The 115343-nt window shown below is 35.6% G+C and carries 82 protein-coding genes (1 of these 82 running past the window's edge); 46 read left to right on the forward strand and 36 right to left on the reverse strand.

The window, feature by feature from the left end:
* Positions 1-532 precede the first annotated feature (532 nt).
* From A3EM_RS0100010 to A3EM_RS0100035, 4 genes are all read left to right on the forward strand, one after another.
* A complete protein-coding gene (locus tag A3EM_RS0100010) occupies positions 533-3220 on the forward strand; it encodes a fibronectin type III domain-containing protein (RefSeq protein ID WP_157637681.1) in 2688 nt (895 codons plus the stop codon).
* A gap of 174 nt (positions 3221-3394) precedes the next feature.
* Positions 3395-4816: a sulfatase family protein gene (locus A3EM_RS0100015; protein ID WP_020526097.1), complete on the forward strand. Its 1422-nt coding sequence runs from the start codon at positions 3395-3397 to the stop codon at positions 4814-4816.
* A 406-nt stretch (positions 4817-5222) separates the two neighbouring features.
* Entirely contained in the window at positions 5223-5459 is a 237-nt protein-coding gene (locus A3EM_RS0100025; RefSeq protein WP_020526099.1) for a hypothetical protein, read from the forward strand.
* Positions 5460-5699: 240 nt separating this feature from the next.
* Positions 5700-8093 carry an ABC transporter permease gene (locus A3EM_RS0100035; RefSeq protein ID WP_020526101.1) on the forward strand — a complete coding sequence of 798 codons (2394 nt, stop codon included), beginning with the start codon at positions 5700-5702 and terminating at the stop codon, positions 8091-8093.
* Between the two features lie 58 nt (positions 8094-8151).
* Here A3EM_RS0100035 and A3EM_RS0100040 read toward each other — a convergent pair whose 3' ends face one another.
* From A3EM_RS0100040 to A3EM_RS0100050, 3 genes are all read right to left on the reverse strand, one after another.
* Positions 8152-8880, reverse strand: coding sequence for a LytR/AlgR family response regulator transcription factor (locus A3EM_RS0100040; protein WP_026210003.1), 729 nt, complete (start codon positions 8878-8880; stop codon positions 8152-8154).
* 137 nt (positions 8881-9017) lie between these two features.
* The gene (locus A3EM_RS0100045; RefSeq protein ID WP_020526103.1) at positions 9018-10085 is read right to left on the reverse strand and encodes an extracellular solute-binding protein; all 1068 of its coding nucleotides are present in this window, start codon (positions 10083-10085) and stop codon (positions 9018-9020) included.
* 57 nt (positions 10086-10142) lie between these two features.
* A complete protein-coding gene (locus A3EM_RS0100050; protein ID WP_020526104.1) occupies positions 10143-11570 on the reverse strand; it encodes a CCA tRNA nucleotidyltransferase in 1428 nt (475 codons plus the stop codon).
* A gap of 311 nt (positions 11571-11881) precedes the next feature.
* Between A3EM_RS0100050 and A3EM_RS0100055 the strand changes: the two genes are divergently transcribed.
* The 4 genes from A3EM_RS0100055 to A3EM_RS0100070 all read left to right on the forward strand — a co-directional run bounded on the left by A3EM_RS0100055 (position 11882) and on the right by A3EM_RS0100070 (position 16231).
* Positions 11882-12859, forward strand: coding sequence for a polyprenyl synthetase family protein (locus A3EM_RS0100055; RefSeq protein WP_020526105.1), 978 nt, complete (start codon positions 11882-11884; stop codon positions 12857-12859).
* A 207-nt stretch (positions 12860-13066) separates the two neighbouring features.
* Positions 13067-13849: a hypothetical protein gene (locus A3EM_RS0100060; protein ID WP_157637682.1), complete on the forward strand. Its 783-nt coding sequence runs from the start codon at positions 13067-13069 to the stop codon at positions 13847-13849.
* Between the two features lie 198 nt (positions 13850-14047).
* Positions 14048-15328, forward strand: a complete 1281-nt coding sequence (locus tag A3EM_RS0100065) for a DUF4861 domain-containing protein (RefSeq protein WP_020526107.1) — start codon at positions 14048-14050, stop codon at positions 15326-15328.
* A 120-nt stretch (positions 15329-15448) separates the two neighbouring features.
* A complete protein-coding gene (locus A3EM_RS0100070; protein WP_020526108.1) occupies positions 15449-16231 on the forward strand; it encodes a UbiA prenyltransferase family protein in 783 nt (260 codons plus the stop codon).
* A 54-nt stretch (positions 16232-16285) separates the two neighbouring features.
* Here the strand turns inward: A3EM_RS0100070 and A3EM_RS0100075 are convergent, their stop codons facing one another.
* The 3 genes from A3EM_RS0100075 to A3EM_RS0100085 all read right to left on the reverse strand — a co-directional run bounded on the left by A3EM_RS0100075 (position 16286) and on the right by A3EM_RS0100085 (position 19141).
* Positions 16286-17203, reverse strand: a complete 918-nt coding sequence (locus A3EM_RS0100075) for a universal stress protein (RefSeq protein WP_020526109.1) — start codon at positions 17201-17203, stop codon at positions 16286-16288.
* A 146-nt stretch (positions 17204-17349) separates the two neighbouring features.
* Positions 17350-18252: an AraC family transcriptional regulator gene (locus A3EM_RS0100080; RefSeq protein WP_020526110.1), complete on the reverse strand. Its 903-nt coding sequence runs from the start codon at positions 18250-18252 to the stop codon at positions 17350-17352.
* A 16-nt stretch (positions 18253-18268) separates the two neighbouring features.
* The gene (locus tag A3EM_RS0100085) at positions 18269-19141 is read right to left on the reverse strand and encodes an SUMF1/EgtB/PvdO family nonheme iron enzyme (protein WP_020526111.1); all 873 of its coding nucleotides are present in this window, start codon (positions 19139-19141) and stop codon (positions 18269-18271) included.
* 510 nt (positions 19142-19651) lie between these two features.
* Between A3EM_RS0100085 and A3EM_RS0100090 the strand changes: the two genes are divergently transcribed.
* A complete protein-coding gene (locus A3EM_RS0100090) occupies positions 19652-20119 on the forward strand; it encodes a GNAT family N-acetyltransferase (protein ID WP_020526112.1) in 468 nt (155 codons plus the stop codon).
* A gap of 197 nt (positions 20120-20316) precedes the next feature.
* Positions 20317-22470 carry a putative porin gene (locus A3EM_RS0100095; protein WP_020526113.1) on the forward strand — a complete coding sequence of 718 codons (2154 nt, stop codon included), beginning with the start codon at positions 20317-20319 and terminating at the stop codon, positions 22468-22470.
* A gap of 10 nt (positions 22471-22480) precedes the next feature.
* Here A3EM_RS0100095 and A3EM_RS0100100 read toward each other — a convergent pair whose 3' ends face one another.
* Complete coding sequence (locus A3EM_RS0100100; protein WP_020526114.1) at positions 22481-23992, reverse strand: ligand-binding sensor domain-containing protein; 1512 nt, start codon at positions 23990-23992, stop codon at positions 22481-22483.
* Between the two features lie 596 nt (positions 23993-24588).
* Here A3EM_RS0100100 and A3EM_RS0100110 point away from each other — a divergent pair.
* Positions 24589-26712: an elongation factor G gene (locus A3EM_RS0100110; RefSeq protein WP_020526116.1), complete on the forward strand. Its 2124-nt coding sequence runs from the start codon at positions 24589-24591 to the stop codon at positions 26710-26712.
* 167 nt (positions 26713-26879) lie between these two features.
* Here A3EM_RS0100110 and A3EM_RS0100115 read toward each other — a convergent pair whose 3' ends face one another.
* On the reverse strand, positions 26880-27242 hold the full coding sequence (locus A3EM_RS0100115; protein ID WP_157637683.1) for a hypothetical protein: 363 nt from the start codon (positions 27240-27242) through the stop codon (positions 26880-26882).
* Between the two features lie 306 nt (positions 27243-27548).
* Positions 27549-28814 (reverse strand): hypothetical protein, encoded by a 1266-nt coding sequence (locus A3EM_RS0100120; RefSeq protein WP_020526118.1) that lies wholly within the window; start codon positions 28812-28814, stop codon positions 27549-27551.
* Positions 28815-28975: 161 nt separating this feature from the next.
* On the opposite strand from A3EM_RS0100120, the gene A3EM_RS41060 reads away from it, so the two are divergent.
* The 12 genes from A3EM_RS41060 (at position 28976) to A3EM_RS0100180 (ending at position 45504) form a co-directional block, all read left to right on the forward strand.
* Complete coding sequence (locus A3EM_RS41060; RefSeq protein WP_063745001.1) at positions 28976-30085, forward strand: hypothetical protein; 1110 nt, start codon at positions 28976-28978, stop codon at positions 30083-30085.
* 93 nt (positions 30086-30178) lie between these two features.
* Positions 30179-31984 (forward strand): FAD-dependent oxidoreductase, encoded by a 1806-nt coding sequence (locus A3EM_RS0100130; protein WP_020526120.1) that lies wholly within the window; start codon positions 30179-30181, stop codon positions 31982-31984.
* 142 nt (positions 31985-32126) lie between these two features.
* Positions 32127-32828, forward strand: a complete 702-nt coding sequence (locus A3EM_RS41065) for an RNA polymerase sigma factor (protein ID WP_020526121.1) — start codon at positions 32127-32129, stop codon at positions 32826-32828.
* Between the two features lie 135 nt (positions 32829-32963).
* Positions 32964-34004, forward strand: a complete 1041-nt coding sequence (locus A3EM_RS0100140; RefSeq protein WP_020526122.1) for a FecR family protein — start codon at positions 32964-32966, stop codon at positions 34002-34004.
* A 191-nt stretch (positions 34005-34195) separates the two neighbouring features.
* Positions 34196-37540: a TonB-dependent receptor gene (locus tag A3EM_RS41070; protein ID WP_083925144.1), complete on the forward strand. Its 3345-nt coding sequence runs from the start codon at positions 34196-34198 to the stop codon at positions 37538-37540.
* Between the two features lie 90 nt (positions 37541-37630).
* Entirely contained in the window at positions 37631-39100 is a 1470-nt protein-coding gene (locus A3EM_RS0100150; protein WP_020526124.1) for a RagB/SusD family nutrient uptake outer membrane protein, read from the forward strand.
* A 256-nt stretch (positions 39101-39356) separates the two neighbouring features.
* Positions 39357-40109 (forward strand): GIN domain-containing protein, encoded by a 753-nt coding sequence (locus A3EM_RS0100155; protein WP_157637684.1) that lies wholly within the window; start codon positions 39357-39359, stop codon positions 40107-40109.
* Between the two features lie 212 nt (positions 40110-40321).
* Positions 40322-41113, forward strand: coding sequence for a hypothetical protein (locus tag A3EM_RS47385; protein WP_026210006.1), 792 nt, complete (start codon positions 40322-40324; stop codon positions 41111-41113).
* A 132-nt stretch (positions 41114-41245) separates the two neighbouring features.
* Positions 41246-42616 carry an MATE family efflux transporter gene (locus A3EM_RS0100165; RefSeq protein WP_020526127.1) on the forward strand — a complete coding sequence of 457 codons (1371 nt, stop codon included), beginning with the start codon at positions 41246-41248 and terminating at the stop codon, positions 42614-42616.
* A gap of 35 nt (positions 42617-42651) precedes the next feature.
* Positions 42652-43641, forward strand: a complete 990-nt coding sequence (locus A3EM_RS0100170; RefSeq protein WP_020526128.1) for a Gfo/Idh/MocA family protein — start codon at positions 42652-42654, stop codon at positions 43639-43641.
* A gap of 60 nt (positions 43642-43701) precedes the next feature.
* Complete coding sequence (locus A3EM_RS41075; RefSeq protein ID WP_157637685.1) at positions 43702-44379, forward strand: tRNA1(Val) (adenine(37)-N6)-methyltransferase; 678 nt, start codon at positions 43702-43704, stop codon at positions 44377-44379.
* 168 nt (positions 44380-44547) lie between these two features.
* Positions 44548-45504, forward strand: a complete 957-nt coding sequence (locus tag A3EM_RS0100180; protein ID WP_020526130.1) for an L-threonylcarbamoyladenylate synthase — start codon at positions 44548-44550, stop codon at positions 45502-45504.
* Between the two features lie 69 nt (positions 45505-45573).
* On the opposite strand, the gene porN is transcribed toward A3EM_RS0100180, so the two are convergent.
* The 9 genes from porN to A3EM_RS0100230 form a co-directional block, all read right to left on the reverse strand.
* A complete protein-coding gene (gene porN, locus A3EM_RS41080) occupies positions 45574-46464 on the reverse strand; it encodes a type IX secretion system ring subunit PorN/GldN (RefSeq protein WP_020526131.1) in 891 nt (296 codons plus the stop codon).
* Positions 46465-46474: 10 nt separating this feature from the next.
* Positions 46475-48076: a type IX secretion system motor protein PorM/GldM gene (gene porM, locus A3EM_RS0100190; protein ID WP_020526132.1), complete on the reverse strand. Its 1602-nt coding sequence runs from the start codon at positions 48074-48076 to the stop codon at positions 46475-46477.
* Positions 48077-48113: 37 nt separating this feature from the next.
* Positions 48114-48926: a type IX secretion system motor protein PorL/GldL gene (porL, locus tag A3EM_RS0100195; protein ID WP_020526133.1), complete on the reverse strand. Its 813-nt coding sequence runs from the start codon at positions 48924-48926 to the stop codon at positions 48114-48116.
* A gap of 63 nt (positions 48927-48989) precedes the next feature.
* On the reverse strand, positions 48990-50027 hold the full coding sequence (gene porK / locus A3EM_RS0100200) for a T9SS ring complex lipoprotein PorK/GldK (RefSeq protein WP_026210007.1): 1038 nt from the start codon (positions 50025-50027) through the stop codon (positions 48990-48992).
* A 149-nt stretch (positions 50028-50176) separates the two neighbouring features.
* The gene (locus tag A3EM_RS0100205; RefSeq protein ID WP_020526135.1) at positions 50177-51133 is read right to left on the reverse strand and encodes a PorP/SprF family type IX secretion system membrane protein; all 957 of its coding nucleotides are present in this window, start codon (positions 51131-51133) and stop codon (positions 50177-50179) included.
* 166 nt (positions 51134-51299) lie between these two features.
* Complete coding sequence (locus A3EM_RS0100210; RefSeq protein WP_020526136.1) at positions 51300-52091, reverse strand: uroporphyrinogen-III synthase; 792 nt, start codon at positions 52089-52091, stop codon at positions 51300-51302.
* A 30-nt stretch (positions 52092-52121) separates the two neighbouring features.
* Positions 52122-53294, reverse strand: coding sequence for a DUF4271 domain-containing protein (locus tag A3EM_RS0100215; protein WP_020526137.1), 1173 nt, complete (start codon positions 53292-53294; stop codon positions 52122-52124).
* Positions 53295-53493: 199 nt separating this feature from the next.
* Positions 53494-55230, reverse strand: a complete 1737-nt coding sequence (locus tag A3EM_RS0100225; protein WP_157637686.1) for a BamA/TamA family outer membrane protein — start codon at positions 55228-55230, stop codon at positions 53494-53496.
* 137 nt (positions 55231-55367) lie between these two features.
* A complete protein-coding gene (locus A3EM_RS0100230) occupies positions 55368-56564 on the reverse strand; it encodes an acetate/propionate family kinase (RefSeq protein ID WP_020526140.1) in 1197 nt (398 codons plus the stop codon).
* 318 nt (positions 56565-56882) lie between these two features.
* Between A3EM_RS0100230 and A3EM_RS0100245 the strand changes: the two genes are divergently transcribed.
* Complete coding sequence (locus A3EM_RS0100245; protein ID WP_020526142.1) at positions 56883-58115, forward strand: M16 family metallopeptidase; 1233 nt, start codon at positions 56883-56885, stop codon at positions 58113-58115.
* Positions 58116-58268: 153 nt separating this feature from the next.
* Here A3EM_RS0100245 and meaB read toward each other — a convergent pair whose 3' ends face one another.
* On the reverse strand, positions 58269-59255 hold the full coding sequence (meaB, locus tag A3EM_RS0100250) for a methylmalonyl Co-A mutase-associated GTPase MeaB (RefSeq protein ID WP_020526143.1): 987 nt from the start codon (positions 59253-59255) through the stop codon (positions 58269-58271).
* A gap of 270 nt (positions 59256-59525) precedes the next feature.
* Here meaB and A3EM_RS0100260 point away from each other — a divergent pair, with 270 nt between their 5' ends.
* Both A3EM_RS0100260 and A3EM_RS0100265 read left to right on the forward strand, forming a co-directional pair.
* Positions 59526-60770, forward strand: coding sequence for a CHASE2 domain-containing protein (locus tag A3EM_RS0100260; protein ID WP_020526145.1), 1245 nt, complete (start codon positions 59526-59528; stop codon positions 60768-60770).
* A 1-nt stretch (position 60771) separates the two neighbouring features.
* Positions 60772-61743 carry a hypothetical protein gene (locus A3EM_RS0100265; protein ID WP_020526146.1) on the forward strand — a complete coding sequence of 324 codons (972 nt, stop codon included), beginning with the start codon at positions 60772-60774 and terminating at the stop codon, positions 61741-61743.
* 56 nt (positions 61744-61799) lie between these two features.
* Here the strand turns inward: A3EM_RS0100265 and A3EM_RS0100270 are convergent, their stop codons facing one another.
* The 7 genes from A3EM_RS0100270 to A3EM_RS0100300 all read right to left on the reverse strand — a co-directional run bounded on the left by A3EM_RS0100270 (position 61800) and on the right by A3EM_RS0100300 (position 71743).
* A complete protein-coding gene (locus tag A3EM_RS0100270) occupies positions 61800-62303 on the reverse strand; it encodes a TVP38/TMEM64 family protein (RefSeq protein ID WP_157637688.1) in 504 nt (167 codons plus the stop codon).
* A gap of 233 nt (positions 62304-62536) precedes the next feature.
* A complete protein-coding gene (gene rimM / locus A3EM_RS0100275) occupies positions 62537-63064 on the reverse strand; it encodes a ribosome maturation factor RimM (protein WP_020526148.1) in 528 nt (175 codons plus the stop codon).
* Positions 63065-63113: 49 nt separating this feature from the next.
* Positions 63114-65741 (reverse strand): heme lyase CcmF/NrfE family subunit, encoded by a 2628-nt coding sequence (locus A3EM_RS0100280; RefSeq protein WP_044237113.1) that lies wholly within the window; start codon positions 65739-65741, stop codon positions 63114-63116.
* A gap of 228 nt (positions 65742-65969) precedes the next feature.
* Complete coding sequence (locus A3EM_RS0100285; protein WP_020526150.1) at positions 65970-66746, reverse strand: LytR/AlgR family response regulator transcription factor; 777 nt, start codon at positions 66744-66746, stop codon at positions 65970-65972.
* A 158-nt stretch (positions 66747-66904) separates the two neighbouring features.
* Positions 66905-67723 carry a mechanosensitive ion channel family protein gene (locus tag A3EM_RS0100290; RefSeq protein ID WP_020526151.1) on the reverse strand — a complete coding sequence of 273 codons (819 nt, stop codon included), beginning with the start codon at positions 67721-67723 and terminating at the stop codon, positions 66905-66907.
* A 221-nt stretch (positions 67724-67944) separates the two neighbouring features.
* The gene (locus tag A3EM_RS0100295) at positions 67945-68400 is read right to left on the reverse strand and encodes a hypothetical protein (RefSeq protein WP_020526152.1); all 456 of its coding nucleotides are present in this window, start codon (positions 68398-68400) and stop codon (positions 67945-67947) included.
* A 361-nt stretch (positions 68401-68761) separates the two neighbouring features.
* Positions 68762-71743 (reverse strand): DNA polymerase III subunit alpha, encoded by a 2982-nt coding sequence (locus A3EM_RS0100300; protein WP_245576476.1) that lies wholly within the window; start codon positions 71741-71743, stop codon positions 68762-68764.
* Positions 71744-72183: 440 nt separating this feature from the next.
* Between A3EM_RS0100300 and A3EM_RS0100310 the strand changes: the two genes are divergently transcribed.
* The 3 genes from A3EM_RS0100310 (at position 72184) to A3EM_RS0100320 (ending at position 75498) form a co-directional block, all read left to right on the forward strand.
* Positions 72184-72366 (forward strand): DUF1737 domain-containing protein, encoded by a 183-nt coding sequence (locus A3EM_RS0100310; RefSeq protein WP_020526155.1) that lies wholly within the window; start codon positions 72184-72186, stop codon positions 72364-72366.
* Positions 72366-73073 (forward strand): class I SAM-dependent methyltransferase, encoded by a 708-nt coding sequence (locus A3EM_RS0100315; protein WP_020526156.1) that lies wholly within the window; start codon positions 72366-72368, stop codon positions 73071-73073. The genes A3EM_RS0100310 and A3EM_RS0100315 overlap by 1 nt, the downstream gene beginning before the upstream one ends.
* Positions 73074-73230: 157 nt before the next feature.
* Complete coding sequence (locus A3EM_RS0100320; protein WP_083925146.1) at positions 73231-75498, forward strand: sensor histidine kinase; 2268 nt, start codon at positions 73231-73233, stop codon at positions 75496-75498.
* Positions 75499-75579: 81 nt separating this feature from the next.
* Here A3EM_RS0100320 and A3EM_RS0100325 read toward each other — a convergent pair whose 3' ends face one another.
* From A3EM_RS0100325 to A3EM_RS0100340, 4 genes are all read right to left on the reverse strand, one after another.
* Positions 75580-75819, reverse strand: a complete 240-nt coding sequence (locus tag A3EM_RS0100325; RefSeq protein ID WP_020526158.1) for a hypothetical protein — start codon at positions 75817-75819, stop codon at positions 75580-75582.
* A 233-nt stretch (positions 75820-76052) separates the two neighbouring features.
* Positions 76053-77435 (reverse strand): M20/M25/M40 family metallo-hydrolase, encoded by a 1383-nt coding sequence (locus tag A3EM_RS0100330; RefSeq protein ID WP_044237116.1) that lies wholly within the window; start codon positions 77433-77435, stop codon positions 76053-76055.
* Positions 77436-77629: 194 nt separating this feature from the next.
* Positions 77630-78064, reverse strand: coding sequence for a hypothetical protein (locus tag A3EM_RS0100335; protein ID WP_020526160.1), 435 nt, complete (start codon positions 78062-78064; stop codon positions 77630-77632).
* The gene (locus tag A3EM_RS0100340; RefSeq protein WP_020526161.1) at positions 78061-78879 is read right to left on the reverse strand and encodes an RDD family protein; all 819 of its coding nucleotides are present in this window, start codon (positions 78877-78879) and stop codon (positions 78061-78063) included. The genes A3EM_RS0100335 and A3EM_RS0100340 overlap by 4 nt, the downstream gene beginning before the upstream one ends.
* Positions 78880-79090: 211 nt before the next feature.
* Between A3EM_RS0100340 and A3EM_RS0100345 the strand changes: the two genes are divergently transcribed.
* Both A3EM_RS0100345 and A3EM_RS0100350 read left to right on the forward strand, forming a co-directional pair.
* A complete protein-coding gene (locus tag A3EM_RS0100345) occupies positions 79091-79414 on the forward strand; it encodes a hypothetical protein (RefSeq protein WP_157637689.1) in 324 nt (107 codons plus the stop codon).
* A 139-nt stretch (positions 79415-79553) separates the two neighbouring features.
* Positions 79554-80630: a porin gene (locus A3EM_RS0100350; protein WP_026210009.1), complete on the forward strand. Its 1077-nt coding sequence runs from the start codon at positions 79554-79556 to the stop codon at positions 80628-80630.
* A gap of 15 nt (positions 80631-80645) precedes the next feature.
* On the opposite strand, the gene A3EM_RS45330 is transcribed toward A3EM_RS0100350, so the two are convergent.
* Positions 80646-83825 (reverse strand): WD40 domain-containing protein, encoded by a 3180-nt coding sequence (locus tag A3EM_RS45330; RefSeq protein ID WP_020526164.1) that lies wholly within the window; start codon positions 83823-83825, stop codon positions 80646-80648.
* Positions 83826-84424: 599 nt separating this feature from the next.
* Between A3EM_RS45330 and A3EM_RS0100360 the strand changes: the two genes are divergently transcribed.
* A complete protein-coding gene (locus tag A3EM_RS0100360) occupies positions 84425-84772 on the forward strand; it encodes a DUF3592 domain-containing protein (RefSeq protein WP_020526165.1) in 348 nt (115 codons plus the stop codon).
* A gap of 13 nt (positions 84773-84785) precedes the next feature.
* Here the strand turns inward: A3EM_RS0100360 and A3EM_RS46990 are convergent, their stop codons facing one another.
* Both A3EM_RS46990 and A3EM_RS0100370 read right to left on the reverse strand, forming a co-directional pair.
* The gene (locus A3EM_RS46990; RefSeq protein WP_020526166.1) at positions 84786-87653 is read right to left on the reverse strand and encodes a PAS domain S-box protein; all 2868 of its coding nucleotides are present in this window, start codon (positions 87651-87653) and stop codon (positions 84786-84788) included.
* Positions 87654-88251: 598 nt separating this feature from the next.
* On the reverse strand, positions 88252-89211 hold the full coding sequence (locus A3EM_RS0100370) for a sterol desaturase family protein (RefSeq protein WP_020526168.1): 960 nt from the start codon (positions 89209-89211) through the stop codon (positions 88252-88254).
* Positions 89212-89733: 522 nt separating this feature from the next.
* Between A3EM_RS0100370 and A3EM_RS45340 the strand changes: the two genes are divergently transcribed.
* The 12 genes from A3EM_RS45340 (at position 89734) to A3EM_RS45350 (ending at position 110461) form a co-directional block, all read left to right on the forward strand.
* Complete coding sequence (locus tag A3EM_RS45340) at positions 89734-93174, forward strand: TIR domain-containing protein (protein ID WP_020526170.1); 3441 nt, start codon at positions 89734-89736, stop codon at positions 93172-93174.
* Between the two features lie 314 nt (positions 93175-93488).
* Positions 93489-95147, forward strand: coding sequence for a T9SS type A sorting domain-containing protein (locus tag A3EM_RS0100385; RefSeq protein WP_020526171.1), 1659 nt, complete (start codon positions 93489-93491; stop codon positions 95145-95147).
* A gap of 563 nt (positions 95148-95710) precedes the next feature.
* Positions 95711-100846, forward strand: coding sequence for a PQQ-dependent sugar dehydrogenase (locus tag A3EM_RS0100390; RefSeq protein ID WP_026210011.1), 5136 nt, complete (start codon positions 95711-95713; stop codon positions 100844-100846).
* A gap of 171 nt (positions 100847-101017) precedes the next feature.
* On the forward strand, positions 101018-102142 hold the full coding sequence (locus tag A3EM_RS0100405) for a hypothetical protein (protein WP_020526173.1): 1125 nt from the start codon (positions 101018-101020) through the stop codon (positions 102140-102142).
* Between the two features lie 55 nt (positions 102143-102197).
* Positions 102198-102815 (forward strand): bifunctional nicotinamidase/pyrazinamidase, encoded by a 618-nt coding sequence (gene pncA / locus A3EM_RS0100410; RefSeq protein ID WP_020526174.1) that lies wholly within the window; start codon positions 102198-102200, stop codon positions 102813-102815.
* Positions 102816-102871: 56 nt separating this feature from the next.
* Entirely contained in the window at positions 102872-103441 is a 570-nt protein-coding gene (locus tag A3EM_RS41095) for an RNA polymerase sigma-70 factor (RefSeq protein ID WP_020526175.1), read from the forward strand.
* A 51-nt stretch (positions 103442-103492) separates the two neighbouring features.
* Positions 103493-104482 (forward strand): FecR family protein, encoded by a 990-nt coding sequence (locus tag A3EM_RS0100420; RefSeq protein ID WP_026210012.1) that lies wholly within the window; start codon positions 103493-103495, stop codon positions 104480-104482.
* A 21-nt stretch (positions 104483-104503) separates the two neighbouring features.
* Positions 104504-107155, forward strand: a complete 2652-nt coding sequence (locus A3EM_RS41100) for a TonB-dependent receptor (RefSeq protein WP_020526177.1) — start codon at positions 104504-104506, stop codon at positions 107153-107155.
* An 11-nt stretch (positions 107156-107166) separates the two neighbouring features.
* Positions 107167-108024, forward strand: coding sequence for a DUF4249 family protein (locus tag A3EM_RS0100430; RefSeq protein WP_020526178.1), 858 nt, complete (start codon positions 107167-107169; stop codon positions 108022-108024).
* A gap of 47 nt (positions 108025-108071) precedes the next feature.
* On the forward strand, positions 108072-108812 hold the full coding sequence (locus A3EM_RS0100435; protein WP_020526179.1) for a Cif family virulence factor: 741 nt from the start codon (positions 108072-108074) through the stop codon (positions 108810-108812).
* A gap of 20 nt (positions 108813-108832) precedes the next feature.
* On the forward strand, positions 108833-109633 hold the full coding sequence (locus tag A3EM_RS45345) for a GNAT family N-acetyltransferase (RefSeq protein WP_020526180.1): 801 nt from the start codon (positions 108833-108835) through the stop codon (positions 109631-109633).
* Between the two features lie 231 nt (positions 109634-109864).
* Positions 109865-110461 (forward strand): hypothetical protein, encoded by a 597-nt coding sequence (locus A3EM_RS45350; RefSeq protein ID WP_020526181.1) that lies wholly within the window; start codon positions 109865-109867, stop codon positions 110459-110461.
* Positions 110462-110520: 59 nt separating this feature from the next.
* On the opposite strand, the gene A3EM_RS0100450 is transcribed toward A3EM_RS45350, so the two are convergent.
* Entirely contained in the window at positions 110521-111150 is a 630-nt protein-coding gene (locus A3EM_RS0100450) for a hypothetical protein (RefSeq protein ID WP_020526182.1), read from the reverse strand.
* Between the two features lie 178 nt (positions 111151-111328).
* Here A3EM_RS0100450 and A3EM_RS0100460 point away from each other — a divergent pair, with 178 nt between their 5' ends.
* Positions 111329-112501 (forward strand): hypothetical protein, encoded by a 1173-nt coding sequence (locus tag A3EM_RS0100460; protein ID WP_020526184.1) that lies wholly within the window; start codon positions 111329-111331, stop codon positions 112499-112501.
* 62 nt (positions 112502-112563) lie between these two features.
* The gene (locus A3EM_RS0100465; RefSeq protein WP_020526185.1) at positions 112564-113472 is read left to right on the forward strand and encodes a sugar phosphate isomerase/epimerase family protein; all 909 of its coding nucleotides are present in this window, start codon (positions 112564-112566) and stop codon (positions 113470-113472) included.
* A gap of 132 nt (positions 113473-113604) precedes the next feature.
* On the opposite strand, the gene A3EM_RS0100470 is transcribed toward A3EM_RS0100465, so the two are convergent.
* Together A3EM_RS0100470 and A3EM_RS0100475 are read right to left on the reverse strand one after the other, a co-directional pair.
* The gene (locus A3EM_RS0100470) at positions 113605-114030 is read right to left on the reverse strand and encodes a hypothetical protein (protein WP_211211932.1); all 426 of its coding nucleotides are present in this window, start codon (positions 114028-114030) and stop codon (positions 113605-113607) included.
* 238 nt (positions 114031-114268) lie between these two features.
* Positions 114269-115343, reverse strand: partial view of an enolase C-terminal domain-like protein gene (locus A3EM_RS0100475; RefSeq protein ID WP_020526187.1) — the 3' portion only. Its footprint extends 203 nt past the window's final position; 1075 of the gene's 1278 nt are visible here — the last part of the coding sequence; the start codon falls outside the window, past its right edge; it ends in the stop codon at positions 114269-114271.

Genomic DNA, 115343 nt, shown 5'->3' on the forward strand with positions numbered 1-115343 from the left:
TTTTTTTTTCAATTGAAACAAAGGAATTTTTTTTATCAATTGAAGAAAAAAAGTCCTAGTTTTAAAGCAGGAAAAGTTCTTTGAAAGCACTCAAATGGAGGGCAAAATCAGGGTGAAAGTAGCTTGATGACTATTCTCCCTTAGGTATGGAGCTTCATCTTCCCCAAGTGATGAGATAGGTGGAACTACTAAAAATATACCCGATGATTATAATGATATCAATCATGTAGCCACAATTGGTGATGATCTTGCATTAGGATTTACCTCAGAAGCTTCAAATAGATTAACCCTTCACAAGAATTATGAATTTGATAATGGTATTGCGGCAGAAAATGGTACTGCATTTTCTCCATTACCAATAGGTGGAGATGGAGGTATTTCAGCCACTGCCGCTCACTTTTGGAAGACTATTTTACACTCCAACACTACTTCAGCTAATGAATATGAAGGATATGAGATTTTTGTGTCACTAAGCGGTGATTCAGGTAAGAAGCTTTCAGAAATATCAAAAGGCAATGCTGCATATACAAAAATGTTAAACCAATTTAGTAATGCTGAAACTTTAGCTGGTACTGAAACAATGAGTTATGCAAAAAGGGCTGTTTACTTACTCCAAGGAAGCGCTGATGCTGCCACAGATACTGTAACTTATAAAACTTCCCTTTTAGATTTCAGAAATGATTTAGATACAGACCTAGGTGCTGATATCCCTCTTGTAATAGCTCAAGTAAATGAAGGAACCGTTGGTATAGCCCAATACAATACAGCGAAAAATAATGATAATATTTTTATGGCTTCGCCTACTTATTTTGTTCCAGATTCTGAGGATGGCAGGCAATGGTTAGGACAATATTTTTCCAAGGTTTATCAAGGAATAGTATTTGCTGATACTTTAGGGTGGACAGGTTTAACCCCAAAAAATATATCAAGAACTGAGAATACTGTGACTATTGAATTTAATGTGCCAACAGCACCTTTGGTTTTTGATACTGATATTGTAGCAGAACAAACAGCAAAAGGATTTGAATTAAGGGATTTGAATGGCATAGTAGGAATTAAATCTGTTGAAATTATTGATAATGTAAAAGTTTTAATCACAACCAATGATGGAGAGATATTAGGATCAGATGCCAGAGTAAGTTATGCATTAGCTTCGGGAAAAGGGAACTTGAAGGATAGTGAAACAAAATATAATACTTCTTCTTTCAAAAATGGTAGTGGAGAATTTTATGAACTTAATAATTGGGCGTTTGCCTTTGATGAGGACATTCCAAATGGAACTCCTGAAGCCCCAACCAGCTTAATCGCAACTGCTGTTTCTGATATACAAATTGATTTAACATGGGATGATATGGGTGCTTTTGCAAGTGAATATGTGATAGAGGCTTCAATTTCAGATTCTCCCTTTGACTTTTCTGTAATTGGAACATCAACAACAAATTCGTATTCTGATACTCTTCTTTCTGCAGATACCCAATACTACTACAGAGTAAAGGCCCAAAATTCTTCTGAAGAATCTTCCTACAGTGATACCGTTTCGGCTACCACTTTACCTCCAACCCCGGCAATTCCAACAGGGTTAAATGCCTCTGCACTTTCGAATAATGAAGTAGAGATTAAATGGTCGAAATTGACTAATAATGTTACTGGCTATACTTTAGAGTATTCTGAAGGTGATGACCAAAATTTCCAAATTGTTACAGATACTCTTGGGGCAAATACAGAGACATATATTCAATCCGATTTAACTGGGGGTGTTACTTATTACTACAGGTTATTTGCCAAAAATGGGGAGAGTATTTCTGACTATAGTGATACTGTAAATACAGTGACTGATGTACCTGATGGACCTTCAGGGCTAACTGTAGCTGCAAACTCAACTTCTGAACTAGCTATTTCCTGGGAAGCAATGACTGGAAATGTAGATAATTATTTCCTTGAAAGCTCTATGAGTAAGACAGGACCATTTTCAGCCTTAGCAACCCTTGAAGCCTCTGACACTTCATTCCTTCACATTAATCTAAGTACTGATACTACTGTTTATTATAGAGTGAAAGCGGAAATTGATGCTGCTCCTACAGGATATAGTTCTGCAGTTGGAGGAACGACTTTAGCAAATGCTCCTACCAGCCTTATGGCCTCTGGTATTTCTAGTACTGAGATTGAAATTAGCTGGGTATCACCCGGAGGTACTGTATCTTCATTCGTTTTAGAAAGTGCTGAAAGTGAAGATGGAACTTATACTGAACTCGCCACTATTGATACTGCAAACACCAGTTTTATTCATGATGGCCTATTGGCCAATACTACTGTGTGGTATCAAATTAAGGCAATTAATGCAGGAGGTCCATCTGAATATAGTGTTAAAGATTCTGCCACCACACTTGGTCCAGATCTTGTTCCACCAACAGGCTTAGAAGCCACTCCTATTTCAGAATCACAAATTGATATTAAATGGAATAGTGTAGATGGAGCTACTAGTTACATTTTACAGGTTTCTGATACAGATGTAGATGCCAACTATGTGAATCTTGAAACTATTGATGCTCCCGATACCACTTATTCTCATACAGGACTTGATCCGGAAACTACCCAATTTTACAGGGTAAAAGCTGCAAACGCCACAGGTCAGTCGGATTTTAGTGCCAGTGTTAGCGCTACAACTTCTGCTGATCTTCCTGACGTACCTGGCAATTTTACAGCCAACGCTATTTCAGACTCTGACATCAAGTTAACCTGGGATAAATTAACAGAAAATGTGGATGGATATATCATTGAATCAGCAGACACTGAGGCTGGACCATTTAGCCAATTAATTGCTTTATCTGATACTGCATCTACTTATACACATTCGGGGCTAGCAGCAAATACACAAAAGTTTTATAGAATTAAGGCTACAAATGGTGATGCTACCTCCGATTATAGTGCTGTAGTAAATGCTACAACTACGATTACTGGAATCGATGAAGACCTTCATTTTGAAGTATTCAGGGTATTCCCGAATCCTTCGAAAGGAGCATTCCAGATTGAATTAAACAGCTCTAAATTCGAAAGTGGTAAAATGACTGTTTTCAACGCCATTGGTAAAGTGGTATTTGAAAAACAAATAAATAGCCAATCTTCAGAAAATATAGACCTATCAAATCTGAAGAAAGGTCTTTACATCATTAATGTGAAAACATTGTCTAATCATCAGATGAAAAAAATTATTCTGGAGTAAATCCTGAATTTTTTATCAAAGCTGATGTTCTAAAAACCGGAAATTTTCATTTCCGGTTTTTTTATTCCTCAATGCAAACGCAACTGAAAAATCTTTTCAATCACCATTTTCAGCTTCAATGGTTATGGTTATATTTAAATTTTAAATTAAACTATCATCAACTTTAAACTGAAAATGAAAAATTTGATTTTTTACTTCACAATAAGTCTGTGTTTTATTTTTAATTCCTGCCAGGAAAAAGTAAATGAAACCAATCCACCTGAGACCACAACAACCAGATCTGGTCCTCCGAATATTGTGGTAATTTTTTGCGATGACCTTGGATATGGAGATTTAGGGACATATGGACATCCCAGTATTGTAACTCCTAATCTTGACAAAATGGCCTCAGAAGGTCAAAAATGGACTAACTTTTATGTTGGTGCTTCGGTATGTACCCCAAGCAGAGCTGCTTTGCTTACCGGAAGATATCCCATTCGAAGTGGGATGTGCAGTGACAAATCCAGAGTACTTTTCCCCAATTCAATCAATGGATTACCTGAAAGTGAAATTACGCTGGCTGAGGCATTAAAAGAAAAAGGATACAAAACCACTTGTATTGGAAAATGGCATTTAGGCCACAAAAAACAGTTTTTACCAACCAACAACGGGTTTGATTCTTATTTTGGCATCCCATACAGTAATGACATGGATAGAAAAGGTAAATTTGAATATTGGGATGAAGCCGATAATATTCCCATCGCACATTATAATGTACCTTTACTCCAGGATACCCGGGAAATTGAAAGGCCAGCTGAGCAACATACCATTACCAAAAGATACACAGAGAAGGCGGTTGAATATATTAAGGAAAATAAGGAAGAGCCTTTTTTTATTTACCTTGCCCACAACCTGCCTCATATTCCACTCTTTACCTCACCAGAGTTTAAAGGAAGCAGCTTAAGAGGTTTATATGGTGATGTCATTCAGGAAATAGATAATGGAGTAGGAAAAATTTTAAGTACATTAAAAGAAGAAGGATTAGCTGAAAATACCCTTGTGGTATTCACCTCTGACAATGGCCCATGGAGATCATTTAAAGATCATGGAGGATCATCTGGTTTGTTAAGAGCAGGAAAGGGTACCACCTGGGAAGGAGGAATGAGAGTACCCGGGATATTTTGGTGGCCTGGAAAAATTAACCCAGGAGTACAAACAGGCATGGGATCTACCATGGATATTTATACCACTGCTATAAAGCTTGCCGGAGGGGAAGTTCCTTCCGATAGAATCGTAGATGGCCTGGACTTGAGTGAAACACTTTTTTCAAATGCAACAAGCCCCAGAGATCATCTGATCTATTATAGAGGTCAAAGCATTTTTGCTGCCCGATTAGGAAACTTTAAAGCTCATTATATTACACAGGGAGCTTATGGTATGTTTGGGAAAAAAGAAGTTCACAATACTCCATTACTGTATAATCTTTCTGTTGATCCTTCTGAAGAATATGAAATTTCTGAGGCACATCAAGAAGAAATAACCAAAATAAATACATTAATTGCAAACCATAAAAAAGATCTGGTGGTGGGTAAAGACATGTTGGCGGATAGAGAATAAAATCACCAAACTGCAAGGAAAGGACTTAATCCATTTATCTCCGGCTTAGGCCCTTTTTGCTTTTTCAGGACAAAAAACACCTTTTTCAGAATTCTTTTCCCCTTATCTAGTATCAAATACTTACTTTTGGCACAGTTTAAAAATAATTTTTCATCAACATTTGTATATTCCAAAAAACCAGTCTAATATTGAATAATAATTCGAGAAAAAATATACTTTCCGTTTATACTTAACCTAAAGTAAGCTCAACAATAAAAAGTATAAGAGCTTCAAGTTCTGTTTATACCTACCTTATTTTCAATACAAAAGCCATAAAAGGTCAAAATTAAAAATCACCTTTTTAAGCCTTATTACAAGCTTTCTATTAACATTTTATTTAGGGATTTTTAATTAATTATTTTCAATTATGACTAGGTATTTTAAAAATGTAATGGTAATCGCTGCCGGATTATTGGTATTCTCTTGCAGCAATGTGAAAAAAGATGGTGAATTATCTTCAGCTGATTCAGTGCAAACCGAAGAAATTACGGATAGTGTTGAAACAATGGTAGATGCAGATTCAATTGCCCTAACTGATTCTATGGCTATGGCTTCAGATTCAATAGTGGTGGCAGAAGAAGACTCTACAACATTAGAGGAATAATAAATAAAATAATATATACCCCTGCTTAAAAAGCGGAGTCTTGAGCGGATAGCATAGGTTATCCGCTTTTTTATTCCCCAAAAACCCTCCGAATAAAGTAGTTTCAAGATTTTCTTTCAGGAAACCATCCAAAAATCCCCGTTCAACCAACTTTTATTCAACTAATGGAAAACTTGAATCCATTTTTCAGAATAATGGTTAGATTTAATTTCTCTCATTCATCTTAAACTATCTCAAAAAATGCTACGAAACTACTTGAAAGTAACATTCAGAAATCTTTTAAAACACAGGGTTTACTCATTCATCAACATTTTTGGATTAGCCATCGGAATTTCTGCCTGTCTGCTAATTTTTTTATTCATTTCCCATGAATTAAGCTTTGATAAATTCCACTCAAAAAGTAAAGCTATTTACAGGTTGGATGAAGTTCAGTCTTTTAATGGAATGGCACCCCAGAATGTGGCACTCTCTATGTCACCAATGGGTCCGAACCTTGCTGCAGATTATCCTGAAATTTTAAACTTTACAAGATTTGCCGGTGGGAGGAAATGGTTATGTCAGGTTGATGAAAAGGAAATGTTTATAGAAGACATCGCAATTGTAGATTCAACATTTTTTAAGATTTTTGATTTTGAGCTACTTCACGGTGATCCGGAAACATCATTGGATGAGCCGAATAGCATTTTACTTACAGAAACTACCGCCAAACGCTTCTTTAATAAATCAAATTTGGAGGAGATAATCGGGCAACAAATAAAAAGAGACCAGGAGCATGTTTTTAAGGTTACCGGAATTTTAAAAGATGTACCAAAGAATTCTCACCTGCAATTTAACAGTCTTGTTTCTTTTAGTACAATAGCTAAAGAAGAATGGGTGAGCCGTTGGGGAAGCAATTGGCTTGTCACTTATTTAGTACTTGAGGATGGGGTAAATATCGCGGCATTAGAAGAAAAATTCCCTGGTTTTCTCTCAAAGTATATCGAATGGGAAGAAGTAAATGATGCTTACAAGCTGTATTTGCAAGAATTTGAGGATGTTCATTTGGGCTCAATGGATATAACCCACGACTATCAAAACTTCCGAAAATTTAATGGAGATTATATTTATATTTTTTCTATCCTAGCAATATTTGTTCTTGTAATTGCCAGCATAAATTTTATGAACCTTTCTACTGCAAGATCGGTAAGCAGATCGAGCGAAGTGGGAGTAAGAAAGTCAATTGGAGCGACCAAAGGACAACTCGTTTTTCAGTTTTTAGGTGAATCTGTGATAATGGTTTTCCTTGCTTTTATTTTGGCAATTAGTGTAGCCTCTTTAGTACTTCCATCTATTAATGAAATTACTCAAAGGGAATTATCTTTAAATTACCTGGTAGCTAATCCTTTTGTAAGCCTTGTAATTTTATTAGTTGTTTTATTTACTGGAATTCTTTCCGGAGCTTACCCCGCATTATTTATATCTTCTTTTCAGCCTGCCACAGTTTTAAAAGGAAAAATCAGCGGGATAGGAAAAAAATCATTTTTAAGAAACACACTTGTGGTCATTCAATTTACCATAGCCATAGGAATGATTGTAGGGACTATCCTAGCCTTGCAACAACTTGATTTTATGAGAAACAGAAATATTGGTTTAAATAAAAGCCAAGTCGTTTTGATTCCACTAAATGAAACTGCAAATAAGAAATATAAAACGCTTAAAGGAGAAATCATTAAAACCGCTCATATTTTAAATGCTACTGCTTCAGGGCAACGGCTGGGAAATAATATACATCAAAGCGGAGTGAAATTTAAAGGTGACTCCATAAGAGATTTGGCAATTTCCACCCTCAATGTGGATTATAATTTTCTTTCTTTTTATGAAATTGAACTGGAAGAAGGGCGAGAATTCAAAGAAGAAATAACCACAGACTTAAAAAGTGCCTATGTGATAAATGAAAGCCTTGCCGCTGAATTGGCTGAACCCGATCTGGTTGGGAAAAATATAGGATATTCCTGGGAGGATACTCTAGGAAGTATTATTGGCGTGGCTAAAGATTTTAATTACAATTCTTTGCATCATGAAATAGTTCCTCTTGCAATGAGTGTGCAAGACTGGGGCTTTGATGAAATGTCTGTAAAAGTAGATGAGGCTAATTCCCAAGCTGCTATACAGGACTTGGAAAAAATTTGTAAAGAGATGGTACCAGACAGGCCATTTGAATATTCCTTTCTTGACGAACACTTTGAGAATCTTTATCAAACAGACCAACAAGTGTCAAAAGTAATTTCCATAATCGCAGGCCTCGCCATATTAATTGCCTGTTTAGGCCTTTTTGGATTGGCCTCCATTTCTACCGAACAAAGGACTAAAGAAATCGGTATCAGAAAAGTTATGGGAGCTTCTATTTTTCAATTGATAATGGTTTTATCCAAAAGCTTTGCTATTCTAGTAATTATCGCCTTTTTTATTGCAGCACCAATCACTTATTACCTTATGGAAAACTGGTTGCAGGATTTTGCTTATAGAATTAATATTAACTTATTGATATTCCTTTTGGCTGGATTTCTTGCATTTTTAATTGCCATGGTAACGGTAAGCTACAGAGCAATTCAGGCATCAATTATCAATCCGGTTGATTCATTAAGATATGAATAAACACAAATGCTTATAAAAAAGAAAGCTCAATTTTAATTTAATCGAGCTTTCTTTTTTACTACAAACTAAGCTTTTCCTTAAACTTAGCCGCCTGCCTTCTGGAAATTTCAATTTTTTGACCTCCCTTCAGGCTCACCATCAATCCTCCGTTAAACCAGGGTTCAATTTTCTCAATCCATTGGAGATTGATAATAAATTTCCGACTGGCCCTGAAAAACACTTTATCATCAAGCCTTTCATCAAGTGCATTTAAGGATCTATGGATTAATGGCCGGAAATTGTCAAAATAAACTTTCACATAATTTCCATCCGACTCAAACAACCTGATATCCGTAAGCTTTACAAACCAACATTTCTCCCCATCTTTCACAAATACCTGATCATCACCCGAAAGCTTCTCACTAACTTTTTCCTGTTCTTCCTTCTTTTCCTTTACTTCTGTAAATTCCCTTACTTTTTGCAAAGCATCTGCAAGTCTTTTCGGATCAATGGGTTTCAGCAGGTAATCAAAAGCATTAATTTCGAACGCCTTCAAGGCATATTCGTCATAGGCTGTAGTAAAAATTACTTTTGGGACACTAGGCAACATTTCCAGTAAATCAAATCCTGTTTTTTCAGGCATCTGAATATCAAGAAATAAAATGTCAGGTTTTTGATCCTGTATTTTTTCCAAAGCTTCATCTGCATTGCCAGCTTCATCTATTATCTCCACATCATCGAATTTTTCCAATAAAGACCTTAACTCCCTTCTGGCTAGCCTCTCATCATCCACTAGTATGGCTTTCATCATAATTTGAGTAATTTTATTTTATGAGTTTAGCTGTTGAAAATTTTTTAAAAATAAATTGGGCTTCAACAACAGTTTTTTGTTTGTAGAAAATTCTCTTTAAAAATTACAATTCTTTCTGCATAAAACAAAAAGACTTAATGATCCCATTCTGCTTCATCAAAAATCTTCCTGGTTTCACCTAGTTTACTTTCCACCTCATTCAAATTAACCAGGTTTTCTTTAAAATCTGAAAACTGAAAATCTTCACTCTCATTTAAGGCCGATGAAAGAGGAAAGCAATAAAGCTGGCGGGCAAATTTCAGGTTATTTTCCGGCTCCACCAAAAAGTTTAAAAAAGCGGCTGCTGCATCAGGATTATCACTAAATTTGATTACGCCACCTCCAATTACATTCATCAGGGCCCCTGCCTTTTCCTGATCTGGAAGCACAAAGCCTATTTTCTCTGCCACGGAATTGTCAAAACTTTTTATAGGGTCTACCCTACTTTCCAATTCATTGGAATTGACAATAGCCACATCTCCTTTCCCCGCCAGAATATCATTGATCAGGTCACCATCATTCCCAAAAGATTTCTTTGCCTTATTTTTATTTATATTTTCAACCCAGCTTTGCGTATTGTCAATTCCTGAAACCAAACTAAGTTCACTCAGGAAAACCTGATTGGAAATATTCACAGAAGGTTTCGTAAGAATTTTCCCATTCCATTGTGGCTCTGCCAAACTTTCATATGAATAGAGGATTTGAGGGTCAACTCTCTCATTCGAAAAGGCTATTCCATAAGCAAATTTGCACAAACCAAACCAATAATTTTCCTTATCTCTAAGCTCCTGAGGAATTGCATCTGTTAAATCTGAATTTTCAATTTTTTGAAAAAGGCCTTTAGATTCCGCCCTAAACAAACGGCCTACATCCGGAACAATTAATAAATCTGCAGGAGTCCCCTCTTCTTCAATAGCAAGCCGCTGAATAATCTGATCCGAACCTGCAGTTTTTATAGAAACAAGAATACCACTTTCTTTAGTGAATTCGTCAATCAGGGCTTTCTCAATTTCGAACCCCTTGTATGCGTAAACTATAATTTCCCCTTTCTTCTGAGTGCCCCCCTCCACAATTTCTTCCCGCTTTTTTTTAAATGTAAAATCACAGGCAGAAAATAAAAAAAACACAAACAAAACTAATACCTGAACAATTCTTTTCTTCATAAAAAAATTACCCCCGTTTTAAATTAAGGTATTGAATGAAATGAATTTATTGAAAAACTAATTAGAGTTACTCCCTCCAGAAAGGCCATGTTTTTCTCCTATTTCCAGTAGAAATTCATATGCTTCTTCTTTTTCATTTTTTATTTTACCTTCAAGAATACTCTCCCGAATTTCGGTTTTAATTTCCCCAACCAATTTGGAAGGCTTTAGACCAAACGTTTCCATAATAATCTCTCCGGTAATTACAGGCTGAAAATTTCTTATTTTATCCCTTTCTTCAACTTCCATCACTTTTTTCTCCAGCTTATTAAAGTTACTCAAAAACTTTTTAACCTTTACCTGGTTTTTGGAAGTAATGTCTGCCCGACAAAGTTTCATTAAATCCTCTAAATCATCTCCGGCCTCATAAATCAATCTTCTTATAGCAGAATCCGAAATAGAATCTTTCACCAAGGCAATTGGCCTCAAATGTAGCCTCACCAGTTTCTCCACATATTTCATCCGGTCATCCAAAGGCATTTTGAGTTTTTTAAAGATGGGTTTTACCATTCGTGCCCCCATATCTTCATGCCCGTGAAATGTCCAACCTGATTTTTTATGAAACCGCTTTGTCCTAGGTTTGGCAATATCATGTAATATGGCTGCCCATCTCAAATACAAATCATCGGTAGTTTCCGAAATATTATCCAGCACCTGCAGTGTATGAAAAAAATTGTCTTTATGGGACAAACCATCCCTCTTCTCCACTCCCTTCAACTCTAAAAACTCCGGGAAAATTAATTGTAATAAGCCACAATGGAAAAGTAACAAAAAACCAAAAGAGGGTTTCTCTGCAAGAATAATTTTATTCAGCTCCACAATTATTCTTTCCATTGAAACAATCTTGATTCTTTCAGCACAATCCTGAATGGCCATAAAAGAATCATGTTCAATGTCAAATTTTAATTGAGTGGCAAACCTGATGGCACGCATCATTCTCAATGGATCATCAGAATAGGTTACCTTTGGGTCAAGGGGAGTTTTGATCAGCTTTTCCTTAATGTGCTTTAGCCCTCCGAAAGGATCAATTAGATTTCCATAATCACCTTTATCCAGGCTAATTCCCATGGCATTAATGGTAAAATCTCTCCTGTTTTGATCATCTTCAAGCGTACCATCTTCCACAATTGGTTTTCTGGATCCACGGTCATAAGACTCTTTTCTGGCCCCCACAAATTCCACCTCAACCTCACCCGATTTGAGCATGGCCGTCCCAAAGTTTTTGAAAACCGTGACTTTCGAGGCTTTTCCGAGTTTTTCCGCTACAAGTTTAGCTAAAGCAATTCCACTACCTACACAAACAATATCAATGTCTTTGGATGGTCTTTTTAAAATTAAATCCCTTACGTAACCCCCTATCACATAGGCAGGAAATCCTAATTCCTTTGCACTTTCACTTATTACCTTGAAAACCGAAACCTTTTCTAATTGCTCCTTAAAATTCATCCTACTCATTTGAAATAAAATACCAGGAGATATAAATTGACTTCCAGCCACTTCTATAGAGCTTGTAATCAATCTGATATATCCTCAAAAGCTTTCACTTAAAAAGACTTTTCAGGATATAATAAAATCTCCGGCTCCAAAATTATAAAGAAATTATATGGAATTGGGTAAAGGTTCAAGACAATTCTTAATGAAAGTTAACAGGTGGATCTTATTTAAATGTAAACAAAATTTAATTTTCTAAATTTGAGTAGTGATTTTATATGTACTTTTGGTGCTTGATTTTTTGACAACCTTTTACTTTTTATTACATGTCATTTGATGTAACTCAGGTACAAAAACTAATAAATCATGAATTAACTCAACTAGAGTTAAGCAACCAACCACCGGAACTTTACGAACCAATTAGGTACATGTTTACAATAGGGGGGAAAAGAATGCGCCCTATATTGACATTGCTTGGATGTTATCTGTTTTCTGAAGATTATAAGACTGCGTTGGATCCTGCACTTGCTGTAGAGGTTTTCCATAATTTTACTTTACTACATGACGATATCATGGACGATGCCCCTCTCAGGAGAGGTAAGCCCACGGTTTATAGCAAATGGAATAGCAATATTGCCATCTTGTCGGGAGATGTAATGTTTGTAAAAGCTTACGATCTTCTGATCAGGATGAAAGCTGAACTGGCTTACAAAGTTATTCCGCTATTTAATCAATGTGCCAAAGAGGTATGCGAAGGCCAACAGTTTGACATGAACTTCGAGAATATTGATCACATTTCAATTGAGGAATATATCAATATGATCAGATTAAAAACTGCAGTGCTGCTTGGTCTGAGCCTAAAAATTGGGGCATTAACTGGCGGAGCAAAAGATGATGAAGCCAATTTACTAAATGATTTTGGGGTAAATATTGGTATTGGATTTCAATTGAAAGATGATTTGCTTGATGTATTTGGAGATAAAGAGAAGTTTGGTAAAAAAGTAGGTGGAGATATCATTGCCAATAAAAAAACCTTTCTTTTGATTACAGCTTTAGAAAAAAGTAAAGGGAAGGATTTGGAAAAGCTCCAATCATGGATAACGAAAAAAGATTTTGATCCGGGAAAAAAGGTTGAGGAAATAACAAATATTTACAATAAATATCACATCAAAGAGGACACTGAAAAAGCCATTAATGAATATTTTGGTAAGGCTTTTGACTCTTTGGAAAATCTAAAAATTAAGCCTGAAAAGAAGCAATATCTTATCAGTTTTACCAGGAACTTAATTGATAGAGAACAATAACTTTTTACTGAGCCTTATTTTTTTTAAATTGAGGGCAGATTCGGAGAGCAAAAATCGGGTTAGTAAAAATATTCTCTTTTGAGTGAGTCCGGCATTTTTTACCAGATTGGCAATAAAAAGGCGAATAATTTTTAAACCCAGGGTCTGATCTTTAAGTAAGACACTGCATTAAACCTGATATCTAATAATTTTTAAAGTTCATTTTTTATGATGCAAAACTTTACCTCTTTTCCGATTAAACTTTTCACCTCAATTATCTTACTTTCGTGCATAGGATGTGGTCCCAGTGCCAATGAAAAGAAATTAAAAGATCAGGTTGAAACACTTGAATCCAAACTATCGGATTCGCAGGAATTTTCTGCAGTTTTGGTTTCCAAGCTCGATAAGGTAGATGTTTTAATCGATTCCATCAGGAAATCTGAAGAAATTATCGCTTTTAACCTGGAAAAAGGAACAACCTACGAAGATCATATTGACAGGTTAAGAGGTCTTACTGCATTTGTAGAATATTCAAGGCAAAAAATAATTAAGGCTGAAAATGATTTATTGGCTTCCAGTACTGAAAATCAGGCCCTTTTAACTTTAATCAGGAAACTCAAAAAAGAGCTAAATGAGAAAGATGAAATCATCAGCAGACTGACAGAGCAAGTGGCTAAATATAAGGCTGAAAATGAAGACCTTATCAAATTAGTTGATTTTCAGAAAAGAGAAATTATTGACATGGAGCAGGAAATTAAAATGAAAATTTCCGCGCTTACCAAAGCCGAAAGAGATCTGGATGAATTAAAACAGGAAAAGCAAATGATAAAAGCAGATGCCTATTTTGACAAGGCTGAAGCAGCGGAGGAAATTGCCACAAAAATTAAGTTTGCCTCCAAAAAGAAGCTGGAAAATCTGAAAGAAGCCTATGAATTATATAAGCTTTCTTACAACGCTGGCAGATTGGATGCAAAAGAAAAAATGGAGGAGTTGGAAAAGAAACTGAAATAAAAAACGAACCCGATCAATATAAAAGGCTTGAAAAATTCAAGCCTTTTTTTATTTACAAATTTTCTGCATTCAATAATCCTTTCCCGAAAACGATACCGGACTTTTTCCTTCTTTTAATCTCAATTCCAGTTTATTCCCACAGAATATTTTTTTTAACTTGCCTTCAATGTACTATTAATTGATTATTACTGAAAAGACATGAGTAAAAATAACCTACTAATTAGCCTAATCACCTTAATTGCAACAGGGATAGTGGCATGTTCTGGGCAAAAATCATCAGATAATGAATCCAGCTCAACAGCTATTATTGAAGTGAAAAACAATTTGGGAATCGACAGAAAGGATGAACATTTGATTTTCAATAAACAGGATATTATAAAATATGCTGGAGAAATCCCCGAAGGTCAATTTCCTAAAATTTCAAAATCAGATGGACAACAGGTAGTAAGCCAATACGATGACCTGGATGGAGATGGTGAATGGGACGAATTGGCTATTTTAGTTGACTTAAAAGCCAAAACAAGTGAAAAACTGAATATTTCTTTTGTTCCTGAAAACGAACTTAGCACCTTCCCCAAAAGGGCAAATATTCATTTTGGAAAAAAATTGGATGGGGACACCACCTACACTAGCCTGACTCAGGAGACAAGGCCAAGGGATCATTTTAAAGGTAAGGAAACTGCAAAATACCAAATGGAGGGACCTGCCTGGGAAAATGATATTGTAGCATTCAGGCTTTATTTCGATCCCAGAAATGGAAAAGATATTTTTGGTAAAAGGACAAATGAAATGGTTCTAGAGCAGGTTGGGATAGAAGGAGAAAACTACCACAAACTGGCAGACTGGGGAATGGATGTACTGAAAGTAGGCAATTCCCTTGGAGCTGGAGCCTTAGCCTTAAAAGATGGAGATAACTTGGTCAGACTAACCGGTTGCGAAGATGCTTACTTCCATCTTATTTCCGAGGGCCCTGTGAGAGCTATTCTCGACTTTGATTATAAAAAATGGCCTGTAGGTAACCAAACCTATGATTTAAAAGAAAGAATAACCATTTGGGCCGGAAAGTATGGTTATGAAAGTTCTGTCACTATTCAGGGTTTGCCTGCAGGAAAAGAACTGGTAACTGGCATAGTAAATTTACAAAGTGATTCAGTCTATTTTGACAATGAAACCCCTGGTTTTATTTCACTTGCCACTCACGATAACCAAGCATATGATGAAGAAAAAATGGGCATGGCTATTATTGCTGCCAAATCAGACTTTATCTCTCATGAAATGGCACCTGAAGAAGGAGAAGGCATTACCCAGACTTTCTATGTAAGATTAAAAGCCACGGACAATACACCCACAAAATTTCACTTTTTGGTAGGATGGGAAATACAGGATGCTAAATTTGCTGAAAAGGATTATTTTCTGCAGGTAATTAATACCGAGAAAGAAAAACTAAATAGTCCTTTAGAGGTAACTCAGGCCATGTAAGGGCATATTTAAGCCTGGTTACTTTTATTTAGAATATAACCAAAGGGAGGTTTGGCCTCCCTTTTTTTACTTAATAAGTTGATTCGGGCATTCAGATTTTTAGTAAAAAGCAATTTATGGATGGCCCTTGCTGGTTGGTCGGGTACTTATATGACCTACTTTTTGGCTGAGCTTCCGGTTAATCCACATATTCCCCTTTTGGTAGGAATGGCAACTCTTGCCGATTACAACATCCCTCCTGTCCACCAAATTGGCTTAAAAAAAACGTTCCAGCTTGCCGGAATCCGCACACTACCGCAAATCAAAGTCCTGTTTTTTATTTTAAGCATACCTGTATCAGGGTTTTTATTAATTCAGTTAAATTTCGTTCAGGTCATCTTTTTCCTTCATTTAGGGATAATTTCCGTTTGGTATGCGCTTCCTATAAAGTTTTTAGGAAAATCACTTCCTCCCTTAAGGATGATTAATTTTCTAAAAATATTTCTAATTGTTTACGTTTGGGTAGGTTCCATTTATTTCCTGCCTCTACTTGGAGAAGTAGAAATTGGAAAAGGCGAAATTATAGGAGGCCTGGAAAGAGCGTTATTCTTTTTTGGCATTACACTCCCTTTCGATATCAGGGACTTTTACGTGGATCAGGAAGTGAATCTGAAAACCATTCCCCACAAAACCGGGTTTAAAAGAGCAAAAATTTTAGCTCTTGTTTCACTGATAGCCGGGCTTTCATTAGTTTTTTGGAATTATGATCCCCCGCTTCAAACAGGATTTATAATTTCCTATCTGCTTACCATAGGAATTGTATTTGGAGCCAGCTTAGACAAAAGAGGGCTCTATTTTACAGGCCTGATTGATGGTACAATTATCATTCAAGCGGGATTGATTTACCTGGCTCTATTCATTTAAGACCATAAAAAAAGGACAAATTTTCATTTATCCTTTCTTCTGCTCCACAAACCATTACAGTTTGAATAAGGCATCCAGGAAACCCATATTTTTGGTTTTTTCTTTAACCAGAATTAAAGGCAACTGCCTGTTATAATTCAGCAATTTTTCGGCAGTGCTTCCTAATAAAATAGAGGCCGCAGCAGTTCTTCCTTTCGATCCAACGGCAATGGCTCCAGCCTTTCTCCGCACCGCAAAATTGTAAATTTGCTCAGAAATTTTATTAGGTTTACCCAGGGTAAACTCACATGTGACTTCTACATTTCCGATGTCCAGGGTCCTTTTGAAATTTTCGAACATTTTCTCTGCATTCTCCTTCATTATTTCAGCAAATTCTTCATACGATTTTCCCAACCTTGAATACCCAGAAGGAACCGTATAAACATTTTGACAAATGATTCTCGCATTATCATGCTTTTTTGCCATAAAGGCTGCAAATTCTAAGGCCAATTTGGAATTTGCAGAAAAATCGATGGGTACCACTATCCTGCTTAAATTTGGAAGCACTTCAGGTACAAAAACTACTGTACAGGGAGCTAACCTGGCTACTTTATTAGATACTAATCCTGCTCCTTCCAAACCAGTTTTCAGTCCTAAAACAACAATCTCAATATCTAATTCCTTGGCCAACTGAAGAATTACTTTGTCGGGTTTTCCCTCTTTTACCAGAATCTCAATTTTACTTTTTTCTTCTTCCGAAAAGTACTCATCCAGCATTCCTTCTATCTTTTCTTCAATAGATTCGTCAAGCGGTTTTATCAAATCCGGATATTGCGCTACCAATTCTTCAGGCAAATCCAATTCCTTGGCCACATGTAAAAAATAAATTTTATCTAAATCAACCGCCTTATTCACAAAACTGGCAAACTCCATCATTACCTCATCCATTTCGGACAGGTCCATCGTAATTAATAAATCCTTTATCTGGTACATATGTTAATTTTATTTTGAAACTAAAATCTGCCCGAACACCTTTTTAGTGGAGAAAATTAATTTGTATAATCTTCACTCCAAAAATTTTTCAAAAACAGATTTTGAAAATTAGTCATTCCATTTATAAAATAAAATTCCTGACAATTTTATTCTGTCACCTTCTGTGAATAGCCCATTCTAAACTCTTCCGGGCTCATTCCAGTCCCTTTCCTGAAAAACCTGCTAAAATAAGATGCATCTTTAAACTTAAGGGAAAAGGCAATATCGGTTATGCATTTATTAGAGTTATACAAAAGTCTTTTCGCTTCCAAAAGTACCCTGTCATTGATAATTTCCTTGGCGTGCTTCCCTTCTGCCTTTTTGCACAAGGCATTCAGATAATTTGGGGAAATATGGAGCATGTCTGCGTAATCTGCCACAGCTCTTATTTGTCTGAAATTTTTTTGCACCAAAATATCAAAATTTCTGATGGCCTGATACGCATACTGGGCATGTTGCTGGGGATTTCCTTTAAAGTTTTGCTGAAGTTTATATAACAAAACATTTAAATAAGACCATAAAATTTTATCCTGGTGTTGGTCAGAAGGATGAGCAAATTCCTTATCCAGTGTTAGAAACAAATTTTCAAACACCTTAACCTTGCTATCATCTCTTAACCGCAAGGTAGGTAGTAAATAGCTCGAGTGAAAAAAGGAAAAATCAAATACACTTACATCCGAACTCCACAAATCGTAAAAATCCCGGGTAAAAAAAACTGTAAAGCCTTCCACATTTTCGGATAGTTCCCAGCATTGAATCTGCCCTTCTGAAATAAAATAAAAAGTATTTGACTGAATGGGATATCTGGTAAAGTCAATAGTCTGGTAGCCGGAACCCTGTTTAATAAAAAGAATCTCATAAAACATATTTCTATGAGGAGATTCCAACATTTTCTTTTGGTATAAATTATTATTAAGCCTTTGAATGTGAATGCCAAAGGCCGGTCTGGAAGAATCGCTTGCATTAAGACCAATATTTAAGGGAGGGATATCCTTGTAAACCTTTTCCATACCTAAAGATACGATTTTAAGGAGTAGGATTCACTGATTTTTGTTTGGTTTTCGGAGAAGTTTCAATGTCCATTACACATCTGAGGCAAATATCGGAAGAAGAATAATTGGTGGGGAATGCATACTCTAAAATGGCCATTTCTTTTTTATCACTTTCCAATGATTGGTCATTACCAGATCCCAAAACTTTTTTCCTGCTATTGGCTTCCGGTACAAATAGCCAGGGATTAGTATTTTCAGGATAAACCCAGGAGTTTGTCCAGGTCAGGCGATTTTTATGCTCGAATGAAATTTCCTTTTGCTGCAGAATATAACCCCATTCTTTAGCTGTGGGAAGTCTTTTGTTTTTCCATTGACAATAAGCTTTTCCATCTTCCAGACTTAGATGAACCGCAGGGGATAATTGTGAAGGTTGGGCTTCAAAAGGGCCAAAGGGAAATTTCCAGCTGGCTTCGGTTATTTTTTTATCTTTTACAGTAGAGTATCCTTGTATTTCTGCGATAGTCTGGTAATCGGTAGCTTCCACAAAAGCTTTGAATTCACCCACGGTAACAGCCGCAGAATCTGCAAAAAAACCGATGAGCCTTCCATGTTCAACTTGCCTGCTTCCGGGAATAAATGCCATTCCTTCAGGAATTTGTATGGTAGCCGGTAAAACCTCAAAAAGTTTTTGATAATTCACTGGTTTTAGTGGATCATTCCAGAGGATTCTTTCCAGCGTACTTTGATCATTATATTTGCTGGTTTCCGGAAATGATTCAGCCCTTAACTCAGGTGTTGGTTCAGCCGTTTTATTTTTCAATTCAGGCTTATTGCATGAATGAAAAAACAAGTGTAGCACTCCAGCCAAAGCCACATAAAAATATTTATTGAATTTCTTTTCTCTCATTTAATCGTCAAAAAAATCAATCTTCCCTAGCATTTTAGTTGTAAGAAAGAACCTTTTCAAAGTGCACCAAAAAACACTTTATGTTACTATGACAATTGCTTAAAAAACGAATTAAAGCCTCCCGCCTTATCTACTGATAATCAAACCTTTAACCTTAGCAATCAAACTTCAGGAAATTTATGACCATTGGATTCCTGCTTATTATATCAGATTTAATAAAAAAATTAGATTGAATCCTGGTTCAAAACCCATCTGAGTTTATATTATTCAAAAGTAGAATTTATTAAAATAATATCAGACATACGAAATTTTTTATTCCCCCAAATTAATAAGGTTTTTTATGGGTTCTTTCAATCAGGTAAATAATTGCATAGACAAAGAGATTTTTACCCAAATAAAATCTACTCAGGCATATTAATAAAAGCTAAATTATTCTTTAAATAATTATGTTTTTCATAGTATTTTAACTTAATTTTAACAATTAGCTTACTTTGAACCTATTTATTAAAAATGACCATTAATCCAGCCAATATCCTAATTAGGAAGGGCACACCTCAAGATAAAATTGCCATTGCCAAATTTCAACTCAAAATGGCCTGGGAAACCGAGCTATTGGAACTGGATCAGGCTGTGGTAGAAGCTGGAGTACAAAAAATATTTGATGAACCGGTAAGAGGTAGCTACTGGGTGGCAGAACACCAGGGGAAATTGGTGGGCTCTCTGTTAGTTTTATTTGAATGGAGTGATTGGAGGAATGGAGATGTGTTGTGGATTCATTCTGTTTATATTAGCCCTGAATTCCGCAATTTTGGCATTTTTAAGAAGATGTACCTGCAGCTCAAAAAGCTGGTAGAAGAATCCGGTAATTACAGAGGATTGAGGTTGTATGTGGACAAAACCAATCAAAATGCCCAAAAAGTGTACAAAGCACTGGGAATGACCAACGAACACTATGAGTTATTCGAGTGGCTCAAATAATAAAATTAGTTAAATCCCCTCTTTTTTTAAAACCATAAATTATCTTCGAGTTTTAAATTAAATATTAAAAAGTAGGGTTATTATATCGAACCGCTATTGGTCTTTTATTTTGGAAAATTGCAGGTATGAAAAGCTGAATTAGTCCTCAAAACATATATTTCCAAACCAATTTCTGTTTAAGCTAAATAATAACTTTTTTGGGATTGAATTTTTTAAGGACAGTGAGCATTCGATTTTTTATTTTTCTGGCAGTATTGTTTTATTGCACTCCAGATATTTCTCTGGGGCAAACTAATGATCCTTTTGGCAATAACCAGGATTTTAGAAGAAGAGGAGACGATGACTTTCCCAATATGCTGGGGGAGGAAACCACCATTGACTCTGCCAAAAAAGATGAAAAGGGTAGAATTTTACTAGAACCTGTACCTATTGAAAAATACCATACCAGAACCTCTCCTTATATTTATGAACAGGATTTATTAGATAATATAGAGGAACCACATTATTTTGATACTACCATGAACAATATTCATAGGTATAATTATGTGGCCCGGAATAATTACATGTACCAGGATTTGGGAACGGTGGGAACAGCTGCAAAACATCTTTACTTTAATGAACCTGATAATATAGGAACCAGGTGGGGACTCAACGCCATTAATTTATACCTCTACGATACCGAAAACATCAAACACTATGACACCAAATCACCATTTACCAGCTGGTATTATATTCAGGGGGGATCGGGAAGATCTTTAATCAATGTAGAACATACCCAGAATATTAAACCCAACTGGAATGCAGGCTTTCGGATTCAGCGAAATACTTCTACTCTGCTGGTGGGTATGGAACCGGTAAACAAAAATGACAGGCAGGTAGATCATGGTACATATCTTTTTAAAACGAGGTATGAAACCAAAGACAAGAAATATCGGCTATTAGCCCATTTTTCCAATTATACCCACAAAATGAAGGAAACTGGAGGTTTACTGCTTTCTTCAGATGATAGTGCTGCAGTAATGGGGGATTTGTATAATCAAAATTTTCCGAATGGAACCGGCCTGCCTGAAAACAGTAACCTTCAGGAACTTGATGATTTATTCAGGCTAAATATCGGGCAATTGCAGAATAAACTTACCAGCGAAGTAAATACTTCCCAGAAAAGGAACAAGGCACATTTGTATCATCAATTTGGTTTATTGGGGGAAGAAAATTTTCAATTTTTCCATATTTTCGACTTTTCAAAGAGTGAGTTTTCTTATACTGACAGTGACTTTCAAACCAATAATAACTTTTACCCCAATATATATTTTGATCCTACTGCCACAGAATCAACTCATAGAATTTATATGAATGAAATGAGCAATACTGTGGGTGTGAAAGGCATAACACAGGGACTTTTTTATTCCTTCCACCTGCGTCAAAACTCCTATAATTACCAGTTTGAATACCTGCAATTTGAAAAGGTACCTGTAAGTACTCCTACTCAAAGATTTATGGGCTTTAGAGGTGGATATTCTTTAACTGAAAATTTTAATTTCAGAATCGATTATGAAGGATTAATTGCCGAAGAGGACAAAGGCAATAAAATTTATGGTGAGCTGAATGCCAAATTTATTAAATTGATCCATAAAAGAATTACTGCAGAGCCGGACCTCATGCAACAATATTATTTTGGGAATCATTTTATTTGGAATAATATAGATGCCAATACTGCTAATCCTGAAGTTGAACCTTTTGAAGCTCAGGAATTTGCCACTTCTGAAATTTACTTCCCATTTGCTTTTAAAGGCATAAAAATAAAACCATTTGCCAAATACACCACTTTTGATCATTACATCTATTACAACCATGGAATTGGCGATAAAAATAACCTTGCTGTTCCAACTCAACATGACGATCAAATTTCTATCCTTCAGGCAGGAATAGACCTGGAGCTGCATCTTGGTCACATCCATCAACTGCTTTTGGCACAATACACCCAAAATGATAATGAAGATGTGATCAGAATGCCTGAGCAATTTGTAAACTATAATTTCTTTTACGAAGGGCGATTTCCCCACCGAAATATTCTTTCAAGGTTTGGGTTTGATGTCCACTGGCATTCCAAGTTTTTTGCTGATGCCTATATGCCTGTTACTCAACAATTTCATTTGCAAAATGACTTCGAAATTGGCAACTATGTTTTAGCTGATTTTTACTGGAGTCTACATATAAAGAAAGTGACCATGTTCCTTAAATTTGCCAACATTTTGCAGGGAGTTTTAAGGGATGGCTATTTTGTTACCCCGTTATACATGGGGCAACCCAGACAGTTTGAATTTGGTCTGAACTGGGTATTTTATGATTAATTTTAAAAAATTAATTAGTGCCTGCTTCAAGCCGGTGAATACTTCGGCTTTCTCTTACCCAAATATTGTTTTCCAAATCAAACCCAAATCGATTTAGCTTTTCAGGGTCTGCCCCGAAATAATAATCGCAGTATCCGGAAAACCTTTCCTGCTGATGATCGAATTTTTTTAAACCATAGTTGGTTGCCACCCATAAGTTGTTTTCCCTATCAAAGCCTATTTGGTAAATAATAGAATGCAATAAATTAGCAGAAACCCTGTCCAATTGCATAAAAGAATTTGTGGATTCCTGAAATTGCACAACTTCCCTGTTCACACGCATCCACACATCTCCCAAATCATTGATAATCAACTCGTTTATTCCTCCCTTCAGCTTATTAGAACCTCCGTTGGTAATTCGCCTTACACCTGTCTCTTTTTCATAGGAGAAAAAATGTTCTCCCTTGGAGAAATAAACTTTGCCATTCGGATGACCTACAATTTTTATGGGAAAATAATTTTTAAGTTCAATGCCCAGCTCCTCATTTTTAAAATTAACCATCGAATTTGTAACAAGGTCAATTATACCAAAGGAATTAAAACTATTAAAAAAGACCTGAGATTCATCTACAATGTACAATTCGTAAGGAGTATCAGAAAGTTGGAAAGTGGAATCCACAAACATCAGCTCAAAATTTCCAGCCTCATTTAATTTAAATGTCCTTTTCCCATTATTCCAAATATTCATTGAAATCCAAATATTACCTGCCTGATCGTTATAAACATCATGAATCCAGGATGTCTGGTCATCTCCTTCCAACACTGGCAATTCAATTTTCTCAAAACTATTTCCACCTAAGTACTTACAAAACCGATCAAAGGCATAAAACCAGGTATTTCCATACCGATCTGTAATTATATTTTCAGGAATAGAGCTGGCAGTACCATTAAAATCCTTTCTGGTAAATGTAGTTACTTTAAGGTTGGGATTGGGGGTGTTGGATACCCAACAGGGTTCTTCGGCAGTACCATAAAATAATTCATCCAGGTAATAATCTCTTTTGAATGAATTTTCATAACGAAAATCAGGATTATGAGCATAAAGTACAGGACCTTTGGTACGCATAATTGAAGCAAAATCCTCATTGGCTAATACTTCATCGTCATGTGGCCGGGCAAGGAAACAGTGTCCGAGTTCGTGGAAAATAATTTCCTCAATAGCCAGGTCTCCCAAATGCCACCAGAGACTCCCAGTATCGAGTTGAATAGTATGTGCCCCATTTCGGCTTCTTATACAAAGCCCGATTACATTGGAGGAATCATTAAATTGAATTTCCTCTACAAACTCCACTTTCAGGTAATCCATATTGGGCATTACTCCTCTAAATTCACCCTCTTTTTTAAACCTTTCAATATAGGGCTCTATGCGCTCAGGAACTTCATAAACCAGAGGAGGAAGATCCTTATCGGGATTACACCCAATAGGAAAAAGGGAAATGATTACTGCCAGGGCATGCCCCCAATTTAAGGTACTATTTTTCATAGCTTAATTTCATCCTGAAACAGACAACAATCTCCAATGTACTATAAAAAATGTTTAGTCTCAAGGTCTTCGCTTTAGTCCTTGTTTAAATTGAACTTTTGAGATTTTAATTAGACCAAGCTGGAAAAATACATACCCTGCCAGGGCAACTTTTTTATTACATTGGAATTACATTGAAACAGAAAACAAAAACCGTATATTACTTTGAATCAGCAATTTACAAAATATTTCAGATTCCTTATTTATTTTTTGTTTCCTGCAATTTTCCATCAAAAATGAGCAAAATCTATTCATTTTCAAATGGTTATATGTTAAACTGTGAAATGGATTAAATTTTATCAGGGCACTTATTTGCTTTTACGAATATAAAATCTTAATTTCTGATTTAAGTCATATTAATATTTATTTCTTCCAGCAATTGCTTGATATCAATCATACCTAAGCAATCTTAAGTGACCTAAATTACAATCATGAGTGCTTCCTAAAGCATCGTACTTTTCTTAAAAGAAAGACTATTGACATTCTGCTATTCCAAAAAGCTAATGGAAATAATACATTCTGGTTTGACCAATTTTTCTCACTAAACACATATCCTTATGAAAGTATTTGATCAAAAACACATTAAAAACATTGTCTTGCTTGGAGCTGCGAAATCAGGCAAGACCACCCTTGCCGAAACGATGTTATTTGAAGCGGGAATTATTAACCGCAGAGGAACAGTAGAGGATAAAAACACTGTTTCAGATTTCCACGAAATAGAGCACGAAAGAGGCAATTCCATCTATGCCACCACCATGCACACCGAGTGGCGAAATTACAAAATCAACATTATTGATACCCCCGGTCTTGACGATTTCTCAGGAGAAATAGTTTCTTCCCTGAGAGTGGCTGATACCTGTGTAATTCTGATGAATACGCAATATGGAGTGGAAGTAGGTACTGAATTAATCTGGAATTATGTAGATGAATTTAGCAAACCCACCATTTTCGCATTTAATCAGGTGGATCATGAGAAATCAAATTTTCAGAACAGCCTGGAAATGGCTAAAAGTCGGTTTGGAGATGCTGTAACTCTTATGCAATACCCCGTTAATCAGGGAGAAAACTTTAATTCTATCATAGATTTATTGAAAATGGTGATGTATAAATTTCCGAAGGAAGGCGGGAAACCTGAAAAACTGCCTATTCCCGTGTCGGAAAAAGAGCGGGCAGACGAACTTCATAATGAACTAGTAGAAAAAGCGGCAGAGAATGATGAAAATTTAATGGAACTGTATTTTGAAAAGGGTAATCTGGATGAGGATGAACTAAGGAAAGGTTTGAAAATTGGTATGCTTAATCACGATGTATTCCCGGTTTTTTGCCTATCGGCCAAAAACAATATGGGCAGCGGAAGAATGATGGGATTTATTGATAATGTAGCTCCATCGGCAAATGAACTTTATCCTGAAAAAACCCTTGATGGAAAGGAAGTGAAATGTGATGTAAATCAACCAGCGTCATTGTTCGTATTTAAAACGCTGGTAGAACCCTACCTTGGGAAAATCACCTTTTTTAAAGTGTGTTCTGGTGAAGTAAAAGTTGGTCAGGAATTATTTAATTCTCAATCAGATACGATTGAGCGGATAAACCAGCTGTTCATAATGGATGGCAAAAACAGGCACTCCGTTGAAAAACTGGTGGCAGGAGATATAGGAGCTACCGTAAAACTTAAAAACACAAATACAAATCAGTCTTTGCATGAAAAAGGATTTGACGTGAGTTTTACCCCGATGAAATTCCCTGAACCCAGAATCAGAACGGCTATCGTTCCACAATCAAAAAATCATGAGGATAAACTGGCAGAAGTAATTAAGGAAATTCACGAAGAAGACCTGACAATTGAAATAGAATATTCAAAAGAGCTAAAACAGCTTATTTTGTCCGGGCAGGGTGAACTTCATCTACAAGTTACCAAATGGAGACTTTCACATATTTACGGAATTGAAATTGATTTTCTCACTCCCAAAATTCCTTATAGAGAAACCATCAATAAAACAGCATCAGCCAATTACAGACACAAAAAACAATCTGGGGGAGCTGGTCAGTTTGCTGAAGTTACTCTCACAATTATGCCCTATACTGAAGGAATGGCCGATCCGGAAGGGTTCAACATTCGAAAAAAAGAGGAAATTGACCTGGAATGGGGCGGAAAGCTTGTTTTCTATAATTGTATTGTTGGAGGGGTAATAGACTCCAGGTTTCTTCCTTCAATCCTGAAAGGGGTTTTGGAGGTAATGGAAGAAGGTCCTCTTACACATTCCTATGCGAGAGATGTTTGCTTCTTAGTGCATGATGGAAAAATGCACCCGGTGGATTCTAATGATATTTCCTTTAAAATTGCCGGAACAAAAGCCTTTAAAGAAGCATTTCTGGAGGCTGACCCCAAGCTTCTTGAACCTATACAAAATCTGGAAGTACTTTGTCCTGAAGAACTCGTGGGAGAAGTGATGACTGACTTGCAATCGAGAAGAGCCATCATTACCGGAATTGATTCTAAAGGAATTTACCAGGTGATTAATGCCAAAGTCCCTCTTGCGGAATTGAACCGGTATTCCACTTCTTTAAAATCAATTACCCAGGGAAGAGCGAGTTTCAACTTGTCCTTCAGCGGATATGAATTAGTTCCGTATGATGTACAAAGCAAACTTGTCGCTGAGAATGAAGCTGCAGAAGTTTAATACATAACCACAAAATGCAAGTCACAAAAAAAGTCATCCTTTATCAAAGGATGACTTTCTCTTGTAATAATTACCTTAATCTTGAAGTCCTCATTACAATTTAATTATCAATCGTATCAATCGGTTGGTTAGTTTATAGTTCAACATTTATCTTCTCCTTGCCTCTATTAATTTATAGAATTAAAATATGATTTAATGAAAGCAAGATTTAATGTTCCTTTCGGATTTGAAATATACTTTTTAGCTTCATTTATTTTTGGCTTAGCACAATCATCCACTTCTGATTCCGGGACGATAAATGTTCCTAAAACCACAAATAACTTATCAGCTGCAGTTTCATAGTTTAAAAAAGGGAAATCAAGTTTAGTCATGCTTGTTCTCACCAATCTAATCCAAAACCCCATAGAAGTATCTTCCTTTTCAGATTTTTGCTCTATCCCGTCTAATTGACTGTAAAATTCATTGATATCGTGAATGGGGAATTGTAATTTATTAAGCAAATTAAATGCTCCATTTATTTCTGCAGGCATACTTTTCAATTTTAAAGTGAACCAAGTATTTTTTTCGCTATTCATAATGTTTGGAGATCTGGTTAGTAATGCTTTCACCTTTATGTATAAAAAGGCATCAGGTAACCTGCATTTATTGAATTTTTTTATAAAAAAATCAATATTTTCATCACCCAACCATAAACCACTGCTACACAGCAATTTACAATCCTTAACTTATTTAATAAAATTACTTTTTTAAAGGTAGAAAGTTGCAGAGGAAGATTCCTCCCTAAAAATGGGGATTTATTAAATTTTAGGTTCAGTGAGGTAAAAAATTCCTCAATTTTAATCAGTCGTCAATTCAATATTCCTAACCGCACCGGCAGTTCCGGAAAATTGAAATACTATTGCTCTTATTTCACCTAACGACTGGTTATATTCCTGTTCAAAGATTAATTTATTATTGAATAGCACATTTGCTTTTTTATTCGAAACCTGAAGTGTAATATTTTGCCAGTTCATAAGACTTTTTCCAAAAGCCGACAAATCCTGGAATTCCCCATCCAGCTTAATTTCCCCAAATTGGAGTTTTACCCATTTGAAGCATCCCTCTTTTAAAAAGTATAAGGCGATTTGCCCCGTCTCTCCTACCACAAAGATTTTAGCATGATTACAGCGTGCAGCTACAATTTCATGGTCATTTTTTATCTCCGCATTCAAAGCAAAATTATCACCATCCAACTCAAATTTTTGAGCGTTTACAAAATGAGTCCAATACATTTCTGTAGTATCAATTCCCTTTTTTTCAGGCGTATCGGAAGGAATATAAAAGGCATTTTCTGTAGTGTCTCTAAACTTCCTGACTGGTAAAAACTCGGTATGGTCAACATCCCAAAAGGAAATAAAAGCTTCCCAGTCCTTTGTTCCTAAAAAAACAGAAGTATCATAATATACCTGATCATCAATTTTGAGCTTTACCTGATAAAACCCAGGAGACCGGTAATAATGAGATATAGTATGTGTATTTTTCCGTAAGGCTTTCCTTGTAGAATCTCCAAAATCCAGATAAATTTCTTCCGAATCCACTTGTTCAATATCATAGTCGAAAACTACAGTGTGGTAAGCTTTTCCTTCAAGGTATTTTCCTGAAATACTAAATTCAGGATTTATTTTCTGTTGTGGCCAGAAATACCAAATAGCAACAGGAACCACTATAAGGAAAGAAAGCAAAGCCAATAGTTTTCCCCATTTTATTTTTTTGGTTTCAGGAAGTAAAATTAAACTTCCTGGTTCTACCACCTGCATTTCTGTAAGCACAGGATTGTGAATTTTATAATCAGACCAACTCTGAAATCCCAAAAATTGGGCAAGTGCATTCTTAGTTGCTAATTGCGGATTGTATTGTTCTTTAGTCTTTACTTTTCCAAAAATCCTTTTTAAGGTAGCTGCACTAATTCTGATCCCAGAAGCCCTTTTTATTTCATTGCTGAGATCGAGAAAATTACTATTCGTCCATTGTTGAGGAGAGCCCCAGCTCAGCTTGTTCTCAATCGCTCTGCAACATTGGCTTAGATAATTCAGCTCTGATATTTTTTCAGTTTCCTCCGACATTATTTGTTATTTACCATTTTCATAAGTATCAGATTTTCAAATATATAACTTGTTCATAATATTTTGGATAACTTCTGGATTAAGATTGAATAATTTAGTTTGTTATCTTACTTAAAGGTATACCTAATTTTAAAAAACAAAAAAATGAAAAGTTGACTATTTTGAATGCTTTTACCTTAAATATTACCATCTTAATACTACTGATCTCATTTGTTAAGGAATCAGAACCTCCTGTAACAAATTTACCCAAACCCACCACTATAAAATCATTTCATATAGTAGAAAATGATTCAGTACAGTATGATTTAAACCTGGCATTTGATTCTTTAAACCAGCCACTTTATTATTTTCGAAATATTTTCACTCCGGTTTGCTATACCAACAAGTGCCATCCGGTATATATTAATTTCTATTGGGATCTTTTGGGAAACTTTATTGAATATGATTTTCCACCAAAAAAAATACTTACTAAGGTAGATCACGATCCTTTTCAGGAAGAAGATTACCAGAAATTATTGGAAATCCTGCTCAATAAGAATTCCTTGCTAAAAGCCTATAAAATGGAGGAACTGGTAGACACCCAAACGATGAACAATGGTGTGGACGCAGTAACCGGAGCAACTTTGAAAACCATCAAAAATGAGGTAATTGAAGGCGCTGTTTATACCTGCTATACACTATGGCATATTGCCAATGGTGAGGTGAATGCAGAAATTCCGAAAATTACTGAAGGGCTAATGAGTCGAAATTTATTAAGCAGGTTTTTTGAGAGTGAAAATCATTATTATCATTATTATGCAGTGGAAAAAGCATTTGGAAACCCAGAATCAACTCAATTATTTACCACACAAATTTTCCAAAAGCTGACCGGAGATAATATTTTTTTATCCAAATACATTTTAGAGCAATTCCCTGAAAATCTTCTCTCAGAAAGTACTGTACAACAGCAACTGACCAGTGGTTATCAGCAGGCTAAATATCCCCTTCAGATAGAAATGCTCAAAAAATTTGCTTCAATGGAATTTTCACAAGAAGCACTTAAAACCCTGACAATCCATAATGAATTTGAGAACTACCAACTTTTTCAGTTAAAATCCAAAGTGTTTTCAGCTCAAAAAACATTACCGAAAGAAGTGACCCATTATCTGGCAAATTATCTGGAAAACCAGGATTCAAGAATTCGCCAACTTGCTTATGAAACATTGATCAAAATGCAACCCAAAGAAAAAACAGTACAAAAAAAAATGGATCAATACAATTCGAATAAATAAAGTACGAAAATTAAACCCAATAAAAACTACTCATTTTCAATTAGTTACAAAAAGTTAAATCATATTTATTTCTATAAACCTTTACTTATGATCATGAAAAAACAGATTCTTCTTATACTTCTTATATTCTTGTCCTCCATAGCATTTGGTCAAGACCATATTTTTATTGAAACTGAATCTTTTGAAGAAAAGGGAGGCTGGGTAATTGACCAGCAATCTTTTGATGTAATCGGTTCTTCATATTTGTTGGCTCACGGCTTGGGAAAACCGGTAAAAAATGCAAGCACAAAAGTAAGTCTCCCAAAAGTTGGAAAATATTATTTTTGGGTAAGAACTAAGGACTGGGCCCCTTATCCCAAAGGTCCGGGAAAATTCAAGGTGATTATTGATGACAAACCCATGGATATCATTTTTGGAGAAAGTGGCAATGACCAATGGCTTTGGTACAGTGGAGGCGAATTTGAGACAGATAAGGAAGAAATTTCACTTACGCTTAACGACCTTACCGGATTTGAAGGAAGGTGTGATGCAATTCTTATTACAAAATCGAAAAAATTTACTCCTCCACAGGGAAATGATGAATTATTGAAATTCAGACGAGAAATGTTAGGGTTAACAGATGCACCTAAAGAGGCTGGAAAATATGATTTGGTGGTAATTGGTGGAGGAATGGCCGGTACTTGTGCTGCGATTTCAGCTTCTCGACTAGGGCTAAAAGTTGCTTTAATTCAAAACAGGCCTGTATTGGGTGGAAATAACAGCTCTGAGGTTAGGGTGCACTTAATGGGTAGAATTGATCAAAACCATTATACTAAATTAGGAAGAATTGTAAGAGAACTGGATAATGGTGACCCAGGCAATGGTAACCCCGAAGCAAAGGAATATGGGGATATGCGAAAACTGGAAGTGGTAAAAGCAGAAAAAAATCTTTCCCTTTTTCTCAATACACATGCCTGCGCAGTAGAAAAAGAAGGTAATAATATTGTTGCTGTAATTGGTAGAGATATTGCCACCAATCAGGAATTTAGATTTGAAGGAAAAACATTTGCCGACTGTACTGGTGATGGCACAATCGGATACCTTGCCGGAGCTGATTTTAGAATGGGCAGAGAAAGCAAAGCAGAAACAGGAGAATCATATGCCCCAGAAAATGCCGATGATTTTACTTTAGGCACCTCCAATTTGTGGGCATCTTTAGAAAGAGATACAGTTTCCCATTTCCCGGAAGTTCCATGGGCGCTCCAATTTTCAGATGAATACCATATTGATGAACCAAAGTCGGATTGGCAATGGGAAACCGGTTTTGGCAATTTCAATACAATCACGGAAGCCGAGCAAATCAGGGATCATAACTTCAGAGCGATTTATGGCAACTGGTCATATCTCAAAAAAAATAAACCTGAAAAATATGCCAAAAGAGAGCTCGCCTGGATGGCCTACATTGGTGGAAAAAGAGAATCAAGAAGAATCTTGGGAGATCATATTCTTACCCAGATGGACATAGAAGAAGGAAAAATGTATCCTGATGGGTGCGTAACAGCCACCTGGACAATTGATTTGCATTTCCCAAACAAAGAGAATTCAAAATATTTTAATGGAGAGGAGTTCTTTGCCTCCACCAAACACATTAGGGTAAAACCCTACACCATTCCCTACAGATGTCTCTATTCCAGAAATATTGGAAACTTATTTATGGCGGGAAGAGATATCAGTACTACTCACGTAGCTTTTGGTAGTACAAGGGTTATGAAAACTTGTGGAATGATGGGAGAAGCGGTTGGATATGCAGCTTACATTTGTAAAAAATATAATGTAAATCCAAGAGGAGTTTACAAAAATCATTTAGATGAATTTATTAAAATAATTTCGGAAGATCTGCCTACATTAAGTAGTGAATGATATTTTCATTTTGAGTATGATGAAAAGTTGTATTTTAAATTTTCTTTAGAAAAGTTTTTGATATGGAAGTATTTCCTTAAATTGTGAACCACCTGACTTTTTTATTATAAGATTTTTTGGAATACAACTTTTCAAAGTGCCGATGGATATCTTAAAGCAAGGTAAAAAATATGAAAATGATGCGCATCTAAACCAGAATAAATTCAGACATTTTTTCTGGGGGAAAAAAGATGCAGAGATTTGGAATGCCTTTTCCGAAGGGCATGAGGGAGCATTTGCTTATATATATGAGCAAAATTTTGATATCCTTATAAATTTCGGTTTGCAAATAACCAGAGATAATCTTTTACTGGAGGACGCACTTCAGGACCTTTTTATTGAAATCAGAAAGAACCGGAAAAAGCTTGGCCAGGTAATTTCCATTAAAGCTTACTTATTAAAATCCTATCGTAGAAAAATTTTCAGACAGCTCAATAAATCCAGTCGTATTTTCTATTACGAAAGTCTCAATCAGGAATGTTTCCAGCTTGCCATTAACGATGAGAATGCATTTGTTCATTCTCAAATTCAGGAAGAACAAAAAAGATATATTGTAAAAGTGCTTAATGAACTTTCTCCAAGGGAGAAGGAGGCAATTTATCATTTTTTTTATGCTGATTTATCCTATGATGAGGTAGCTGAAGTAATGGGTTTATCTTCGGCTAAAATGGCGAGAAACCTTATTTATAAATCATTAAAACGACTAAGGGAAAATTCTAATTATATTCCTGACTGGTTGTTGTTTTCTTTACTAATAGCCGGAAAAGGCGCTACTGCATTTATTCAGGGGATAGACCATATTTAACCTTTTATCTCCCAACTAGAAGTGATTATTCTATTTCCTTGAAAAAAATCACAGAAAACTGGTGCCGTTTGTTTGGATAGCCGTCTCTATTAAATTACAAGACTCAACTGCAACATTTTTTAGTCAGTTTTATTTATGGATTATTCAAAGTTTGATATTACAGATTTAATAAAGGATGAAAGATTTAAAAGCTGGGTAGTTAACCCTACTCCGGAGAAAGATTTCTATTGGGAAAGCTGGTTAAAAAATCATCCTGAAAAAACTGAAGAACTGGCAACTGCTAAAGATTTCATTTTGAGTTTAAATTTTCAAACCCATAATGTGAGCGAAGGAAGAAGGAAAAACCTTTATGAAAACATTTTAAGGGATTCAAAAAAAGAAAATAACAAAGTAAAAAACATAAATCAATCAGCATTTTCTGCAAGGATAAGCAAATATGCAGCTGTACTTTTACCACTCATTTTGGTGGGAGTGTTCCTCTTTTTTTATATAAGAATGAACATGGCTCCGGTAAATAAAGAAATAGTCTGGATAACCAAGGAAACTCAAAAGGGAGAAAAACTCAATTTGAAATTAGCAGATGGCTCAACCGTTAAGTTAAATTCAGAAAGCAAGATTACCTTTCCTGAAAAGTTTGGAAATACCAGAGAAATTGCGTTGGAAGGAGAAGCCTTTTTCCAGGTTACTCGATTTGAATCGCCCAGGCCCTTTATTGTTAAAACCGGAGATATCTCCACAAAAGTGCTGGGGACTTCATTTAATATAGATTACCAAAATAATAACCAGTCTGTACAAGTAGCTGTTGTTACCGGAAAAGTTGCTGTGGAAGATAAGATTTCTGCCACTGAAGTAACTTTACTACCATTTGAATATGTATCTTTCGATCAGGATGGGGTCGTTAAGGGCAATTATGATTTTGAAACAATTCTTGGGTGGAAGGATAATATTCTGGTATTGGAATCTGCAGGACTGGAGGAAATTTCCAAGAAATTGAGCTGCTGGTTTGGCTATGACTTTGAAATTGATCCTGACTTAAAAGTTGCCAGAAAATTCAGTGGCAAATTTAAGGATAAAAGCCTAATTGAAGTATTAGAGGGCATCAGTTATGCTTCAAATATTGATTTTGAAATTGATAAAAAAAACAATAAAGTTTTCATCATCTCAAAAAATAACTAAAAATGAAAAATTATGAATTCGAGTTAGATTAAACACTTTAAAATTAAAAAAAGAGGCTATCCATAAATATTACAGATAGCCCCCCAAAGCAAAATCCTTAATACTTTGCAATTTTCGTTTGGCTGCGACTAGCAAAGTACTCAGGTTGATTGTAATTGAAGAAAATTAATTCAACAAAAACATCTAAAAATATGAAATTGAAATTAGTTTACAAACTATTTATTATGTCTTTATATGGTTTGGCAGGCATAGTCCTGCAATGTTTTGCGCTCACCGTGCTTCTTGCCTCCCCAACGGAGGCCCAAAAGAAAACCATGGACGAAATTACGGTTAGCGTACATGCTTCAAATGCCGAACTAAGGGAAGTTTTTAACAAGATCCAGGATCAGACTTCTTTTGAATTCGCTTATGACCACGCATTTTTAAATGATAAGGAAAAAATCAGTCTTTCTTCCAGAAATGAATCTCTAGCTGATGTTCTTAGGTACATTGCACACAAGAAAAAGCTGCAATTTAAAAGGGTAAACGAAACTATTTATATCCAAAAACATCGGTTTAAAGGGAAGGTTACAGAGCTAATTGACGAAAACATCCGACAAACCCTGGTCAAAGGAAGTGTAACTGCCGATGATGGAGAAGTACTTCCAGGGGTAAGTATCCTGATAAAAGGAACTTCCACAGGTACTACCACAGATTTTAATGGTAATTACAGTCTGAATGTTAATGAGGGAGCTACCCTTGTTTTCAGTTATATTGGATTTGTAGATCAGGAAGTTGAAGTTGGTTCACAATCGGTGATCAACGTTCAGTTAGAAGCAGACCTTGAAACATTAGAGGAAGTTGTAGTAGTAGGATACGGAACCCAGGAGAAAAAAGATGTGACGGGTGCTATTGGCACTGTGAGCACTGAAGATTTTGAAGCTCAGCCAGTTACAAGGGTTGACCAGGTATTGCAAGGGAGAAGTCCCGGAGTAGTGGTAACAAATAGCTCTGGTGCTCCAGGGGGTACTGTTTCAATTAGAATTAGAGGAGCCAATTCAATTAATGGAAATAATGATCCTTTGTATGTAATTGACGGATTTGTAGGTGCAGACTTTAGAGATGTAAATCCAACAGATATTGAAACTATTCAGATATTAAAAGATGCATCAGCCACTGCAGTATATGGAAGCAGGGGATCAAATGGGGTGGTTTTAATTACTACAAAATCAGGTGTTAAAGGGAAACCTAAATTATCTTTCACGGCTCGGTTTTCTACATCAAAATTAATTAATGAATGGGATTTGATGGATGCTGGTACATTTGCTGAGACTGTAAACCTTAGAGCTGCAGCTTTAGGTACTAACCCTAAGTTTACAGATGAAGAAATTGCAGGTTATAAACAAAATGGTGGAACAGACTGGCAAAATGAATTATTCAGGACAGGAACCGGACAAGAATATCAATTGGATTATTCTGGTGGAACAGAGGCGGTATCCTATTTTATCTCAGGAAACTACTTATCGCAGGAAGGTATTGCGATTAACTCCAATTACAAAAGGTACGCCTTAAGGTCAAATATTAATGCCAACCTTTCGGAAAAACTCACAGCCAATATTAAAATGAATTTTAATAGACGTGAAACAAACAATGTAGGAGGAGGAGGAAATACCAGTAGCGCACTTGCCGGTCCATTAACCTGGGCTCCTACCACTCCTGCAAGAGATGCTAATGGAAACCTCACCGTTACAGATCCTATTTCAGCAATCTTTGGGAATCCAATTGAAAATGCCCAAAATGATCATATTGATGAAATCAATTCATTTATTACCAATGGTTCTTTAAAATATGAATTTATTGACGGATTATCACTGGACATTGGCTTTGGATTAAATTATTCAAATCAACAATATAAATTATTTGAAAAAAATAGTCTTTCAAATAATCCAAGAGCACAAAGGCAATCTACAGAGAGGATATTTTTACAAAACACCAATAACCTTACTTATTCCAAAAGATTTGCCAGTATACATAAGGTGACTGCTACTGCGGTATTGGAACATCAGCTAAGACAAATGGATCAGTTTGGTACAGTAGCCAGTGGTTTGTTTTATCCAGCCTTAAAATATGATAATATCACCTTAGCAAATTCTTCCACTTCATCCGCTTACCGAGAGAAACAAACTATTCGCTCTTATATTGGTAGAGTAAATTATGAATTGATGGATAAGTATTTAGTAACGGCTTCTATCAGGTCTGACGGCTCATCTAAGTTTAGAGGAAGTAATCAGTATAGTACTTTTCCATCCATTGCTTTAGGCTGGAGATTGTCTGAAGAGGCATTTTTATCAGGTGGATTTTTTGATGACTTAAAATTAAGAGGTAGCTGGGGAGAAACCGGTAGTCAGGCCATTGGTGTATTTGGAACAGTTACAACCTATAATACTAATGCAACAGATGCTGCGGCCTCATTTAATAATGGAACTGAGCTGGCAGGAGTGGTAATTGGTAATCCTGGAAATGCTGATTTGAAGTGGGAAACAACTGCCCAATGGAATATCGGTTTGGACATGCAAGTTTTTGATGGCAGATTAGGCATTACTCTGGATTATTTTGATAAAAGTACAACCGATTTACTATTAAGCAATCCTCTGCCAAAATATGCAGGTGGTGGAAATATCCTTAAAAATATAGGAGAAATTAAAAATACTGGATTTGAATTGGGCATTACCAGTACAGTAATAGACAATGATAATTTCCGATGGTATACTACTTTTAATGCTTCATTTCTTAAGAATGAGATTGTTGATATTGGGGATCAGGAAGCCATATTTTTTAGTAGTGATGTGGGAGCAGGTTTAACAAATGTTCCTGAAAATGTCCTAAAGCCAGGTTATCCACTTTCAAGCTATTGGGGCCTTAACTATCTGGGCACATGGAAGACAGGAGAAGAAACTGAAGCCTCACGATATGGTAATGTACCCGGAGATTCCAGATACGAAGATTTAAATGATGATGGAACAATTGGAGGTGATGATTATAAAATAATAGGTACTGGAACCCCTGAGACTATTTTGGGTTGGAATAATACATTTGAATACAAGAATTTTTCTTTAAACCTTTTCTTTATGGGTATGGGAGGATATGACAAATGGAACTTTGGATATGCCACAGGAGTAATGCCGAACGCTGATGCCCGAGAGGCGGTTCATTCAGATGTGCTTAACCGCTGGGTAGCAGGAACGAATGAAGGAAGCGATATTCCTCATTTTAGCAGTACCACAGTAGATGAAATACAATCAACCAGATTTGTTGAAAAAGGTGATTTTATTAGGTTGAAAAATATCAGTTTGACTTATAGTTTGCCAAAAGATGTGATTAAAGGAGTAGGTGCTCAATTTTTGATCAGTGGTACTAATGTATGGACAATTACTGACTATAAAGGACTAGATCCCGAAGCATATTCTAATAACGGATTGGGAGATTCAAGTGGTGGAGATGCAGGTTCTTATCCAAATTCTAAATCGTGGACTTTTGGTGTAAACTTTATTTTCTAAAATTCTGATAGTTATTATTCTTAAAACCAGATGATTGTGGCAAAAGTTAATAGAGGCTACCACAATTATCCAACTTAAAATAAAATGACAATGAAATATATATCTATAATATTAATTTTAACATTTTCTCTCCTTTCATGTAGCGACTTTCTGGAAGAAGATCTTTCTGCTCAATTAACACCAGAAGGAGATGCCTTAAGCAATGAAAATGGTTTAACTGCTGCATTAGTGGGTGTTTACTCGCCCCTCACTCAAACATGGATTCAGGGTTTTGGAACGGCTGCAACGCTTGCTATTCTGATGGGAAGTGATGATTTAACTACTCATAAAGCCAGTAATAAAGCTCCTTTTAGAGAATTTGATCAATTTAAAGTTTCTCAACAAAATGGCAGACTTCCATTTATCTGGAGTGGTGCCTATAAATCTATTCAGGGAAGTAATAACATTATAGCAAATTATGCAGGAGCAACTGGCGATCAGGCAGTTATCAATCATATTGGTGGTGAAGCACATTTTATGCGAGCCTATATGTATTTCTGGATAGTCAGATTATGGGGAAAAGCCCCTTTGGTACTTAATTCACATGTTTACAACGAGGAAATTTTAAGTATAAAATCAAGTGATGAGCAAACCATTTATAACCAGATTGTAAGTGATTTGGAAGAGGCTATCAAATTAATGGGAGATACTAAACCTGAACCGGGAAGAGCTAGTAGAGGAACTGCCAAAGCTATGTTAGCAGAAGTTTATTTACATATGGCAGGATGGCCTTTGAAACAGACCGATAAATATGCTATTGCTGCTCAACTGGCAAAAGAGGTTATTGATAATGAAGCCACCTATAATTTTGGCTTAATGGATAATTTTGCAGATTTATGGCCAACTGCTACTTCTAATAATGATGGAAATAAAGAAGAAGTGTTTGCACTCAATTTTGCCGGTACGCAGTGGTTTTTAAATAATTCTATATATGGGAATGCTGCCAGACCAAGTGATGAAGGTGCATGGGACGATTATATGTCAGAAATCACCTTTTTTAATGAATTCCCGGAGCAGTTAAGAAAAGATATAACGTTTCAAACTGAATTAGAGGATGGTACTCCCTGGCAGGAATTTTTATCAGCCAGACCTTATTTTAAGAAAATACAAGGAGACAGGGCAAGTTGGGAAAATGCGCTTTCTCTTCCTTTGGAAAGAATGGCTGAGGTTTATTTTGTATTTGCTGAAGCCCAGATAATGGCTACTGGAAACACCAAAGATGCTTCTGCTCTGGAAGCTGTAAATAAAATTGTAAGAAGGGCTTACGGATTGCCAATAAATACGCCAGATCCTTCTGTGGATTATACAGAAATTACCCAAAAACAACTCATTCAGGAAAAGGCCTGGGAATTTGCTGCTGAGTACGTAAGATGGTTTGATCTTACCAGGCTGGAAATGGTGGAAGAAGTCACTGCTAAAAAAGATCCGGACGATCTTCAACCATTAGGACCTATCAAATATTATGTTCCACTTCCTGCAAGTGAAACTTTAGTGAATCCTGGTTTAGAGACCGGAGGTTAATTTTTAACTTAAAGTATAAAAAGGAGAGGCACATTTAAAAAATATGCCTCTTTTTTTATGATCAGCATTTTTAAAAAACACTTTTATTTCAGTAAATACCCGGTAACTATTTTAAGGTTTTTCATGTCACTTTAGCAAGGTATCAAAATAATTTGCAGTTTATGCAACCTTTACCTGAAAATCTCTTCTTTATTTTCAGACAATGGTTAAATAATTTTTCAATATGCCATTTTTTTACTGGTTTAAACTTTTAACAATGACTTTTCAATTAATAAAAAAATCTGCCTTAATTTCTCTTTCACTTAGTTTCCTTTTTGTTCTAAACGGACTTTCCCAATCTCAGGAACTACCTTTATTTGAAAAAATTCTTGTAAGCCCGAATATCAATCTTGTTTTGGAAAAGGGTAATAAAGAAGCTATCAGGTTCGAATCGATTGGAATCAAGGAGGAAAAGATCAAATTTGAAATTAAAGGAAAGCGGTTACGAATATATCTTGATGGAGCAAAAGTTTTCCCTAAAAACAAAAAGATAAAAAATGGGGGCTGGAAACAAAAAATGAATATTTATGAGGGCGTATCAGTAACTGCTTATGTCACCTACAAAACGCTCAGAAAATTAGAATTTAGAGGGGAAGAAAAAGCAGTTTGTAAAACTCTAATTGAAGCTAAAAAATTTGTAGTGAAAGTTTACGGAGAGGGGGAAGTTAAACTGGCATTTGTAGAGACTACCAAACTAAAGGCCAACCTAAAAGGAGAAAACAGACTTAGAATTGAATCAGGAAATGCATATAAACAGGTATATAAATCTTTTGGGGAAAATATAGTAAAAACAGAGAATTTACTATCTCAAAAAACCAAGGTTAAATCCTACGGAGAGGGGCGTCTTGCATTTAATTCTTCTGAAAAAGTAAAGGTTACATCCTTTGGAGAGGTAGACATTCGCTATGAAGGTACCGCCAAATTAAAAAAGGGAATTATACTGGGCGAATCTGATATTAGGAAAAACTAATTAGTTTTTCCATTTTCATTCAATTTGCACTTTCCGGTAATATCATAACCTAATTAAATTTGAAAACACACAGTATATTAACATACTGTGTGTTTTTTATTTTTTCAGAACAAGATTTTTGAATTCTGGTTATAAATTTTAAAATGACAGATTTTTATTTTGTCATTGTGCGAAATAATCCCTAAAAATCAATCAAATTAAAACCTAAAAAAATGCCTGTTCGAAAAAATCATAAATTTTTAGCGATTCTAAATGTTGTCGGATTTTTGATGGTCATCATAATAAATGCCTTAGCTAATATTTTACCCATAAATAATAAAACAACCGGTGAGTTATCGGATCAATATCCCAATCTTTTTGTGCCTGCAGGAGTTACTTTTTCTATTTGGGGCTTGATTTATATTCTACTAGCAGGCTTTGTTGTTTTCCAGCTTGTTAGTGCTTTTTCTTCTAAATATCATGATGATTTTTTATCAAAAATAAGTAGCTGGTTTTTAGTGAGTTGCCTGGCTAATAGTTCATGGATATTAGCGTGGCATTATGAACAGGTAGCCATTTCCCTGACAATAATGATCTTGTTGCTGTTTTCTTTGATTCAAATTTACAGGAGTCTTCATCATAAGAAAAAAGAAAAGGAAAACCTCGGAAAAATCTTTTGGACTAAAGTTCCATTTAGCATTTACCTGGGTTGGATTTCAATAGCCACAATTGCCAATGTCACTGCACTTCTGGTCAATATAAATTTTACGGGATTTGGAATCAGTGAACCCCAATGGGCTCAGGCACTTATCTTAGCTGGTATTATTCTTTCCCTTATTATGATGTTTAAAAGACAAGATATTTTTTATGGCTTGGTCGTGATTTGGGCCTATTTCGGCATTTATCTTAAACAAAATAATTCCTCCTATGAGGGAATAGTGGTTGTGGCCGTTTTTGGGATTTTACTTATTGCTATCGGAATCATCTCTCAAGTTATTCGAAAACAGCTTTATTTTTACAGGTAAAAATTCATTTGGTTTATTTTATAGCAAAACCTGTTTCTCACCAAAGATTTTCTGTTCTTTTGCACCTCCAGATTTGTCAGGATTCAAAATCCTTTTTTTTGCAAATACTGAGAGAAACAGAAAGATCAACCTATGAGTTTTAAGAAGAACTTTACAGATTATTCAACGACATTAAGGTTAGCACTGCCAATTATTCTTTCTCAGGCAGGCCAGATGCTTACAGGGATTGTGGATAATATGATGGTAGGCCATGTGAATACGACTTCTCTGGCAGCCTCTTCATTTGCCAATGGGGTATTTGTAAATGTGATGGTTTTTGGGATGGGTTTTGCATTTGGATTAACTCCACTGGTAGGAGCTTCTCTTGGCAGGAAAGACTTAAACCGGACAAGTATTTTACTCAAAAATGGCCTTTTCACAAATTTGTTTCTCAGTTTATTTCTTACTGTTATTCTATATTTTTTTTCCTATCTGATGCCTTACATGGGTCAGCCAGAGGATGTGGTGGCACTATCCAAGCCTTATTTTTTCATTATTAGTGCTTCCATGGCCCCAATGATGCTTTTTTTTACTTTTAAACAGTTTACAGAAGGAGTTGCAAGCACCAAACCAGCAATGGTTTTTACGATTTCAAGTAATTTATTAAATATTGGCCTTAATTATATCCTGATCTTTGGCAAATTGGGTATTGAACCAATGGGATTATTGGGTGCCGGATGGGCTACCTTAATTTCCAGAATATATCAGGGAGTTGGGTTTGCCATTTATGTTTTATTAAGCAAGCGATTTAATGCCTATACCACAGGATTTTGGCAAATACCTCTTCAGTTAAAAGAAATCTTTGGACTGGCCAGACTTGGAATACCCATGGGCCTTCAAATATTAATGGAAGCGGGAGCATTTACCATAGGAACTATTTTTATGGGGCAAATTGGTAAAATAGAATTGGCAGCCCATCAGGTAGTCTTAAGCCTGGCATCTTTTACTTTTATGGCGGTTGGAGGTATTGGCTCAGCCACAACCATACGGATTAGTAATCAGTTTGGGGAAAATAATTTCATCAAATTAAGGAAAATAGGTTTATCCTCATATTTTATTGTTATCCTAATTATGGCGGGATTTGGAGTGATTTTCTTTTTGGGAAGAAATATAATTCCTTTAGGGTTTTCACCTGATATTAAGGTCATCCAGGTGGCTGCAAATTTATTAATTTTTGCAGCTATATTTCAGGTTTTTGATGGTATTCAACTCACTTCCATGGGAGCTTTGAGGGGGCTGGCAGACGTTAAAGCCCCTACCCTTATTGCTTTTATAGCCTATTGGGTGATTTCCCTGCCTTCAGGGTATTACCTTGCATTTTATACTTCATTAGGAGAAGCCGGAATTTGGGTAGGTTTCTGCCTTGGGTTGGGAATTGCAGCAATATTATTAGTTTACAGATTTGATTATTTAAGTAGAAAATTGATCGACCAAAAGATGACATCTTCAAAAATTCATTCATAGTTTTATGAAAAATTTACACAATTAATATTTTGGTAATGGAAAAAGAAATCAGATTTGGGATATTAGGGCTGGGTAGAATTGCAAAAAAATTTGCAGAAGCATTAGAAAAGGCAAATGGTGCCCGTTTGGCTGGAGTAGGATCAAGAAGCCTTGATAAAGCAAAAGCCTTTGCTGAGGGATTTCCTTCAGAACATGTATTTGGCTCTTATCAGGAATTAATTCAATCACCGGATATAGATGCCATTTATATTGCCACACCACATACAAGTCATTGTGAGAACACCATACAATGCCTGGAAAATAAAAAAGCTGTGCTCTGTGAAAAACCCTTTGCCATGAATGCCAAGGAAGTACAAAAAATGATATCATCATCCAAAAAGCATAAAACATTTTTAATGGAAGCTTTCTGGACAAGATTTATCCCATCATTTTTGAAGGCAAAGGAACTTGTTACAAATGGAGAAATAGGAGAAATAATTTCAATTCAGGCAGATTTTGGCTTTCGGGCAAACTTTAATCCGGAGCATCGGCTTTTCAATAAATCCCTCGGAGGAGGATCTCTACTGGATGTAGGCATCTATCCTGTATTTTTTGCTACTCATTTTTTGGGTGAGCCAAAAAAAATCATTGCTTCAGCCAAAATTGGGGATACAGGAGTGGATGAACAACTTTCAGTATTATTAGAATATAGCAGTGGAAAAAGGGCGACCCTAACTTCCTCAATTGTTTCAAACAACTCAGTTGAAGCCAACATTTTCGGCTCTAAAAAAAGAATTAGACTAAATGGAGAGTGGCACTGTCCCACTAATATTTCTCTTTTTGCAGACAGAACAAATTTCGAAAATATTGATTTCGACTATAATGGAAGAAACGGGTATGAATATGAAATAGAAGAAGTTGTAAAATGCCTTAGAGAGGGAAAAACAGAAAGCGATTTGCTTACTCATTCTGATAGCCAAAAGCTAATTAGAGTACTAGACAATATTAGAAAGGAGATTAATTTAGTATACCCAGACCACGATTAGAATTTGCCAAACGATTATTTTGAATTTAAACAATTCCGAGTAGAACAGGGGAATTGTGGAATGAAAATCACTACAGATGCTTGTGTTTTTGGAGCCTTTGCAGGTCATCATTTTAAGACACAAATCGACTTCCAACCTAATAGGATTCTGGATATTGGAACAGGGAGTGGCCTTCTTGCCTTAATGATGGCACAATATTTTAATTCTCAAATAGATGCAGTTGAGTTGGATAAAGCAGCTTATGATCAGTCCAAAATCAATTTTCATCATAGTAAATGGGCAAACAACATATCCTTGTTCCATAGCTCGATCCAGAATTATTCAAAAATTCATTCCACTAAAAAGTATGAGCTAATTATTTCAAACCCACCATTTTTCAATAACTCTTTTAAACCTCCTAATAAAAAAAGATTACTTGCTCGTCATACCGACAAATTAAGTTACACAGAATTACTTAAAATTGGCCAGAACTTAATATCAGAGAAGGGTATTTTCTACATTCTCCTTCCAAAAATTGAATCCAATTTATTATTACAGGAAGTAGAAGAAACAAAATTAAAATTAGTCGGGATTGTAGATATTTACCCTAATCCAAATAAAGTGGCGAATAGAGTGATTTTTATATTATCAAAAAAAGAATACCGAACTAAATTGAAAGATATATACATCAAAAACACTGGAAATACCTATTCAAGAGAAACAATAGAGCTACTAAATGGCTTTTATCTTTACCTATGAAAATAAATCCCAGGGGATTGCTTTTTGAATAATTATGTGTATACCACTACCTTTGCAATGGGATAAGAAGCAGGTTTGTTTCCAATAAACTAACTCCATCTACCATTAAAAATCAGCATTCTATCCCAATTTCTTATTCGAATGGATTTTATATTAAATTAAAAAAGAATGATAGGTAAGGATTTAGCAAAAGCGGAAAATTTGTTAAGAGAGGGCAAGTTAGTTGCGATACCTACTGAAACAGTTTATGGTTTAGCGGGTAATGGATTCAATGAGGAGGCATTACTAGAAATTTTTAAGGTAAAGAATAGACCTTTTTTTGATCCTCTTATTTTACATACAGATTCCTTGGACAAAGTAAAACAAATCGTTTCTGATATTCCGGATCAAGCCCTTTCCTTGGCGGATACATTTTGGCCAGGGTCCTTGACCTTAGTATTACCCAAAAAAAACAATGTGCCAGATTTGGTTAGTAGTGGTTTAACAACAGTGGCAATCCGAATTCCTAATCATCCAATAAGTTTAAAACTTTTAAGTAAGTTAGAATTTCCTTTAGCAGCTCCTAGTGCAAACCCTTTCGGATACATAAGTCCAACCACCCCTTTTCATGTATCTGATCAACTTGGGGACAAAATCCCATATATTCTTGATGGAGGAAATTGTAATATTGGCATAGAATCAACTATTATAGGATTTCCAAATAATAAACCCACGATTTTTAGAAAAGGAGGCTTAAGCATTGAACAAATTGAAAATGTTATTGGCCCTGTTTCAATTAATTCAAACTCTAACTCAAACCCAGATGCCCCAGGAATGTTAAAAAAGCATTATTCTCCAAGGAATAGGATTGAAATTGGTGATATTGATTTAATGATGAAAAAATATCATAATAAAACCATTGGAATTTTATCCTTTTTTAAATCTTACGATCAAATTCCTAAAGACCTTCAATTTGTATTATCCCCAAAAATGGACCTGAACGAAGCCGGGAAAAACTTGTTCACTGCTCTTAGAGCATTGGATCAATTGAACCCCGAAGTAATATTAACAGAATACTTTCCAGAAGAAGGGTTAGGACTTGCCATAAATGATAGGTTAAAAAGAGCAGCGGCTGCAGATCACTAAAAAAGGTCTCTCTTCAATAAAAGAAAAGAGACCCAATTATTAATTTATTAAGAAATAGTGGCTTAACAATTAGTTTGACCATAAATCTGATTCATACTCAAGCAATCTATGCTCATATTCCTGTGATTTCGCAAGACCTAATTTTAGATTTCCTTTGTAAATATCATCTATCACATTGTCCTTTGGATTAGAATACTTTACAATTTTACCCGTAAATTGCCTCAACTCAAATGCATCAGCTAAGTTTTTATTTTCAGCAGTATTTTTTGCATTATACCAAACTGCAGCAGGATTATCCAAAAACACGTTCGATACTAGCTCTTTGTAGCTAAAGGTCGCAAGTTCCTTATCGATACCAGTTGGATATAACTCTCCAGGAATAATCAATTTAATGGATTGTATGTCATAATACATCCTACTTCTTTTCCTATCAAACAATCTATGCTCTTTCAACTCAATCACATAAATATCCTTTGCAAAGAATTCATCTGGACCTGCATCTTCCTCAGTACCACCTTCATCACCCCAGTCATCTCCGCTGCCCCAATCATCTCCACCGCTACCCCAATCATCTCCTCCAAATCCAGAAGCTAAATCATCATCAGCTAATCCTTCATCGGCACCAGGAATTTTTATGTTATCATTAAATTCCTGAATAGACATTCTTGTGACCAAAGAATCATTCTTATACGGTCTTAAGACCCCTGCTTTTACAGCATCAATAATGATTTTTGTAATTTCACTATTTGTTGCAAAAAATGGTTCATTTTGTTTTTCTCGCAAATCCATCCTGATCCAAACACTATTGTTATACATCACATCAGCTTTACGAATCGGCCGCATTGAGTGTGGACTAAATGCATCTTTATCATCAAATCCAAATTCAGCTTGTCCGTAAGAATTTTCGAAAGAAAATCCAATAAACAAAATTACTCCAAAAATAAAATAACTAGCTTTCATTTAATTCTTGTTAATTAAGTGGGATAGTAAAAATCTCAGAAACACCTGCTACACCTTCCATTTGATCTCTAAAGTTTTTACGTTGTACTTTTTTAATCTCGATTACAATTCTGTCTCCAGGCCGTGCCTTACTTGCTAAGTCGGTTAAATTAACTTTCGGTGAAGATTCCTTCTTACTTCCTAAAGCTCTTTTGCCTCTGGCCAAAGTAATTTCCCAACCTGTCACCCTATATCTTGCATCCTTAGGTAAAAATTCTGCAAAACTTGGTTCTGCAACTGCATTTGCTTCTAAAGACCTTGGAAACTGAGATACAGATAATCCATTTTTCAAGTCAACTTTTTTTCCTCTGCTTGTAATTGTAATAGTTGGTTTTGGAACTTTCTTTACACTAAAGTTTTCAGTACTCAATTTATTACCATTACTAAATACATTTAAACCAACCTTACCTTGTTTAGGTATTACAGTGACCATTCCCTTTTTTGAACCTTTAACAACATCAGCACCACTTGCTGTAAAAGAAGGGTTATAATCAGTACCTAATGCCGGAACATTAATTTGAAGAACATTTCCACAGTTTAAGTATAAAGCAGAAACAGAGCCTGATTGTACTTGCACAACTGGTTTTGCTACAATAAACTCCTCTTCAATTTTTAAAGTTGTATCACCAAATGGAGTAGTAAATGTAATTTCTCCTTTCCAGGTTTGTTTGGATTGGTTCTCCTTATCATAACTGCTCGCGTTAGCAACAAACTCGATTATTCCTTTTCCATCTTCAACTTTTACAGGCTTTCCATTATATTTCATGGAAGGTTTTGTAGTTGAAGAAGAAGCTGCAATAAACATCTCTGCTGTATATTTTGTACCAGCAGCTACGACTCTGGAATTTGGACTTACCACAGGGATAATTTTATCGAATCTCAATTCTTCAGCACCAACATCTTTAGCCAATTCCTCCAAAGCCTTAGCCTCGACATTTGCAACCTGAGTTTTAAACTGGCTTAAAATTGCCATACAAGCAACAGTTGGGGTATGATCAAAATTCAACTCAGCAAAATCCTTATTCTTTTGATCTTTATCATTTTTAAAGATATCAATTTGAGATGCAGGAAGCGCTATAGATGAAAAACTAAGAGAATCATGTAAAGTATTTATATCCTCTACATACTTATTTAACTTTCCTTCCAAAACATATGCTGCACCGTTTTTCTTTCCTTCAGGCCCTAAAGTATAATTCATTTGCTTGTCATAATCTTTAGCTCCTGCCAATTGACCATCATCAGTTATCCCTCCAGTCTTAGTAATTATATTTTCTCGCATTTCCTCAATGAAATTCATCATTTCATTGGTCAACTCCCTGGCCTTTTTCGCGTTTTCAAGAACTTTTTTATCCCTGGCCTTATTTCCTTTTTTCTCTACCTGATCCTGAATAGCCTGGAGTCTCGCTCCATTTTGACCTAAGGTGGCATTTACTGATTGTCTAAGACTTAAATCTATAAAAATAAATTTTTGTAGAACCGTATTACTTACCTGTAATGCTAACAATGCTGTCAAGACTAAATACATCATCCCGATCATTTTCTGTCTTGGGGACTCTTTTGCTCCTCCTGCCATATTCTGTTTTTCTTAATTAAATGAAAAATGAATTAGATTACCCTTTCATTGCAGTTAACATATTACCATAAACCTGGTTCAATGAGGAAAGGTTAGTAGTAAGTTGAGACATTTGATCCTTAAATTGTTTTGACTCCTTACTAGCATCAGCCATACTGTCCATAGCAGTTGTTAAATTGCCATAAAATTTATTCATAGCTTTCAGGTGACTATTAGCATCTTTCAGCTCCATTTCGTATACAGCATTCAGTGCACCTAAATTTTTGGTAATAACCTGGATCTGAGAATGGTATTCTTTTGCATCTTTAGTTGACTCTGACATTTCAGACATCGCACTAACTGTACTTGAATAGGCCTTATTTAAATCAGCCATACTTTTTGTAGCTAACTGTAAACTTCTAGCATAACCATCAGAAGCAAGCGCTACATTACTCAAGTCTTTCATTTGAGAAACAGACTCATTTAAGCTTCTCATTCCAGAACCAAAATTCTTAAATACTTCAGCATTTAAATTAGCCTCAGATAACATTTTATCAATACCTACAAGAGCAGCACTTCCTTTTCCAGTGTCCCTTTTGGCAGGTAAATTTCCTGGTTGTCCTTCACTTAGTTCAGGATAAACTTTTTCCCATTCGTAATGAGCTTCTGGTGGAGGTGCAGGCTGAAAAGCTCCCATTAGGAAAATAGCAGCTTCTGTCAACAATCCTACAGTTAACATTTCACCGGCTCCAGGCCAGTGCATAATTTTAAATAAAGCTCCTACTACAACAAGGGCTGCTCCAACACTTGTTACCTTTGGAATTACAACTCTGTAGGCATATTCTAATTTAGTTTCTTGCTTTTTACTCATGTTTCTATTTTGCTTTAGGTTAATTATCTAAACGTTTTATATAACTAAAAATAATTTCAAATTTTAAAATTCTAATCCAGAAGACCTTCCCAAATGTGTCATTGCACATCTAAACCCAATGTATGATCTTGCAGTATCTCTATATTCATAGCTTCTTGTCCCTGTTTCTATGTAAAAAGAAATATCTTTCCACGAACCACCTCTTATCACTTTTCTTTCTTCTAATTCATCAAAATAGGTGGGGTTCAAATCCCAAACTATTGGATAACTGGCTGGGTGAAAAGCATCCTCACACCATTCTGAAACATTTCCAGACATATCATACAAACCATATCCGTTCGCAAAATATGATGCAGTTGGTGCTGTATATTGGAAACCGTCATCATAATAATTCCCTCTTCCTGGTTTAAAGTTAGCTAAGGAGCATCCTTTACCATTTCGCACATAAGGTCCACCCCAAGGATATTTTGCCATATCTAACCCTCCTCTAGCCGCATACTCCCATTCTGCCTCAGATGGCAATCTAAAGTTTGGCATTGGAAACTGACCTACAGATTCTCTAAAGTCATTTAAATATTGGGTTCTCCATTCGCAAAATTCTTTTGCAGCTAACCAATTAACTCCTACAACAGGGTAATCATCAAATGCAGGGTGCATGTAATAATACCTTACCATCGGATCTCCCATATGATATGTAAAATCTTTTTCCCAAACTGTAGTATCAGGGTATAAACTAGCCATGATATCTGGTTCTGTCCAATCAGCACTTGTATCTGAACCATCAAGCATGAAATTAATAAACTGCCTATACTCATTATTAGTAATTTCAGTATCATCCATGAAAAAACCACCAATAGTAATTTGCTTATTTAAATTGATTTTCGAAGAAGTAATATCCTCATCTGCTTGCCCCATATGAAATGTACCTGATGGTACAAATGTCATTCCATATGGAATTGTTTGTTCAAAACTTTCTCTATCAGGAACCCCCACAAGCTCTCCCTGATCTCCTCTATTCCCACCAAAAAAACAACTTTGCAACGTAGCTAAAATGCAGAAGTATAAAAAGATTAATGATCTAGAATTACAAAATTTATTCATGACAATTTTTTGATTTAGCTCCAATTCTAATGTGAAGTTTTTAAGCTCTTTTAACCTAACTTTAGTTGTAAAGTTTTATTATAAGAAACTCCATTAAGTGAATAAAATAATTTTAATTAATAACTCAAAAACAAAACCAAATTTTAAAATTAATATCTATATCTTGGTGTCCTAATAATAGCAGGTTCAAATATTTGAATTGCTGGTATTCTATAGGTCAACATTAATTCATGTGAAGTAGTTTCTTTGGCATTTTTGGCCTCTATGGTATAATCAAAGGCATATCCTAATTTCAAACTTTTATCTGGCAACAATTTAATACCTGTGAGAATTATTGCTGATTCAAGTTCCCTCATTGATAACCCCACATAGAATTTTTTATTGAACGTACTTATTAAACTTGCTTCAATAGAATAGGTATTCAAATCTGTTTTTAAAATTGCTGATGGAGATAAAACAACTGATCTTGATAAATCAACATTTACCCCCCCCATTACAGAATAATGATTCTCCAAAATATTATAAGAAATATCCGTGCCATAATTGAACTCAGATTTATTTAAATGGTTTACACTTACACCTAAAAAGTATTTATCTCTGTTCGATTTATAATAAATTCCAGCTGCAAAATCTCCGGTAAACTGGCTTTGTTTTCCTTGTTGGCTAATCAATGGATCATCATTATCTACAGGCCTATACTTATCAAAATCCATAGAATGATTATACATTCCTCCTCTTAAGCCAAATGAAATAGAGCCCTTCTTTATGTCAATATGATAACCCAGGGAAAGTTGTACTTCTTGGTTTGTAACGGGTCCCAATTGGTCATTAACAAAATGCAAACCTAATCCCAGATTATATTTACTCAAGGGCATATTGACACTTGCCATTTGAGTAGTTGGAGCACCTCCATTATCAAAGGTCCCATCATAACCTAACCATTGTGATCGATGAATAAGCAAAAACTCAATTTGATTAGGATCAACTCCTGCGACTGCAGGATTGTAGTATAATTGATTAAACATATACTGGCTGAACTGTGCATCTTGTTGAGAAAAAGCAAAAAATGGTAGGGAAAAAAATAAAAGCGTTAAAAATCTTTTCATGTGTAAATAACAATTATTTATATAGAAATAGAACTTTACTGGAAAAGTTTAATTATACTTAAAATCCTTAATATTAAATTTATTATTTATAATTAAAGATATAAAAAAAATACCATGTACCTTTTGGATACATGGTAAATAAAAAAAGTTGTAGTATAAAAAAAATTCAACCTATATTATTAGCCTTTTTTATGTAAAGTTCAATCGCACCGGTCATTGATGGGGCATTGGGTAATGGAGCTTCAATATCCAAATTTAGGTTATTATCCCTTACCGCTTTCGATGTTGTTGGACCAAAAGCAGCAATTCTGGTGTTATTCTGCTTAAATTCCGGAAAATTCGCAAACAAGGAATTAATCCCAGAAGGGCTGAAAAAAGCTATAATATCATAATTTACATCTGCTAAATCTGAAAGGTCACTTGCTACCGTTTTGTAAATTGTACCCTCAGTGAAACTATATCCATTTTCTTCCAAAAAGTCAGGAATATCCCCTTTCCTTATATTTGAACAAGGGAATAAAAACCTTTCGTCTTTATGCTTCTTTATTACCTCCAATAGGTCTTTAGCAGTTTTTTTGCCTGTAAAAATCTTCCTTTTCCTTATTACAATATACTTCTGTAAGTAATGTGAGGTTTGCTCTGAAATACAAAAATATTTCATCTCACTTGGCATCTCAATTTTTAATTGTTTGCAAATCGTAAAAAAATGGTCAATAGCATTTCTGCTAGTGAAAATTACTGCCGTATGATCAAGGATATTTATTTTCTGTTTTCTAAACTCCTTAACATCTACAGGTTCAACTTCTATAAAAGGCCTGAAATCAATTTGCAGATTATACTTTTGCGCTAAACTGTAAAATGGTGAATTTGGATCTGATGGCTTAGGTTGGGAAACTAAAATGGACTTTACCTCCTTTAATCTTGCCCCTTGCTGATTTTTTTGAATTGATTTTCCCATATATAATCAAAGAATTTTTGAGTTAACTTTTCAAAATTTTATGAAAAATTTTAAAGATAAGAATATTGGTATGAATTCAGTGATGCAAAAATATGAAATTAAATAGAATTTATTAAATACAAATAACTTATTCAGGCGGATACCCAAAAATAAAAAGTATACACAGATCAATAGAAGTAAAAAGTATTTGATAAGGTTATTTGTAATATTTCCTGAATATAAAATCAATAAAAAACTAAAAAACAGCATAAAACTAAAAAGTAACCCAGTTACTTTTATATATTCCATCAGATGTATATTGACATTGTTTCTAATTTTATACACAGTCCCGAGGGCCAGAGTAATGATAAACTTTATCAGGAAAAATATCACTGCTAAAAAAAACAGGTACAAAAAACCTAAAGCGGCATCCATACTAAAAAACCCCTGTTTTAAATAAGAAGAAAGGTAATTCAATATGGGGATATCAAACCTTTCCCCCAATACAAAAATTACAATTGGGAATATTAGGGAGCAGTAAATTACAAATACCACAAATGTATTTAAACTAATTTTTGAATCATTCAGCTGCCGCTTTTGCAAATCAGAAATGATGCTATCGGTAGACAGAAAATCATTCAGTGGATTTTTTCTCTGGTAAATAGACCCAAAAATAAATAGGAACAGAATCAAAAAGAGCACGGTCAAATCCCTTAAGTAACTATGATCTTTCCTTTTTAAGGATTTACCTGGTTCGGTCTTTTGGTCTAGTTTATTTTCCTCAATAACATTTACATAGGGTAGTTTATCAATACCACTTTCATTGTATAAAGTCAATAATAATTCCTCCTCCTCAATGTGTTTAAACAAGCTATCAAGGTTGATAATGGATTGTCCTGAAAAAATTTGATGGTGTAATTTGTTGTTTAAAAAAACATTATAATCTTCTGATGCTTTAATTGTAAATTTCTTTTCCCGAAATTTATTCTGACTTACTATTAAGGAAACACTTTTGATGTTTTGGTGGATTTCTGGCAGGTAAGGGACATAAAGATTATCATTATTATCATAAACCAGCCATTCTGTTGTTATTTCATTTTCAGAATCCAGGACATAATCCAATAACAATTTTTCTGAAAAAGAATCCCTGAAAATAAACAGACTAATTAAAAATGATAAAAAGGCTATCTTTACAAGCCTCCCGGAAAAAATATCAATATTCATCAGAACAAAGTTAACCCCTAAAAATAATTATAAAGAAATAAGTTGGTTTGATTTAAAAAACGAACAAAAAAATCCTATAAATCACACCCAAACAACCTCTTAATCCAAATTAAATATATTTCCTCTTTCCCAAAACCATAAGTTGAGAATATATAATTCATTAATTTGACTATCAGGTTTAATTTCATTTCTAAAATGTTTAAAACACATTGATTAGTCCAAAATGTATTTTGGAAGATCTATAAGTAAAGTCTTGGTTTTTGGATTTGCCCATCGACCACATTAAGGTGAAAATTCCAGGCTTTGTGTTTAAAGAAACTCCTGTACCAACTCCAATCGGAAAATCGAGTTTAGCATCATTTACCATAATTCTATTTTCGGTTATAGCCTGATCCAAAAAAACAAAAAAATAAGATGTTTTATCGAAGGTAAAATGCCATTCAAGTGTATTTACAAGATAAGAAGAAGTATAAAATTGATTTTCATTAAACCCTCTCAATAATTTGTACCCTCCTACTCTAAACATGTCATTTAAATACATTTCTTCACTTAAAATTATGCCTCCGTTTTGTTTTAGCAATACATTTTGGGTAGAATTAATTCTAAAGGCCTTTTTTAATTGTGTTGTTAGAATAGTTTGTGCATAATCCTTTGTAATGAAATTATGGGTTGTATCTGGCTGGGCCTGAAGTATTTCTTTATTCCCTACTTTCACATTCAGAGCAGCATAAAAATTGGATATTGAGTTTTGATTAAACCTGGGATTACCAAATTCATATAAAATACCTACAGACTTAAAATTAGTTTTAGCTCTTCCATTTGGCAACCCTTCAATTAGGTGACTTCCATTAAGAATATTACTCTGAAAAGTAAAATAATTAAGATTGAGATTTTGTCGTTCGTTAAGTTTAAAACCCAGACCCAGTTCAAAATCCAGGTTTCTAAACGTAGTATCTTCCTGAAGTGAATTTAGACTTAAACCTAAATTAAAATTGGAGTTAAAAATGTATGGATGTTCATAACTAAATTGATATACAGGAGATTGTGGCTTCACCTTTTGCCATTTGGTATATATATTTTTACCCTTACCAAAAGGACTCATAAGGTTTAATTCAAACTGCCCCGTAATATTCATTTTTTCATTTTCAGAAGATTTTGGCAATAAGCCTACCAAGGCATCTACCTGATTGGTAGGGACCTGATTAAGGTACAACTTAATTACTGCTCTATCTTCTTCAAAAATGACTTCTGGTCGCCTGGCCAGCTCTAGAAAAGGCAAACGATCAATCAATTCAGGAATCATATCAACCTTTTTTTGATTGTAAAGCATTCTTATTGACTCCTGCCGCTTCATTTTCGTTTGGCTTATTTGCAAATGCTTTGCTAAAAAATCCCGGTTAATTTTAGCATTACTGATAATTAGAAGAGTATCAAAATAAATGGGACTTCCTGCATGATATTTCAAACTCGCAGTTACTTTATCATTTTGAATATGAATAGAATCTAATTCAAGTTTGGCAAATGGGAAACCATTATTTTCAGCATATTGAATTAAGGTTTCGGTTAATTCATTAAAAGATCGGAGGTTTATTGGTTTTCCTTCCATATCACTTAAATGGACTCCTGCTTTCTCTAAAAAATATTGGGGCAAATTTCCTTTCCTTAACGAAAACCATTGAAATTGTTTCCCAACATAAATACTTACCAACCACTCATTTTCAGACGCTACAATCTCATCCAAATTGGCAGCTATATACCCTTCTACTCTAAACTTTTCAATTAAATTTTCAATATTGGTTTTTGCAGCGATGGAATCTTTAAATACAATTTTATCCTTGTATTTTTTTTCTAACTCAAGGGGAGCCTCAGCAAATTCAAACCTGACTTGAATGGATGAGGAGTTTTTTTGAGCATAAATCTTTGAATTGAAACTCAAAAAAAAGGATATTAGAAAAATATATAAAAAAAGGTTATTCAAATTAATTATTCAAAAAATGAGATGAGGTATATTGAATAACCTTTTTCCTAATCTTTCATTATTAAAATAAAAAGAAAATATTACCCTCTTTTCCTCTACTGCACAATAGAAAAAGTTTGTCGGGCAATTTCTAATTCTTCATTGGTAGGAATAACTAAAACTTTAACTCTGTTCTCATCTTCGCTAATTACCCTAATTCCTTTTGCTCTCTTATCATTTTTTGAGGGATCAATGCTAATACCCAAAAATTCTAAACCTTCACAAGAAGCCTCCCGCACATAGGCGCTGTTCTCTCCAACCCCTGCTGTGAATACTATGGCATCTAATCCACCTAAAATGGCCGCATAAGATCCAATATATTTTTTTATTCTATAAGTATAGACATCCAAAGCTAATTTGGCCTTAACATCTCCCTTTTCCTTTAATTCCAAAACATCTCTCATATCATTTAGCCCGGTTAAGCCTTTAAGACCACTTTCTTTATTAAGAATTTTATCAATCTCTGAAACACTTAAATTGTACTTTTTACCCAAATGAATTAGTACTCCCGGATCAATATCTCCACCTCGAGTGCCCATTACCAGCCCTGCCAAAGGAGTGAGTCCCATAGTGGTATCCACACATTTACCATCCCTCACAGCAGCCATACTACAGCCATTACCCAAATGAATGGTAATTAATTTCAATTTATCGGATTTTAGAAATTTCGCTGTTTCTTTGGTTACATAGCGATGAGACGTCCCATGCATTCCATATGCTCTGACGCCAAACTCTTCATAAAATTTATTGGGAATAGCATATCTGTAGGCTTTTGCAGGCATAGTCTGATGGAATGCTGTATCAAAAACTGCCACCTGCTTTGCCTGGGGAAAAACTTCAGTGGCCACAACAATTCCCTGCAAGTTTGGGGGGTTGTGTAAAGGAGCAAGTGAAGAAAGCTCGTTAATCATTTCTTTTACCTCATCATTAATAATAGCGGTTTCCTTAAATTTTTCTCCTCCATGTACTACCCTATGCCCTACTGCCTTTATTTCTTCCTTTTTTTCAATGATCTGGTTTTCCTTATCGAGCAATATCCCGGCAACTTTCTGTAAGGCTTCCTTATGATTTTTAATTGGCTCTACGACTCTTACAGAGTTGTTTTTACCAGAATTTTCAAGTTCAAACTTAATCTCTGAAGTTTCTTCTCCAATTTTTTCAATTAATCCAGAGACTAATACCAAATCGTTTATCATTTCAAAAACCTGAAATTTAACCGATGAACTTCCTGCATTAATTACTAATAATTTCATTCAATATTTTTTGTTAATTGCTGCTTCTTTTAATTTTTCTTCTCCAATTCGAAATAAATTTATCAAATCCCTATACCCCAAATGAAGCTTAAAGTTAATTAAGCCGTTTCAAATATCTCTGAACCCAAGGGAATTTATGGTAAAAAGAAATTTGTTGAGTAAATTTTACATTTGAAAATTTAACTAAGCGAAACAATTTTTGATAAATTCTACTTATTTCCCTGGGTAATAATCTATCACCCTGAAGCATCTGTAAAAATGGGCGAAATGGGATTATTCAATTTTATACTTTAATATTACCCTAAGAAGAAATTTAATATGATAGATTTTCACGAGTTTTCACTGGATAACGGATTACAAGTAATTGTGCATCAGGACAAAACAGTTCCGATAGCTGTTTTAGACTTATTGTATAATGTGGGTTCAAAGGATGAAAATCCTGAAAAAACAGGTTTTGCACATCTTTTTGAGCATCTCATGTTTGGGGGATCTAAAAATATCCCAAATTATGACAGCCCTCTCCAAAAGGTAGGTGGGGATAATAATGCGTTTACAAGTCCAGATATTACCAATTACTATGTTACTGTTCCTGCCAATAATCTCGAAACAGCCTTCTGGCTGGAATCAGACCGAATGTTGGAACTTTCCTTCGACCCTGAAGTTCTGTCGGTACAAAAGAAGGTAGTAATTGAAGAATTCAAGCAGCGATACCTTAATCAACCCTATGGTGATGTCTGGCTAAAACTCAGGCCTCTTGCATATAAAATACATCCTTACCAGTGGCCAACCATTGGCAAAGAAATATCTCATATCGAAAATGCCACCATGGAAGATGTGAAGGACTTTTTCTATACGCATTACAGGCCAAATAATGCTATTCTTACCATTGCTGGAAATGTAAAGCTTAAGGAAGTAGAAAGGCTAACCAAAAAATGGTTTGGAAATATTCCATCTGGAAAACCATATAGAAGAAATCTGCCAGAAGAGCCCATTCAAACAACAAGCAGAATAGCCAGACACCAGGCCGATGTTCCTGTAAATACCATTTATAAAACCTACCACATGTGTGAGAAGAATGATATTAATTATATTCCCACCGATTTACTGAGCGATATTCTGGGAAGAGGGAAATCTTCCAGACTTTATCAGTCCCTTGTAAAAGAAAAGAAAATATTTAACGGAGTAAATGCAAGTATTTCCGGCTCAATAGAAAAAGGTTTATTTATCATTTCCGGTAAAATTAAGGAAGGAATTAGTTATGAAAATGCTGACCTTGAAATCCAAAGGGAAATTTCAAAACTGAAAGAAGAGTCCATCAATGATGATGAAGTTACAAAAGTTAAAAATCAGGCGGAATCCACTTTATCATTTTCTGAACTTGAACTGTTGCCAAGAGCATTAAACCTTGCTTATTCTAAATTATTAGGAGATACTAATCTCGTTAACAAGACTTCAGAAAAAATTCAGGCAGTAACTTCAAAGGATATTTTAAGGAATGCAGAAAAAGTACTGATTCAAGAAAATTGTACTACTCTGTATTATGGTAAATAATCTAAAAAGTGAAGTAAAACCTAGCGTTTTTTTAAGTTTAAATACTTTTTAGCTACTTCAAAAGAGACTATTTTTTCCAAAAAAACATAAAATCTGATCCTTTTCGGCTGATTTCTATTTCCTATTTTAGTAAGACCCGGAAATTTTCATGTACTATTTCGTGTAAATTTCAATCAATTTTTCCCCTGCTGAGTAAGGGGGGATTTTACCTGATGCTACTTTATCTTCGAAAGTTTGAAGAGCCTCTCTTACCATAGGATTGTTGTAAAATTTCCGAATTAATTCTTCCTGGATACTGTCATGCATCCACTTTAAATTTTGCCTTTTCCTACATTCGAAAAACCAGCCATTATTTTTTGTTTTTGCCCGGTATTTTTCAATTTCTTCCCAAATTTCCGGTATGCCATCCTTAGTCAATGCAGAACAGGATAAAACATTACAAAACCAACCAGATTCCTCCGGCCTGAAAAGATGAAGTGCATTTTTATATTCCGATTTGGCAGCTTTTGCTTTGGCAATATTATCACCATCTGCTTTGGTGATCACAAGGGCATCTGCCATTTCCATAATTCCTTTTTTTATCCCCTGTAATTCATCCCCGGCCCCAGATAACATCAGCAAAAGGAAAAAGTCAACCATACCTCTCACAGTAGTTTCGGATTGCCCCACTCCCACCGTTTCTATTAAAATCACATCAAAGCCTGCAGCTTCACACAGCAACATAGTTTCTCTCGTTTTCCTGGCAACTCCTCCAAGTGAACTACCTGTAGCTGAAGGCCTTATATATGCATTTGGATTTTGGGAAAGATTCTCCATTCTGGTTTTATCGCCCATAATACTCCCTCTGGTTTTCTGGCTACTCGGATCAATTGCTAATACCGCTACTTTATGATCATTTGAGATTATATGGTCACCAAAAGTCTCAATTAAAGTACTCTTACCCACTCCGGGAACTCCTGAAACACCTACCCTTATAGATTGGCCTGTGTGTGGCATTAATTTCTCTAACAATTCCTGAGACAACGCATAGTCAGACTCCAAAGCACTTTCAATTAAGGTAATTGCACGGCTGAGAATAAACCGGTCACCAGAAATTATCCCATTTATATATTCATCTATTGTTAGCCTCCTTCTAGCCATTTTTCTCCTGTTTTTCCATAAAAATCGAACTTAAAACCAAGTTAAAAAAACATAAAATTAGTACTTTATCCTGTTTTTTGTCATTGTAAATCTACTTCCTTTTCCTCTAAAAATCACATCTAAAACAGCTTGTGTTGAACCGTTCAATTTCACTTAAAACCGCTAGTTCACCAATAAAGAGGCTTTATTTCAGTTAAAATTTCAGGTAAATAATCAACAAAGAATTTAAATGGAGTTTTAATTCTCCATGAAACATAAACATTTCTCAGCATGAAAAAACTTTTCAACTGGACAAGTATATCCGGTACCATTGTAGTGATTCTTTTTCTTTGGGGAATCCAACAAATAGGTATTCAATTCGATTTCCTCAATGTTTTTGAAGAAGTAATCAGCAACTACAATTTGACTGATGTTTATTACACCAAAATCAGAGACAATAAGGAAACACCCTATGAGGAAGATATAGTGTTGGTAAACATTGGTGCAGCTGGACTAGGCAGATCCAGTATTGCTCACCAAATCGCTATTTTAAACAAATTTAAACCTGCCGTAATAGGTATAGATGCCAAGTTTTTCTCCTTAAAAGAGGAGGATCCTATTGGTGATTTTAAATTAGGTCTTGCGTTTGAAGAAGCAGAAAACCTTGTTTTAGCGAGTGAGTTTGCCGTTACTTCGGATACTTCGCAAAGTTGGGATATCCTTATGCTTCCTCCCCCCGAATTTACAAAATCAGCAGAAACTGCCTATGTAAATGTTGGTAATACAGAATTCAGTGATTTTACGACCTGGAGAAGTATTCCGGTTCGTGAAAAAACATCATCTGGAATTACTGAACCTTGTTTCGCAGTTAAGGTAGCCGAACTTTATAATCCTGAGGCAGCTCAAAAATTTATGGAAAGGGAAAATGAAATTGAAAACATTTACTTTAAAGGCAACCTTGATAAATACACAAAACTGGATGTAGAGGATGTACTAAATGAGAACTTTTTGCCAGAACTCATTGAAGGGAAGATCGTATTAATGGGATATATGGGTGATGGGTACACAGACTATCACTTTGATGAAGATAAATTCTATACACCTTTAAATGAAAAGCAAGTAGGCCGAGGTACTCCTGATATGTTTGGAGTAGTGGTTCACGCCAATATAGTTTCCATGATACTGGATGAAAACTATATTGATGAAATGCCAGAATATATTGGCTATATAATTGCTCTAATTGTATGTTTTCTAAATGTAGCACTATTTGCTTACATTTTGAATGATAAAAAATTAGCACCGTACTTTGGACTAACCAAATTGGTGCAACTAATAGAAGTTTTGATAGTAGTAGCCATCGTAATATTTTCTTTCGGCTGGTTTAATTATCAAATTGATTTAACAACTACTTTCTTAGTAATCATTTTAGCGGGAGATTTAACTGAAATTTACATCGATGTTTTTTTACATCAAGTGAAGAAAATATCGTTTATAAAAAGGGTTTCACTTAAACTAAACTTATCAAATGTCTCGTAATATGAACCGTTCTAAATTAAAACTAATTTTATTATTAACAGCGACTTTATTTGGTTTTTCATTAAGCCAGGCACAGGATTATGCCTTTAAAGTGCTGGGATCTAAGGGTGGCAATACCGTAAATGGCAATAACTTAAAAGTAGGTGCCACGATTTTAGGCAATCAAACAATTGTAGTATCTGCCGGAGCCTATTTAGGCCTTGCTCATAGTAGTAACAAGACTTTAGAGATAAAAAAAGCAGGTACTTATAAGGTAAGCGACCTGGAGGCTAAAATGAAGGTAAACTCTGGGGGATTGGCTGATAAATATGCTCAATTCGTAATTTCCGAACTGACATCAAAGGATGGGAATGCCTCTAGGTACAGTAAATATGCAAAAACTGGATCTGTAACGAGAGATGTGAATAAAGCGCCATTAATGTTTGTAATGCCAGTAGATGATAATGGCGTTAGTAAAACAAGTAAGGTACTTGGCGATTCCAAAGTGACTATCAAATGGTTTATTAATGATCAGGAAGCAATAAAGAATAGCGAAATTGAAAAATACAGATTCATTATAAAAGACGGATCTCCTGAGAATATTGGTCAGGTGATTTATGAGGAATACCTTACTACCGACAAAATCACCATTGATTTGAAAGATAGTAAATTTAAACACAACAAAACTTTACTATATCAGGTAGAGGCTATTTCAAAAAATTCTTCCAAGAAGATCACTACTCCAGAGGCTATGCTTCAGAAGTTAAAAAGCAAAGAAGCTTATTTAATTAACGAAGAATTGAAGCAACTTAATGGTGAAGAAACGGCAATTAGCAAATTAATCCAGGCCAAATTTTATGAGGACAAAGGGCTATTAGCCAATGCAATCAACATGTATGAAGAGGCCATTGCGCTGTCCGATATTCCAAAATATAAAGATTATTATCAGGAGTTTTTAGAGTATTATGATTTAGGAAAAACTCATAAAAAATAAACCTAAGTTCAAATTAATCTAGTTAAAAAAACCTGAGTATAAACACTCAGGTTTTTTTATGTTATTATTAAAGCCTTTTTGAAAACCCTGAACAAACCTACAGCGCCAATTAGAATAAGTAAAACTATCAAAACCTGTTCCTCCAAACCCGTACTTCCATTTTCTATTAAAATCGATAATTTCTGAGCTTCATTCCCTAAATAGATAGCCAAAGCTGTTCTGGGAAGCATTCCCAGCAAACTACCTATGGTGAAATTTTTCAAATTAGCACCCCCAATAGATAATAAAAAGTTTGACAGGGCAAATGGTAATATTGGGGAAATCTTTGCTAAAAAGGTTATATATAACTCCCTGTCTTTTAAATTCTTGAGAACACTCTCAATTCCTGGAATTGCGTCTAAACTTTTAATAAACCTTCCCCCATCAATTTTTTTAGCAATAAAATATCCTATAATAGCTGCACCAAGATAGGAAAAAACGACAAACGGCACTGACAACCATCCTAAAAAATAACCGGATAATATGGAAATGAATGTAGTTGGAGTTATGGCAAATGCCATGAAAAAGGTTGCTAAAAAATAAAACAAAATCCACAAAGGAAATGTGAAAGCTTTTATCTCATATTCATAAATATAGGCAAAGTATCCAATGGAGGAACTTACTAATAATGGAATAGCACACAAAAGCAAACTGAAAACCAAGGAAATTTTGTTCGCTCTTAAGATTGCAAAAAAGGACATTCAGAATACAATACTATTTAAGTAAAATTTAATGGGATTATATCCCATCCCCTTTAGGCTTCAAGGTAAAGTTCAATCAGACCATCTGGAAGTTTCACCTTCATAGTTTTTTGATCATGATTTACCGATTGGATAATTTCCTCGGTCATAGGAATCATTATTTCCTTCCCTTTATGAATTAGTGTCATTATAGCCTGAGAACTTGGCTTATAAACATCACCAACATTGCCCAACTCCCCCTTCAATTCATCTTCTACAGAATATCCAATAACTTCATGGAAATAAAATTGATTATCTTCCAGTTTAGGTAGGACAGAAAGTGGCAAATACAATACTTTACTTTTAAGTTTGGCTGCATCTTCCACAGTATCGATATCCTCCAGCTTTAGAATGAATTTATCATTATTAAAGAAAGAACTCTCCACAAAATAGGGCACCAGGTCCCCTTTCATTTCTATAAAAACACTCTCCAGATCTATATAATCATCCGGATAATCGACATCCAGAATTACGGCTATTTCCCCGTCCAATGCGTGGGTTTTTGACACATAACCCAATTCATAACATTCTTCTTTTCGCATTATTTGCTGATATTATTATAGCGATTAGATTTCCACAAATTTTTATGCTCTAGGCCATTTTTGGAGTTTTCTTCTTTCCCCCTTTATTTGATTTTCTTAAGCTTTTTCCTCCTGTTTTGGAATATTCCCTGAATCTTCGGTTAATCGCAATTACAAATCCAAGTGACATCACAATTGTACCAATCCACAAAATATTAATAAAGGGCTTTTCAATAACTTTCAATATTACCCAGTCTTTCTGAGTAGTCTGAGAAGTGAAGGTGAAGGTACCAGTATTGGGATCAATTTTTTCCATCTTAATTTTCACACCTAGATCCGGTAAAACATCTGCCTGCATCCCAACCTGCCTGTCTTTAATCATATAAATAGGAGATGCTTCATATTCTTTTTCCAAACCATACAGTCTGATATTTGCCTTTACAGCCACATCTCCTTCTCCCAAATCTGCTCCAACCACATCATCCACTCTGACCACATTTTCCAGCCTGGCTACATAATCATTCACAAAGAACGTATCCCCAATACTTAGCAAGTGGTTTTCAGGTTCAGTCCATTTGTTTGCGGCATCTGGATCTGGCATATTTGTTAAATGGGTATACAAATCACTTCCCCAAAATGTCCTGATATCAGGTGAAACAACAGTCCCCATTTGAGGGTTATTCTGAATTCTTGGAAAAAGATTAAAAACATCTCCATTGCTGGTGGTGTATTCAATTTCATAATAGGTATTCTCTCCATATACCTGAATGGTATCTCCCTTTTTTGCATAAGTTTTTCCCTTATATACCAAATCCTCCTTTGTTATGGCTTTAAATGGATCATGAGTAGGGATAACTTCATCTTTATTGATAAAATCAGGGAAATCTTCAGATTCTACCCTTGGCCCCTTATATACTAATGAATACCCATATTCTTCCGCATTGCTTTTTGTAATTACTCCATCCCTGCCAATAGTGGAATAATCCAACATTTTTTGAGGCTGGTTTCTGAAAAGTAACAGGTTTTCTTTATTCATTTCCTCGGGAAACTCTCTGTTATATAGCAACCCGGTTGTATTTAAGGAAATCACTTTGGAGTATCCTGAAGAAAATAAAATCCCCAACAACATCATGGCTACACCCATGTGAGTGATTGCTCCACCAGCCAGGTTTACATTGGTTTTTAACAGCTTTATTAAGATTGAACCATTAGCAACAATTGAATAAATACAAGCTGTAAGTAATAATATATAAACTGGTTGATGAACTTTAGCCAGAAGAATAATGACACTTGAGAATAATAATGTCAGAATAAGCGGAATTGTAATTGCACTTTTCAGTTTATCCTTATCCATTTTTTTCCACCAGAAAAACTGGCCAGTTCCCGATAACAAGGCGATTACTACTCCAAACCATATTTGAAACTTGGTATAATAAACTACCTGATCGGCTGGTGGAGCCAGATTTGATTCAATTCCAAAAAATCCTAATAGCGCATTATAAACAGGATAGGAAGTAGGATTAAGTACCTGAAAGGCAGACAAACAAAGTGTGGTTGCACCTAAAAATATCCAGAATTCACGGCTATATGTAGATATTTCTTCATCGGTAGAAGGCAATTCCTTCCATGATCTTACCAATAGGTAAACTGATATTCCAATAAAGGCAAATAGATAAATAAGAAGCTGACCAGAAAGTCCTAAATCGGTGAAAGAATGGACCGATGCCTCCCCTAAGACACCACTTCTGGTTAAGAAAGTAGCATACAATACCAAAATAAATGAGGCAATAACCAAAATCATTGAGGCTATAAGAGCAGACCCTTTGCTTTTAAAAGTGATCATCACATGTATAGCGGCTACCAAGACTAGCCAGGGAATGTATACCGCATTTTCCACTGGATCCCAGTTCCAATAACCTCCAAAGTTTAGAGTTTCATAGGCCCAGTAGGCTCCCATCATAATACCAATACCCAGAATTGCAGCTGCCACTTGTGCCCAGGGCAAAGCTGGCTGTACCCAATCTTTATATAATTTTGTTTTTAATCCGGCAATACAAAATGCAAAAGGAATTAGTGTAAGTGCAAAACCTAAAAATAATGTAGGTGGGTGTATTACCATCCAGTAATTCTGCAACAATGGGTTAAGGCCTGTACCATCTTTGGGAATAAAATCAGGGTTGGTTTTAAAAATTGGAGCATCTATCACATCTCTTAGTAAGGCAAATGGCGAACTTCCAATCTTTAAATTAAGCACCACTACTCCTAAAATCATGGAAACCAGAAAGGCCTGCACCAATGTAAAAACCGGCATTACTTCTATTTCCCATTTCTTGGCCGCCTTTAACAAGGCAAACCCAATTAATACATGCCAGAATATCCACAAAAGGAAACTACCCTCCTGCCCTTCCCAGAAACAAGAAATCATATAATGGGTCGGCAGATTGTTAGAGGAATGACTCCAGGCATAATGATATTCATAATAATGCCCATGAATGATATAAAACAAGGTAATTACAATTCCAAAAACGGCCAATCCATGACCAATAAATGATACTCTGGCTAATTTTTTCCAACTCCTTAGTTCCTTATCATCTTTTCTGGAAGATGCATACCAATAGGAAAAAGTAGACACCAATGAAAGTACAAATGCTATTATCACAAAGTAGTGCCCCAGGTTACCAATAAATGTATTTACCATCATTTTTATTAATAAGTAATTTCAAATCAAACCTCTTATTTTACTTCAGTAAGTTGACTTGTCGGCTTCATCCTTAAATGTTGAATTTCATTAAAAGACTAATCCAAATATTTATGCAAAACTACTAAACAACCACTCAGTTTCAAAAGAAACAATTTTACCGAATGGTTGGTTTTGGGGAACATGAAATTAAATCGTGAATAATTACCTCTGGAGTGGACTAGATGATCATCCAAATCCATCAAACCAGTCTTTAAAAGAACTTACCTTATCTCTGCTCACTATTATTTCTTTTTCCGTTTCAGGTGAAGTCATAATTTTCAGCCTGCTATTGGAATAAACCAGTACATCGGTAATGGCATTGATATTTACTACAAAACTGCGGTTCACCCTGTAAAACATAGATGGCTGAAGCAAATCACTCAGTTCCTCCATTTTATAATCAATGATAAACTTTCTATTTTGTGAAGTAAAAAGAAAAACATTTCTTCCTTCAGCAAGGAAGTAAGCTATTTTTTCTGTAGGTACAGATTTGATATGCTCCCCCAACTTCACCATAAATCTGGTTTTGTAATTCTTCTTTAAAGAAGATAATACTTCATTAAGTGCCTGCAACTGACTGGTTTGTGATTTTGAAGGAAGGTTATCACGCAGAGTTTCAAGTTTTTGCAAGCTATTGGAAAGGGCATCAAGCGTAAGAGGTTTTAGCAAATAGTCTATGCTATTTACCTTAAATGCTTCTATGGCATATTCATTATAGGCAGTAGTAAAAATAATGGGTTTATCAATAGTAACCTGTTTGAAAATATCAAAACTTAACCCATCTGCCAATTGAATATCCAGGAAAAGCAAATCGAACTCATTACCATTTTCCTTTAACCAATCCACCGATTTTTTGATACTTGGCAGAATCCCTACAATTTCATTTTCGGAATTTATTTTTTTTAGCAGCCGCTCTAGTTTTTCTGCAGCAGGTTTTTCATCCTCTATTATTAATACCTTCACTTTATTTCATTTGTTTAAGCAGCTACAAATTACGGACTAGGTATTTTAATCCAAAACAAAAATTTGATAAAGGGTAAATGTTGGTCGTGAAAGTTTATCAAAACAAAAAGGGCCACCTGTAAATGCAGGTTACCCTTTTTCATTAACTTAAAAACTTATTATTTTTCTGGTTTCATATGCACATCCACTTGTGGGAATGGAATAGTAATTTTATTATCATCCAGTGCAATTTTACCCTGTTCATAGATATCAAAATATACATCCCAATACTGGTCGGGATGAGTATGGGGCCTTACAGCAAGATTCACTGAGCTATCAGCCAGTTCCAACACTCCCACAAATGGAGCCGGATCATCTACTACCAGTGGATGATCTGCCATTACCTTCAAAAGCACTTCCTTGGCTTTTCTGATATCGGCATCATAGGCTATGCCCATCACCAAATCTACCCTAATCAATCCCTTTTCCGAAAAGTTTATAATTTCCCCATTCGCTATGGCTCCATTGGGAATAATTGCTTTTTTATTATCTGGTGTTACTAAAATGGTGGTAAAAATCTGGATTTCTTCTACACGGCCAAACTCTCCCTGCGTTTTTACTAAATCTCCAACTTTATATGGTCGGAGAATAAGAATAAGTACTCCACCGGCAAAATTGCTCAACGACCCCTGCAATGCCAGGCCAACAGCCAGACCAGCAGCACCCAACATCGCCACAAATGAAGTCGTCTCAACTCCAATCATTGATGCAGCACTGATAATGAGCATTATTTTCAAAAACCATCCTATCAAGTTGAGCACAAATGGTCTAAGTGTAACGTCTACATTTACCCTTTCAAATTGTTTGCTCAGTACCGATATTATAAAAGAGATAATTTTAAAACCAATAATAAGCGTAAAAACCGCTAACAATACCTTTGGAGCATAGGTTAGGGTAAGACTTACAAGTTCTTCGTAATAGGGTTTGAATGTTTCCATTTGTATAATTTCAGTTAAAAAATTGGTAAAACTTTTGGGTAGTTTTTTACAGTTGACAGAAGGGAACTTCAGTTTTATTTTTTGTGAAGTATATACGTGTAAATAAAACACTCTTTTCTTCAAATCACAAAAAAAGCAGCCCAAATTTGCTTCAGGCTGCCTAATTATTTTGTAACTTATTTTATTACAAAATAAAATTGATTACTGATACCCATAAGAATTTATGCACAAAAATCCTCAGAAATTAACTTAATTTCTTTTTTCTGATTGTTCCTGAACAACCAGTTTTTTGCTTTAGTTACACATTTAAAATGCTGAAAACTTACACCTTCTTTTTGTTCCATAAGCCTGTTATTCAGCGCAAGGTGTGCATACACCTCCTTGTTGTGAATATGTGCAAAATAACCAATTTCTGTAGTGGATAATTTGGGAAGCCAGTCTTTCAGAAACCAATATTCGATTTCCGGAGGCCAGGTTCCTTTTAAATTCCTATTATCACTAATGAGGAATTTACAATTATACTTTTCTACAAACTCAACAATTTTTTCACTGGCTTTCTTAGCAGACCATTCTTCAGTAATAAATCCAGTCCACTTGCAGTACACAAGGTCTTCTGCGGGTAAAAACTCAATTTCAAAAAATTCTATCCCCATAGAATTTTCGACTACTTCTCTCATTTCGCTGGTTTTTTAATGAACGTTTTTTTTTGCTAGTTGCACCGAGAGGTTCTTAGAATAGTTATAAAAATTCAATATAAATTTATATTCTAATTAAGTTTATAACAATTTCCTGACCAGTATAAAGTAGTTCGTTGTAAGATGTTACCGCAAATTAAAACTAAAGAAATGATAACCTTAGCAAATTCACTTAAATTCTTTACTTTTATATGGGACTAAATTTATTTTTCGGCTCTAAAATAATGGCCTTTACATCTATTTAGTATTCTACTGATTGTTATAAAAAAAGTAACAATGTCATTTTTGAAGTTGAAGTAAATAATTATTCTTGTAGCATTTCGCCTCCCAAGTCCATTTCCCATCACACCCCTTTTACACCAAGTTTCGCCATTTTCTCCACTTCAATGCTGGAAAAGCCGAAATCTTCAACTATTTTCCCTTTAATTAAATATAATCCTGTGCCCCGAAATGGATATTTCTTAAGCGAATTTGGAAAATGCGTGGTATCAAAAAAATTTCCTTTTGCACATAACCATGTACCAAAAGCCATGGGTTTTCCACCAGAAGTTCTCAAACTTTTCTGGCATACATAATACCCCACAATCCGAACCGACTTCCCAACATGGTTAATCAGCTCATCAATTTCCACCTCACCCCGGAAATTTGTTTTCAATAATTCGAATGGTGAACAGAGCGGAAAACCCAACAATTCTATTTCATCATAAATATTTTCGATTTCATCTTCCTCCAGCTCTGGTAAATTATATTTTTTAGCATTTACTGAAAATAAACAAGCAGTTGTTTCCTGCAATTTTTTATCCTGCTTTCGATACATTAGGGTGTGCGCTTCCCACAACAGCACTTTCTTGGAAACCCCAGTGAAACGAAAAGCGCCAATCCTGATTAAAATAATTAGTTGTTCCAATTTTATCGGTACTCTTTCTGCCAAATCTCTTAAATCTTTGTATAGTCCATTTTTCCTTTCCTTTACCAGCTGCGCTATAATCTTCTTTTCCGAATTTTGAAGATGAATAAACCCCAAATAAATCTCCTTTCCTCTTATAGTAGTAAGGTATTCACTGTTATTAATGCAAGGCGCATGAATGGTAGCTCCGGCCATTCTGGCTTCATGCACATAAAATTCAGTTTTATAAAACCCTCCAAAATTATTGATTACAGCTACCATAAACTCCAGCGGGAAATAAGTTTTTAAATAAAGGCTCTGGAAACTTTCCACTGCATAGCTTGCAGAATGCGCCTTGGAAAATGAATACCCTGAGAAACTTTCTATTTGCCTCCAGACTTCTTTGGAGATTTTTTCGGGATAACCAAAAGCATTACAATTCTCAAAAAACTTAATCCTGATTTTTTCAAACTTGTCTTCCACTCGTTTTTTACCCGACATTATCCTCCTCAGCACATCAGCATCGATTAAATCCAGGCCGGCAAAATGATGTGCCACTTTTATCACATCTTCCTGATAGATCATAATTCCGAAGGTTTCTTTCAGCAGTTTTTCCATTTTAGGATGCAAATACTTAAAACCTTCTGGGTTGTGGAATCGGGAAATATATTCCCGCATCATACCACTTTTAGCTACTCCAGGCCGAATAATGGAACTAGCGGCCACTATATCCAGATAAGAATTGCACATGAGTTTGGTAAGTAAACCTCGCATAGCCGGAGATTCCACATAAAAGCAGCCAATAGTCTTCCCTTGCTTCACCTTTTCCAGTAACAACCTATCTTTTTTAAATTTTTTCACCCTGTGAATATCAATCACCTCTCCCTGATTTTCCCGAATAATTTCCACAGCCTCGGTAATGTGCCCAAGTCCTCGCTGAGAAAGAATATCGAACTTATATAAACCAATTTCCTCAGCCACATACATATCGAACTGGACCGTATTAAAATTTTTGGGAGGGAGCTCCAGAGGGGTATAGCTGGTAATTGGAGCTTCACTGATCAGTACTCCTCCAGCATGGATTGACAAATAATTAGGGAAACCAGCTATTTTTTTCCCATAATACCGGATTGTTTTTGCTATTTTGTGTTGGCAATCAGGATGTTCTGGTTCTTCTATCATCCGATCTATTTCCAACTTCGGCAAACCGAATACTTTCCCCAATTCTCTCACCACCGATCGTTCATGAAAAGTATTGTAGCTCGCCAATAAAGCAGTGTGTTTCGGACCAAATTTTTTAAACATATAATCAATCACCACATCCCGGTCTTTCCACGAAAAATCAATATCAAAATCAGGCGGAGAAGTTCGTTCGGGATTAATAAACCGCTCAAAATAAAGACCCAGATCCATGGGATCTACATCTGTAATTTTCATGCAATATGCCACAATACTATTGGCTCCACTTCCTCTTCCCACATGCACAATATCACGATTAGTAGCATAACCAGTAATATCCCAGGTGATTAAAAAATAACTGGCGAACTCAAGTTTTTCAATGAGTTCAAGCTCATTTCGAACTCTTTCCGCAGCCTCTTTATCATCTTTGCCATAGCGGTATTCCAAACCTTCGTAGGCCAGTTTTTCTAACAACATCCTGTCATTATACAAATCGCCAGTATAAGTTTTCCTGTTTTTATTGCACCGCAAATCCAATGTAATTTCACATGTATCAAGCAAATGCTCTGTATTCCTTACAATATCCGGCAACAGGCTAAAAGCCTGTTTTAGCTTACTGATGGGCACAAAATATTCATCAGGTCTTCCGGTTGCGGTTTCAGGTACCATCGATAATAATTTATTCATGTCAATTGACCTGAGCAATTTGTGTGTGGCAAAATCCTTCCTGTTTTTAATAGAAACCGGATGCAACACCACCATTTTTTCAGCAAAAACACCATTCAAATGCATAGCCAATACTTTGGTAATATCTTTAAGCCCTATTCCGATAAACTCATTTTCTCCAGGCAGATACAATTGTTTACCAGGATTAAAAGGATAGATAAAAAACACATGTTTGCAATCCTCCTTTTTCTTCCTAAATATATCCCCGGCCTGCTCCTGCCGTCCTGATAGCAACTCATTCAATTCCCTGAATCCCTCATTATTTTGGGCAATTCCGATATACTCCAACTCTTCTTTCTGCTCCGATCTGAACTCTATCCCCACAACCGGTTTTATCCCCTTCTCCCGACAAAAACCAATAAAATCAAACACTGCTGATGTATTATTAATATCAGTCAACACAAGTGTTTCCACTTCAAACCGCAAAGCTTCTTCTACCAATTCTTTAGGAGAAAGTGTGCCATAACGAAAACTATAATAGGTGTGGCAATTTAAATACATATACTCAATTCCAACAATTAGAAAATCTTGCATTTGCCTTACAAAAAGTGGAATTGAAATGTTGGGCACACTAAAATCATCTTTACCAATAGAGGTTGTTGTGCCGGCTATATTGTAATTTAGAAATAGGATTATTTGGCTTGGTCACCAAACTGATAAAAGGTTGGCTTATAGATTTATCTGCAAAAAATGTTAATCAAAAAGTCATTTTATTGCTCATATTTAAAACAAATGTAAGTCAAATTAAATTAGAACACAATACCAGGTTTAAAAAGCATTGGTTAAAGGTAAAATGATCAGTTTATAGTACGATAAAAACAACTTTGAATAACATAGTATTAGAATAGTTTGAGTCTAAAAATTAAATTTATTTTTAAATTCACGAAAAGGAAATATTAATTTTCAAATAGAAAGAAATACAACTCGTTAGCTTAAACTCAAAAAGTATTATTACAGATAAAACTCAAATTAAAATGTCAAGGAAAGTAATAGATTATAAAATTATCAGTAGTTCGAATCCCCGTTTTGTAGAAAAGGAGGTGAAAAAATTATTGAGTGAAGGTTGGGAATTATTGGGAGGCGCTTCTATTGGAGAAATTAACCGGGGTGGAACAATGGATGGTTTTTGCCAGTCGATGGTAAAATATGAGGCATAATGCACTACAAAGAAGAAAAGGATATTTTTGGACAAGCCTTATTGGATTATTTTCATGGAAATACCACAGAAAAATTGTGGTTAAACACCTCTTATGAAACAAGGGAGGAGGTGCCACAAGATATTTTTTTAAGGCTTCCAAAAGATCTTCAGCCCATGGAGAAAATTGCTTTGAGCTATTGTGAAGACAACATTCTAGATATTGGTGCGGGAACCGGAGTACATTCCCTGATCTTACAACAACAAAACAAATCAGTTTTGGCTCTTGAAAAATCTCCGGGCTGTGTAGAAATCATGCAGCAAAGAGGTATAAAAAACATTATTCAAACCGACATATTTGATTTTCAAAACAGGAAATTCCAAAGCATTCTGATGATGATGAATGGCATTGGAATAGCCGGAACTATTCAGGGCCTTCAAAAACTGCTAAGCCATTTGAAGAAAATGTTGCCAGTGGGTGGGAAAATCATCTTCGATTCCAGTGATATTTCCTACTTATATGAAGACCAGCCCCTCCCTGTTAACCAATACTTTGGTGAGATAAAATACCAGTACGAATACAAGGGAGAGAAGGGTGATTGGTTTAAGTGGCTCTATATTGATGCTAGCAAAATGGCTAAAATAGCCACCCGGACTGGATGGGAATTTCAGGTTATCTCTGAAGATGAATATGATCAATATCTTGGATTGCTAACAAGGCTAAACTAAAACAATGATATTTAGTTTCAATAGTTTATAAACCAAGGTGGTTTTGTTCCCTTATCACAAAATATCCTGCAAATGAATTCATACAATTATCCCAAACCGAAAGATGAGGTAGCAAATCAACCAAAGCTTGTAGCATAACTAAATTTCAGACATATTTATGCGAATATACCTAGCATTTTCATTCATTATTCTACTTCGAACAAGTCTGTTGTTCGGGCAAGAGGTGCTGGTTATTGACCATGATAAACTGGAATACCCACAATTGGATCAGTTTCTTGAACTTTACGAAGATACCACCGCCCAACTGGGCATAGAAGAAATCGCTTCAGATACCTTTGCAAAAAGATTTCAAAAATTCGATAGAAACAAACAAATCAAAAATGCCCACAGTAATTATTGGGGTAAATTCAAGTTGAGGAACGCCTCTGCTACTCTATTGGAAATATACCTGACTGTTAACAAGAATAATTATGTTGAATTGTACTATAAAGGACTTGATGATAGTTTCACCATAAAGTATGCAGGAGAGTTAATACACGAGTCTAAAAAAGATATAAGCACTACAAGAAAGGATTGTCTTTTCAAATTATCACTCCTACCCAACCAGACCCGGGCCATCTATTTCAAAGTCTATTCTGGTACCGGATTCACGCCTAGTATTACCCCCAAATTAGTCAACACAAAAAAGTGGGAAAAGGAGAATAGATTTGTATTTATAAAACAGAGTTTTTTCCAGGGTATTCTGTGGATTATATTAATACTCAGCTTTTTGGTTTATTTGGGGAACCAGGACCGAACTTATCTTTATTATGGTTTTTATGTATTGTCTATATCCTTTTATTTTCTATGGAATTTTGGTTATACCGGAATTTGTCTTTTCCCCGAGTCACCTGAAATCAATTACTATCTATGGACATTACTGCCACTAACCCCTTACTTTTATTTTTCATTTTTTAGAAAATTCCTGGACACTAAAAAACATGCTCCTAGGTGGGATAAGCTTATAAAATGGTGTGCATATATCAGTGTAATCTCATTTTTTTTATCATTAATTTACCAAAAACTGACTTCACAAACCTATCATGCGATTACCTCATCAAATGTGATACTACTCTGTCAATTAGCATTTGGTTTCACCATGCTCAACATAATTCCCAAAAAAGTCAGGCTTTTAAAATATGCTTTAATAGGAAATGCATCCCTGGCATTAGGTGGATTTATCTCTATTTTTTTACATTTCAATAATGCACATGATTATGCATTCTTTGGGCAACTGGGAGTATTATTAGAACTAATAGTATTTTCATTGGGATTGGGTTATAAAATCAAATTGAACGAAGAAAAGAAGCGGGAAACACAACAAGAATTAATTAATCAATTGGAGAAAAACGAGGAACTTCAATTAAAAGTAAATGAAGAACTTGAGTCGATTGTAAACAAAAGGACCAAAGAAATAGAAGAGAAAAACAAGAAACTGGAAGAAAAAAACAAAAAGATCGCCTCTCAAAGAGATGAAATTCTCAGTAAATCCGAAAAGCTCTCACAAGTAAATGAAGAACTGCTTACCCAATCAGAAATTCTGAAAGGCATCAATAAAGAATTATCTACGAATGAAGGAATTCTGAAAAAAGCTTACCTGAAAATCAGAGAAAACGAGGAACTTGTAAAAAAGAAAAATGAAGAAATTCAAATCATCAATCAAAACCTGGAGGAAATTGTAGCGGTTAGAACAGAAGAATTAATTCTTACTAAGGAAGAACTCAACATGTTCCTTTACAGAACTTCACATGATCTTAAAGGACCATTAGCCAGAATAGCCGGGTTGGTTCAGCTTGCAAGACTGGAAAATAATGCCCCACTACAAGGCTACTGGAAAAACTTTGAAAAAGTGTTAGCCGATATGGGTCGCACCCTCGAAAAACTTCTGGATATTAGTACAATCAATAAAGCTCCTGGAGAGATGGAAATCCTGGGCATTGATTCTCTGGTTTCTTATGTCCAAAAGAAGTTCGAACAGGATTCAAAATACATTACATTCACCTACCCGGAAGACCTGAAATTCTACTCCAAACCCAGGATGATAAAGCTAATTTTAAAAACAATTATCGAAAATGCACTAACTTTTAAATCAACCCACCCTGAAATAAAAGTAGATTTCACCAAAAACAAGGACAATGAGATCATCATCACCATTTCAGACAATGGCCCCGGAATAGAAGATAAATACATTCTCAAAATCTTCGATATGTTTTTCATAGGCTCGCTTACATCGGAGGGAAATGGGCTTGGTCTGTATGTAGCCCAAAAAGCGATAGAGCATCTTGAAGGCATAATAAGAGTAAAAAGTGTTTTAGAAAAGGGATCTGTATTCACTATATACATTCCCCAAAAGGTTCACGAAAGTGAGGTTTCTACTCTTAAATAGCTACACCAAAGTCAAAAAAACCTCAATACCATCACTAAAAAGATGGCATTGAAGTTTCTAATAATCTTTTATAGCTTAATCTTAATTCCAATAAGTCATATCCACTGTTTCCTGTTGATTTTTCAGATCATCTATCTTCTGATTGGTAAAATTAAATACCACAAAATCAAATGAAACCAGGGTTAAAATTAAGAGTAAACTTACCACATAACCCTTAAGTGGTGTAAGGTATTGTAAAAATCTCTTATAGGCATAAACAACCAATGCAATTGAAGATACAATAATGTAGACTAATACAAAAAATTCAAAAATCCAGATCATGGTTTTATACTAAACAAAAATTAATGAGCGAAAACGCGAACCTTTTGTTTTAGAAGAATCAAATACTTAATCAGGATACTCCAAAAACTAGTAATGGTTCACTAAAAAATTAATAAAACAAAAAACGCAAACCGGATGAAGGACATTCTTGCTAGTAGTAGAGTAGAATTATCTAATAAATTATTGAAATAATTCTATTTAAAGTTAAAAAACTAATATCAATTTGTCAATATTTAAAGCCCATATTTATCAATTAGATAAATTAAGGCAGTCATTGAAGCCGCTCCAAGCTCCAATTCTCGTTTGTTTACCTTATCGAAAGTATCAATTTCGGTGTGATGATAGTCAAAATATCGCTGTGAATCCGGTTTGAAACCAATTAAACTAACCCCCTGAGCTTTCAAAGGGCTAATATCTGCCCCGCCTTCTCCTTTTTCAATATCATAGATTTTGAAAGGAGAAAACAATGGTTTCCATGAGGCAATTTTTTTTATGACTTTTTCATCTGCATTAATTCCAAATCCTTTTGGGGTAAATCCACCAGAATCGGATTCTAAAGCAGCTAAATGAATTTCTTTATTTTCCTTGGCAAGCTCTGCATATTTCCTACCGCCTCTCAATCCATTTTCCTCATTCATAAACATTACCGCCCTAATCGAGTGCCTAGGCTTAATTCCCAGACTCTTCAGTGTCCGTAAAACTTCTATGGACTGTACACATCCAGTTCCATCATCATGCGCACCTTCACCCAAATCCCATGAATCCAGATGACCACCCACTACAATAAACTCATTTGGTTTTTCAGTACCTGTAATTTCCCCAATCACATTATAGGACAGTTCATCTTCCTTCATTTCGCAATGGGTCTCAAAATAAAATTTCAGATTTTTATCATCTTTTAGCAGGCTGCTTAAAAGTTCGGCATCATTTGTACTGATGGCTACTGCCGGAATTTTAGGAATATTTAAGGCATATCTTAAAGCACCAGTGTGGGGGATGTTGTCCAGAGCAGTAGTCATAGACCGGACTACCACACCGATAGCGCCATATTTTGCGGCTTCCGAAGCACCACTTCCCCTTTGATTTACAGCACCTCCGTATGCTTCAAATGTTTGTATTTTGGTAGGGTCAAGCGGGCGGTTAAAAAGGACAATCTTCCCTTTAATATTTTCTTCTCCCAAATCGGCCAGTTCCTGAAAAGAATGTACCTCTACCACATTTCCCACTGCACCTTTATCTCCTGTACCCACCGCATTGCCTAAGGCGCAAATATTTACATCAACACTACCTAATTTCTCAGAATTCACAATTTTCCCCACTTCCTTTTTGCCTCTTACCCAATGAGGCACCATTACTTCCTGAAGAAAAACTTTATCAAAGCCGTAATCCTCCATCACCTGTCTGCTCCAATTTACAGCTGCGGCAGCCTGGGGTGATCCACTTAGTCTTCCGCCAATTTGTTGGGTGAGATATTCCAGGTTATCATAACATTCTCCATTTACCAGTACTTCATTGAAAATACGTTGGAGCACTTCTTCGTCCTTCTCCTGGGAATAAACATTTACAGAAAAGAATAGCCAGTAAAAAATGAGCCAGGCTATTTGTGAATAATTCATAATATTTAATCGAAAACTTGTGTTTCCAAAATTTTCTGCAGCGAAAGTATGAATATACCCGCTAAATTTTGAATTATTCTTATATTTTTTTCGCTTTAAAGCAATATTCTTGAAAAAATGCAATGAATTTACACTCAAGAAATGGCTGAACTATGTCAAAAGGCTTACCTTCCTCACCCAAAAAAGGGCAAATCTTAATTTTCTCCTGAAACCTGTTTGGCCTCTTTCAAAAGATACATGAGTTGGTTAGGATCAGATTCATTTAAATAAAAATATCCTTTTACAAAAATCATTTCGTTGGTATAATCAATCTTTTTTGCAGTATAAACTTCAATTACAGTTTCCGGACCGGCACCTCCACAAAAAAAGCAGGAATTAAATGGAAGAGAGGAAAGTACAATTTTATCCTCACTCATCATCTCATCAAGGGGAATGATGAAACCTTTTAGCGTAATTTCCTTTCCATTTAGTGACTTTACCTCATTTCCAAAAACCGGATAATCAATTTGGTAACCCTGATCTTTTTTGGTTTCAAATTTCACATCCGCCAATTTGTCCCAATTATCCTGGGCAAGTACACAAAAATTCCAAAAAAAGAGCACACCGATAATGAATAAAAATTTCTTCATACTATTTCCTCCTCAAATGTCTGTTCTGAATTACCTACCTCCGTTTCCGCCTCTCTATCATCTATAATCACAATGGTTTCGGAAATTTTATCATGTGTGGTCTGATGATTAATATCCCAGAAATATTGGAAAAAACCCATAAGGAATAAGGCTGCAGATGCAGTATATCCTGAAACTCTTTCCACACTATCCCAAAGCCGTAATTTTAATCCATTTAGCCTTACCACCCGGATACCCATCAGGCGTTTTGCAGGAGTTTGACCTCGCCATTTCCAGGTAAAAAATGAAAAATAAACCACCCCTCCAACTGCTCTGGAAAACAACTTCAGCCCTTCATTCATCCCATCAATGGGATCATTAATATTTGCTTCTTTTATTGCAGGAATTACTAATTTAAAATCATCCGGAATAAATGTTCCGAATACAATTTCAATTGCCATCAGCACGGAGGCTCCAACCAAAAAAATAATAAAACCATAAACATAATATTTGGTGTATTTCCCTAATCCTCGCCTTACTTTTTCCTCAATCTCGTACTCCTCCAGCTTCTCATCCATTAAGTGAAGGTTGCGATTCAACAACCTTCTCCCCTCCTTTATGGTTAAATTCAGCTTTCGGCTCATGTACAAAATCCCCATCCCAGCCAAAACTGTAAACCATAAATATTTGGTAGCCAGCAAAATTATAGCCCAATCTAAAATATAGGCAAGGCTTCTTCTCTGAAAAGAGGCCAGTTTTGCACCTTGTAATTTTGGGTCTACCTGGGCCCGGGTTACATCAAATTGTTTTTTGTTTTTGCTTTTAGTTTTATTCATTCCCCTGAAGCTAAATTTCAAAGAAACATAAAAAAGTTAAAAGAATAAAATTCCCTAAATTTACTATGCCTTTGCTTACTAAGATAGATAAATGGACCAAAAAGTTACAACCGTTCATCAATTTTTGCCTGATTATTTACCGTTGAAAGAATTTTTGTTTCATTTGGGTCAAAAAAATCGTAATTTAAATATCAAACTTAAGGAAATAATTATGAGCGATTTTTGGAAAACAGCAAGACATAGATGGGAAAGCCTTTTGGGAAAAACCAATAAGGCCATTGAAACGGGCAGAATTCAAATTGAAATAACCCAGTTTAAAAACAGGATAAATTCTACATACAGGGAAATAGGGAAATATATTCATAAACAGTCCGATAAAGGCATCGTAAAATTCACAACCGATAATGAATTCATTTCCCAAAAGCTTAAAGACATTCAGTTTTACAATGAAAAAATTGAAGAACTCAGAGCGCAAAGTCCCCGATGGAGTAAAAAACAAAACAAAGAAAGAGAAGAAGAACCTGCTGATTATTAAGTATCTATTGTTTCAAAATTTAGGAAAAAATTTCTAAAAAAATCCTTACCTGCATTTATTGTTTTTGCGGGTAAGGATTCTTAATTTTTGGCTTTTCAAAAAACAATCACCAACCTTATTCAATAACAGGAAAACGCTTATGAAATTTCTTTTACTTCTAGTACTAATCCTTACAGGATACCAAACTATAGCCCAACAGGCAGACTCGCTCAAGAGTAAATTACAGGTTTATGGCTCTCTGGATGTTTACTACGGATACGACTTTAATGAACCAGATTCCCGGGAAAGACCTTATTTCCTCTATTCTCATACCAAACACAACAACATTAGTATCAATACCGCAGTCCTGGGAGTTCGCTATGAAAATGATTTTCTGAGAGGAACGGTTGCACTTTTGGCTGGTGATTATTCTGTGAGAAATTATGCAGCTGAAGAACAGTTATTTCAAAATATTTATGAGGCTTATGTTGGCGTAAAATTAAGCGAAAACTTATGGTTGGATGCAGGGGTATTTAGCTCTCATATTGGCATAGAAGGCGGGGTTGGTCCTGGAAACCCTACCCTGACCAGAAGCCTGGTGGCCCATAGTTCCCCATTTTATGAAAGTGGGATAAAACTGGGTTATCAGCTTAATGAAAAATGGTTTTTTAGCGCACTTATACTAAACGGGTGGCAAAATATATCTGAAACCAACAATGCCAAGGCCCTTGGGACACAAATTACTTTCCAGCCTCAAAGCAATCTTACTTTAAATTCCAGTACATTCATAGGGGAAGGCAATAATGCTCCGGATAACCTGGAAAGTTTCCGTTTTTTTCACAACTTTTATCTCATTTGGGAGCCTACCTCAAAAGTCTATTTAGCCTTTGCTTTTGATGTAGGAACGGATAAACTGGAAACTAGGGCCAATGGAGAATATCAAAACTGGCTGGGGACTTCTTTAATTACCAATTACCAACTCACTTCCAAATGGAAGTTAATTGGCCGTCTGGAATATTTTGATGATCCCGGTAATGTAATTTTCACTGATAATAGTGTTACAGGACCAAACCTGACCGGAATTTCAGCTGGTGCAGATTTTTCTCCTGTTCCAAATCTTTATTTCAGAACAGAAGGGAAATATTTTTCAGGAAACGGGGATCTTTTTGAAAAGAAAGGAGAAATGACCACAGATTCAAATTTCGCGATTTTCACCTCCCTGGGTATTTTATTTTAAGCACCTTCAATAATATCACTCAATAATCACAATAGGGAAGTCCTGGCCACTTGTAAAACCATTGGGGTATTGCGGACTTCCCTTATATTTTTCGCTTATTTGTGGAATGTATCTTTCTACAAAGGCTTTTAATTCTGCTACAGTGATTTTTTTGTCCTGATCTTTACCATCTGCCATGCCTTCCATTGCCCGGAGAAGGCTATAAGTAAAGACACCATGACCCAGCGCATCTACCTCAGAAGCATATTGTTGCGATCCGCTGGCTGCTATAAGCGCTACGCCTGTACTTCTTGCCAGCTGTATCATGGCCTTCTCTTCCACATCTCCTCTGGTGGAAAAAGCAAGTGTTGCCCCTCCGGAATTACAGGCGTCCAGTAAAAGTAATTGTTTTTGAGCCCTCACGTCCCTGCATAAATCTCTTAATTCCCTAGCAGAAATTCCCTTTGTATTCAGTATCCTTTTATTCCCGGTAAATTTGGTAACATCAGTTGGGCAAAGGAAATATTCCTGTTCCACTTCGTCATGATACATGGTGCCATGACCTGCATAATAAAAAACAAAAACATCTTCTTCAACTGCCTCATTTGCAATTTCTTCAAATGCATTTTTTATGTTTTTTGCAGTTGCCTCCTCATCAAAAATATGCCTGAGTTTTACCTCCTTAAATATCTTTTTGCTTCCTTTATGCAAAGCACTTTCAAATGCCTGGGCATCCGCTTTGGCATAATTCAAATTGTAAGAATTGTTTTTATACTCATTAATTCCAATGGTGAGTACATACAAATTTGATTTTGGTACTACAAAGGATTTATAGGCTAATTTTAATCCATCCGGATAGGGGGTCTCCACCCTGTCATTATTATAAGCAGTAACCACAAAATTATTGATTCCTTCACTTAGCGTCACTTTTACCTCTATCTGTTTAGTCTCACCCTCATTTACAGGAGACTTAAAGGTTGAATCCTTTTCATAGTCTGTATCATAAATGACTTTTCCATTCTGTTTCAACTTGATTCTGTCAATGCCTCCACCCTGATCATAGGCCTCTATTAATAAGGTAATTTGAGCAGAATCGCTCATGGTACCTTTAGAAGTCTTGGTAAAGCCAGGTAAATCTTTTCGTAAGTTAGGGGAAAGAAAATATACTTCAGGAGCTAATAATGCCCCGGATAAATCATTATTTACTTCAGGCAATGGTTGGCCCGTAATAGTAGATTGCCACAGGCCAGGGGTAAAAAACCTATCGTACAATGACTCCAATAAAATCACTTCATTTTTCAAAACATAATGCAAAGCCTTTTTTACTCCATACTCAGTTCCATGAAACTGGCCATCAAGGTTAGTGACTACATAATCTCTGCCATTGGCAAAATGCACCCTGTTTAAAACTTCCCACCCGTCTTCAATCAGCCATATTTTTAATTGCTGATCATTGCCTGTACTGGCCAGGTATTTACCATCCGGGCTGAACGATACTCCATTCACTTCTGCTGAATGCCCAAAAAATGTTCTGGACAAGCGACCATTTTCCATTCTCCAAATCCTTACAATCTGATTCTCACTTCCTGCAGCCGCATATTTCCCATCAGGACTAATGGCCACTGAAATTATAGGGGCTGAGGTCCCTTTGAGGGTATGAAGTTCCTGAAAATTATTCCCGTCCCAAATCTTTAAGGTCTGGTCGCTACTCCCGCTTATTATTTTAGTGCCATCAGGAGTGATGGCAATACAATTTACAGCACCTTCATGTCCGGAAAGTGTGGCAATAGAAGTTCCTAATTTACTATCCCAAATTCTTATGGTTTTATCAGAACTTCCACTTAACAGCTGGCTTCCATCAGGAGAAAATTTTATGGCATTAATCTGATCGGTATGGCCATTAATCATTTTGAGTGTCTTTCCGGTTTTGCTATTCCAGATCCTCAGGGTTTCGTCTTTTCCTCCTGTGGCAATTTTATGCCCGTCAGGGCTAAAGCAAACTGATTTAATGGCTTCAAAATGCCCAATGAAAGTATTTAATTTCGCACCGTTTTTCACATTCCAGATGATGGCAGTTTTATCCTCACTCCCACTCACCAAAAATGTCCCGCTGGGGTTAAAAGCTAAACTGTTGATCTTCCCGCTATGGCCTTTTAAAATATGCAATGGTTTTCCGGTAACTCTAGAGATAATCTGGATATTATTGGCATTATCTCCTACTGCAATTACAGCATTATCAGGGCTGTATTTTACAGCAGTTGTGGTCGCAGCAAATCCAGTTAAAGTTTGAAGCAGGTAATCGGTGTTAGTATCCCATATTTTCACCGTAAGATCATCACTGGCACTGGCTAGCTGATGGTTTTTAGGATTAAAACTGATGGAATTAATGGCAGAAAAATGTCCTCTTAGTTTTCCCAGGTTGTTATAATCTCTTCCATCCCAGATGATTACAGTTTTATCCACGCTGGCAGAAAAAATCAAACTTCCATCAATATTGTAGGTAACATCCGTAATTGCCCCACTATGCCCAAATAAAGTTCTGACTTTCCTGCCAGATTCAATTTCCCAAATGATAATTTTTTCATCATCACCTCCTGTGATTACATATTTACCATCAGGACTAAAAGCAATTGCATTTACCGCATCTCCATGATCATTGATGGACATGATCAATCCTCCTGATTCTCTTTCCCAAATCTTTGCACTCCCATCATCACTGGCGCTTCCTATCATTTGCCCACTTGGGCTAAACACCACTTTGTTCACGGCATCGGTATGGGCTTCAATTGTTTTTAATTCTCTCCCCAAAGCAGTTTCCCATACTTTTATGGTATTGTCCCAGCTTCCGCTCACCAGATATTTCCCATCAGGACTATAGGCCACCGAAGAAACTGCAGATTTATGCCCATAAGATGTTCTGATGCGTTTTCCTGTCCTTATTTCCCAGGTTTTGATGGTTTCATCCGAACTTCCACTTACGAGGTATTTGCCATCGGGGCTATAAGCCACTGTATTTATTCCCTCGGTATGATCTTGAAAAGTTTTCAGTTCCTTGCCATTAGAAGCCAGCCAAATCCTAATAGTTTTATCAGCTCCGGCAGTGGCAATATATTTTCCATCCGGCCCGTAACTAACCGCTTTAACTTCCTGTGTATGCCCCGTTTGTACTACAACTTTTGGTGTTTGGGCAAAAGTCAGCGTATTTAAATTCAGCAAAAAAATGCTTGTGGATATTAGATAATATGTTATGTTTAATCGTTTCAATTAATTATTGGAATTAGCCTGAGTAAATAATGTGAATATTATGATTCAGCAGATTATAAACATAAATCGCTGAATTGAGAATTGAATTTGAAAAATTATATCCTCTTTAAAAAATCCATTGTTTTTGTCCAACTATGACAACCAAAAATGTTATTGCAGGTAGCACACAGGTACCTTATATAAATAAAATGCCAGAATTAGCATTATAGGTATTTTTATCATGCTAAATTTTTAAAAGGAAGATTAATTCGTCCCTCCTTTTTAAAATCACACTTTCCCAAACCCGGTACTTCAACCTCAAATGTTGTTAAAACCGGCACTCACAAGTACCTGATATTGAGATTATATCATTCAAAATTAAAAATTCCCTTAGGATAACTAAAAATTTACTTCAATTTAAAATTGGAATAGCAGGTATATTTTCCGATTTTTCATTCGTTGCAATTAAGCAAACATGTTATTTTTTGAGCAACCTTTTGCCCGCTATCAGGTCTTTAAGCTTAAAAATTCAAGCTTGATTTTGATTATCTATTTAAACTTTATTTTTCAAGATGACTTATTATATTTTTTTCATCATTTTTATTGTTGCTATTGCCGCCTATTTTTATTACATCAATACCGGAAATAATGTAAAAATCAGCAACCCTGTAAAAACTACCGGGGAAATTGTAGGAGTAGAAAAACTTGAAAGGCAAAAAATCAGCAATCTTTTTGTAGGTTCGTCAGGGGGAAGGGAAATGGTTTATCCCATGGTAAAGTTCAGGGTAGAAGGTGCTAAAATGGTAAGATTCAGGTCACAAAAAGGATATGAAGAAGGACACTGTCCATATAAAGATGGAGAAACGGTAAATGTGGTGTATGATGCCAACAATCCACTTTTGGCTAAAATTGAAGGCTAAAATACTGCATTTCCTATTGCCTATATTTCGTCTTACTGGTAGGTAAATAAATTACAAAGGTTGTCCCTTTATCCGGAATACTTTCGAACTCAAGCCGGCCATGGTGTTCGTTTATGATACTATGGGATATGGACAATCCAAGCCCGGTGCCTTTTCCCACTTCTTTGGTAGTAAAAAAGGGTTCGAATATTTTCTCCTTAACTGCACCCGGAATTCCACATCCCGTATCGGAAATTTTAATGGAAACTTCATCCCCAAGGTTTTTGGATTCAATTGTAATGGTGCCCTCTCCGCTAATCGCCTGAATACCATTGAGAATTAAATTCATGAATACCTGATTGAGCTTGCCAGGATAACAGGGAATTAGAGGAAGCTTATCATAGTGCTTCACAACTTCAATTCTGTCTTTATACTGATTTCTAAGCAACAATAAGGTAGAATCCAGCCCATCATGAATTTGCACTACCTTCAGTAAATTTTCATCCACACGCGAAAATGTTCTAAGTTCTCTTACAATTTCAGCAGTTCGTTTGGCTCCTAAATTTATGTCTTCAGATACTTTTTGAGCCAGATCTTTAACCTGCTCGAAGTTCTTACTATCTTTAAGTTCTTTAATTCTGTTGAGCTGAAAAGCTGCATTTTGGGGCGTGATTTTTTCATATTCTTCTAAAAACTTGAAGATATGTTCCAGCGATTTTTTCAGGCCAATTATTCCTGCATTGATAAAATTAACCGGATTATTTATTTCATGAGCGATTCCGGCCGTGAGTACCCCAAGAGACACCATTTTTTCCGATTGTACCAGTTGGGTTTGTGTAGCTTTGAGTTTATCCACTGTATTTTGTAATTCCTGTGTCCTTTCCTTTACCCGCTTTTCCAGTTGGCTATTCAGTTTTTTTATTTTTTCCTGACTATCCTTCAGCTGGGCCTCAGCATACATTCTTTCAATTTCTGTTCCGGCCCTTGCAGAAAAAATCTCTAACACAGCTGAGGCAAATTTGGGTTCAGGGATTTCACCTCGGTAAAGTGCTACCATTATCCCAATTGGTTCTTTTAATGAATTAAACAAAGGCACTCCTATGTACCCTTGGATATTCATTTCCTGCAGTAAATCATCCTGAGGAAACAGCTCAATTACATTACTTGGGATACAACACACAGCCCCATCTAGCACATCATCGCATGGGGTATTGACTAGAGAATACTCAAACTGTTCTGTAATTTTACCATTCTGGCACATAGAAATGGTTTTAACTTTTTGATTAGGGAATAATTCAGCTACATAAGTAATATCAGCTTGAATAGCCTTAGCCAATCGAGTAACGATTGTATCAAAAAATGTAGCCCCAAATTTGGTGGCCACTCCTTTTTGTATTTCAATCATCACATCATTAAGATGCTTCAAATAAATTTCAGTATTTTTCTTCTCAGTTATATCTCTGACTATTCCCCACATATATTCAGGCTCACCCTTTTGATTATACAACATGATAGCCTTAATACTCACTGGAAAAACAGTTCCATCTTTTTTGATATATTCTTTCTCATACTCCTCGGTAAAGCCATTTTTATAAAGCTGACTTTCAATTATTTTCTTTTCAGCCAAATACCATTTTTTGGGAGTAATATCAATAAAAGTCTTAGAGATAATTTCCTCCTTTGAATATTGCAACATTCTACAAAAAGCATCATTCGTTTCCAAAATCTTCCCATCAATCCCACAAATGGCTATTCCATCACTACTGGATTCAAACAGTTTTTGATATTTCAATTCTGTTTCCCTAATCTGGTTTTCCGCTTTTTTTCTGTTGGTAATATCCCGAACTGCCACAACTCTCACCCGTTTCCCCTTGTGATAAATACTTTTTGACTGGATTTCTACAGGAATTATGCTTCCATCTTTTCTGATTCCTTCTATTTCATAGGGTTTGGAATATTCTATTTCAATATTTTGTTTTACCAATGGGTGCCATTTTTTGGGAACCGTAAGTTCTACAATATTCTGCCCTATGATTTCTTCTTTTTTATAGCCTAGCATTTCGGCATATCGGTCATTCATGTCTAAGGCCATCCCTTTATAATGAATCAAAATCCCTTCGTAGGTTAAAGAAGATAGTTTTCGATACCTTTCTTCACTTTGTTCAAGCGCAAAGTTTCTTTCCCGTTTCCCTGAAATATCCCGTACAATCACATTTACTCCCTGCCCCCCCTCCACTTCCTGCTTAACAAGACTCAGGTCCATAGAAACAAATTTTTGATGCCCGCTTTTTGAATTAATGTAGGTTTCAAAATTTTCAGCGGCCTGGTATTCCTCCAATATTTTCACAATTTTTTCATGAGTAGGATTAGGGAAAATAATACCAGCAGCCTTTCTACCTAACAATTCTTCAGGTGTAAACTGAAGCAAATCTGTTACTGAAGGACTTATTTCTCTGATGATTCCATCTACATCCAGGTAAATATAAATATCTGAGATATTGGCCAGCACTTTCTTAGCAAGTTGGTTTCCAATCCTGGAATTGGTATTTTGAGAAGCCAATTCCTGTAATTCCGAAATCCTTCCGAATAAACCCTTAAAAGGTTCATTTTCAGGCTCGACTCGGAAAATTGAATAATAAAATTTTTTGCTAATTTTTGTTTTAGATTTTGGAAGTAGAATATGACTAAAACTTGTATAATTACCTACCAGAAGATGGTGAATTTCGCCCTTAAAATCACCGATAAAAAATGTGTTCAGTAAATCATCAATTGGTTTATTAATAAACCTGCCTTCATTTTCACCAGTAATTTTTTCAAAAGCTTCATTAATTACTGTCAAATTTCCTGAAACATCAGTTTCAAAAAGGATATCTTTTATTTGATTTAATAAAGAATAATTCACAAAACAGCAGGTTTACAGTTGGATCGAAATATTGGTTTCCTTTAGACAGCTTGTCCATTAAAACAATCTAATGTTTCTTGTTAAACTACAATATTATCACATAGTTTGTTTTAATTTCATGTACTCCGAAATGTCGTACAAGAGCCAGGATCCCAATATTCTGGGGGTCATGAAAAAATAGTTTTTCTAAAAATTAGAGCTGATTGCACCATCAGATCCTTTGTAAAAAAATCATTTTCAACAAAACAATTGCCCATTACAATCCTTTAACTTGTTAAATATTCTGAAAGGTTGTTATAAAGAAAAAAGGTTAGCCAGGTAGAATAAAGAGACTGGGAAAATTAAATTCATCCTTAATAAATCTCTCCATCTGCTAAATTTATAAAAGTTTTTCATACAAAAAAACATCAAAGTCAAAACCTTTGATGTTTTTTTGTATTCTTCAACATTTAATTCTGAAGCAGGAGATCCCTGTTTCGGCTCCCAAAGAATCTTCAGCTATACTGTTTTATTACAAGGTTTAAGTAAAGTATCAGAAAAAAAACAGCCAATCTGATAACTCAAATTGGCTGTTTTTAAATCATTTGTATCCCAAAAACTAAGAAGCTACCGAGGCTGCCTTAGGAGGCTGAGGCATGGAGATCGTCCCGTTTTTTTCCAATTCCCGCTGCATTTGTTTCACCGTTAGTGAAGAACCATCAGGACTCCATCCTGGAGGTCCGAACACATACATAAAGGCTTCTTTAATATTTTTTGACTTTTTCACATCCTGCCATATATGTTTATATTCATGAGAAACGATCACAAAAGGATTATATGAATTTGGTGGATGAAGTACTCCAAAATGTACTTCCTTATCATCATCAAGGTCTTTAAATGTACCAAAAATTTTATCGAATAAATTCAGGTAACCACCGTGGTTTTTATCCAGATACTCAATATCGGAAGAGTGATGAACGTGGTGGTGTTTATGGGTATTCATAAACTTTTCAATAAAACCCAACCGGGGAACAAATTTGGTATGTAACTGAAACTGCCATAAAGCCTGAATAGCCAGGCAGGTAGTCACCATAATGGGATGAAATCCTATGGCAGGAAGATATAGCCAGAATATTGGCTTATAAAATAAAGTAACCCAACCATTACGAATACCTGAACCCAGGTTAAAATTATCGGAAGAATGGTGAACCACATGAGCAGCCCACAAAACACGAACGGTATGGCTTAATCTATGATACCAGTAATAATTAAAATCATCAAGTACCTGGCATATAATCCAGAGGTACCAGGCCCAGCCAAACGCTGCATAACCCATGATATTGGTCCTTACACCATCGACTTCAGGATTGAAAATTTCATAAACCACGAAAAATGCAGCAAGGGAAGCACTTTTGGTAAAAATGGCCAGTACTACTGCACCAGCGCCCATAGAGGTACTTGCGGCAAAATCCTTCCATTGATATAACTCTCTGTCATATTTCAGACTAAAGATAATTTCGATAATGATTAATAAAATAAAACAGGGGACTCCGAAGATAAGTGGATTGGTGATCTCCATATTGACTCTATTGACTCTTGTAGTTTAAAAAATGGCTAATCTAGTTTAAAAAACTCAGGAATGTAAGATTTATTAATTGATACTGCTAATTTTTTTTCATGTTTGTCTTGATTTAAATAGTTTATCCTGCTATTAACCAACCTTTTTTAACCGATTTTAGACCCTATTATCAGTTTTTCCCAAAATCTTTAATTACATTTTCACACTATCCCATAATATCATTAATTCAATAAATAAAACTAAGCTAATCTCTAAATAAGTTTAATTTTAATACGCTCAAATTTCTTTTCCGAAAAAGTAATTTGGAAAATTAATCAAAATCAATTGCACCAGATTTTTTATCAGAGTATGCCCTTTAATATTCAAAATATAGTGCAGTAAACTTAATACATTGTTACTTTCTGAAAACACTCTCAATTTTGATTCAAATTCAATCCAGGTTTTTACCAAAGTTGCTTGTAAAAAATTTTCCCGTAATTTTAAGCTACTATTGCCAAACAAAACAGTTGATCAATATCCTATATGATGCTTACAACCGATACCTCTCTTAATGTGAGTGATGTATTTATTTCTTATTCCAGAAAAAATCTGGCTTTTGCAACAAAGCTCTATAATCAATTAACAGAAGAAGGTTTAGAAGTTTGGTTTGATCAGGAGGATATTCCCGCTGCAGTGGATTTTCAAAATGAGATTGAAGTAGGGATCAACAGGGCCCATAATTTTGTTTTTATCATTTCACCGGACTCCGTTATTTCCCCCTACTGCCGGCTGGAAATTGAGCATGCGGTAAAGCAACAAAAAAGAATTATTCCTATCCTGCTAATTGAACCCGAGGGGAAATTGTTCGATTCTATCAATCCGGTCATCAAAAAACTAAACTGGATTGTTTTTAGGGAGGATGAATCAATTTTTGAAGAGAAATTTTCTGAACTGATCAATAAAATAAACTCCGAAAAAGTTTATGTGCATACCCACACCAAAATTTTAATACAGGCACTTAATTGGGAAGCTCACCAAAAAAGGCCGGAATTTCTGATCATTGATGAAGAAAGACTTGTAGCGGAGGAATGGCTTAGGAAGATTTATAAAACAGAACAACCTCCCTGCATTCCTACAGATTTGCAATACGAATTCATTTGCGAGTGTGAAAAGCAGGCCAAACATGGGATGACAGAAGTTTTTATAAGTTATTCCCCCGACCAAAAAGCAATAGCGGATATCATTGGGAAAATCCTGATGCGAAACAGTTTCACCATCTGGATAAACCGGGCTGAGGTAAATATTGATGATGACTTTTTATTGGAAATCATCAATAATGGTATAGAGGAGGCAGACAATTTCATCTTTCTGGTTTCGGAAAAATCTCTTGGATTTGAAAGATGTCAAAATGAATTGCAATATGCCCTGGAGCTAAACAAAAGGGCAATTCCCATCATTACTGGAGAGGTGGATCTCAATAACCTGCCTTCCAAAATCCGAAGCCTGGATTATATTAATCTCAGCTCAATTAATTATGAAACTCAACAGGAACTATTCCTGAAAGAAATTGACAAACTACTTTTAACCCTCTACCAGGATGCACATTATTACGAAGAACATAAGGAATATCTGGTAAGAGCATTATATTGGAAAAAGCAACAGGAGAATTCAAGTATTCTTCTAAGCGGACACCATTTAAGTAAAGCCAGAGCCTGGTTTGGTGAAGGACTTAAAAGAAAAGATCATCAACCAACCAGCCTCCATCAGCAATATATTGAAGCAAGTGAGAAAAATGCTGTCTCAGCTGAAATAGAGGTATTTATTTCTTATTCCAATAAAAACTTTGATTTTGTCTCAAAACTCAATAGAGACATTCAGTTCAGTGGTAAAAGTACCTGGCTGGACCAGGATTATATTCCAAAAGGAGCTGATATAAAAGAAGAAATATTTAAGGGAATTGAAGCTGCTGACAACTATTTATTTATCATTTCCCCATCTTCAATTGCTTCTCCTTATTGCCAGGAAGAAGTGGCGTATGCTGCCAGCTTGAATAAGCGATTTATTGTAATTAAGTACAAAGCGGTTGATCCAAAAAGTCTTCCCCAAAGAATTGCAGAAGTTAACTGGATAGATTTTGAAGCAGGGAAAAGCAATTATGCAGAAAGTTTCAGCCATTTGATCAGGGTATTGGATACCGACAAAGAACACCTCCATCAATACAATAAATGGGCAAGGCGGGCACTGGAATGGGAAAGGAACAACCACAACTCTGAGTTTTTACTTAGAGACAATGAGTTTACCATTGCATCTGCCTGGCTAATTCAGGCTGAAGAGGAAAATAAAAACCCCTCTCCTTCTGATTTACAAAAAAAATACATTCACAAAAGTGAAGAGGAAATTAACCTCAAGCAACGGCAGTATAAGAAAAGAATCCGATTCCAGCGTATTGTGATTTTATTTCTTATTTTATCTTTAGGGGTAGCCGGATATTTTGGCTATATACTAGAAATAGCCAAGGAAGAATCCGAAAAAAGTGCTCAGGAAGCCTTTAAGCTTAGAGAAGAAGCCATTGAAAAACAAGAAGCGCTTGAAAAACAAAAGAAAAGACTGGATTCTTTGCAGGTATTAAATGAACAACTAATAGCCGAATTCCGAAAGCCCCAAAGCTCCCGTAATCAGCAGTTAATACGAGAATTATTAAATATAACAGATTCTATTTCCATAAAAATTGCTGCAGATGAGTCTGAGAACCTTGCCCGACAAATAAATGAGCAAAAAGCAAATGAAAAGAAATACGAATTTCACGAAGGATTTGCCATTTTCCAGAAAGATAACAAATATGGCTTTCTGAATGAAGACCAAAAAGTAGTAATTCCGGCCACATTCGATGATGTGGGGATTTTTAGTGGCGGGCTGGCGAGAGTAAAGCAAAAAGGTTTATGGGGATTTATCAACACTGAAGGTCAAATTGCAATCCCGTTCCAATTTGACCTTGCCCGCGATTTTAAAAAGGATACTGCCAGTGTACGAAAATTTAATACTTCTTACCAGATAAACCCTGATAATCAATGCCTTTCCAATTGTGGGTTACTTCAGCAAAATGAAAAACTAGCCATGATCCGAAAGGAATATGAAGACATAGGCACTGGTTTTTTTGAAGGTTTTTTAAGGGTAAAAAAAGGAGGAAAATGGGGTTATATAAATGAGGAAAAAGAAGTCATCATTCCATTTGAGTTTGATGCCACAGAAAAATTTAATAATGGGCTGGCTAAGGTGGTCAAAAACGACAAAAAACAAATTATAAACTATGATGGAATTTGCCTTGAAAATTGTTTGGCCCAAATTCAAAACCTCCAGAGAATTGAAGGAAATGAAAATATTTCAGGATTCCTGATAGGGAAATATGAAATAACAAATAAGGAGTTTGTGAAATTCCTGAATGAAAGGCAATTTGAACCAGAAGCCATAGAAAACTTCATCGATTTGGAACCTTCCGGGAGAAAAAAACAAAGGCAACAGTTTATTTATTGGGAAGACGGAATGTTTAGAATTAAAGCAGGTGGAGCTTCTAAACCGGCTTGTTTTGTAAGCTGGGTTGGAGCTGAAGAATATTGTAAATGGGCAGGAGGACGCTTGCCTTCAACTACAGAATGGATTTTTGCAGCAAAAGGAGGAAACCTTTCCAAAAATTATGTTTTTGGAGGAACTGACAAGCTGAATGAAATTGTATGGTTACAGGGCAAGGAACAATCACTTACAGCAGTAAACAACCCTAATTTCCCAGCCAATGAGATTGGCTTATATCATATTTCGGGGAATGTGTGGGAATGGTGTGCCAGTAATGATGTAAATAAAGCCATTCTAAAAGGGGGAAGTTTTGGGTCTGGACCCAATCAGTTTAAACCAGACTATGAAAAACTTGAATCCAAATACAGCATGACGGAATACTTTGGTTTCAGGATTGTAAGAGATTTTAAAAATTGAACGTGAATTCAATCACCCTAATTTTTAAGTATCAAACCATTTCTTACTTGTAACACATTTTAAGGATTGCTAATAAAAGCAAATAGCTTTTCAACAAAATCCAGCAACAAAAACCCTTTACAAACTACTCATTATCAACAACTTGACATGGCATAAGAGTGATAAAAACGAAGCAATTTAAGGGTAATTTGCCCTCACCATGTTTTTGACAGCCTGTAACTTTTAATTTACTTTTACTTTCAATCATACATACGAAGCAGGGTAAACATTTGAATTACCCACAAACTATCAAACAAATTTAACTGAAACCAGCAATGCGAAACCCAGCAAACTTTAATAGCTTCAGTGCTATTATCCAGCCAGTATTTAATTTAAAAAGTCTTCATTACTTCCTTGCTATATCTTGGCTGATTTTCCTTCTACATGGGGAAATCCAGGGCCACGAAAAAGCAAGTTTTAACGATCCCGAAAATCCCCCAAAATTGGAGATCACACTTCCCAAAGACAGTATGATTGTTTATGGAGATTACGTGGAAATACTCTATTCCATTACTGGTGATTCTGCTGATTATAGCAGAATTAAACTTACGCTGGATCATAAAAACAGTGTGAATACAAATGCCATTACCGGAAAATTTACCCGATCCAGATTGGATTCCGGTTATCACCACGCCAAACTTGAACTATTAGATTCAGAAAGTAATCCTTTGGCAAACCCAGAATCCAGAATGGAAATCAGTTTCTTTTTGGAGGAAAAAATTCCTGCCCCATCCAATGTAGCTGCTAATCTTATTGATCCATACAATTCCAAAATTACCTGGGAAAAAGTACCAGGGCTTATCGGAAATTATCTGATCGAAGTCTCCGATAGTATCGATGGCGTTTATACTGTATTGGATAGTGTTCCAATGGAGGAAAACAGTTACGTTCACCATGTTCCAAACCCTGAAACCATCCTTTTTTACAGAATAAAAGCGGTTTATCACGAACTAGTGTCGGAAAGTTCTGCAAGTGACTTTATCAAAACCAATGGATTACCACAAATGGGAAATATTTCTAAAACCATTGAAGAAGACAGCCTGCTTGTTTTTTACAAAAATGATTTTGTAGAGCATTTCAGCGATCCAAACCTTGATAGTTTGGGCACGATTAAAATATTAAGCACTGTTCCGGATGGAGAACTATTATTGGATGGAAATACCATCGAAAATTTTGCTGAAATCACAAGCGATAAATTAGAAAAGCTTTCATTTCAGCCAGTGGAAAACTGGTTTGGGGAACTATCCATACCCATGAGCTTTTCGGATGGAATTCATTTTTCTAAGGATACTGCCTGGATTAACATAAGCGTAATTCCAGTAAATGATGCGCCCAAACAACTTTCCCTCGACAATTTTGAGATTGAAGAAAACAATGAACCCGGAAAGGTAATCGGTCGGTTTTCTGCCTACGATGTAGAGAATGAAAAATTAGAGTTTTCTTTAGCCAAATCAGGAGATTTTGCTCATTTTAAAATTGAAAATGATTTTCTTATCGCTGTGGACTCCTTTGATTACGAACTACAAAATCAATTTTTCCTTACCGCGAATGTAAGAGATCAAAGTGGTGGTGAATTGGCAAAATCTTTTGAAATTAATGTAATTGATCTTTCAGAAAAGGAAACAAATAATCCGAACCCTCAGGAACCCCAAATTCCCACCGGGATAGATGATTTTAAGGAACTTTCCGGAGTATCTGTTTATCCCAACCCAGTCCACGATAGACTCAATATCGAAATTAATAATGATTTAAGGGGAGATTTCCAGATTATAATATTAGATATTACAGGAAAGGTAATTTACCAAAATGAACTTGAAAAAAACCAAATCAATACTTCAACTTCATTTGATTTCTCTGCCATGAATCCAGGCCTTTATATTGTGAAAATATCCGGAATGAATTATGGGCACACACACCAAACAATAAAACATTGAAAGACTAGGAAGTTTTATTTTCTCATTCTTAGAGTATCATTCTATTATGGAATCCCACTTTCACTTTAAGTGTTATCTCCTAAATGGGGAATAAGTATTTACAATTAGTAACAATAAATTTAGTAAAAGCTTTAGATTAAAATTTAACTTTATCGTACAAAGCATCAAACAATTTGTAAAAAACTTACATTACAAATTTCTAAAACAATTTAAAATTGGCAGAAGAAAAAGCAAACTCTCTGTGGGTAAAAAAATCCTCAAAAGGTTACAATCTTAAATTCTCGCCCAAAAATTTTACACCAACACACTAACTATCAACGGTTTATACAAAAACTACTAAAAACCAAAAAAATCTAAAGCAATCATTAAAGTTTTACACGATTATTGATAGGAAAGAAGAATTTATTATTTAGTTCTTAATATTCTTTAATAATCTGTAAAAAAAATCACATTATACATGAATTTTGCATCTTAGAAATTTTAAGATGCCCATAAATCTATTTTCAACCAATTAAGTAATAACCTAATCAACTGTCGACAATAAATTCTGACCATCAATAGAAATGAAAAAAACAAATACTCTACTACTTCTGTTGGCCCAATTATTCTTCTTGCATCACAGCTTAATTGCTCTTGATGGTTTAAAAAAAGCATCGGAAGTAAAATATAATTTCCAATTACCTGAAAAGTTTCAGGATGAATTAATAACCTCAGGGTTACAGCAGCCTACTGATGTTGAATTTCTTCCAAATAGTAAAGCAATTATTTCCCAAAAAGATGGTAAGATTTGGATTGTTGATCCTTATTCAACGTCTCCGGAATTAAAGCAACTTATCCAGTTGGAAAATGTAGATAAGGAGTTTGAGAGAGGATTACTTACAATGGTAGTTGATCCGGATTTTGAGACTAATGGTTATTTCTATGCTTATTACTCTACTACCGATTATAAATTAAAATTATCCAGGTTTAAAATTGTTGATGAAAAAGCATCTTTAGACTCTGAAACTGTAATTTGGGAAACAGAACCCAATTATTTGAATCCAGCAGTCAACCATTACCATATGGGCGGAGCTCTTGATTTTGCTAATGATGGTACAATTTTTCTCGTTATAGGAGATTTGGAAGAGCCAAATAATGCCCAAAATTTAAAAGAATATAATGGTAAGCTTTTGCGAATTAACAAAGATGGAAGTATTCCTAATGACAACCCATTCTATAATAATGGACTAGGACAAGGGCCCAACGGGGAACTTTCTGAAATATATGCTTGGGGGTTACGAAATCCATTTAAAGGCACAACAGATAAAGAAACAGGTATTTTTATTATGGGTGAAGTTGGGGGAAATAAACATGAATCCAGCTGGGAAGATGTACATTATGCAGTAAAAGAAGCCAATTACGGCTGGCCAGATTGTGGAGAATCTGGTCGAGATGAAGATGGATCTTGTGTAGGGCCTAATTTTGTTGATCCAATTTATACCTATGCCCATATCCCAAATAGAGGAAATTCTATTACCGGAGGATTTATTTACAGAGGCACTAATTTACCTCAAGAATATCAGGGACAATATATATTTGCAGACTATGCCCAAAGTTGGATTCGGTTTATACGAATGGATGAAAATCTTGTACCCTTAGATGGATCAGGGGAAGAAAATGCAACTACTATAAGAAAGCCAACCGGGTTTGGCCTTGTAGATATTGAAGTGGGGCCAAAAGGCGAATTATTTTATCTTTTATTTAATGTAAAAGAACCAAATTCTGGAGAGTTTAAAAAGATATTTTTTGCGGGTGAAAGTACACCTATTATTACTAAAGCCAAAGCTGATATTCTTCAAGGAGAAAATCCTTTACAAGTCAATTTTGAAGGGAGTGCTAAGATCACTGATAACAGTCCTTTGACCTATACTTGGAATTTCGGGGATGGGAATATAGCTAATTCTGCTAATGCGACCCATACTTATACTGATAAAGGTACATATAAGGCAAGGTTAACAGTCAGTACACAGGAGAATGTTTCCGTAAACTCTGATGAAATAACTATTAAAGTAGGTAAGCTTCCAGTGGCAAATATTCTATCTCCTCTTAATGGGACCAAATTTAAAGCAGGACAAGTTATTCAATATAATGGAGAAGCCTCTGATCCCGATGGAGTTATTAAAGATGAAAATTACAGGTGGGATGTTGAATTTTTACATGATGATCATACTCACCCTTTTATTGATGGACAAATAGGTAAAGCAGGTCAAGTGAAGTTAGCTTCATCAGGACATAGTTTTGATGGTGAGACTGGGTTTATATTTTCTCTCACTGTAACCGATTCAGATAATCTTTCAACAAGTGTCTCTGATACGGTTTTCCCTCAAAAAGCAGAACTTTCACTAGCCACCGACCCTATGGGATTAACTATTCATTTAGAAGGTAATCCCAGACCAACCCCATTTAAAATTAATGAATTAGTCGGTTTTGAGTCAGAAGTTTCAATAATTTCCCCTCAAACATTAAATGGAAAAACTTATCAGTTTGTAGGATGGTCAGATAATGGAGCAAAAACACATATTTATAAAAACCCAGATATCAATTCTACCCTTACGGCCTATTTTACTGAATTAGAAACGACACTTCTTGAGGCAGAAGACCATTTTCAAATTGTTAGGGATACTGTTCTTGATCCACCCAAGGCAGCTATCGGCATTTTAGGATTTGAACTCGCTAGTAATAAAAAGGCAGTAAGTATATATGATAAAGGTGATGTGATTAAAATCCCTTTCACTACCAAAACTGATGGGGATTATTTGATTAATGTAAGAGTACGATCAGGCGTAGAAGGAAATGCTCAGAATTATTGGCCAAATGGATATTTATTTAAGTTAGATGGAAATGACGTAACTCTGGTGGGTGATGAAGAAACTTTAACCTACACCCCTGAGCAAGGAAAAATGTATCTTGGGATAATGAAATCTGAAAAAATAAAATTATCTCCAGGTCAACACGAATTATTTATTGAAGCTAACAGTAATTGGGGTAATGTAGATTATGTGGATATCATTAAAACGAACGATGATACTCCTCCAACAGCTCCAACACTTTCTAAAAATAAGGTCACTGATAAGACAGTATCTCTTCAATGGTCTCCATCTTTGGATAATAGTGGAATTGATGGCTATATTGTTTATCAAAATGGTGATTCAATAGCCAAAACTCCTAAAATAGAATTCATTGCTTCCAAGTTGACTCCTGATACCAATTACGAATTCAATGTAGTTGGTGTGGATAAAACTAAAAACCGATCAGAACTTAGTAATACCATTAAGGTAAAAACCAGTGCTAAGGTTAGCAATGAAGCTGGGGTATTAATTAAATATCCTTGCGAAGGAGAAATAGTCCAAGGTCCCGATTTAGAAGTAGGATATGCTCTTTTTGGAAATAACAACTTATACGATCATTTATACTTTACCCTTGACGACAACCCAAAAAAAATGGGTCATGATCTTTCCTCAGAAGGATTTCTATTTAACAACCTTGAACCTGGCGAACACACTATTAAAATTGATTTGGTATATGGTCATGGAAAACCTCTTTCTTTTGAAAACGCAACCGCAACAGTCAATTTTACAGTAGAATATTCAAACGATCCAAATATATTACCAGGTATTGTATTATTAAACCCTGAAAAAGACGGGCTCGAATTTGGGACTTCTATTAAAGTCGATTATCTGACTTTTGGAAACACTGAAGAAATTAAGGATATCAAATTGAAATTAGGAGATAATACACCCATAGTGTTACCTGACCAATCAGGCTCTTATACAATAAATAATGTCAACCCTGGCAATTATGAATTAGTGGCCTCCATTTATGACTTGGATGGGGCAATAATTTCCTCACCTAATTCAATGTCTTCTGTCAATTTCCAAATGGTGACCTCTACGAACACACCTAGGGTGAAGATAAAATCTCCGGTTAATAAAGCTTTTATCTATGAAAATGATTTTACAGTAGAATTTGAATTATTTGGAGATAATAGTCTTTATGATCATATTGAGCTAATTTTGGATGACACTTTAATTATTCCATATTATAAACTAAAAGAACCCAGTTTTACATTTAAAGGGATGGAAAAAGGTGAACATAAAATTGCTATTCAGATGGTAACTTCTCACCCTCAACCTTTGCCCAATCCAGAATCTAGAGACGAAGTAATTTTTACAGTGGAAGGAGAAGAAGGGAAACCTAAAGTGAAAATTATTTCACCTACCGAAAATCAGATTTTCTTCAATTCTAAAATTAAAGTGGATTATGAATTATCTGGTGATCCAAATGCATTTGACCACCTCCACTTCTATCTTGGAGAAGGCCCACATGAAACTGTTACAGACTTATCTGGTTCTTATACTCTGAAAAAAGAGGTTCCGGCTGGAGAGTATTTCCTTAAAATTCAATTGGTGAATGAAGGACATGATCCTGTAGATTTTAATACTGCAGTAGATAGTGTAAAAATAAAAATTTCCTCTATTCTACCTGGCCCTTCAAACCTAATGGCAACCGTTCAAAATCACACAAAGGTTTACCTCAATTGGGATAAAATTATGAGTGATCAAATTACTGGATACAAGATTGAGATGGGAGAGTCTGCAGATGGTCCGTTTGAGACGATTGGGGAGGTCGGTAAGGATATAAATAATTTTGTAAAATCAGATGTAAATGAAAATACGGTGTTGTATTTCAGAATTATTACCTTGTCAGGAGCAAACTCTTCTAAACCTTCTGATGTTCTGGAAGTAAAAACTAATAATATTCCCATTTTTAAAACCTTTACTCTTGAAGGACTTGAGGATAAAAACTTTAAATTTAATTATAATGTTATCTCCACATTCTTCGAAGATCCAGATGAGGATCCCTTAAAAAGTATTAAGGTCGTTACCCTCCCCTCCAATGGCAAATTACTGAAAGGTGAGAAGGTAATATCTGAAAATGAAGTTATTTCTCAAAGTGGTTTAGATTCCTTGATCTTTGCTCCAGATGAAAATTGGTCCGGAAATACAGGATTTGAAATAAAGGGAAATGATGGGTTTATTTTTTCTGATGCCACTAAGGCAAATATTAAAATTAAGGAAGTAAATGATCTTCCAACTGCCCTAATACTAAATGATTCTACAATAGAAGAAGGTAATTCAATAGGAGATATTATTGGCACATTTTCTACAACTGATGTAGACGATAACAACCATACTTATTCTATTGTAAATAAAGCACTTGTTGGCAATCAGTTCGGAATTGATAAGAACCTATTGGTAGCTAAAGTACCATTTAAATTTAATGATCCTCAAAATTCTTATTCTGTTGTTGTCGAAACTATGGATGACCAAGGAGGAAAATTTAAGAAATCATTTTTGATTTCAATAGAGCAGAAACAGGTCACAGGAATTCCTGAAGAATTACTAATAAATGGGGTGTCGGTTTTTCCTAATCCTTTTAACAACCAGATTTTTATAGAAATTGATAATGAAAATCTGGGAGGATACGAAATTAAAATAATTGATTTATCCGGTAAAATGATAGCCAGGGAAGTAATGGAGAAGACTAGTAAAACATTGAATAAAAAAATTGAATTACCATCCATTCCAAAAGGATTATACTTATTAAGAATTACAAATAATAAACATAGTTTTATAGAAAAAATCTATAAAGAAAATTAAAATCACTTTTTTCAATCCTATATGAGGCCACCCCTTCCGGGATGGCCTTTTTTTATCCAATTTTTTATTTTTCTGAAAAATTTAGTTGAAATTGCATATTGAAGTTTGAGGAATATTTCCTCGGTTCAAGTGTTTTGAATCCTGGTAAACTCATTTCAATGCAATGGACTTATGAATGAAGACAAAAGGCTTACTATTGAAAATCTGATCATTGAGGCTACCTATACAAAATCTCCAATAACAGCTCAGAATTTACTGTCAAAGGCGATTGACCTTGCTGATTCCTATAACTTTCCCAAGCTTCAGTTTGAATCAAGAGCTCAATACATGCTAATTTGTTTCCGGTCTGGCTTCCATGACCGAAGCTTAGCCACCTTCCCCTGGCTGTTGGATTACTTTAAAAAAGCACCCGAAAAAGTCAACCAGCAATCCATCTTGGTGCTATATATCACAGCTGTAAACGGAATTACTGAATTTCCCAATATTTTTCTCGACCAGATCAACCAGGTGTTGGAGGAAATGAAAACCTATTACCTAAAGTTTGGATATAGCCTGAAGGAGGCCTATAGAATTTCAAGACATGCCATGCTTGAAATGGGTAGAGAAGATTTAGCCCAGGATTTCATGGACAAAGTTGAATCAGCCTCAAAAGGTCCTTGTATTAATGATTCTCCTGCCTCGGATTTGTTTGCAGAGGTCACTTATTTAGATCATTTGGGGAATTACCAGGAAGCTATTGATACCGCACAACCTTTATTCAATCAGAGTTATCCTTTCGATAATTTAAACTTCCCTCCTTATACTGCACTTTTAACCTCATTTGTTAAAACCGGACAGATGGATAAAGCAGTTGATTGCTTTAAAAAAGCCCAACAATCTGAGTTCCTTACTGAATTCAACCACTTGTGGTACACCTATAAATTCCTCTTCTTTAAAGTTTTAACAAGAAATTTTGATGAAGCATTGGATTTATTCAAAAACTGCATCGCTCAGGCCATCGGAGGTCATGCCTTTGGACTTTCCTATTTATTTTACCTATCTTCTTCTTTTCTTTTAAAGCAACTCTCAAAGCAAAAAATTCAAACTTTACACTTAAAACTTCCTAAAACATTTCCTAATTTTAACCCTGAGGGCGAATACAGCTTAGTCTCATTTCTGGAATGGTTAAATACCGAAATTGATCGTTTAGAGCTACAGTTTAATGCCCGAAATCAAAATGATTTTTTTACCAGATTAAAAATGAATCACCTTGAGCTCGAAAGTTTTATAAGTGCTAAAAAGATTGATTTAAATTGAAAACACTTTTCAGACCTGACCTTTTTTAATCTTCAAAATAAATAATTTTCCCACTATGAAAGCATTGATTTTAGTTGATATACAATATGATTTTATCTCAGGAGGTGCCTTAGCAGTTCCCGAAGGTGAAACCATTATTCCCACTGTAAATCAGCTCCAACAGCATTTCGATTTGGTAATTGCCACACAGGATTTCCATCCGGCTGATCATGGCAGTTTCGCAACAAATCATCCGGGTAAAAACCCGGGAGAAGTTACCGACCTCAATGGTTTACCTCAAATATTATGGCCTGTTCACTGTGTGCAGGGAACCAGAGGTGTAGATTTTGTGGAGGAATTAAATATGGAAAAGGTGGAAAAAATTTTCCCCAAAGGAACGGATAAAGGTATTGACAGCTATTCCGGTTTTTTTGACAATGGCCACAAAAAGGCCACGGGGTTAGGAGATTACCTAAAGGAAAAAGGCGTAAAGGAAGTATTTGTGGTGGGTTTAGCCACAGACTACTGTGTGAAATTCACCGCACTGGATGCCCTGGAATTAGGCTTTGAAACGTATTTGATAAAAGATGCTTCCCGCGGGGTAAATCTTCAGCCTGGTGATGTGGAAAAAGCAATTAAAGAATTGGACGGTCAGGGAGTCAAAATTGTGGAAAGCAAATCCATTTTAGCTTAATGCCACTCCATTCTAAAAAAAATTGATTTTAATTAAATAGGCACTGAAAATTACCATTGGAAAATTCAGACAAACAACTTCTGGAACGCATTAAAAGAAATGATGATAGTGCTTTTAAGGAGTTGTTTGAGGCATATTTTAAGATAATGGTGGTCTTTGCACAAAAATTTGTTTCAGATACTGATCTCGCTCAGGAACTTGTGCAAGATGTATTTGTAACCTTTTTTGAAAAAAAGAATCATATTAAAGCCGATATTTCCCTTAAATCCTTTCTTTTTAAAAGCACCCAGAATAAATGCCTGGACTACCTGAAAACCCAAAAAACAAGGGAAAGTCATCATCAGTTTTTCGATGGAAATTCTGCGGCTAATCCTGTGGAAGAATTTATGGCAGAGGCTGAACTTTTAAGTCAGATTAATGAGGTAGTTGCTCAACTTTCACCGCAATGCCAAAAAATATTCCTGCTTAGCCGAACCAAAGGTAAATCTAATCAGGAGATTGCCAATGACCTCCAATTATCCAAAAGAACGGTAGAAACCCAAATCAGCAAGGCATTAAAATACCTTCGAAAACACCTTCAGCACTATCTCTACACCCTTTTATTATTTTTTTTAAAATTCTTCTGATTTTAAATACGTGTATCATTTCAGTTAATCGTCTTGTAGGAAATAAGACGAATGATTATGATAAATGCTATTCCATTTGATGAAGAAATTCTTGTTCGGTACCTTTCAGATGAGGCTTCTCCACAAGATCTGGAAATTATTGAAAGTTGGATTACCTCTACTCCTGAAGCATTAGATTACATTGAAAAACTAAAAGAAATCTGGCAGAGCAGTGCAAAACTTCAGGAAATCCAACATATTGACTTAGCTCAGAACTGGGAAGCCATACAAAGCAAACTGGAAAGACAACCAGTTTTAAAAATTCACGAAAACAAAAACAGCTCAATTAGCTGGGTTTATAAAATTGCTGCTGTTTTAGTACTCACACTTGGCCTTAGCTATTTCGGAATTCATTATCTGGATTCACAGCAAACCGAAATCACCGCTTCAACGAATGCCATAAAAATGGTGGAACTGCCCGATGGCTCAAAAATATGGCTTAATAAAACAGCTAGCCTTTCCTGGGAAAAGGATTTTGGAAGTATTAACCGATCGGTAAACCTGGAAGGAGAAGCCTTTTTTGAGGTAGTGAAAGATCCGAAAAAACCATTTTTTGTAAATGTTCAAAATACAACTACCAGGGTTTTGGGAACTTCATTTAATGTAGACGGCTCAGAGGAAATGGTTGAAGTAAGTCTGATCAGTGGTAAGGTAGATTTCTCTACCAATCAGGAAAAGGTAATCTTACTTCCCGGGGAAAAAGCCACCTCTACACCAAAAGGAATAAAAAAGACTAAGCTCTCAAATCACAATGCAATTGCCTGGAAAACCAAAACTTTAACATTTCAAAACAGCACATTGCAGGAAGTAATTGCAGATATGGCCAATTACTACGAAACTGAGTTTGAATTTACCAACCCTGAAATAAAACAATGTACCCTCACCGGAAAATTCAGTGATCTGAGCCTCGATGAGATGATTCAGGAACTAAGCTTTTTACTTGATCTTAAATTCCAAAAAGGGAATAATAAAATCCTAATCGATGGAAATAATTGCAATTAACAAAAATCAACCAGTGAATTAATGAAAATTAAAATTGTAAATTACTTTATGCTACATATTAGGTTTGGCGGGCATTTAAACCTTTTATTTCTCCTGTTTTGGTTTATGGTAAATTCTTCGTTTGGGCAGGAAAAACTATTGCAGGAAACCGTCATTATTGAAAAGGGTACTTATGACCAGATTGATATCATTAGACTGGTAGAACGGCAACTGGGTGTCAATTTTGCCTATTCACCCGCTTCTATTAATCCAGAAAAAACCTTTTCCTATGAAGAGGGAATCTTTCCCCTTTCTGAAATTCTCAATGATGTTTTTCCCGTATCGGAATATGTAATTGGCTACAAAAACCGGAAATTTTTAATAAAAGGAAAGTTTGAGGATGAGCAGAATGAAAGTTCAAAATTTACAATAAGTGGCCATGTTACAGACAGTCTCACAGGAGAAACCCTAATTGGAGCCAATATTTACATCCCGGAAATTAAACAGGGAACTCGTTCCAATCCTTACGGTTTTTATTCAATTACACTCCCAGAAGGGGTATATCAGTTACTTATCTCATTTATTGGATATGAAAGACAAATTTTAAAAATCGATCTGCACCAAAATATCCAATTTGATTTCCCCCTCATTCCTAATGAACAAATGCTGCAGGAAATTGAAGTTACTACCGAAACTGAAGAAGAAAACCAAAATGTTGAAAACGCCCAAATGTCTATGCATTCCCTGGATCAGAAATTTATTGAAAGTATTCCCGCATTGGTTGGTGAAGGAGATGCGATTAAAGCGATTCAGCTTTTGCCAGGAATTCAATCCATGACAGAGGGATCCTCTGGGCTAATTGTAAGAGGAGGAGGACGAGACCAGAATTTAATGCTCCTGGATGAAGCTCCTGTTTATAATCCAGCACATTTGTTCGGGTTTTACTCTGTATTTAATCCTGATGCGCTCAAGGATTTGAAAATTTACAAAGGCGCTTTTCCGGCAAGTTATGGAGGAAGATTATCTTCAGTAATGGATGTGAGGATGAAGGAAGGAAACAATCAAAGTTTTGGAGGATCCGGAGGTATTGGTTTGATTTCCAGTCGGTTGACTTTGGAAGGGCCTTTAAAAAAGGATAAGGGTTCATTTATGCTGAGTGGCAGAAGAACTTATGCAGATGTATTTTTAAAACTGGACCCAAATGACGGTGGGAATGATGTTTATTTTTATGATTTAAATGCCAAGTTGAATTATAAGATTGATTCCAAAAATACAGTTTTCCTTTCCGGGTATTTTGGGAGAGATGTTCTCCGGTTTTTCAATCAGTACGAAGCGAATTGGGGAAATGCTACCGGAACTTTACGGTGGAATCATATTTTCAATGACAGATTGTTTTCCAATTTCAGCCTGATTTACAGTGATTTTCATTATCAAATGCTTTATTTCTCAGAAGCCGAAACGGTAAATACTTTCAGTTGGAATTCAGGTATCCGGGATTTGAACGGAAAAGCTGATTTCACCTACTTTGTTAAACCCAACCTGACCACAAAATTTGGGGCAAATGTTATACACCATCGTTTCGACCCTGGGAATAATCCGGAAACACCTGATCAGAATGTTCCCACTACCAATGCCCTTGAAAGTGCGTTTTACCTCGCCAATGAGCATCAGATTGGCGAAAAGCTGGCCTTGGAATATGGCATAAGATTTTCCATTTTTCAGAATATTGGAAACGCAAAAGTGTACCAATTTGATGAAAATTATCAGGTAACGGATTCTGTTCAACATTCCGGAGGAGTTTACCAGACTTTTTCCGGTATAGAACCCCGGTTAAATATTCGCTACCTGTTAAAAGATAATCAATCGTTGAAACTTTCCTATACCAGAAGTTTGCAATATTTACAAACCCTGACCAATGCCTCCCTCTCCTTTAGTGCTTTCGATATTCATATCCCTGCTTCTCCCAACATTGAACCACTTATAGGAGATCAGGTTTCCCTGGGCTATTTCCGGAATTTAAAAGACAACCAATTTGAATTTTCCGTTGAAGCTTATTATAAAAATATGGCCAATGTAATTGACTATATTGACCATGCCAGTCTGGTACAAAACCCCTATCTGGAGGGTGAAATTCGGGCAGGAAATGGAAAAAGTTATGGACTTGAATTTTTCCTAAAGAAAAACACTGGAAATTTAACCGGCTGGGTGGGTTATACTTTATCGAAAGCTTTCCTTAAAATTGAGGCTATAAATGAAGGGAAGCAATATAATGCGCCTTACGATCAACCATATAGTTTTAAGGCCGTAATTAATTACCAAAAATCTACGAGATGGCAGTTTTCTGGTAATTGGGTGTACAGTACTGGAAATGCTATTAATCTGCCAGTTGGCACCTATAATTATGAAGGGAAACAAGTACCCATCTACGGAGAAAGAAATCTAAACCGGCTTCCCAATTACCATCGTCTGGATTTATCTGCTACTTTATTCGCAAAGAAAAATCAATTCAGGAAATTCCAGAGCAGTTGGACATTTGCCCTTTATAATGCTTACGGGAGGATAAACCCCATAAGTGTAAACTTCCTACCCGAAATCAATAATGAGGGGAAGAAAATAGAACCTCAACACATTGTAGCCAGGAAAACATACCTGTTTAGCATTGTACCGGCCATTACCTACAACTTTAAATTTTAAGCCAAATCATCATGAAAAATACAATCAGCTTTCTTATCCTTATAGCATGTTCGGTTTACCTGACTTCTTGTGTTGATCAAATTCCTGTAGAAGAATTTGCTGTTCCGCATCAGGCCAAAATTGCGGTAGAAGGGCTCATCACTTCCGAACAAAAAGCGCATACCGTAAAATTGCATTATTCTACTGATTACGGAAAAGTTAATCAGCCCCCTGAACCAGTAGAAAAAGCCCTGGTTACTATTTCTGATGGCCAAAATAACTTTGAATTGGATGAAGTTTCACCTGGGATTTATCAAACAGATAGTCTTGTTAAAGGAGGGGTTGGGGTAAAATATTATCTTAAAATAGAATGGAATGGGGAAGTTTATGAAGCTGAGGACGAAATGCAGCCGATAAACTCACATGAGCAACTCACTTTTGTGGAAGAGGCAGGGCGAATGGAATTTCCCTACCGACCACACCTTTTCGGGTTCGATTTACCCAATAAATACGATGTGACATTTTTTGTTCCTGATTCCATTGTGGATGCCAACCCGGACTTACCCGATTGGATTTTACAGAAAAAATGGACTACAAAAACATTTCATACACATCCTTTAATGGAGCCAAATGGTATCTTCGAATTTGTGGCCACTGATCATCTTATTTTCAACAATCCTAATTATTGGGTGAAACAAAAGAAATATTCAATTTCTCCTGAATATTATAATTTTCTGAGGGCCATGTTTTCCGAAACTGATTGGAGGGGCAGTCTGTTGGATACTACTCCTGGAAATGTACCTACAAATTTAAGCAATGGAGCAGTTGGTTTTTTTGCAGCCTGTGCGGTAGATTCCTTACTTTATCCATATCCAACTGTAGAAAAATAGGATTATAAAATAAAAATTGGTAATTTTTTAAAAAAAGATGTCATTTCATGAATTTTACCATTTTTATTTCTTTACTTTTTCTTAGCCCTGCCATTTTATTTGGACAAGACCAATTCAATGTTGAAAATAAAAAATGGATTAGCGCCTTAAAAAATGAAGACAAGGGAGAATTGTCTTCTATCTATTTCGATAAAGCAGCTCTATTTCTTGACTATCAACTCATTCAGGAAAAAAATAATATTGCAGAAGAATTAAAAAGAAATCTTTCTCAAATAACCAGTTTTCATTCAAAGGGTATCATCCCACTGGATTCCAATCACATTTTCCAAATGGGATATTATCTTGAAAATGAAATAACTAAATATGCCTTTGTTACTGCCTGGACCAAAAAAAATGGCGCTTTCCTTAAAGAATTTGAAACCATTTTTTCCAATACAATAACATCAGATAAACAAAACCCAAACCTTGATAAAGCCAGGGAAAAGTGGATAACCCTTGCAAATACCAACCAACCAGAAAAACTGCTAAAAGGAAGTTATACAAAAGATGCTTATTATTTTCACAGGGAAACACTTTCTCAAGGGCATAAGGAAATAAGTGAGCGCTATAACTATATGTCCAGACCAGGATACCGCATAACCCTTACAGCAGATGAAATCATTTGGGTTCAACCAAATCTGGCAATGGAAGTTGGAGAATACAAAACCAATGGGTCAGGCAAATATGTGCTGATTTGGCAAAAACAAAAAAACAAGGAGTGGAAAGCCCTGCTGGATTTTAATTTTTAATAAATAACCTGACAACACTAATGATAAAATTTCATAAGGTATCTGAGGATTCCCAAATTCAGGAATTTGCAAAGTCCTTTTACCATTCGCTCACCTTTCCGCTCGATGGGATGTGGGAAGCCTTTTTTTCCTATTCTGAGAAACATTTTATTTTTTACGGGAATAGCAAAGCAGGATTCTTAATGTTAAACAGTGATAACCAGTTAATTAATTTTTACCTTCTCCCCGAATTTGCAGTTCATTCGGAACAAATACTTAAAAGGGCTTTATTTATTTTTAATATCCAATATGGATTGGCAGGAACCAATAATCCCTTATTTTTATCTGCATGCCTGGACTACCTTCAGGATATTCGTACCCATACTTTTCTTTTCAAAAACCTGGAAACTTCCAAGGAACCTTTAGCGCCCGTTCCCAACACTCAAACCAGAAACATAACCCTTTCCAGACTGGACCTGATTACAAGTTTCTGTAAAATGAATACCGGAGCACCAGAAGAATGGCTTTATGGTTACCTGAAGAACCTTGTAGAAAGGAAAGAATTATTCTGTATTGAAAGAAACGGAATTCCCCTGGCTACATTTGAGGTGAGAAAAAGTGATTCACAACCCGGAATTGCCGATTTGGGGATGATTGTAGACAAACAACAAAGAGGAAAGGGCCTGGGAACTTTTGCTCTAAAAAATGCAAAGAAAGTGGCACTGGAAAATGGGTTAACCCCGATTTGTTCTTGTGAGGCCGAAAATATTGCCTCCCGAAAAGCCATTGAAAAGGCTGGTTTTTTTAACGTCCACAGGATTCTTCAATTCAGGTATGTTTAATCCTGGTTACACCAAATTATTTTTAATCGAATCTCATTTCTCTAAAATTTAAAATCTTAACTTTGATCAGGATTGATCTGATTAAAGTTTAGCTTTTTCTAAACTTTATTTCAGTTTTCAATCTTATATAAATAAGGGATAAAATAAGTAAGCGTTATAAATTTAATCTATACTTGTTCTTCTCCCAAAAGGGAAATAAACACAGTTTACTAGCAAAACCATCTAACTAAAATGGCATTTTTTGACAGAATTTTTAAACGGTTATTTTCTGAAAGTATCATTCTACCAGATCAGGAACCAATTATTACCGAAGCCCTAAAAAGAAGGGCAAAGGAATTGAGCAATTACTTTTATTGGCTCAATAATGCGCTTTACAAGTCATTACTTTCCAGAATCCAGACGGCCTATTGGGAAAAACAAAGGAACAGGTTAAGTGATTTACAAATTCATCTTTTCAATACCCGATATGCTAATGGACTGGCCATCACTTATCACCCTTCAATTTCTCCTGAGGAGTTCCAGCATTTTTTCGATTTGCTAAAAGACAGGGCTTTAAATATTGGATACAACCTAAGCATATCCGACAGGAAAATTTTTGACAGAAAGAAATATGTAGAAGTGATTGAAAAGTATTACCTGAAGCCACCTCTATCCATACCCAAAGCCGGAGAGATCAAAGACCAGATGTACGGAAATATTCTCATAGAGCAGGTGCTTATCGATAGCAATCCCAGCTACATCAAGTTAATGGCAAATATATACTCCGACAGGTTGTACACTAAGGCAAAAAATTTTGATAAATTGATCAAGGAACTGTTTAGTATTTGAATTTTAAGAGCATTGAAAACCGGGCTTATTTCCTATGAATAAGCCCTTTTTGAGTAAAATCATGCTCCCTGGTTGTATTCTTCAACAAGGTCGTAAATCCCCACAAAGCCACTTTCTCTGGTTAAAATCTGATCAATCTGTTCAGTCCAATAAGGATCTTGGTCAAAAAACTGCTTAAGTTCATCCTTCACTTTTTCCAATCTGTTTCTTTTTAACCTTCTGTTAATAGGAATGGCAATTTTTTTATCACCCATAAAAAGTACCATGTTTTTATTCAGTTCAATCGATCCAGTAATATAATTCGATTCTTGTACGTAAACCATAAATGCTTCTATCTTCCCTAAGGTTACCATTTTCCCAAAACCACATGAAAGAACTTTTTTAAAACCTAAGAAATTAATAATCGGAATTTCTTTCAAACTATGGAACTCATCTTTTCCGATAATAAAACCAAGGATTTCCTCTGATTTTAATTTTAAAGCATAATCATTGTGTTCCTTTCTAAAATTTAATTTTCCATTATACAAAGGATAAATATAAACTAATCCTTCATGGAATTCTCCATCTAAATCTATATAACCACCCGGGCAGTCTCTTTTTCCATATTCTTCAATGGGTACCCTGGATTGGGATAGTGCCGGAATAATGCATAAAAATGTAATTGTAACTGATAGTAATAACCTAATCATAAAGTTTGTTGAAAGTTCTAAAATCGGATATGCGCAGGCATAATGCATATATAATGATTTGGGAAATGGTTTTATTTTTATTTTTTGATTTTTCTATTCAAAAATTCCTATTAATTTCATCGGGAGAACAAAAATTTTCCTCTTTTTTCTTTTTTTGACTTTAAACTCTACCCCCTTAATGAAAACACCCTTGAAAAAACTGGTATGCTATGGAAGCCTGTTTTGTCTGTTCATTTTATTATTAAATTCCTGCTCATTAGTAAAAATTGAAAGTGAACAAAAACCACTTTCACAGAAGGAACTGAATACCAGACTAATGACTCAGTACTTTATTGCTGAGGCTTCAGATAGAATTGAAATTGCAGCGGATTCTATCATGTTGATTAACACAGATCCTGAGGTACAAAAAAATGCCTTAAAATGGAAAATTTATGCACAATCCAGTTTTCGAAAAACCGGATTCCAGACTTCTCCTAAACTTGCTTTGCTCGATACCTGGACATTTATGAGGGAAATTCAGGAATATTTTCAGAATGAGGAACACCCTCCGCTATTTGGAGACCATCAGGAATATGCATTACAAGCCGCCAGTAAAAATGCCGAAGAGATAGAGGAAATTGCCAGAAAACTAATGAGTGACAAAGAATTTGAAAGCCATTCTACTTTTGTGAATAACTTTGTAAAAGAACATCAACTGACACCCGAAAACCTGGCGCATACTTCTGTGAGGGAAAAATATCTGCAATTTCTGGAAATTCCAGATAGTGTGGCAGTGAATACAGTGGGAACCCTTTCGGAAGTGGTAGCCGACCTGAGTAACCGAATTGATTATACTTCATCCAGTGCTCCCAAGCAATTGAAATGGAATACAGAATTGATGCTAAAAGAAAAGGGAATAGATTCTGTGGAAGTTAAAAAATATGTAGATGACCTGAATCGAAAATTTGATCGCTTAATATTCATTGCGGAATCCAGTCCTGAAATGCTGGATGAAGCAATCAAAGAATTCAGGGACCAAATGCAACCACTATTCTATGGATTAAATTCGGAAATCGCCAATTCAATGATAAAACTGGCTCAGGAACGGAAACAAATGGATACCATCATTGTAAGAGAAAGAATAGCCATTGACAGTATGATTTTAAGAGAAAGAAAGGCTATAGTAAAAGATGCCAGCGCCCTGACGGTACAAGTAGTAAACGATACCATGGAACATTTGAAAGGCTTAATAACCAGTGTTTTGTTTTATGTGGTTCTTTTCTTTGCCGTAATTCTGGGTATCCCATTTTCTTTGGGATTTTTTACGGGAAAGTTGTTACAAAAACATAAATTGAAAAAAACTGAATCGTAAGAAGATTCCCATATGGCTAAATAATGAATGCCAATGGGGGTCCAAGTGCTAACTAAATCGAAATGAAAAATTCAAAAAGAAAGTTCATCAAATCACTGGCCTTGTTGCCTGTTATTCCCTATTCCACGAATATTGGAAACAAAACAAAACCAGGCAAATTTTCCCACCTTTTTAAGCTTAGCTTAAATCTTTATTCCTTCAACAAACCCTTAAGGGATGGAACTATTGATTTATTTGATGTACTGGATTTTTGTGCCCAACATAATTTTGAAGGGATTGACCCTACAGGCTACTATTTCCCCAATTATCCTGACGTTCCTTCTGATGATTTCATTTATCAGTTCAAGCGAAAAGCCTTTCTTTTAGGACTGGACATTACCGGAACCGGGGTACGAAACGATTTTGTAAGTCCCGATCCGGAAAAAAGAAAGGCAGATATTGAATTGATAAAAAAATGGATTGAGGTTTCTGCAAAAATGGGCTGTCCTCATGTTAGAATATTCCCTGGTCATCAAACTTATGAAGGTTATTCCAGAGAACAGGTTTTTGAATGGATGGCTCAGGACATTAAAACCTGCTGCCAGTTTGCCGGACAGTTTGGGGTGATGGTTACCATCCAAAACCACAATGGTTTTCTGAAAACTGCTGATGATGTTGATCAACTTTTTGGAATGATTGATTCTCCATGGTTGGGGCAAAATCTTGATATTGGGAGTTACAGGCAAAAAGATCCTTATTTGGAAGTAGCGCAAAACATTAAGCACGCAGTTACCTGGCAGATAAAGGAAAACGTCTGGATAGATGGAAAAGAAACCCCCACGGATTTTGTGAAATTATTCAGGATCATCAAAAAAGCCGGATACCGTGGTTACTTACCACTGGAAACCCTCGGGGAAGGCGATCCCTTTCAAAAAATTGAAAAACTGCTAGTGAAAGTGAGGGCTGCATTGGATGAGGTTGAGAGAGAATAAAACAAAATTATTATTGAGCTTAAGTATGCATGACGCGTATGCTAAAATGCATACACCTGCTCGAAAAAAATCCTTTTTTTTATAATTCAGCGAGACGCTGAACACATTTTAAAGTACAAGTGGACACTTGCGCTAGTATGCTGCTTGGGTTATTAACTTAAAAACAGAATAGCCAAATACAGCTACCCCACCTAATAATAATAGAATAAAATGAATATTTTGTCTTAAATCTAATAGAATAATTCCCTGGTCTGATTCTTCTGAAATTATTAATTTTACAGACTCCCCCTCTTCCCAAAAATATTTTAAATTCCCTATGTTTATTTCCTTTGGAATAATTTTCCCCTTATCTTCAAATTCAATTTTCATATGGCAAATCCAATCCCCATCTTCACTATCATCTCTAAATCCTACTATTTTACCAATTTTTACTTCTTCCTCTTTAGGATTATATATTTTATATAAGGTCAAGGTTTGATGATATACACACAGGAAGGAAAAAATCAAAAACGACAAGTAAATTAAAGTCATAAAATAACAGTCATAATTTATTCTCACTCAAAATTTTAAAGTCACTTAAGCTAGCGAACAAGTTTCACATGTCCTAATTTTACCTAACCAAGCTAAATTATTAGGATTACAAAACAAAAATCCTTTCCATTTAATAGCTTGATTTAATGTTTTACGCCACCCGCTGGATAACGCGTGACGCGTGTGCCAAAATGCAATTCCAGTCCTTAATCCATTTGAATAATTTCCAACACCTGACCTCAAATTTCTAATTGGTAAAAAACCATTACCCCACCTCCATTTTCTCCACCTTACTTTCATCGAACTCAATCCCAAAACCTGGTTTTGTAGTCATGGGTAATTGCCCGTTTTCTGTTAATGGAGGATTCTTTTGGAAATGCATTTTTGAGGGGACATGGTTGATCAGATATTCTGCCCTGGGACAAACCGCTGGCGATTGACTTGCCACTACATGCATAGCCGCATGCAGATTATGTCCATGGGGGAAAACTCTTGCCCCAAATGCACTTGCCAAATGGCAAATTTTCACCAATTCACTTACGCCACCACACCATTCCGGATCTGCCTGAACCACCTGAATGGCCTTTGTTTTTAAAAATGGCATCACTTCCCATCGGTTGTAAAAATGTTCGCCAGTCGCTACAGGAATGGTGGTTTTTTCAGCTAAACTTTTAAATTCTTCCATTCTGTCGGTAGGGAAAGCTTCTTCTATCCAGGCCGGACTGTATTGTTCTACTGCTTTTGCCCATGAGGTAGCGTAAGGCAAATTCCAACTCATAAAAGCATCAAACATTAACTCGGCCTCCCAACCAACTGCTTCTCGCAATTCTTTCACCAATTCAATGTTCTCCTGAAGGCCTTTCGTGCCCTGCCCAATTCCGTTAGCCAGAAACCATTTTTGGTGGGTAAAACCTGCATCAAAAAGTGCCTTTGCTCTTGGCCCTGCCTTGCCTTTTTCTACGGTATAACCCAGACAACTTCCATAAACCGGAACAGAACTTACTTCCTGGCCTCCTAGTAATTGATAAACTGGCACACCAAATTTTTTAGCTCTTAAATCCCACAAGGTATTGTCAATGGCACTAATTGCCATCATAAAATGTCCGGCTCGGGCATGTCGGTTTTTTCGGTACATTTTATCCCATATCTGCTCTACGGCAAGCGCATCCTGGCCAATCAAAAAATCTCTTAACTGATCCATCACTGGATTAATGGCTTCAGGATCAATATACCCATAAATTCCTTCCAATCCCTCTTTTGTTCTTATCCTGAGGTAATGATGCGTCATTTTCCATGGATTGGATTTTTTATTTTCTTCCCGATAAGGCTCCGGTCTGTGT

This window comes from Flexithrix dorotheae DSM 6795 (assembly GCF_000379765.1).
GTDB classification, from domain to species: domain Bacteria; phylum Bacteroidota; class Bacteroidia; order Cytophagales; family Flammeovirgaceae; genus Flexithrix; species Flexithrix dorotheae.

Bases quoted from the DNA above. Each gene is read 5' to 3' on its own strand.
- A3EM_RS47385 (WP_026210006.1), top strand. From the start codon at position 40,322: ATGCCTGTTCGAAAAAATCATAAATTTTTAGCGATTCTAAATGTTGTC.
- rimM (WP_020526148.1), bottom strand. From the start codon at position 63,064: ATGCGAAAAGAAGAATGTTATGAATTGGGTTATGTGTCAAAAACCCAC.
- porN (WP_020526131.1), bottom strand. From the start codon at position 46,464: ATGAAAGCTAGTTATTTTATTTTTGGAGTAATTTTGTTTATTGGATTT.
- A3EM_RS0100385 (WP_020526171.1), top strand. From the start codon at position 93,489: ATGCGAAACCCAGCAAACTTTAATAGCTTCAGTGCTATTATCCAGCCA.
- A3EM_RS0100280 (WP_044237113.1), bottom strand. From the start codon at position 65,741: ATGGTAAATACATTTATTGGTAACCTGGGGCACTACTTTGTGATAATA.
- A3EM_RS0100325 (WP_020526158.1), bottom strand. From the start codon at position 75,819: ATGATCTGGATTTTTGAATTTTTTGTATTAGTCTACATTATTGTATCT.
- A3EM_RS0100015 (WP_020526097.1), top strand. From the start codon at position 3,395: ATGAAAAATTTGATTTTTTACTTCACAATAAGTCTGTGTTTTATTTTT.
- A3EM_RS0100120 (WP_020526118.1), bottom strand. From the start codon at position 28,814: ATGTCGGAGGAAACTGAAAAAATATCAGAGCTGAATTATCTAAGCCAA.
- A3EM_RS0100205 (WP_020526135.1), bottom strand. From the start codon at position 51,133: ATGAAAAGATTTTTAACGCTTTTATTTTTTTCCCTACCATTTTTTGCT.
- A3EM_RS0100270 (WP_157637688.1), bottom strand. From the start codon at position 62,303: ATGGCATTTGCCATAACTCCAACTACATTCATTTCCATATTATCCGGT.
- A3EM_RS0100390 (WP_026210011.1), top strand. From the start codon at position 95,711: ATGAAAAAAACAAATACTCTACTACTTCTGTTGGCCCAATTATTCTTC.
- A3EM_RS0100290 (WP_020526151.1), bottom strand. From the start codon at position 67,723: ATGGAAACATTCAAACCCTATTACGAAGAACTTGTAAGTCTTACCCTA.
- A3EM_RS0100065 (WP_020526107.1), top strand. From the start codon at position 14,048: ATGAGTAAAAATAACCTACTAATTAGCCTAATCACCTTAATTGCAACA.
- A3EM_RS0100360 (WP_020526165.1), top strand. From the start codon at position 84,425: ATGACTTATTATATTTTTTTCATCATTTTTATTGTTGCTATTGCCGCC.
- A3EM_RS0100295 (WP_020526152.1), bottom strand. From the start codon at position 68,400: ATGAGAGAAGTAGTCGAAAATTCTATGGGGATAGAATTTTTTGAAATT.
- A3EM_RS0100115 (WP_157637683.1), bottom strand. From the start codon at position 27,242: ATGCCTGCAGAAATAAATGGAGCATTTAATTTGCTTAATAAATTACAA.
- porK (WP_026210007.1), bottom strand. From the start codon at position 50,027: ATGAATAAATTTTGTAATTCTAGATCATTAATCTTTTTATACTTCTGC.
- A3EM_RS41070 (WP_083925144.1), top strand. From the start codon at position 34,196: ATGAAATTGAAATTAGTTTACAAACTATTTATTATGTCTTTATATGGT.
- A3EM_RS0100060 (WP_157637682.1), top strand. From the start codon at position 13,067: ATGATGCAAAACTTTACCTCTTTTCCGATTAAACTTTTCACCTCAATT.
- pncA (WP_020526174.1), top strand. From the start codon at position 102,198: ATGAAAGCATTGATTTTAGTTGATATACAATATGATTTTATCTCAGGA.
- A3EM_RS0100180 (WP_020526130.1), top strand. From the start codon at position 44,548: ATGATAGGTAAGGATTTAGCAAAAGCGGAAAATTTGTTAAGAGAGGGC.
- A3EM_RS45340 (WP_020526170.1), top strand. From the start codon at position 89,734: ATGATGCTTACAACCGATACCTCTCTTAATGTGAGTGATGTATTTATT.
- A3EM_RS0100155 (WP_157637684.1), top strand. From the start codon at position 39,357: ATGACTTTTCAATTAATAAAAAAATCTGCCTTAATTTCTCTTTCACTT.
- A3EM_RS0100025 (WP_020526099.1), top strand. From the start codon at position 5,223: ATGACTAGGTATTTTAAAAATGTAATGGTAATCGCTGCCGGATTATTG.
- A3EM_RS0100340 (WP_020526161.1), bottom strand. From the start codon at position 78,879: ATGAATAAAACTAAAAGCAAAAACAAAAAACAATTTGATGTAACCCGG.
- A3EM_RS41065 (WP_020526121.1), top strand. From the start codon at position 32,127: ATGGATATCTTAAAGCAAGGTAAAAAATATGAAAATGATGCGCATCTA.
- A3EM_RS0100370 (WP_020526168.1), bottom strand. From the start codon at position 89,211: ATGGAGATCACCAATCCACTTATCTTCGGAGTCCCCTGTTTTATTTTA.
- A3EM_RS0100075 (WP_020526109.1), bottom strand. From the start codon at position 17,203: ATGTACCAGATAAAGGATTTATTAATTACGATGGACCTGTCCGAAATG.
- A3EM_RS0100085 (WP_020526111.1), bottom strand. From the start codon at position 19,141: ATGAGAGAAAAGAAATTCAATAAATATTTTTATGTGGCTTTGGCTGGA.
- A3EM_RS45345 (WP_020526180.1), top strand. From the start codon at position 108,833: ATGATAAAATTTCATAAGGTATCTGAGGATTCCCAAATTCAGGAATTT.
- A3EM_RS41100 (WP_020526177.1), top strand. From the start codon at position 104,504: ATGAAAATTAAAATTGTAAATTACTTTATGCTACATATTAGGTTTGGC.
- A3EM_RS0100170 (WP_020526128.1), top strand. From the start codon at position 42,652: ATGGAAAAAGAAATCAGATTTGGGATATTAGGGCTGGGTAGAATTGCA.
- A3EM_RS0100330 (WP_044237116.1), bottom strand. From the start codon at position 77,435: ATGAATTATTCACAAATAGCCTGGCTCATTTTTTACTGGCTATTCTTT.
- A3EM_RS0100460 (WP_020526184.1), top strand. From the start codon at position 111,329: ATGAAAACACCCTTGAAAAAACTGGTATGCTATGGAAGCCTGTTTTGT.
- A3EM_RS0100350 (WP_026210009.1), top strand. From the start codon at position 79,554: ATGAAATTTCTTTTACTTCTAGTACTAATCCTTACAGGATACCAAACT.
- A3EM_RS0100405 (WP_020526173.1), top strand. From the start codon at position 101,018: ATGAATGAAGACAAAAGGCTTACTATTGAAAATCTGATCATTGAGGCT.
- meaB (WP_020526143.1), bottom strand. From the start codon at position 59,255: ATGGCTAGAAGGAGGCTAACAATAGATGAATATATAAATGGGATAATT.
- porM (WP_020526132.1), bottom strand. From the start codon at position 48,076: ATGGCAGGAGGAGCAAAAGAGTCCCCAAGACAGAAAATGATCGGGATG.
- A3EM_RS0100040 (WP_026210003.1), bottom strand. From the start codon at position 8,880: ATGAAAGCCATACTAGTGGATGATGAGAGGCTAGCCAGAAGGGAGTTA.
- A3EM_RS0100310 (WP_020526155.1), top strand. From the start codon at position 72,184: ATGTCAAGGAAAGTAATAGATTATAAAATTATCAGTAGTTCGAATCCC.
- A3EM_RS0100335 (WP_020526160.1), bottom strand. From the start codon at position 78,064: ATGAAGAAATTTTTATTCATTATCGGTGTGCTCTTTTTTTGGAATTTT.
- porL (WP_020526133.1), bottom strand. From the start codon at position 48,926: ATGAGTAAAAAGCAAGAAACTAAATTAGAATATGCCTACAGAGTTGTA.
- A3EM_RS0100045 (WP_020526103.1), bottom strand. From the start codon at position 10,085: ATGAAGAAAAGAATTGTTCAGGTATTAGTTTTGTTTGTGTTTTTTTTA.
- A3EM_RS0100230 (WP_020526140.1), bottom strand. From the start codon at position 56,564: ATGAAATTATTAGTAATTAATGCAGGAAGTTCATCGGTTAAATTTCAG.
- A3EM_RS0100130 (WP_020526120.1), top strand. From the start codon at position 30,179: ATGAAAAAACAGATTCTTCTTATACTTCTTATATTCTTGTCCTCCATA.
- A3EM_RS0100450 (WP_020526182.1), bottom strand. From the start codon at position 111,150: ATGATTAGGTTATTACTATCAGTTACAATTACATTTTTATGCATTATT.
- A3EM_RS0100035 (WP_020526101.1), top strand. From the start codon at position 5,700: ATGCTACGAAACTACTTGAAAGTAACATTCAGAAATCTTTTAAAACAC.
- A3EM_RS0100315 (WP_020526156.1), top strand. From the start codon at position 72,366: ATGCACTACAAAGAAGAAAAGGATATTTTTGGACAAGCCTTATTGGAT.
- A3EM_RS0100110 (WP_020526116.1), top strand. From the start codon at position 24,589: ATGAAAGTATTTGATCAAAAACACATTAAAAACATTGTCTTGCTTGGA.
- A3EM_RS0100465 (WP_020526185.1), top strand. From the start codon at position 112,564: ATGAAAAATTCAAAAAGAAAGTTCATCAAATCACTGGCCTTGTTGCCT.
- A3EM_RS0100100 (WP_020526114.1), bottom strand. From the start codon at position 23,992: ATGAAAAATAGTACCTTAAATTGGGGGCATGCCCTGGCAGTAATCATT.
- A3EM_RS0100165 (WP_020526127.1), top strand. From the start codon at position 41,246: ATGAGTTTTAAGAAGAACTTTACAGATTATTCAACGACATTAAGGTTA.
- A3EM_RS0100430 (WP_020526178.1), top strand. From the start codon at position 107,167: ATGAAAAATACAATCAGCTTTCTTATCCTTATAGCATGTTCGGTTTAC.
- A3EM_RS0100140 (WP_020526122.1), top strand. From the start codon at position 32,964: ATGGATTATTCAAAGTTTGATATTACAGATTTAATAAAGGATGAAAGA.
- A3EM_RS0100215 (WP_020526137.1), bottom strand. From the start codon at position 53,294: ATGAATATTGATATTTTTTCCGGGAGGCTTGTAAAGATAGCCTTTTTA.
- A3EM_RS0100150 (WP_020526124.1), top strand. From the start codon at position 37,631: ATGAAATATATATCTATAATATTAATTTTAACATTTTCTCTCCTTTCA.
- A3EM_RS0100435 (WP_020526179.1), top strand. From the start codon at position 108,072: ATGAATTTTACCATTTTTATTTCTTTACTTTTTCTTAGCCCTGCCATT.
- A3EM_RS0100050 (WP_020526104.1), bottom strand. From the start codon at position 11,570: ATGAATTTTAAGGAGCAATTAGAAAAGGTTTCGGTTTTCAAGGTAATA.
- A3EM_RS0100080 (WP_020526110.1), bottom strand. From the start codon at position 18,252: ATGGAAAAGGTTTACAAGGATATCCCTCCCTTAAATATTGGTCTTAAT.
- A3EM_RS0100010 (WP_157637681.1), top strand. From the start codon at position 533: ATGTTAAACCAATTTAGTAATGCTGAAACTTTAGCTGGTACTGAAACA.
- A3EM_RS0100090 (WP_020526112.1), top strand. From the start codon at position 19,652: ATGACCATTAATCCAGCCAATATCCTAATTAGGAAGGGCACACCTCAA.
- A3EM_RS41075 (WP_157637685.1), top strand. From the start codon at position 43,702: ATGAAAATCACTACAGATGCTTGTGTTTTTGGAGCCTTTGCAGGTCAT.
- A3EM_RS0100210 (WP_020526136.1), bottom strand. From the start codon at position 52,091: ATGGGAAAATCAATTCAAAAAAATCAGCAAGGGGCAAGATTAAAGGAG.
- A3EM_RS0100345 (WP_157637689.1), top strand. From the start codon at position 79,091: ATGAGCGATTTTTGGAAAACAGCAAGACATAGATGGGAAAGCCTTTTG.
- A3EM_RS45350 (WP_020526181.1), top strand. From the start codon at position 109,865: ATGGCATTTTTTGACAGAATTTTTAAACGGTTATTTTCTGAAAGTATC.
- A3EM_RS0100320 (WP_083925146.1), top strand. From the start codon at position 73,231: ATGCGAATATACCTAGCATTTTCATTCATTATTCTACTTCGAACAAGT.
- A3EM_RS0100070 (WP_020526108.1), top strand. From the start codon at position 15,449: ATGGCCCTTGCTGGTTGGTCGGGTACTTATATGACCTACTTTTTGGCT.
- A3EM_RS0100265 (WP_020526146.1), top strand. From the start codon at position 60,772: ATGAACCGTTCTAAATTAAAACTAATTTTATTATTAACAGCGACTTTA.
- A3EM_RS0100055 (WP_020526105.1), top strand. From the start codon at position 11,882: ATGTCATTTGATGTAACTCAGGTACAAAAACTAATAAATCATGAATTA.
- A3EM_RS0100260 (WP_020526145.1), top strand. From the start codon at position 59,526: ATGAAAAAACTTTTCAACTGGACAAGTATATCCGGTACCATTGTAGTG.
- A3EM_RS0100420 (WP_026210012.1), top strand. From the start codon at position 103,493: ATGATTATGATAAATGCTATTCCATTTGATGAAGAAATTCTTGTTCGG.
- A3EM_RS0100245 (WP_020526142.1), top strand. From the start codon at position 56,883: ATGATAGATTTTCACGAGTTTTCACTGGATAACGGATTACAAGTAATT.
- A3EM_RS0100300 (WP_245576476.1), bottom strand. From the start codon at position 71,743: ATGCAAGATTTTCTAATTGTTGGAATTGAGTATATGTATTTAAATTGC.